This is a genomic window from Pseudomonas sp. HN2, assembly GCF_020736465.1.
GTDB lineage: Bacteria > Pseudomonadota > Gammaproteobacteria > Pseudomonadales > Pseudomonadaceae > Aquipseudomonas > Aquipseudomonas moraviensis_A.
Map to the genome: position 1 here is coordinate 4,765,314 of NZ_CP085885.1, position 115,343 is coordinate 4,880,656.

Sequence of the window (115,343 nt, forward strand, 5' to 3'; positions counted from 1 at the left end):
GGCGAACAGTTCGCTGATCAGCGAAGGGCATTCTGGCAATGTCCTGCTCGATGGCCTGAACGCCGCGCCGGGGGATGCACAGAACGCCCTGCGCGCGGAACTGCTGGTGACCTTCCGACACTTGCTCTGGGTCAGCACGGCGGTGTCGCTGCTGGGGCTGGCGGCGGCGATTGCCATGCCGAACAACCTGCTGCGCGGGCGCGAGCACGACGCGAAATAGCACAAGCACCGCAAAACCCTGTAGGAGTGAGCCTGCTCGCGATGACGGTATGCCTGTCGACATCATTGTTGTATGAAACACCGCATCACGAGCAGGCTCACTCCTACAGAGGAACGGCGTTCGCTCAAGGGCTGTAGTAACCCACCGCAACGAGGAAGTGCCCGACCTTTTTCAGGTAGGCATGCTTGTCCTCGATCTTGCCGGTCACCGGGTTTTTCCAGCGATATTCGTATTCGCCTTCATCCTGTTTGCCGATCAGCGCCAGAATCGGCTCGCCCACCGGCTTGCCTTCCGGGTCCTTGACCTTGCCAAAATCAGTGTTGATCAAGCGCAGGTTGGTGCCGTGTGCGACGTAACGCTGGTTGTTCAGATCGACCACGAACACATACAGATCGTCCTGCAGATAACCGCCCTTGAGCGAGTTGATCGCGGTCAGCGTGCCCTTCTCGTCCTTGCCCAGATCCGTCGCGGCTTTATCCAGCAAGGCCTTGGCCTGCTCGGCAGATGCCCGCGGCAAGTAGTAACCGACGGCAAGAATGCGCTGGCCGACGCGCTGATAGAACACATGCTTGCGCTCGACCTTGCCGTCGGCCCAGTTCTGCCAGCGGTATTCGGCCTGCTGGATGCCGTTGCCTTCCGGCACCTTCAGCGCGTCCTTGAACGCCTTCTGCAGATCCGGCCCGAGCACTTCGCTGACATCGCGGCCGATCAGCGCCGAAGACGGCCCGCCACTCGCAAGCATGACGCCCTTGGTGTCGAGGACGAAGACATAGCGATCCTTGTCGACGAATTCGCCCTGGCGGCTGAACGCAGCGAACGCCTTGTCGCCATTGTCGTGGTAGTAGGCCAAGGCTTTTTCCAGCAGGGCGATGGCCGCCTGACTGTCATCCTTGGCGGCGGTGGCGGCGCTGGCCTGGCCGAAACCGGCCAACAACAGCAGGCCGAGCCAGGCCACCTTATGCAAAAACCCCATAGCGCATCCCTCGTTCTTTTTGGTGTTTCAAGAGCGTAGACGGCTTGCGGTCATGTAGAGATATTCAGAGCATTTCTGAACATTGCGCCGTGAGGCTGACAAGCAATGCTCGCCAGCCTCGATCGGCGCTTACGGGCGGGAATTGATCTGTTGCTGCAGGTTCTGGATCTGCGCCTGCAAGGTGTTGAGGTTGCGGGTCATCTGCGCGCGGAACGCATCGAACTCGGCGGTATTGCCGCCACCCTGTGGCGCGGCCGGGCGATTGTCCTGCTGACTTTTCAACACCACGATGTCCTGCTCCAGACGATCGATCGCCGCGCTCGGGTTGCCCTGTTTCTTCAGCGCCGCGATATCGGCGCCGAGGCTCTTGAACTGGGCATCGAAAGCTTTCAACTGCGCATCGACCTTGCTGGTATCGGCCGGCGTGCTTTTGATGGTCGCCAGTTCGGCGCTCAGGGCTTTGACCTGCGCCTGCAATTGCGTATTGGCGTTCTGCTGTTCAGTGGTCTGCGCGGTCATCTGCGCCAGACGCTTGTCCAGCTCGCTGGCCTGACCGGCCACGCCTTGCTGCTGCTTGCTCTGATCGAGCAATTTGCCTTCGAGCTGTTTGATCTGCAGCTTCAGCGCTTCGCTGTCGCTGCTGACGTTGCTCTGGCTGGCGACGACCTTGCCGGAAATATCCTGCAGGCGCCCCGCCGCTTCTTCGCTGATGCGCGCAAAGCTTTCCTGAGTGGCGACCAGTTGCTGCTCCATCAGCGAAATCTGCTGGAAGCTCCACCAGGCCAGGCCGATGAAGGCGAAAAACAACGCGCCGACCAGCGCCCACAGCGGCCCGGTGCTGGAGGTCTTGACCTTGACCACGGGCGCTGTGCGCGAATGCACGGAAGTGCGGGGGCTGGGCGCGATGTCATCGTCGTCGAACGGATCGGCGCGCAGGCTTGGCACGTTATCGAAATCGTCGTCGTGGGCATCGTTTCGCATGGACATTGAGGCAACCTTTGGCAAACGCGGTGATGGCTAAATGCTGCGAAGTATAACCGCCGCAGCCGCAGGCATTGACCCTCAAGCCGCAACGCGGTTCATTGCCGCCCGGCCGAATCGTTTCAACGAATGTCCTGAGCTTTCCACCACGCACAGAACTCATCGAGGGCAGCCCACAGGCTGACTTTCGGGTCGTAGTCGAGATAATGCCGGGCGCGGCTGATATCCAGGGTGAAATTTTTCTTCATGACTTGCATGCCGAGGCGCGACAGGGTCGGCTCCGGACGTCCGGGCCAGAGCATGCACGCGCCCTCATTGAGCGCCGCGACGCTGTAGGCCAGACCGTAAGAGCGATATTTGCGCACCTGATCGACGTCCATCCGCCGCATCACGTAGTTGACCACGTCCCACAGCGGCACCGGCGTACCGTTGCTGATGTTGTAGGCCTTGCCCAGCGCCGAGCCAGCCGCCAAGAGGCTGCTGAGCATGACTTCGTTGAGGTTCTGCACGCTGGTGAAGTCGACCTTGTTCAAACCGTCGCCGATGATCGCCAGACGGCCCTTGCGCTGCATCTTCAGCAGTCGCGGGAAGATGCTCATGTCACCGGCGCCGGTGACGAAACGCGGGCGCAGGGCGATGGTTTCCAGACCGAACTCCTGTGCGCCGAAGACTTTTTGCTCGGCCAGATATTTGGTCGCGGCGTAGGGATGCTTGAAGCGCTTGGGCACTTGCTCTTCGGTCAGGCCGAGATGGTCACGGCCATCAAAATAGATCGACGGCGACGACAGATGCACCAGCCGCCGCACGCGCTGCTTGAGGCAGGCTTCGACAACGTTTTCGGTGACTTGGACATTGCCCTGATGGAAGTCCTGATAACGCCCCCACACGCCGACGGCACCGGCGCAATGCACCACCGCTTCGACGTCGCGGCAGAGGTCGCGTACCAGATCGGCGTCGGTCAGATCGCCCGGCACAAACTCCGCACCCCGGCGCACCAGATGCTCGACGCTCTCGGCCCGGCGACCGTTGACCCGCAGTTCAAGGCCCTGCTCCAGGGCGAAACGCGCAAAGCGCCCGCCAACAAAGCCGCTGGCGCCGGTAACCAAAATCTTCATCAAAAACTCCAGGGGAGCAGCTGCAAGCCTCGAGCTTTCAGCTGCAAGTTGAAACGGTGTTTGTTCTTGCCGCTTGCAGCTTGACGCTTGCCGCTGCGTTCAAGCCACTAGCCATTGCTTTGAGGCGCGCAGCAGTTGTTCGGTGAGCAGGTTCAGCAACTGGCCGCCATTGCGCCAATGATGCCAGTACAACGGCACGTCGATCGGTTTATCTGGCAGCAATTCGCGCAGCACGCCGCGCTCCAGCTGTTCGCGCACTTGCAGTTCCGGCACCAGCCCCCAGCCCAGGCCGGCTTCGGTCAGGCGAATGAAGCCTTCGGAGGACGGGCATAAATGGTGCTCGAACGCGCCATCGACGCCCAACAGCGCCAGGTAGCGATGCTGGAGGAAATCGTCCGGGCCGAACACCAGTGCGGGGGTGCGTGGAAGCTGTTCGGCGCGTACGCCATCGGGAAAATGCCGGGCGATGAAGGCCGGACTGGCGAGCGCGCGATAGCGCATGGCACCGAGCAACACGCTGCGTGCGCCGGCCACCGGGCGCTCGCTGGCGCACAGGCATGCGGCCACTTCACCGGCACGCATGCGCTTGAGGCCGACGGTCTGGTCTTCGACGATCAGATCGAGCAACAAATGCTGCTCGGCGCAGAAATCGCCAACGGCGCCAGCCCACCAAGTGGCAAGGCTATCGGCGTTGAGGGCGATGCGCAGGCGATCCGGCAGGCCTTCTTCGTCCAGCGCCGGTACCGCCGATTGCAAGTCGCGCTCAAGCAAACGCACCTGCTGCACATGGTTGAGCAAGCGCCGGCCGATTTCGGTCGGCGATGGCGGTGTTTCGCGTACCAGCACCGGCTGGCCGACGCGCGCCTCGAGCAACTTGATGCGCTGGGAGATCGCCGACTGCGACAGGCCGAGAACCTGTGCAGCGCGATCGAATCCGGCCTGCTCGACCACCGCGGCCAGCGCAGAAAGCAATTTATAGTCGAACATCAGTTTTCCTAATGGGCGATCAGTACTATTGGTTTTTCTTATACAGCGCCACACCGGAGAATAGCCAGCAAGCACTCTCTTTCAAGGATATTTTCCATGTGGCAAAGCTATGTAAACGGCCTGTTGGTGGCGTTCGGCCTGATCATGGCGATCGGCACGCAGAACGCGTTTGTATTGGCGCAGAGCCTGCGCCGTGAACACCATTTGCCCGTGGCGGCATTGTGCGTGGTGTGTGACGCGATTCTGGTGGCGGCCGGGGTGTTCGGCCTGGCGACGATTCTCGCGCAGAACCCGACCCTGCTGGCGATTGCCCGTTGGGGCGGCGCGACCTTTTTGATCTGGTACGGCAGCCAGGCGCTGCGCCGGGCCTGCTCCAAGCAGAGCCTCGAGCAAGGCGAGAACCAGACCGTACGCTCCCTGCGCGCGGTCATGCTCAGCGCGTTGGCGGTGACATTGCTCAATCCCCACGTTTATCTGGATACGGTTTTATTGATCGGCTCGCTGGGCGCGCAGCAATCGGTGCCCGGCGCTTATGTAGTCGGCGCGGCGAGCGCCTCGCTGCTGTGGTTTTTCACCCTGGCTCTCGGCGCCGCATGGCTGGCACCGTGGCTGGCCCGGCCGAGCACCTGGCGCATTCTCGATCTGGTGGTGGCGTTGATGATGTTCGCCGTGGCCGCGCAGTTGATCATCGCCGGATGAATTAATGCTGAAGGCTCTGGAACCTCTATCCCACACAGTTGTTGCGTGGTTAAGGCGCGACCCCGGTGCTATGATCCGAACCCTGCGCCGCAAAGAGTAAAAACTCGCCGGTGCATTTCCGGCCGCCCGTGATCGGCCTTGCGCTCACCGCAACAGACCTGATTAGGAGAATCATCATGGCTTTCGAATTGCCGCCGCTGCCCTACGCACACGATGCCCTGCAGCCGCACATCTCCAAGGAAACCCTGGAGTTCCACCACGACAAGCACCACAACACCTACGTCGTGAACCTGAACAACCTGGTGCCAGGCACCGAGTTTGAAGGCAAGACCCTGGAAGAGATCGTCAAGACTTCCTCGGGCGGTATCTTCAACAACGCCGCTCAGGTCTGGAACCACACCTTCTACTGGAACTGCCTGGCGCCAAACGCCGGCGGTCAGCCAACCGGCGCACTGGCAGATGCCATCAACGCAGCGTTCGGTTCGTTCGACAAGTTCAAGGAAGAATTCAGCAAAACCTCGATCGGCACCTTCGGCTCCGGCTGGGGCTGGCTGGTGAAAAAGGCTGACGGTTCCCTGGCCCTGGCCAGCACCATCGGCGCCGGCAACCCGCTGACCAGCGGTGACACCCCGCTGCTGACCTGCGACGTCTGGGAACACGCTTACTACATCGACTACCGCAACCTGCGTCCGAAGTACGTTGAAGCGTTCTGGAACCTGGTCAACTGGAAGTTCGTGGCCGAGCAGTTCGAAGGCAAGACCTTCACCGCTTAAGCTGCGCGCCAGACAGGAAACCCGGCTTCGGCCGGGTTTTTTTATGCCTTGCGCATGGCGTTTGTCGCACGGCAAAAACAGCTTCGCGCCGTTTGCTGCCAGCCGACAGCCGACTACCATCAGAGACAGGAAAAAATCTTTGACCCGGTGCTCAAGTTGCGGGCCACTGCAACCGACACAGTAATTCAGAGCTATTACTCAAATGACGACATCGCGGCCAGGATACCGGCGAATTTTCCCGTGCCTGATTGTCCCTTTGACTGCCAACCCGGGATTGCCAATACTCATGGCAACTTGACGCTACCCGCACGGAACAAGGAATAACCCTTTGAAGCTGGAACTCAAGAACAGCTTGTCGGTGAAGTTGCTCCGGGTCGTGCTCCTGTCGGCATTGATCGTAGGCGTAGTCTTGAGCTGCGCGCAGATTGTCTTCGATGCCTACAAGACCCGTCAGGCGGTGGCCGGTGACGCCGAGCGGATCCTCGACATGTTCCGCGATCCTTCGACCCAGGCGGTCTATAGCCTGGACCGGGAAATGGGCATGCAGGTGATCGAGGGGCTGTTCCAGGACGACGCCGTGCGCCAGGCCTCCATTGGTCATCCCAATGAAGCGATGCTCGCGCAGAAATCCCGCGAATTGCAGCATTCCAACAGCCGTTGGCTGACCGACCTGATTCTCGGTCAGGAACGCACCTTCACCACGCAATTGGTCGGCCGTGGCCCCTACAGCGAATACTACGGCGACCTGAGCATCACCCTCGACACCGCAACCTATGGCGAAGGCTTCATTGTCAGCTCGGTGATCATCTTCATTTCCGGCGTACTGCGCGCACTCGCCATGGGACTGGTGCTGTATCTGGTCTATCACTGGCTGCTGACCAAACCGCTGTCGCGGATCATCGAGCACCTCACCGAAATCAACCCGGATCGTCCCAGCGAGCACAAGATTCCGCAGCTCAAGGGCCACGAAAAAAACGAGCTGGGCCTGTGGATCAACACCGCCAACCAGTTGCTCGAGTCCATCGAACGCAACACCCACCTGCGCCACGAAGCAGAAAACAGCCTGCTGCGCATGGCCCAGTACGACTTCCTGACCGGTCTGCCGAACCGCCAGCAATTGCAGCAGCAGCTGGACAAGATTCTCGTCGATGCCGGCAAGTTGCAGCGCCGCGTCGCGGTGTTGTGCGTCGGCCTGGATGATTTCAAAGGCATCAACGAACAATTCAGCTACCAGACCGGCGACCAGTTGCTGCTGGCCCTGGCCGATCGCTTGCGCGCCCACAGCGGTCGTCTCGGCGCCCTTGCCCGCCTGGGCGGCGATCAGTTCGCCCTGGTGCAGGCCGACATCGAACAACCTTACGAAGCAGCGGAACTGGCGCAGAGCATTCTCGATGACCTGGAGGCGCCCTTCGCCCTCGACGATCAGGAAATCCGCCTGCGCGCGACCATCGGCATCACCCTGTTCCCGGAGGACGGCGACAGCACCGAGAAGCTGTTGCAGAAAGCCGAGCAGACCATGACCCTGGCCAAGACCCGCTCGCGCAACCGCTATCAGTTCTACATCGCCAGCGTCGACAGCGAGATGCGCCGCCGTCGCGAGCTGGAAAAAGACCTGCGTGATGCGCTGATCCGCGACCAGTTCTACCTCGTCTATCAGCCGCAGATCAGTTATCGCGATCATCGCGTAGTGGGTGTCGAAGCGCTGATTCGCTGGCAGCACCCCGAACACGGCCTGGTGCCGCCGGACCTGTTCATTCCGCTGGCCGAACAGAACGGCACGATCATCGCCATCGGCGAGTGGGTGCTCGACCAGGCCTGCAAGCAATTGCGCGAGTGGCATGATCAGGGTTTTGTCGATCTGCGCATGGCGGTCAACCTGTCGACCGTGCAACTGCACCACGCCGAGCTGCCGCGGGTGGTCAACAACCTGCTGCAAATGTACCGCCTGCCGCCGCGCAGTCTGGAACTGGAAGTCACCGAAACCGGCCTGATGGAAGACATCACCACCGCCGCCCAGCATCTGCTGAGCCTGCGCCGCTCCGGCGCACTGATTGCGATCGACGACTTCGGCACCGGCTATTCATCCCTCAGCTATCTGAAAAGCCTGCCGCTGGACAAGATCAAGATCGACAAGAGCTTCGTCCAGGATCTGCTGGATGACGACGATGACGCGACCATCGTTCGCGCGATCATTCAACTGGGCAAGAGCCTGGGCATGCAGGTGATTGCCGAAGGCGTGGAGACCGCCGAGCAGGAAACCTACATCATTTCCGAGGGTTGCCACGAAGGTCAGGGCTACCACTACAGCAAACCGCTGCCGGCGCGGGAGCTGGGTATTTACCTCAAGCAGGCGCAACGCAGCAATGCGGCGATTCTTTAAAGATCAAAAGATCGCAGCCTCGTTGCACTCGTCAGCTCCTACAGTGCAACGAGGCTGCGATCTTTTGATCTTCTTGCGCAAATAAGAAATATTTCCACCCACGCCTTTACACATAATGCGAAAGATTTGCATTATGTCGCAGTTTTGCGCGCCCCCGGCGCCAGTCCACTCAACTACCGAAGCAGGATGTTCGCCATGATTCGTATGCCTCTGGCTACCGCCAGTCTGCTGGCCATCGCTATTTCCCTCGCCGGTTGCGGTGAAGGCAAGGACAAAGAAAAAGCCTCCGAAATGACTCCGGCTTCCAGCAGCGCTGCTCCAGCCCCGGCGCCGGCCGCTGCCCCTGCTCCTGCTGCCGGTAAAGTTGACGATGCCGCCGCCAAGGCTGTGGTCGCGCACTACGCCGACATGGTCTTCGCCGTTTACAGCGATGCCGAATCCACCGCGAAAACCCTGCAAACCGCCGTCGACGCGTTCCTCGCCAAGCCGAACGCCGACACCCTGAAAGCCGCCAAGGCTGCCTGGGTTGCCGCGCGCGTGCCGTACCTGCAGAGCGAAGTGTTCCGCTTCGGCAACACCATTATTGACGACTGGGAAGGTCAGGTTAACGCCTGGCCGCTGGACGAAGGCCTGATCGACTACGTCGACAAATCCTACGAGCACGCACTGGGTAACCCGGGCGCCACCGCCAATATCATCGCCAACACCGAAGTTCAGGTCGGCGAAGACAAGGTCGACGTGAAAGAGATCACCCCGGAAAAACTCGCCAGCCTCAATGAGCTGGGCGGTTCCGAAGCCAACGTTGCGACTGGCTACCACGCCATCGAATTCCTCCTCTGGGGCCAGGACCTCAACGGTACCGGCCCGGGCGCTGGCAACCGTCCGGCCTCGGACTACCTGGAAGGCGCCGGCGCCACCGGTGGTCACAACGAGCGTCGTCGTGCCTACCTGAAAGCCGTGACCCAACTGCTGGTCAGCGATCTGGAAGAAATGGTCGGTAACTGGAAGCCGAACGTGGCCGACAACTACCGCGCCACACTGGAAGCCGAGCCAGGCGAAACCGGCCTGCGCAAAATGCTCTTCGGCATGGGCAGCCTGTCCCTGGGTGAACTGGCGGGCGAGCGCATGAAGGTTTCCCTGGAAGCCAACTCCCCTGAAGACGAGCAGGATTGCTTCAGCGACAACACCCACTACTCGCACTTCTACGATGCCAAAGGCGTGCGTAACGTTTATCTGGGCGAGTACACCCGGGTTGACGGCACCAAGCTGACCGGCGCCAGCCTGTCGTCGCTGGTGGCCAAGGCCGACCCGGCCGCCGACACCGCACTGAAAGCCGATCTGGCCGCGACCGAAGCGAAAATCCAGGTCATGGTCGATCACGCCAACAAGGGTGAGCACTACGACCAGTTGATCGCCGCCGGCAACACCGCTGGCAACCAGGTTGTTCGAGACGCCATCGCCGCGCTGGTCAAGCAGACCGGCTCGATCGAAGCCGCTGCCGGCAAACTGGGCATCAGCGACCTGAACCCGGACAACGCCGATCACGAGTTCTGATCACCGCGTCCGCGTCAAAAAGAGGCGACCTTCGGGTCGCCTTTTTCATACCTGGCACACCGCTGTCCCTGTGGGAGCGAGCCTGTTCGCGAAGGCCTTATCCGGCGCGGCATTTTCAGCGCGTCGGGCGTCTCTTTCGCGAGCAGGCTCGCTCCCACAGTGTTGGCACGCGCTTCAAGGCTTGCGCTGTATCAAGCAAACGATAATTCCTCTTATTCAAACTCCCCTGCCCTGTTAGACTTTGCGCCTTTGTTTTCGCCCGTTTGCAGGATGTCTGATGCCGTCGTTGCCGCTTCGCTTGTCCGCATTGTTGCTGGCCCTGGGCCTGAGTGCCTGCGATGACGCCCCGCGTTTCACCAAGGCCGAGCCGGGTGAAGCGCGATCGGGCGGTGCGGCGACCGTGCGCAAGAGTGATCAGACCGCGTTCTCCCTGCCATCGGCCAACCTGCCTCCGTCGCGGCGGGTGGATTTCAGTGTCGGCAACAGCTTCTTCCGCAGCCCGTGGGTAATTGCGCCGTCGACCACCACGGCGCGCGACGGCCTCGGCCCGTTGTTCAATACCAACGCCTGCCAGAACTGCCACATCAAGGACGGTCGCGGTCATCCGCCGGCCCCTGATGCGACCAATGCGGTGTCGATGCTGGTGCGCCTGTCGATTCCCGACGCGCCGCCCTACGCCAAAATCATCGAACAGCTCGGCGTGGTGCCGGAGCCGGTGTATGGCGGGCAGTTCCAGGACATGGCCGTGCCCGGCGTCGCCCCGGAAGGCAAGGTGCGCGTCGACTACACGCCAGTGCCCGTACGGTTCAAGGACGGCACGCAAGTGGAGTTGCGCAAACCGACCCTGCAGATCACTCAACTCGGTTACGGCCCGATGCATCCGGACACGCGTTTCTCCGCGCGGGTGGCGCCGCCGATGATTGGTCTGGGCCTGCTCGAAGCGATCCCCGAAGAGGCGATCCTCGCCAACGCCGCCGCCCAGGTGAAAGAGAACAACGGCATCAATGGCCGGCCCAACCGTGTTTGGGATGACCAGTTGCAGAAAACCGTGATCGGCCGGTTCGGCTGGAAAGCCGGGCAGCCGAATCTCAACCAGCAGAATGTTCACGCGTTCTCCGGTGACATGGGCCTGACCACCAGCCTGCGGCCTTTCGACGACTGCACCGAGGCGCAGACCGCCTGCAAACAGGCGCCGAACGGCAATGGCCCGGACGGCGAACCGGAAGTCAGCGACAACATCCTGCGTCTGGTGCTGTTCTACAGCCGCAATCTGGCAGTGCCGGCGCGCCGTGGCGTCAACGACCCACAGGTGCTGGCCGGCAAGAACCTGTTTTTCCAGGCCGGTTGCCAGTCGTGCCACACGCCCAAATACACCACCGCCGCCAACGCCGCCGAACCTGAGCTGGCCAATCAAGTGATTCGTCCGTACAGCGATTTGCTCCTGCACGACATGGGCGAAGGACTGGCGGACAACCGCACGGAATTTCAGGCCTCCGGCCGCGACTGGCGCACGCCGCCGTTGTGGGGGATTGGTCTGACGCAAGCGGTCAGCGGTCACACGCAGTTTTTGCACGACGGCCGCGCTCGCAACCTGCTCGAAGCGGTGCTCTGGCATGGCGGCGAAGCGACGGCTGCGCAGCAACAGGTTTTGTCTTTCAATGCCGAGCAGCGCGCTGCGTTGCTGGCATTTCTGAACTCACTTTAAATACTGAAAACGCATCGGGAGCCCGACATGTTCCGTCCCAAGTTACTGTTCACCAGCCTTGCCGCGCTCGCCCTCGGCGCCTGCTCGCCGCAGGATCCGCAAGCGGTCACCTCGGCGGCGATCGCCAAATCGGTGATCCTGCCGACCTACACCCGCTGGGTCGAAGCCGACCGGCAACTGGCGGTCAGCGCCCTCGCCTACTGCCAGGGCAAGGAAAGCCTGGAAACCGCCCGCGCCGACTTCCTCCACGCGCAGAAAGCCTGGGCCGAGCTGCAACCGCTGCTGATCGGCCCGCTGGCCGAGGGCAATCGCTCGTGGCAAGTGCAGTTCTGGCCGGACAAGAAAAACCTCGTCGGCCGTCAGGTCGAGCAACTGGTCGTCGCCCAGCCGCAGATCGATGCCGCCGCGCTGGCCAAATCCAGCGTCGTGGTGCAAGGCCTGTCGGCTTACGAATACATCCTTTTTGACGCCAAGCCTGACGTCGCCAACGATGCGCAGAAAGCCAAGTACTGCCCGCTGTTGATCGCTATCGGCGAGCGTCAGAAGCAACTGGCCGAAGAAATTCTGCAGGGCTGGAACAACACCGACGGCATGCTCGCGCAGATGAGCAAGTTCCCCAACCAGCGCTACGCCGACTCCCACGAAGCGATCGCCGATCTGCTACGCGTACAAGTCACTGCACTGGATACCCTGAAGAAAAAACTCGGTACGCCGATGGGCCGTCAGAGCAAAGGCGTGCCGCAGCCGTTCCAGGCGGATGCGTGGCGCAGCCAGTCGTCGCTGACCGCACTGGAAGCCAGCCTTGCCGCGGCCAAAACCGTTTGGGAAGGCGTCGACAACAAAGGCCTGCGCGGGCTGTTGCCAGCCGAGCAGAAACCCCTGGCGGACAAGATCGACGCCGCTTATGCCGCCTCGCTGAAGCTGTTCGACAGCACCCAGCGTTCGCTCGGCGAAATGCTCGAGGACGACCCCGGTCGCCAGCAACTCAACGATATCTACGACAGCCTCAACGTCGTCCATCGCCTGCATGAAGGCGAGCTGGCCAAGGCGCTGGGCATCCAACTGGGCTTCAATGCCAACGACGGTGACTGATGAGGGCGAGTGCCATGCTGCGACGTCAGGTTCTGACTTTAGGTAGTGCACTGCTGGGAGCAGTGACGCTGGGCGGCTGGACGCTGTTCAAACGCAAGGATCAGAGCCCGTTGCTGTTGTCGGCGCGCGATGACAGCGACGGCAAGCATTACGCCGTCGGTTATCGGCTCGACGGCACGCGGGTGTTCGCCACCCACGTCGGTCAGCGATGCCACGACATCATCAATCATCCGACGCAGCCGCTGGCGCTGTTCGTTGCGCGGCGTCCGGGTACCGAGAGTTACCTGATCGATCTGCGCGACGGCAAGTTGCTGCAGACCGTGACCTCGCAACCGAACCGGCACTTCTACGGCCACGCCGTGGTGCACAAGGACGGCGAATACCTGTACGCCACCGAGAACGACACCACCGATCCCGGCCGTGGCCTGCTCGGCGTGTACAAGTTCGAGGGCGAGCGACTGGTGCACACGGGCGAGATCTCCACCCACGGCCTCGGCCCGCATCAAGTGTCGTGGATGCCCGATGGCGAGACGCTGGTGGTGGCCAATGGCGGGATTCGTACCGAGGCGGAAAGCCGCGTCGACATGAACCTCAACGCCATGGAGCCGAGCCTGGTACTGATGCAGCGCGACGGCACGTTGCTGAGCAAGGAAACCCTCGCCCAGCAGATGAACAGCGTGCGTCACCTGGGCATTGCCAGTGACGGCACCATCGTCGCCGGCCAGCAATTCATGGGGCCGTCCCACGAGCGCTCGGAGCTGCTGGCGATCAAACGGCCGGGGCAACCGTTCGTGGCGTTCCCGGTGGCCGAGCAACAGCTGCAGGCGATGGGGCACTACACGGCCAGCGTCGCGGTGCACAGCGATCTGCGTCTGGTCGCGTTGACCGCGCCGCGTGGCAACCGCTTCTTTATCTGGGATCTGGACAGCGGCGAACTGCGCCTCGATGCGCCGCTGCCTGATTGCGCCGGCGTCGGTGCGGTGAAGGATGGCTTTGTCGTGACCTCGGGTCAGGGCCGCTGCCGCTACTACGATTGCCGCCAGGAACAACTGCTGGCCAAGCCGCTGGAATTGCCGGCGGGGCTCTGGGATAACCATCTCCATCTGATGGCCTAGGCACCACCCGATTTGTGGCGAGGGAGCTTGCTCCCGCTGGACTGCGCAGCAGGCCCCGCTTTTGCACAAAAAGAGGAGCCGCTTCGCGCCTCAGCGGGAGCAAGCTCCCTCGCCACATGGATTCGGGTGTGCAGTACCTGTAATAACTGCCAGTTGGAATCCCCCCTGTACTCGGAGTAATGTGCCCGCCTGTCTCATGATTTATCCAAGGAACTGGACATATGCTGCGTCGCCGCATGCTGATCATGTTGGGTGTTGTTTTGCTGCTCGTCCTGGTGCTGGGCGGATACAAGGCCTTTTCGATCTACACGATGATCCAGGGCTTTTCCAAACCGAAACCACCCATCAGCGTCGCCGTGGCCACGGCCGGCGAACAGCCGTGGCAGATGCGTTTGCCCACTGTCGGTTCGCTCAAGGCGCTGCAAGGCGTTGACCTGAGCCTGGAAGTCGCCGGCACCGTCACGGAACTCAAATTCGAATCCGGGCAGAAGGTCAAGGCCGGCCAACCGTTGTTGCAACTCGACAGCGCCGTGGAAACCGCCCTGCTGGAAACCGCCCGCGCCGATCTCGGCCTGGCGCAACTGGACTTCGGCCGTGGCGCGCAACTGGTCGACAGCCGCGCGATCTCCAAAGGCGAATACGACCGCCTCTCCGCCGTGCTGCAAAAGAACAAAGCCACGGTCAATCAGCTCAACGCGTCACTGGCGAAAAAGCGCATCCTCGCGCCATTCAGCGGCACCATCGGCATCCGTCAGGTCGACGTCGGCGACTACCTCGCCAGCGGCACCAAAATCGCCACGCTGCAGGACTTGAGCAGCCTCTACGCCGACTTCTACGTACCGGAACAAGCGGTGCCGAAACTCGCCATCGGCCAGCCCGTGCAGTTCACCGTTGCCGCTTACCCGGGGCAGAACTTTACCGGCAAGATCAGCGCGATCAACCCGATCGTCGAAAGCACCACGCGCAACATCCTCGTCCGCGCCACCCTGGCCAACCCCGACGGCAAGCTGCTGCCGGGGATGTTCGCCAGCCTTGAGGTGCTGCTGCCCGATCCGCAGAAACACATCGTGGTGCCGGAGAGCGCGATCACCTACACCCTGTACGGCAACTCGGTGTACGTGGTCGGGCAGAAAAAAGCCGAGGACGGCAGCGTCGCCAAGGATGACAACGGCCAACCGCTGCTGATCGCCGAACGTCGTTTCGTCGAGACCGGTGAACGCCGTGATGGCCTGGTGATGATCAACAAGGGCGTGCAGAGCGGCGAACAGGTGGTGACGGCTGGCCAGATCAAACTGGACAACGGCGCCCACATCGCCATCAGCGACGACAAGACCCTCGGCGAGCAGAACAGTCCGCCTCGCGCCGACTGATCAAGGAATCCCCATGGCTTTTACCGATCCGTTCATCCGCCGCCCGGTGCTCGCCACCGTGGTCAGCCTGCTGATTGTGCTGCTGGGCTTCCAGGCCTGGAGCAAGCTGCCGCTGCGCCAGTACCCGCAAATGGAAAACGCCCTGATCACGGTGACCACGGCTTACCCCGGGGCCAACGCCGAGACCATTCAGGGCTACATCACCCAACCGATGCAACAGAGCCTGGCCAGCGCCGAGGGCATCGACTACATGACCTCGGTCAGCCGGCAGAACTTCTCGGTGATCTCGATTTACGCGCGCATTGGCGCCAACACCGACCGCTTGTTCACCGAGTTGCTGGCCAAGGCCAACGAGGTCAAGAACAAGCTGCCGCAGGACGCTGAAGACCCGGTGCTGAGCAAGGAATCTGCCGACGCTTCGGCGCTGATGTACATCAGTTTCTTCAGCAAGGACCTGAGCAACCCGCAGATCACCGACTACCTGTCGCGGGTCATCCAGCCGAAACTGGCGACGCTGCCAGGCATGGCCGAAGCGGAAATCCTCGGCAATCAGGTATTCGCCATGCGCCTGTGGCTCGACCCGGTGAAACTCGCCGGCTTCGGCCTCAGCGCCGCCGACGTCACCGCTGCGGTGCGTCAGTACAACTTCCTCTCCGCCGCCGGTGAGGTGAAAGGCGAGTACACCGTCACCAGCATCAATGCCAACACCGAACTGAAATCCGCCGAAGCCTTCGCGGCGATTCCGCTCAAGGTCGACGGCGACAGCCGCGTGCTGCTGCGCGATGTCGCGCGGGTGGAAATGGGCGCGGAAAACTACGACTCGATCAGTTCGTTCGGCGGCACGCCGTCGGTGTACATCGGCATCAAGGCCACGCCCGGGGCCAACCCGCTGGACGTGATCAGGGAAGTGCGCAAGCTGATGCCCGAGCTGGAATCGCAGCTGCCGCCGAACCTGAAAAGCGAAATCGCCTACGACGCCACACTGTTCATTCAAGCCTCGATCGATGAGGTGGTGAAAACCCTGTTCGAAGCGGTGCTGATCGTCATCGTCGTGGTGTTCCTGTTCCTCGGCGCACTGCGCTCGGTGGTGATCCCGGTGGTGACCATCCCGCTGTCGATGATCGGCGTGATGTTCTTCATGCAGATGATGGGTTACTCGATGAACCTGCTGACGCTGCTGGCAATGGTGCTGGCCATCGGTCTGGTGGTGGACGATGCGATCGTCGTGGTGGAAAACATCCACCGGCACATCGAAGAAGGCAAGACGCCGTTCGATGCTGCCCTGGAAGGCGCCCGCGAGATCGCCATGCCGGTGGTGTCGATGACCATCACCCTGGCGGCGGTGTACGCGCCGATCGGTTTTCTCACCGGGCTGACCGGAGCACTGTTCAAGGAGTTCGCCCTGACCCTGGCCGGCGCAGTGGTGATTTCCGGCGTCGTCGCCCTGACCCTGTCGCCGATGATGTGCGCGTTTCTGCTGCGCCACGAAGAGAATCCCAGCGGACTGGCCCATCGTCTCGACCGGGTTTTCGAAGGCCTCAAGCGTCGTTATCAGAGCATGCTGCACGGCACGCTCAATACCCGGCCGGTGGTGCTGGTGTTCGCGGTGATCGTGCTGTGCCTGATTCCGGTGTTCCTCAAGTTCACCAAGTCGGAACTGGCGCCGGACGAGGACCAGGGCATCATTTTCATGATGGCCAGCGCGCCGCAGCCGACCAACCTCGACTACCTGAGCACCTACACCGACCAATTCATCACCATCTTCAAAGAGTTTCCCGAGTACTACTCTTCGTTCCAGATCAACGGCTACAACGGCGTGCAGGCCGGCATCGGCGGTTTCCTGCTCAAACCGTGGAACGAGCGCGGCCGTACGCAGATGGAAATCCTCCCCGAGGTGCAGAGCAAGCTGGAGAGCATTCCCGGCTTGCAGATCTTCGGCTTCAACCTGCCCTCCTTGCCCGGCACCGGTGAAGGGTTGCCGTTCGAATTCGTGGTCAACACCGCCAATGACTACGAGTTGCTGCTGCAAGTTGCCGAGCGTATCGAGAAGCGCGCAATGGAGTCGGGCAAGTTCGCCTTCGTCGACCTCGATCTGGCGTTCGACAAACCGGAAGTGGTGGTCGATATCGACCGCGACAAGGCTGCGCAGATGGGCGTATCGATGCTCGATCTGGGCGGCACGCTGGCGACCTTGCTTGGCGAGGCGGAGATCAACCGCTTCACCATCGACGGGCGCAGCTACAAGGTCATCGCCCAGGTCGAACGGGCCTACCGCGACAACCCGGACTGGCTGAACAACTACTACGTGAAAAACACTCAGGGCGAATTGTTGCCACTGTCGACCTTGATCAAGGTCAGCGACCGCGCACGACCGCGCCAGCTCAACCAGTTCCAGCAGCTCAACGCGGCGAAGATTTCCGGTTTCCCGCTGGTGAGCATGGGCGAAGCCATCGATACCGTGCTGCAGATCGCCCGTGAAGAAGCACCGGCCGGGTTTGCGTTTGACTACGGCGGCGCCTCGCGCCAGTACGTGCAGGAAGGCAGTGCCTTGTGGGTCACGTTCGCCCTGGCGTTGGCGATAATCTTTCTGGTGCTGGCCGCGCAGTTCGAGAGCTTCCGTGATCCGCTGGTGATTCTGGTGACGGTGCCGCTGTCGATTTGCGGCGCGCTGATTCCGCTGTTCCTTGGCTGGTCGAGCATGAACATCTACACCCAGGTCGGGCTGGTGACGCTGATCGGCCTGATCAGCAAGCACGGCATCCTGATCGTTGAGTTCGCCAACCAGTTGCGCAAGGACAAGGGCCTGACTGCCCGCGAAGCCGTGGAGGAAGCGGCGGCGATTCGCTTGCGTCCGGTACTGATGACCACGGCGGCGATGGTGTTCGGCATGGTGCCGCTGATTCTGGCGACCGGCGCGGGAGCGGTCAGCCGGTTTGATATCGGCATGGTGATCGCCACGGGGATGTCGATTGGCACGTTGTTTACGTTGTTCGTGCTGCCGTGTGTCTACACCTTCCTGGCGAAACCGGATCCCAAACCCACCACATAGCTCTTTGTAGGAGTGAGCCTGCTCGCGATAGCGGTATGTCAGTTTCCATAATGTTGACTGACACACCGTTATCGCGAGCAGGCTCACGCCTACAGGGGGAGCGGTGTGTAAAAAAAGGCCTCGCATTTGCGAGGCCTTTTATTTGGGCTTCATTCGTTTCAACTGGCTGGCCTCATTCCCTGGGACAGTCCGAACATGAACAACAACAAATCATGATCGGGCTGGGTCGCCACGGAGGCCTTGGCCACCCGTGGAACCGAACAGAAAGCGTCGTTCCCGGACGCTCCTATGACCTGCATGCGCGGCTGCTCCCAGGCAGCCACCGCCAGTGAAGCAACTGCCAAGGCCCCAACCAGGAACAAACCTCGTGCAATTTCGAGTTTCATCGCTATAAACCTTTGATAGCGCTGCCAAACGCCGTCTCATAAAAGTAGACGAGTTTTTTCCAGTCGGCATCGCGGAACGACGAATGGCGACGCAGCTGCTTCATGTCATGCTGCGCGGCGCGATAGGCGGTCAGGCGCTGGCGGCATTTCTCCAGATCGATCAGCGCCACTTCAACCTGCGCCGCTTCGCCTTCACCGATCACCCGTACGAACACGTGCTTGATGTAGATGCAGCTGTGCTGCCAGCGACCCTTGTGCATGCGCGCCAGGTTCTCGGCGAGGTCCTTGAGGACACGCTCGTAAACCACGTCGCCACATTGATCGCGGCCACCAGCAGCGGCCAGCCAGTGTTCCAGTTCCTGAAAGCCGTCGAGTGATCTGGTGACAAGCAGGGCCCGCCACTTGTGCTGCGGATCCGGTTGAGCGCCGCAAAAGACGATCTGCGGAACCCGTACGCCGAGCTTGCTTACGCCGGTCAGTGCATCGAGTTCACGCAATACGGTCGGGCGACCGAACGGGTGCAACCAGCTGCGATAGATGTGCCCGGTCTGGCGCTTGGCGTACAGCAACTGGCCGTCACGGCCGACGATACGCTGCACACCACTTTCACCGCCGCGGCGCACGTTGGGCTCTTCAACCCATTCGCCGCGCTGGGCCCAGTAATAATCGAAACCATCCTGTGGAGCGATACCCGCTCCAACCGCTGCTTGCACTGCCATCCTCTACCTCTTGCGTAATACGTAAACCCGCCACATCGCATAGAGCGGTATAAAGTCCAGTTGTTCCTGAATGCGGAAACCCGCCTGTTCAAATTCTTTCTCGATCGTCGTTGCCGGAATCAGAAAGCGATTCTGGTAATCGCGATTTGGCCGGTCCAGCTCAGCGCGTTTGCGCTTCCAGGCTTTGAAGTTGCCGTCGACCCACAATGAAACAATCACGCTGTCACGGGTGACCCGCTCGAATTCACGCAGGATCACCTTACGGTGCTCGGCTTCACCGATGTGGTGAAGAAGACGCATGCAGAAGATGCTGTCGACCGCGTTATCCGGCAGAGCAATATCGAACGCCGAGGTGTGCAGCGGTTGTACGCGCTTGACCACCTCGGCCGGCTGACCTTGCAGCGCCGTATTGATCATCGACTCGGAATTGTCCGCACCGATAATTACCCGATTGGGTTTTTCCGCGAGCATCGGCCAGAAGCGCCCTGCACCGCAGGGCAGGTCCAGCACCAGCCCGGGATCCCCCGCCAGCGCCAAGGCCTTGCGCCCCAATTGCTCGTCGCGCCAGTGCGACAGGCGGCGGCCAAGGCTCTCCTTGTGCTTGCGCAGGTAGCGTTGTGCGTGTTGGTCGTCGTACTTTTCGGAAAAATCGAGCTTGATCGGGCCGGCCATCATCTGGACTCCTGAGTTCTGATGACGTCACCTTAGGCAGCGACGTGTCAGCGTCAGGTCATCCAATTGTGAAAATTCTGTCAGGTAAATCTGCAAAGTATTACAACGTTATACAGGATTTAGACAGGTGGGCGGGAGTAGGCTCGAGACACTATTTGCCTGCATTCACGCCAAGATCTACCTCGAATCGGCAGCCATTGGGCTCCATTGTGCTCAGGCTGACCGTCCAGCCCTGGTTTTCGCAGATGCGCTGCACCAGCGATAACCCCAGGCCCAGACCCTCGCCCCGCTTCTCGCTGCCGCGCACAAATGGCTCGAACATCGCCTCGCGTTTTTCCTCGGGAATGCCCACGCCCGAGTCCTCGACGGCGAAGCCGTTGGCGGTGAGGGTCAGGCGAATGAAACCCTGCTCGGTGTAATGCAGTGCATTGCGCAGCAAATTGCCCATCACCGCGTTGAGCAAGGTCGCGTTGTAACGGGTGTCTGGAGGGTTGCCTGCCTCGAACATCAGCGTCAGGCCCTTGCGCTCGATCGGCTCGCGCCACAGGCACAGCAGGCTTTCGGCCACTTGCGTGAGGTTCTGCTGCGGCGCTGCCCCGGCCTCTTCGTTCTGCGCGCGCGCCAGCGTCAGGAAGGTCTGCACCAGCTCGCGCATTTCCTCGCTGGCGCGGGCGATACGCTCGACCTGGGCGCGACCGCGCTGATCGATGCCGGGGTTTTCCAACAGCAGTTCGCAGGAACTGGCGAGGACCATCAGCGGCGTGCGCAATTCATGGCTGACGTCGCTGGTGAACAGCCGCTCGCGGGTCAACGCCTGACGCAACCGGCCCAGCGTGGCATCGAACGCCACTGCCAGTTCACCGACTTCATCCGCGGCGTAATCCGGTGCCAGGGGTGGCGCCAGGCCGAGCAACTGATCGCGATGGCGCACCTGCCGGGCCAGCCGCACCACCGGCGCCATCACCTTGCGCGCGAGCACCCAGCCGAGAAACACCGCCAGCGCCAGACTGAGCACGAAGCCCACCAGCACCACGGCGAACAGCACGCGCTCGCGCTCTTCGAAATCGCTCTGATCCTGCAGCAGCACGTAGCGCCGGCCATCGACCACTTCGACCATGGCGTGATAGGACAGCTGCTCGCGAAACACTTCGTGGAAACCTGCATCGAGATGACGCAGATCCTTGGGCAGCTCGAAATCCCCGGGCCCGCCGCTGAAATAGAACAACTGATCTGGCTCCGGGCGATGGCTCCAGTCCGAGACGTTGTCCATCAACAGCAGCCGTTGCAGGTCGCCGCCCAGCCCTGCGGAAATCAGTTTCTCTTCCACCAGGTGCACCGTTGCCACGATGCCCATGGCGAAAGCGCCGGCCACCAGTGCGCTCATCAGCGCAAAGGCGATGATGATCCGCTGGGAAAGGCTCTGCTTAAACTCCATCTCGGCCCTCGGCCAAGCGATAACCGACACCGTGCACGGTGTGCAGCAGTGGCTTGGCGAATGGCTTGTCGATCACCTGGCGCAACTGGTGAACATGGCTGCGCAGGCTGTCGCTGTCCGGGCAGTCGTCGCCCCACAGCGCTTCTTCGAGAATCTCCCGACGCAGCACGTGCGGGCTCTTCTGCATCAGCACCGCGAGCAACTTGAGGCCGACCGGGTTGAGCTTGAGCAGCTTGCCTTCACGGGTCACTTCCAGGGTGTCGAGGTCGTAGCTCAGATCACCGACCTGCAACGCGCGGCGACCGCCGCCTTGGGCACGGCGCATGACCGCTTCGACGCGCGCCGCCAGTTCGGACAGGGCGAACGGTTTGATCAGGTAATCGTCGGCACCGGACTTGAAGCCCTGCAGCCGGTCGTCGAGTTGATCGCGCGCAGTGAGCATGATCACCGGAGTGTCGCGCCGGGCATCTTCACGCAGGCGCTTGCACAAGGTGTAGCCGTCGATGCCGGGCAGCATGATGTCGAGCACGATCAGGTCGTAATGCTCGGTTGCCGCCAGATGCAGACCGGACAGACCATCCTGGGCGCAATCGACGGTATAGCCTTTCATGCCCAGGTAATCGGCCAGATTGGCCAGGATGTCACGGTTGTCTTCGACCAGCAGAATTCGCATGGGCACCTCCTCCGAACGGGGTAACGGCCGTCTTGGCCCGCGCAGCTTACGGCCAAGTGTGGCTCAGGGCTAGGGGCCGTTGGATAAACCCGCGCATTGCGCTACCCGACGTTTTTTTCACTTTCGATTAACGAATCGCCAACGCCACCGCGCGCAGACTCCGCGCGATCTCGCTCTCTCCACTCCCTTCATCGACCAAGGAATCTGCCATGGTGTCGACCTCTGCCCTTCCCGCTTCAAGACCACTGAACGGGTGGTTGTGTCTGGGCATTCCCGCAGCGGCGGCGATCATTCTGCTGTTGCTGGAACTGACCGATCTGGACATGGTTCTGGCGCGAATGTTCTACGACCCGGTCGCCGGTGATTTCATCGGGCGGCACAGCTATTTTCTCGAAGACATCCTGCATGACCGGGCGAAACAGGTGGTGATCGGCTTCTCGGTATTTGCCATCCTCGGTTTCATCGGCGCGTTTTTCATCGAACGGCTGAAACCGTTCAAGCGTGAATTGGGCTGTCTGGTGCTATCGCTGGGACTGGCCACTTCGTTCGTCACTCCGGTCAAAGCCGTTACCGCGGTGCAGTGCCCATGGAGTCTGGAGCAATTCGGCGGCCACGAAACCTACAGCAAACTGATGGAGCATCGTCCCGCCACCGACAAGCCCGGGCGTTGCTGGCCGGGTGGCCATGCAGCGACCGGGTTCACCTTGTTTGCGTTGTTCTTCGTGCTGCGCGACCGCCGTCCTCGGCTGGCACGGCTGGCGTTTGTATTTGCCTTCGCGCTAGGCTCGGTGTTCTCGATCAGCCGCATGATGCAGGGCGCGCACTTCTTTTCGCACAACGTATGGACGGCGATCTTCTGCTGGCTGATTTGTCTGGGGGCCTATTACTGGGTGCTTTATCGCCCGGCAGGCAAGACTTCGACGGTTTTGAATCCGCAGCCAATCAACGCCTGAAATACAAATCCAATGTAGGAGTGAGCCTGCTCGCGATAGCGGTGTGTCATTCAAATAGCCAGTGACTGACATACCGCTATCGCGAGCAGGCTCACTCCTACAGGGGGCGGTGCAACTCTGGAATTCGGACAATAAAAAACCCCGCTGACTTTCGCCAGCGGGGTTTTGCGTTACAGGGCCAGGGCTGGCTTACATCATGCCGCCCATGCCACCCATGCCGCCCATGTCTGGCATGCCGCCGCCCGCTGCACCTTCTTTCTTCGGTGCGTCAGCAACAGCTGCTTCGGTGGTCAGGATCAGACCGCCGATCGAAGCTGCGGCTTGCAGAGCCGAACGGGTTACCTTGGTTGGGTCCAGGATGCCCATTTCGATCATGTCGCCGTATTCGCCGGAAGCAGCGTTGTAACCGAAGTTACCTTTGCCGTTCTTCACTTCGTTGACGACGACGCTTGGCTCGTCACCGGAGTTGGCAGCGATCTGACGCAGCGGCGCTTCAACAGCGCGACGCAGCACAGCGATACCGACGTTCTGGTCAGCGTTGTCGCCGGTCAGCTCGGTCAGTGCTTCCAGAGCACGGATCAGCGCCACGCCACCGCCAGGTACCACGCCTTCTTCAACGGCTGCGCGGGTTGCGTGCAGGGCGTCTTCAACGCGGGCTTTCTTCTCTTTCATTTCAACTTCGGAACCAGCGCCAACCTTGATCACCGCAACGCCGCCGGACAGCTTGGCCAGACGCTCTTGCAGTTTTTCACGGTCGTAGTCCGAGGAAGTTTCGGCAACCTGGGCACGGATCTGGGCGATACGGCCTTCGATGTCTGCCTGCACGCCAGCACCGTCAACGATGATGGTGTTTTCCTTGGACAGGGTGACGCGCTTGGCGTTACCCAGGTGCTCCAGGGTGGTGCTTTCCAGGCTCAGACCGATCTCTTCGGAGATCACGGTACCGCCGGTCAGAACAGCGATGTCCTGCAGCATGGCCTTGCGACGGTCGCCGAAGCCCGGTGCCTTGACGGCAGCGACTTTGACGATGCCACGCATGTTGTTCACAACCAGAGTCGCCAGGGCTTCGCCTTCAACGTCTTCGGCCACGATCAGCAGTGGACGGCCGGCTTTGGCAACGGCTTCCAGCACTGGCAGCATTTCGCGGATGTTCGAGATCTTCTTGTCGACCAGCAGGATCAGCGGGCCGTCGAGCTCGGCAACCATGGTGTCCGGCTTGTTGACGAAGTATGGCGACAGGTAGCCACGGTCGAACTGCATGCCTTCTACAACCGACAGTTCGTTTTCCAGGCCCGAGCCTTCTTCAACGGTGATCACGCCTTCTTTACCGACTTTTTCCATGGCTTCGGCAATGATGTCGCCGATGGAGTTGTCGGAGTTGGCCGAGATGGTGCCGACCTGAGCGATGGCCTTGAAGTCAGCGCATGGCTTGGACAGGGCTTTGAGCTCTTTGACGATGGCGATGGTCGCCTTGTCGATGCCGCGCTTGAGGTCCATCGGGTTCATGCCGGCAGCGACGGCTTTCAGGCCTTCGTTGACGATCGACTGAGCCAGAACGGTAGCGGTGGTAGTACCGTCACCAGCGTCATCGTTGGCACGGGAGGCAACGTCTTTGACCAGCTGCGCGCCCATGTTTTCGAAACGATCTTCGAGTTCGATCTCTTTGGCGACGGAAACGCCGTCCTTGGTGATGGTCGGAGCGCCGAAGCTCTTCTCGATAACCACGTTACGGCCTTTCGGGCCCAGGGTCGCTTTTACCGCGTCAGCCAGAACGTTGACGCCTTTGAGCATCTTGGTGCGGGCGGCATCGCCGAACTTAACTTCTTTAGCAGCCATGATCGATATTCCTTAAATACTTTGTAGTAACGGGAAAATGAACGGGAGTATCAGCCTTCGATAACCGCGAGAATTTCGTTCTCGCTCATTACCAGCAGGTCTTCGCCATCGACTTTCACAGTGTTGCTGCCGGAGTAAGGACCGAACACAACCTTGTCGCCTTCCTTCACGGACAGTGCACGCACTTCACCGTTTTCCAGAGCTTTGCCCGGGCCTACAGCGAGAATCACACCGTGGTTGGCTTTTTCAGCAGCCGAACCTGGCAGGACGATACCGCCAGCGGTTTTCTTTTCTTCTTCGCTGCGACGGATAACGACGCGGTCATGCAGAGGACGAAGCTTCATTGTCGATCTCTCCTAATTGTGGTTTTCATCGGCCGGTGTAGTCCCGGCGGGTTTAACAAATCCGGCCTGCGCCGGTCGCGATTCGTCGAGCGAACCGCGGAAGTCTGTCCGGTTCAAATACCGGAAACCTTTCGGTGACCGATACATAGGGGCGTACAAGCCGATTACAAGGGCTGGCGGAAAAAATTTTTCATCCAGACACGGTAAATAACAGCCATAAACGAGCACGGCACCCGCAGGTGCCGTGTCGATGCTGATGTCACTTGTTGTCGCGGTGCTCGAACTCGCCTTCGATCACATTCGGCTCTCGCCCCAGCGGCTCGCGCGGTGCCGGGCCGCCACGGGGTTGCAGGTCGTCGGCGAAGGCGCGCTGGCGCATGGCCTGGTCTTCGGCGCGCTGACGCATCTTGTTTGCCAGCAGACGGCGGGTGACCGGCAACAGCATCACCAGACCGACCACATCACTGATGAAGCCGGGGATGATCAACAGGCCGCCGGCCAGCGCCAGCATCAGGCCTTCGAGCATGGTCTGCGCGGGCAATTCGCCGCGGTTCAGGTTTTCCCGGGCACGCAATGCGGTGGCCAGACCGGCGACGCGCAGCACGAACACACCGAACATCGAGCCGAGAATGATCAGCAGCAGGGCCGGGAAGAACCCGATAGAGCCTGCCACTTTGACGAATACGAACAGCTCCAGCACTGGAAACAGCAGAAAGAGCAACAGAAAAGGGCGCATCAAAGTTTCCTCAACGCAAGAAATGCCTTGCAGTAAGCCTTAGATGACGTCGCCCTTGCGTGAATTCAACCTTAAGAATCCGGTTTTTTTGGCCAGACCTCGGCGTGAGCCAATGAAAGCAAGGCCTCGCGCACTTGTGTCGGCGTATTACATGGCGCCGCGAAGGGTAACCAGTACAGCGCCTGACCGATGCGCAGGTGCATGCCTTCGCTGTCGATGCCGGCCAGTTGCGCCGGCTCGCTGTTCGGCAGCCCCGCCAGCGCGACGTAATGGGCGATGGCTTTAGCGTGGTCGCTGTTCTTGTGCTCGACCATGCTGATTTCCGCCTTGCCGGCGAACGGGTTGGCCAGGGTCAGATGGTCGACCCAGTGGATCGCGCCAAACCCGCCGATGTAGCGATGGCGCACCGGATCGAGCACCCAGAAATCGAAATCATGAGCCTGGTGATAGTTCTGCGAGTCGGGGAAATAGCGGTAATAACGTTCGGTGGCGGCCTCGATGGCTGCCGGGTCCTCGAGCTTCTGCGCTTGCGCCAGATAGGTCAGACGCCCGACCGCCTGCACATCGTCGGCCTCGCGCTCGCCCACCAGCATCGAGCACTTCGGATCCTTCTGCAGGTTGTGGGTGTGCTGGGCGATGCGGCTGATCAGAATCAGCGGCCGGCCCTGCTCGTCCAGGCAATACGGCACAACCGAGCCGAAGGGAAAACCGGGCATCGATCTGGAATGGGTCGACAGCACTCCACGGTATTCCTTGAGAAGCAATTCTCGGGCATTCTTCGCCACTTCAGCGCTCAATTTGTGACTCCTTGAATGGGTTCCGTCTAGAAAACGGACAGGCGCGCAGCGAAAAGTAACCGGCGCGCATCGGGCAAATGTTCTAGTGCAACCAGGCCCGGACCGGTGCCGATCGAGCGTTGCCGACAACAAAAACAACTCAGACCTGCCAGCGGGACATGCGAATGCAACTCAACGACAAAGTAATCATTATCACCGGCGGTTGCCAGGGTTTGGGCCGCTCCATGGCCGAGTATTTCGCCGGCAAGGGCGCGAAACTGGCCCTGGTCGATCTGAATCAGGAAAAACTCGACGACGCCGTGGCCGCCTGCAAAGCCAAGGGTGTCGACGCGCGCAGCTACCTGTGCAACGTCGCCAATGAAGAACAGGTCGAGCACATGGTCGCGCAAGTGGCCGAAGACTTCGGCGCCATCCACGGCTTGATCAACAACGCCGGGATCCTGCGCGATGGTCTGCTGCTGAAGGTCAAGGACGGCGAGATGAGCAAGATGAGCCTCGCCCAGTGGCAGGCGGTGATCGACGTCAACCTGACCGGCGTGTTCCTCTGCACCCGTGAAGTCGCGGCGAAAATGGTCGAGCTGAAGAACAGCGGCGCGATCATCAATATTTCGTCGATCTCCCGCGCGGGTAACGTCGGCCAGACCAACTACTCGGCAGCCAAGGCTGGCGTAGCGGCGGCGACCGTGACCTGGGCAAAAGAGCTGGCGCGTTACGGCATTCGCGTCGCGGGCATTGCGCCGGGCTTCATCGAAACCGAGATGACCCTGGGCATGAAGCCGGAAGCGCTGGAGAAGATGACCTCGGGTATTCCGCTCAAGCGCATGGGCAAGCCGGAAGAGATCGCCCATTCGGCGGCGTATATCTTCGAGAACGACTATTACACCGGGCGGATTCTGGAGATGGATGGCGGGTTGCGTATCTAAGTCCCACCACAAAACCACTGTAGGAGTGAGCCTGCTCGCGATAGCGGATTAACATTCAACAGATGCGTTGAATGAACGACCGCAATCGCGAGCAGGCTCACTCCTACAGGTATATCGGTGTTGCGAATTGATCAATCGTCGCTGATGGTGATGTTCGGCATCGCCGGCGTAACGGCTTCCTGCAACACAATGCGCGCGCCGACGTGGCGGGCCAGTTCCTGATAGACCATGGCGATCTGGCTGTCCGGCTCGGCGATCACGGTTGGCTTGCCGCCGTCGGCCTGTTCGCGGATCAGCATCGACAGCGGCAGCGAGGCCAGCAGTTCGACGCCGTACTGGGTGGCCAGTTTCTCACCGCCACCTTCACCGAACAGATGCTCGGCATGCCCGCAGTTCGAGCAGATGTGCACCGCCATGTTTTCCACCACGCCCAGCACCGGAATGTTGACCTTGCGGAACATTTCCACGCCTTTGCGTGCATCGAGCAGCGCCAGATCCTGCGGCGTGGTGACGATCACCGCGCCCGCCACCGGGACTTTCTGCGCCAGGGTCAGCTGGATGTCGCCGGTGCCTGGTGGCATGTCGATGACCAGGTAATCCAGATCGCCCCACGCAGTCTGCGTGACCAATTGCAGCAGCGCCCCGGAAACCATCGGCCCGCGCCAGACCATCGGCGTGTTGTCGTCGGTCAGGAATGCCATCGACATGACTTCCACACCGTGGGCCTTGAGCGGAACGAACCACTTCTGATCCTTGATTTCCGGGCGGGTGCGCTCGGGGATGCCGAACATGATGCCCTGGCTCGGGCCGTAGATATCGGCGTCGAGGATGCCGACCTTGGCGCCTTCGCGGGCCAGTGCCAGTGCGAGGTTGGCGGCAGTGGTGGATTTGCCCACGCCGCCCTTGCCGGAAGCGACAGCGACGACGTTCTTGACGTTGGCCAGCCCCGGAATCTGCGCCTGGGCCTTGTGCGCGGCGATCACGCTGGTGACCTCGACTTTCGCTGCCGTGACGCCGTCGAGATTTTCGATTGCCAGTTGCAGCATCTGCGCCCAACCGCTCTTGAACAGCCCCGCGGCATAGCCGATTTCCATCTGCACATTGACGCGGTCACCGATGATCTCGATGTTTTTCACGCAACCGGCGCTGAGCGGGTCCTGGTTCAGGTAAGGGTCGGTGTATTGGCTGAGGACGGCTTCCACCGCTGCGCGAGTGACGGCGCTCATGGGCAACTCCGATAACAAGACTGGAAAGGATGGCGGCTATCCTACCCCTTCTGCCCTCCAGACGGCATGCCCGGCAACCATTTGCAGGGGTGAAATATCTTTGCCGGCGCTTTATAGTGGCCGACCTCCGTTTCATCAAGTAGCGAAGCCCCATGTCCGAGCCACGCAAGATCCTCGTCACCAGCGCCCTGCCCTACGCCAACGGTTCGATCCACCTTGGCCACATGCTGGAATACATCCAGACCGATATGTGGGTGCGCTTCCAGAAGCATCGCGGCAACCAATGCATCTATGTCTGCGCCGACGACGCCCACGGTTCGGCGATCATGCTGCGCGCGGAAAAGGAAGGCATCACCCCGGAACAACTGATCGCCAACGTGCAGGCTGAACACAGCGCCGACTTTGCCGACTTCCTGGTTGATTTCGACAACTTCCACTCCACTCACGCCGAAGAAAACCGTGAGCTGTCGAGCCAGATCTACCTCAAGCTGCGTGACGCCGGGCACATCGCCCAGCGCTCGATCACCCAGTATTTCGACCCGGAAAAGAAAATGTTCCTGGCCGACCGCTTCATCAAGGGCACCTGCCCGAAATGCGGCACCGAAGACCAGTATGGCGACAACTGCGAAAAATGCGGCGCGACCTACGCTCCGACCGACCTGAAGGATCCGAAGTCGGCGATCTCCGGCGCCACCCCGGTGCTCAAGGATTCCCAGCACTTCTTCTTCAAGCTGCCGGATTTCCAAGACATGCTCCAGGCCTGGACCCGTAGCGGCACCCTGCAGGACGCCGTGGCGAACAAAATCGCCGAATGGCTGGACGCCGGCCTGCAACAGTGGGACATCTCGCGCGATGCGCCGTACTTCGGCTTCGAGATTCCGGGCGAGCCGGGCAAGTATTTCTACGTCTGGCTGGATGCGCCGATCGGCTACATGGCGAGTTTCAAGAACCTCTGCGACCGTACGCCTGCGCTTGACTTCGACGCGTTCTGGGGCAAGGACTCGACCGCCGAGCTGTATCACTTCATCGGCAAGGACATCGTCAATTTCCACGCGCTGTTCTGGCCAGCGATGCTCGAAGGCGCCGGCTTCCGCAAGCCGACCGGCATCAACGTGCACGGCTACCTGACCGTCAACGGCCAGAAAATGTCGAAGTCGCGCGGCACCTTCATCAAGGCCCGCACCTATCTCGATCACCTGTCGCCGGAATACCTGCGCTATTACTACGCAGCCAAACTGGGCCGTGGCGTCGATGACCTCGACCTGAACCTCGAAGACTTCGTGCAGAAGGTCAACTCCGACCTGGTCGGCAAAGTGGTCAACATCGCCAGCCGTTGCGCCGGTTTCATTCACAAGGGCAACGCTGGCCTGCTGGTCGACAACAATGCCGCGCCGGAACTGACCGAGGCCTTCCTCGCCGCTGCGCCGAGCATTGCCGACGCCTATGAAGCCCGCGACTTCGCCCGTGCCATGCGTGAAACCATGGCCCTGGCCGACCGCGCCAACGCGTGGATCGCCGACAAGGCACCGTGGTCGCTGAACAAGCAGGAAGGCAAGCAGGATGAAGTCCAGGCAATCTGCGCCACCGGCATCAACCTGTTCCGCCAGTTGGTGATCTTCCTCAAACCGGTGCTGCCGCTGCTGGCCGCCGATGCCGAGGCGTTCCTCAACGTCGCGCCGCTGACCTGGAACGACCACACCACCCTGCTGGCCAACCATCAGTTGAACGAATTCAAACCGTTGATGACCCGCATCGACCCGGTAAAAGTGCAAGCCATGACCGACGCCTCGAAAGAAGACCTGACCGCCAGCCAGACCGACACCGGCGAAGCCAAGCCTGCGGGCAACGGCGAGTTGGCCAAGGATCCGCTGTCGCCGGAAATCGATTTCGACGCGTTCGCCGCCATCGACCTGCGCGTCGCGCTGATCGTCAAGGCCGAACACGTGGAGGGCGCCGACAAACTGCTGCGCCTGACCCTCGATATCGGTGACGAGCAACGCAATGTGTTCTCCGGGATCAAGAGCGCTTACCCGGATCCGTCGAAACTCGACGGGCGCCTGACCATGATGATCGCCAACCTCAAGCCACGGAAAATGAAGTTCGGTATTTCCGAGGGCATGATCATGGCTGCAGGTCCCGGCGGTGAAGAGATCTACCTGCTGAGTCCGGACAGCGGCGCCAAGCCGGGTCAGCGCATCAAGTAAGACGTTGCCGTAAAACGATCCCACCGACGTGCCCCGCATGCCGGTGGGATTTTTCATATCTGGCCGGATAGTGCCTAACCTTAAGGATACCCGCCCGTTTCGCTGGCAGAACCATGACCGAACTCGTGTTAACGCTGATCAGTGCTGCGCTGCTCAACAACTTCGTGTTGCACTGGCCGCTGGGCGTCGCTCCGCTGCTGGCGGGTAGCCGACGGCAAGTGCATGCGCTAGGGTTGGCGACGTTGTGCCTGATGATGATCGTCGGCGTCATCGGTCAGGCGATCTGGCAGTGGATGCTGGTGCCACTGCAGCTTGAAGCGCTGCGTCTGTTCGTGTTCCTGCCGCTGAGTGTGTTATTGATCGCGCCGGTGCTGAAACTGCTGGCGCACGGGCTGCCGGATTGGCCCTTCGAGGGTTTGTGGCCACTGTTGCTCGGCAACGCCGGGGTACTCGGACTGGCGCTGATCAATGCGCAAAACGACCACGGCCTGCTGCACGCGACAGCCCTGAGCCTCGGTGCCGGGCTGGGTTTCTGGCTGGTGCTGAGCGTGTTCTGCGACCTGCGTGAACGCACGGCCGCCAACGATATTCCCCTGCCCTTTCGCGGCCTGCCGATCGAGCTGATCAGCGCCGGACTGATCGCAGTGATTTTTCTCGGATTCAGTGGATTGATCAAAACATGAGTCTGATTCAACGCATCGATGCCCTGCTGCCGCAGACCCAATGCGGCAAGTGCGGCCATCCCGGATGCAAACCCTATGCGCAAGGCATCGTTGATGGCGAGCCGATCAACAAATGCCCGCCGGGCGGCGAGGAAACCATCGCTGCCCTCGCCGAGCTGTTGAAAATACCGGTGCTGGAACTGGACATCAGCCGGGGCCCGGCACCGCCGCAGGTGGCGTTCATCCGCGAGGCCGAATGCATCGGCTGCACCAAGTGCATTCAGGCCTGCCCGGTCGATGCCATCGTCGGCGCGGCAAAACTGATGCACACGGTGTTGATCGACGAATGCACCGGTTGTGACCTGTGCGTCGCGCCATGCCCGGTCGATTGCATCGAGATGCATCCTCTGCCTGCGAACACGATCCCGGTGGTTGGCGGTCTCGCATTCGATCTTGATGAACAGCGCGCCCGCGCTGAAAAGCGTGACCATGCGCGCCAGCGTTTCGAGCGCCGCAACCAGCGCCTGCTGCGTGAAGAACAGCAAAAACAGGCCGAACGTGAGGCGCGAGCCCAGCGTGCGGCACAGCCGCAAGTTTCCACCGCCGACCCGGTGCAGGCCGCCCTTGAACGGGTGCGTGCGCAAAAAGCGGCGAACGCTGATGCGGCACTGAAGAAGGCCAAGGTCGATGTGGCGATGAGTCGTGCGCAACTGCACAAATCCTTGAAAGCCTTTGGTCATCCGCCGACGTTCGAGCAGCAGGCGCAATTGATCGTGCTGCAACAACAATTCGAAGCCGCCGAGCAAGCACTGGCAAAGCTGGAAAGCAGTCAACCGGCTACTCTCGTCGTCCCTGCCCCGAGCAACGACGCAGAGTTGAAGCGGGCGAAGATTCAGTTGGCCATGCGCCGCGCCGAATTGAAAAAGGCCCAGGCCGCGGAGGCGGCGCCGGAGCAGATCGCCGCACTGGAACACGCCGTGACCGATGCCGAGCGCCGGGTGCAAGACCATGCCGCCCCTTGAGGCAGCGGACGCTCGCCTGCAACAGGCGATGAATAGCGTGCTGCTCGCAGCTCTGCCGGGGCTGCTTGCTTTGTTCTGGCTGTATGGCTGGGGCGTGTTGATCAACCTGCTGCTGGCGGTTGTCAGCGCTTTGCTCGTCGAGGCTGGCGTTGCCCGTCTGCGTCGGCAAGCGCTGCAACCTGCGTTGCTCGATGGCAGTGCGCTGGTCAGCGCGATGTTGCTGGCCGTTGCGCTGCCCGCTTATTGCCCTTGGTGGCTGACGGTCATCGCAACCGCCTCGGGTTTGTTGTTCGGCAAGCACCTGTATGGCGGCGTCGGCAAGAACCCGTTCAACCCGGCCATGCTTGGCTTTGCCTTGAGCATCGCGCTGTTCCCGCAAGCGATGACGCACTGGCCGGGTCATGGCCTTGATTTCCTTTCAGCGCTGCAACAGGTTTTCAGTCCGGCACCAGCGCCGGACGCCTGGGTGCAGGCCACGGCACTGGACAGCTTGCGCATCAATAAAAGCCTGACCATGGATGAGCTGTTCGCCGGCAATCCGGCCTTGGGCCGTTTTGGCGGGCGCGGTGTGGAGTGGGTGAATCTGGCGTTCCTGCTCGGAGGCCTGTTCCTGTTGCAGCGGCGGGTCTTTTCCTGGCACGCGCCGGTGGGCATGCTTGCCAGTCTGTTCGTCATCAGTCTGTTGTGCTGGAACGGCTCGGGGTCGGATTCCCATGGCTCGCCGCTGTTTCACCTGCTCAGCGGCGCCACGATGCTCGGTGCATTCTTTATCGTCACCGAACCGGTCTCCGGTGCAAAAAGCCCCCTCGCCCGCCTGTTGTTCGGCATCGGCGTCGGCCTGCTGACTTATCTGATTCGCACGTGGGGTGGTTACCCCGACGGCGTCGCGTTCGCGGTATTGCTGATGAATCTTCTGGTACCGGCACTGGAGCGCTTCGCCGCCAGGCGTCAGCCGCCGGTGAGCGCATGAACCGCTCGGCCAGTGTCGTGACGGTTGTGCTGCTCGCACTCGGCGGCGTCAGCGCGACGTACCTGCTGCAACGCAGCAGCGCGCCGCAGATCAGCGCCGAGCAACGCTTGCTCGACAGCCGCAAACTGCTCGATGTGCTCCCTGCCGGGTATTACGACAATCAACCGCTGGAACGGCCGCTAGCCCTCGGCAAGGTGACGTTGCGCCATAGCATTTTGTCGGGCGGCTATCGGGCGATGCGATCCGGACAAACGGTAGCCGTGCTGTTGCGCAGTCGCAGTGAGGGTTACGCAGGCACGCTCGAACTGCTGATCGCCATCGATGCCAACGGCAGACTCCTTGGTGTGAAAACCCTGGAGCAGCGCGAAACGCCGGGATTGGGTGGCTACCTTGGTGAATGGCCGAATGCCTGGCTGCAGCGTTTCACCGGTAAATCTCGCAATGAACCGACAGACCCCGGTTGGGCGCTGAAAAAGGATCAAGGGCAATTCGATCAGATCGCCGGCGCGACCATCACCTCCCGTGCCACCCTCCATGCAATTCATGACGCTCTGCGTTATTTCGATGAGCATCGGGAGCTGCTGCTGGGGGCTGGCCCATGAAACACACGGTGAGTTTATTGATGCTGGTGCCGCTCCTGGGCGCCACACCCACGTTGGACGCGGCGCTGGGGATGACGATGATGCTCGGCGCTGTGCTCGGCGTTTTTGCTGTCTGCATGTCGCCGTTGCGCAGGCGTGTGAAGAGCATGAGCGCGTTGCTGATCAGCCTGATCGTCGCCGCGACATTGACCAGTTGCGCGGATCTCGCCGCGCAACGCTGGTTTTTGCCATGGCAGCAGAAAACCGAGCTCTATATAGGGTTGATCGCCTTGTACTGCGTCGTGCTTGAGTACCACGGCTTCTTCGGCGAGCCCGTCGCTGCCCGCGTCAAACGCTGCGCCCTGTTCGGCGCGCTCATGCTGTTGTTCGGTGGGTTGCGGGAGATTATCGGTCACGGCACCCTTGGCCGAGGACTGGCGGCGCATTGGCAAGGCCTGGTTTTATTCCCCGAGGGGCTGCATCTGATTACGCTGGTTCCCGGCGCTTTTGTTTTACTGGGTTTGCTTCTCGCCGTTCGTCAGGCGTGGACACGCCGCAACTCTGTCACCAAGGAAACGCATCGCCCATGAATGCTGCAAAACGTCTTGAGATATTTCGCCGCCTGCACGAAGACAATCCCGAGCCGAAAACCGAACTGGCCTATTCTTCGCCCTTCGAGTTGCTGATTGCGGTAATTCTTTCGGCGCAGTCCACCGATGTGGGGGTCAACAAGGCCACTGCCAAACTCTTCCCCGTCGCCAACACACCCGCCGCGATTCACGCACTGGGCGTCGAGGGGCTGTCGGAATACATCAAGACGATCGGCCTCTACAACAGCAAGGCGAAAAACGTCATCGAAACCTGTCGCCTGCTGGTAGAACGCCATGGCGGCGAGGTCCCGCAGACCCGTGAGGAACTGGAAGCCTTGCCGGGCGTCGGACGCAAGACTGCCAACGTGGTACTCAACACGGCGTTTCGTCAACTGACCATGGCGGTCGACACGCACATTTTCCGGGTCAGCAACCGCACCGGCATCGCGCCGGGGAAAAACGTTGTGGAAGTTGAAATGAAGTTGATGAAGTTTGTACCGAAAGAATTCCTGCTCGACTCGCACCATTGGCTGATTCTGCACGGCCGTTATGTGTGCCTGGCTCGCAAACCGCGCTGCGGCAGCTGCCGCATCGAAGATCTGTGCGAATACAAACACAAAACTTCCGACGATTGATCCGCCATCAGTTTTTTGCATCCATCGATTGAAAAAATCTTTTTTACCCGCCGCAGTAATGTCGATATAAGGAGCGCCAAAGGCAGTCTTAGCCGGGAGTTGACTTCATGAGTACCGACACAGAGCAACTGGATGTAGAAGAGCTTATTTCCACCGATACCGATGAGGTCGAACCGGTGGTTGAAGTGGCCAAGACCAACCTCAGCAAGCGTCGCACAATCGACAACCTGCTTGAGGAGCGCCGACTGCAAAGGCAATTGGCCGACTACGATTTTGATTTCTGATATCTGAAGGCCTCCCTTGACGGAGGCTTTTCATTTTATGCGGCAACTGAGCTTGATCGGCCCATGACGGTCTCAGCTGTCGAATCGTTCAGACCAGGCCATTGCGCTGCGCCAGCTCGATCAGATCAACCAGAGAGCGGGCATTGAGTTTCAGTAACAGGCGAGTCTTGTAAGTGCTCACTGTCTTGTTGCTCAGAAACATGCCATCGGCGATTTCCTTGTTGGTCTTGCCGCGCGCCAACTGTTGCAACACCATCATTTCCCGACCGGACAGGCGATCGACCATGTCCGCTTCACTCGCATTGCCCAGACTGGTTCGCACGGTGTGCAGGGCCTGGTTGGGAAAGTAACTGTATCCCGAGAGCACTGCTTTGATTGCACTCAGCAATTCGGTCAGATCCTGTTGCTTGCACACATAACCTGCTGCACCCGATTGCATGCAACGCATTGAAAAATGTCCGGGCGCCTGGGAAGTCAGCACCAGAACTTTCAGCGGCATCACGGTGGACGTCAGGCGTGCAATAACTTCCAGCCCGTCGAGTTTGGGTATTCCGATATCCAGAATGACAAGATCCGGCATTTGTTCGCGAGCAATTTGTAGTGCATCAACGCCATTATCCGTTTCTGCAATGACTTCGTAGCCATGCCGTTCCATCAGCATACGTACCGCAAGTCGAATGACGGGGTGGTCATCCACGATCAGCACTTTATTCATGGGCAAGTCCAGTTTTCGCTGTTCGAATTTTTAGAACACGCACGATATCCCAGTCACTTGCTCGATCGCATAACAACTTTTACACGCACTTGCATCGAGAGACATTCCCTACAGGCATTGAGGATAATTCCCACAAATCGAGCCTCGATGCGCTGTTTATTCGGCTAATTCCTTCACCCCGGTGTGAGGATTTTCAATTCCACGGCGACAGCGCCCTACGCCAACCGTTAACGGACTTGTCGACGCCCGCCCTCAGTAGCGGGGAGGCATGGAGCACTGGAACTCTGGCGGTACTAATGCGGCATTCATCATGGAAACATTACGCAGTAGCGCCTGAATCCTTTAGAGCACCCTGTGCTTGAGCGGGAATTTAAAACTTGAAACAACAGCCGCATACTTAAATTCTTGCTTTTGCTATAAATAGAAATACAACCTGCCAAACAACCCTATCGAACTCAAGACAATGCTCAAGATAAAAAAAAAGATAACCAACCCAATGACGGTCATCGCAATATTTGCGATTATTTCGGAAACATCGGCTGCCGTCTCACTGCCATTCCTTGACAATAAGGATCGGGAAATCTACGTCTGGTTTCTGATCAGTTTTCCCTTCTACTTGTTGTTTCTTTTTTTTATTACCCTCAACTTCAACCACCGCTCGCTCTACTCACCCTCGGATTTTGGCAAAGACAAAAGCTTTTTAAGGGCAACAGAGCAGCATGAGCGCGTCAACAAACGAAACGGACCGCCGCACGAGACAGGCGCACCGTGCGCTTTCGAAATAACCAGCAGCATCGTGTCGGGTAAAACGGCTGATGGCAGATTTCAACGGCCATGCCGAATTCACAATTCACCAGATCCGCCAGCCGATATGGGCGACCCACCCAGTCCGGTTGTACAGACCATCAAGTTGTCGCCCTTGATCAGCGAACTGAACATCATCGACACGAGGGATATTGATGCATCGAGGGAATTCGATGCGATTCTCGAGACTTTGCGCAGAACCGATAAAAAAAACCCGCGAGTGCTGGTGTTTTTGTCCAACCATGTGTCGGACTCGCTGGCTCACACCGCATTGCAGCAGATCCGGCAAGCGAAGAAAGGCTCAGGTGCGACGCTGTGTATCGTTTACAACCTGTGCTCACAGACAGTCACGTTGTTGGGAAGAACAAGCTGACAGATGAGTCATGCGCCGCACGCGCACAGACGAGAGACCAGCCTGATGAATCAGACAAAAATTCCAAAAAAAAGGCGGCCCCGAACAGGCCGCCTTTTTTATTGCGCGTCGTTCTGAATCAATCAGAACAACTTGCGGCCCTTGTTGGCAGCAATGCGCATGCGCAAGGCGTTGAGCTTGATGAAGCCCGCCGCGTCCGCCTGGTTGTAGGCGCCGCCGTCTTCTTCGAAGGTCGCGATATTGGCGTCGAACAGCGAATCGTCGGACTTGCGCCCGGTGACGATCACGTTGCCTTTATACAGTTTGAGGCGCACCACACCGTTCACGTTGACCTGCGAAGCGTCGATCATCTGCTGCAGCATCAGACGCTCAGGGCTCCACCAGTAGCCGGTGTAGATCAGGCTGGCGTACTTCGGCATCAACTCGTCTTTGAGGTGAGCGACTTCGCGGTCCAGAGTGATCGATTCGATGGCGCGGTGAGCACGCAGCATGATGGTGCCGCCCGGGGTCTCGTAGCAGCCACGGGACTTCATGCCCACGTAACGGTTTTCGACGATGTCCAGACGACCGATGCCGTGTTCGCCGCCGATCCTGTTCAGCGTCGCCAGTACGGTGGCCGGGGTCATTTCGACGCCGTCCAGCGCGACGATATCGCCGTTGCGGTAGGTCAGTTCCAGATATTGCGGGGTGTCGGGAGCCTTCTCCGGGGAGACTGTCCAGCGCCACATGTCTTCTTCGTGCTCGGTCCAGGTATCTTCCAGTACGCCGCCTTCGTAAGAAATGTGCAGCAGGTTGGCGTCCATCGAGTACGGGGATTTTTTCTTGCCGTGGCGTTCGATCGGGATCGCGTGCTTCTCGGCGTAGTCCATCAGCTTCTCGCGGGACAACAGGTCCCACTCGCGCCATGGCGCAATCACTTTAACGCCTGGCTTGAGCGCGTAGGCGCCCAGTTCGAAACGCACCTGGTCGTTGCCCTTGCCGGTGGCGCCGTGGGAAATGGCGTCGGCGCCGGTTTCGTTGGCGATTTCGATCAGACGCTTGGCGATCAGCGGACGGGCGATGGATGTGCCCAGCAGGTACTCGCCTTCGTAAACGGTGTTGGCGCGGAACATCGGGAACACGAAATCACGCACGAATTCTTCGCGCAGGTCGTCGATGTAGATTTCTTTGACGCCCATGGCCTGAGCCTTGGCGCGGGCCGGCTCGACCTCTTCGCCTTGACCGAGATCGGCGGTGAATGTCACCACTTCACAGTTATAAGTATCCTGCAGCCACTTGAGGATCACCGAAGTGTCCAGGCCGCCGGAATACGCCAGAACGACCTTGTTTACGTCCGCCATGCCATCACTCCACGGGGTTCTACGGAAAGCCGGGGAGTCTACCGCTCAAACGCGATAATTTACAGAGGCGCGACAGCTTAAGACGACAAAGCGACAGAATCTGTCGAGAGCGCGACGATGACCGGCGAGTCAGGAAGTCGTTGCGGCGGTGGCTGGCGTACTCGCTTGCGGTGCTGGCGCAGGGGCTGTGGTCGGTGCCACACGCGACAATTTCACGTTGACCCGACGATTCTTCGCACGATTGGCCTTACTGGTGTTCGGCACGATCGGATACTGCTCGCCGTGGAAACGCACGGTGATCTGCGATTCCTGGATGCCGTTGGCCTTGAAGAAATCAACCACCGCCAGCGCCCGGCGGCGCGACAGTTCGCGGTTGGTCAGGCGATTGCCGCTGTTGTCGGAATGGCCATCGAGTTCGATGTGGTTCACCGTCGGATCGGCCTTCATGTAATCGAGCATCACCTGCAGTTTGGCCTTGGCAGCCGGGTCCAGATCAACGCCTTCGCCGGGGAAGCCGATCTGCGACTGTTTGATCTGGTCGAAATTCTGCGGCAGCAGCTTCGCTACACAGGTCTGGTAATCGTTGAACGCCTTGCTGAATTTCACCGGCAACAGACGCACTTCGGAGACGCGGCCATCGCCAGAAGCACGGCGTACCACCGGGCTGCGGCCGTCCAGCAGGCCGCTGATCAATCCACCGGCCTGCGATTGCGAGCTGTTGAACAACACGTTGCCACTGCCCAGGCGCACAGAGCCCAGGTTGATGTCGCCACGCCCCGGCTGCCACGGTGCAGCCGCCGCGAGCAAGGTTGCCGAACCGCCGCCAAGCATGGCGTTGTAGGCGTTCAGACGAAAGATCGCCTGCTCACCGGCCTTGCGCACGAACTCGCCCGAGCCGAAATCGGTGATCGGCTGGGTCAGGCGGCATTCGAACTGGTCGCCGGCGACCGTCCACTCAATGTTCTCCAGACGGGTCTGGTAGGTCAGCGCCATCGCGGGGAGGCTGGCAAACACACTGAGCAGGGCTAAATAACGCTGGCGCACGGGAGGCTCCATTGGCTTGTGAAACACAAACACCGATTCACACAATGTTTACGGCATACCTTCGGGATATCGGACGCTCGTGGCAAAACTTGATAGCGGGTGCCTGCAAGAGTCTTTTCCGGTAGCATTCGCCTCAGTTTGACCCGCCTGGAATCCCCTCATGTCCGACCGCCTGACCCTGCTGCGTCCCGACGACTGGCACATCCATCTTCGCGATGGTGCCGTGTTGACCAATACCGTTGCCGATGTGGCCCGCACCTTCGGGCGCGCGATCATCATGCCGAACCTGGTACCGCCGGTGCGCAACGCCGCCGAAGCCGACGGCTATCGTCAGCGCATTCTCGCTGCCCGCCCGGCCGGCAGTCAGTTCGAACCGTTGATGGTGCTGTACCTCACCGACCGCACCCAACCGGAAGAAATTCATCAGGCCAAGGCCAGCGGTTTCGTGTACGCCGCCAAGCTTTACCCGGCCGGCGCCACCACCAACTCCGATTCCGGCGTAACCAGTATCGACAAGATCTTCCCGGCGCTGGAAGCCATGGCCGAAGTCGGCATGCCGCTGTTGATCCACGGTGAAGTCACCCGTGGCGATGTCGATGTGTTCGATCGCGAAAAGATCTTCATCGATGAGCACATGCGCCGCGTGGTCGAGCGCTTCCCGACGCTGAAAGTGGTGTTCGAACACATCACCACCGGCGACGCCGTGCAGTTCGTCAACGAGGCCTCGGCCAATGTTGGCGCGACCATCACCGCGCATCACCTGCTGTACAACCGCAACCACATGCTGGTAGGCGGGATTCGGCCGCACTTCTACTGCCTGCCGATCCTCAAGCGCAACACCCATCAGGAAGCCTTGCTCGACGCCGCCACCAGCGGCAGCGCCAAGTTCTTCCTCGGCACCGACTCGGCGCCCCACGCCCAGCACGCCAAGGAAGCCGCTTGCGGCTGCGCCGGTTGCTACACCGCCTACGCCGCCATCGAGATGTACGCCGAAGCGTTCGAACAACGTAACGCGCTGGACAAGCTCGAAGCCTTCGCCAGCCTCAACGGCCCGCGCTTCTACGGCCTGCCGGCGAATACCGATCGCATCACCCTGGTCCGCGAAGAATGGACCGCCCCGACCAGCCTGCCATTTGGCGAGCTGACCGTTATCCCGCTGCGCGCCGGTGAAAAACTGCGCTGGCGCCTGCTGGAGGAACACGCGTGAGTGAAGACAATTTTGACGATGAGCTGGACGGTCAAGGTGGCGGCGGCGGTTCCCGTCACCCGATGGCAGCACGTTTTCGCGGCTACCTGCCGGTTGTCGTCGACGTAGAAACCGGTGGCTTCAACGCAGCCACCGACGCCCTGCTGGAGATTGCCGCGACCACCATCGCCATGGATGAAAAGGGTTTCGTGTACCCGGATCACACCTACTTCTTCCGCGTCGAGCCATTCGAAGGTGCGAACGTTGAAGCGGCAGCGCTGGAGTTCACCGGAATCAAGCTTGATCACCCGCTGCGCATGGCCGTCAGCGAGGAAACCGCGCTGACCGACATCTTCCGTGGCATCCGCAAGGCGCTGAAAGCCAACGGCTGCAAACGGGCGATTCTGGTCGGGCACAACAGCAGCTTCGATCTGGGCTTTCTCAACGCGGCAGTCGCGCGGCTGGACATGAAGCGCAACCCGTTCCACCCGTTCTCCAGCTTCGACACCGCGACCCTGGCGGGTCTGGCATACGGTCAAACCGTGCTGGCGAAAGCCTGTCAGGCGGCTGGCATCGATTTCGACGGTCGTGAAGCGCACTCGGCGCGCTACGACACCGAAAAGACCGCCGAGCTGTTCTGCGGCATCGTCAATCGCTGGAAGCAGATGGGCGGATGGGAAGACTTCGACGACTGATCCTCGGCGAACAAATCCCGCGCATGAAAAAACCGGCCACTTGGGCCGGTTTTTTTGTACCTCGACGTTGCGCCTTACAGGGCAGCAGCGTTCTCGGTCAGGTAAGCCGCAACGCCTTCTGGCGAAGCGTTCATGCCTTTGTCGCCTTTCTTCCAGTTGGCCGGGCAGACTTCGCCGTGCTCTTCGTGGAATTGCAGAGCGTCGACCAGACGGATCAGCTCTTCCATGTTACGGCCCAGCGGCAGGTCGTTGATGATCTGCGAACGGACAATGCCTTTGTCGTCGATCAGGAACGCGCCACGGAAAGCCACGCCGCCTTCGGACTCAACATCGTAGGCCTTGGCGATGTCGTGCTTCATGTCGGCAGCCATGGTGTATTTCACCTGGCCGATGCCGCCATTGTTCACTGGAGTGTTGCGCCAGGCGTTGTGGGTGAAGTGCGAGTCGATCGACACAGCGATCACTTCCACGTTGCGTGCCTTGAAGTCAGCCATGCGGTTGTCCAGAGCGATCAGCTCGGACGGGCAGACGAAGGTGAAGTCCAGTGGGTAGAAGAACACCAGGCCGTATTTGCCTTTGATGGCCGAGGACAGGGTGAAGCTGTCAACGATCTCGCCATTGCCGAGTACGGCCGGGACGGTGAAGTCTGGGGCTTGTTTGCCTACGAGTACGCTCATTGATATCTCCTGGTGTAAAAACTTGAAGTTCAGGGTCCGGGCCAGCCTGTCACCCTCAGGCGACAGCCCTGTGACACGAACCCTCTTCGCAAGGGACGACCATCATACACTGCGTATTTCGCCTGTCCGTAACGGATTTTCCCTGTTCGGTTATCCACCGCGTATTCATTGGGTAAAGCGAGCGCCTGGAAAATACCGTTCGTCAGGCGCAGGCAAATTGGCTGGGAAGCGTTCCGAAAGCACTTTGACAATCATTCTCGTTAACATTAAGATCCATCGCAATTGAGTCACAACCAGCGACGGTTCTTACTTATGTATGTTTGCCTCTGCACTGGCGTCACCGACGGACAGATCCGCGAAGCGATCTATGAAGGTTGCTGCAGCTATAAAGAAGTTCGCCAGGCCACCGGCGTCGCCAGCCAGTGCGGCAAATGCGCTTGCCTTGCCAAGGAAGTGGTGCGCGAAACCCTGACCAAGCTGCAAACCGCCCAGGCAGCGATCCCCTACCCGGTAGAATTTACTGCTGCGTAATGGCCCCCTTTTCAAAGAACCGGACTTCGCGTCCGGTTTTTTTATGCCTGAAAATCAATTGCTTAGCGTCCAGACGCGGAACACAAACATTCTTATTCCGATTAATTTTCATTTATTATTCAACAACTTAGGTTTGACACTTATAAATACCGAGCTCAAACTCCGCCTTATATACGGTTAATACAGGGCAGGACTCCGATCATGAAAGGCGACATTACAGTCATCCAGCATCTCAACAAGATCCTTGCCAATGAGCTGGTCGCGATCAATCAGTACTTCCTGCATGCGCGCATGTACGAAGATTGGGGTCTGAACAAGCTTGGCAAGCACGAATACAAAGAATCCATCGATGAGATGAAGCACGCGGACAAGCTGATCAAGCGCATCCTGTTCCTTGAAGGCCTGCCGAACGTGCAGGACCTTGGCAAGCTGCACATCGGCGAACACACCCGCGAAATGCTCGAATGCGACCTGCGCATCGAAAAGACCGGCCACGCTGACCTGAAAGCCGCCATCGCGCATTGCGAAACCGTTGGCGACTTCGGCAGCCGTGAACTGCTCGAAGACATCCTCGAGTCGGAAGAAGAACACATCGACTGGCTGGAAACCCAGCTCGGCCTGATCGACAAGATCGGTCTGGAAAACTATCTGCAATCGCAGATGGGCGAAGAATGATGTGACACTCGTCGAATCGAGACACTAAAAAAGCCCCGCCCTCTTTGGAGGTGCGGGGCTTTTTTATGCCTGGTGCGATGCAGGCAACACCACAAATCACTTGTAGGAGTGAGCCTGCTCGCGATGGCGGTGTGTCAGTCGATAGTTCAATACCTGACAGAACGCTATCGCGAGCAGGCTCACTCCTACATTGAAGCGAATCAGGCTTCGGACTTGTTCGCCGCTGCCGCTTCGACAGCCGCCTTGATGGTGCTTTGCAGCGAACCGTCTGCTGCCATCTCGGTCATGATGTCGCTGCCGCCGACCAGCTCACCGCCGACCCACAGTTGCGGGAAAGTCGGCCAGTTGGCGTATTTAGGCAGGTTGGCGCGGATTTCCGGGTTCTGCAGGATGTCCACGTAAGCGAACTTTTCACCACATGCCATCACAGCCTGCGCCGCTTTTGCGGAGAAGCCGCACTGCGGGGCATTCGGCGAGCCTTTCATGTAAAGCAGAATGGTGTTGTTGGCAATCTGCTCTTTAATCGTTTCGATGATATCCATGGAGCACCTCGGCTGAACTTTCCGACTCAGAGGTCGGCACGGTGGCGCATTGTAACGGAATCCCGAGCGCCATGCTCGGTCTCCCCGACAGACCCGCTCAAGCCGCCGCCACCGTCACCGGTACGCCATTCAATGCCGCGTTGCCCGACAATTCGTCGAGTTGACACTCGTCGGTCAGGTCGTTGGCGCTCGACCCCGGCTGGCTGCTGGCGATCACCATCTGCACGCCCGGGCGCGCGTGGCCCCAACCGTGGGGCAGGCTGACCACGCCTTTCATCATGTCGAGACTGGCGAGCACTTCCACCTCGATCTGCCCGACCCGCGAGCTCACCCGAACCCGTTGCCCGTCGACCAGACCACGGCTGGCCAGATCATCCGGATGCATCAGCAACTGATGCCGCGGCTTGCCTTTCACCAGGCGATGAAAATTGTGCATCCACGAATTGTTGCTGCGCACATGGCGGCGGCCGATCATCAACAACTCATCGGCAGCTGGCGCCCGCAAAGCGGCAAAGCGTGAGAGGTCGGCGAGGATCTCCGGCGGTGCGGCCTGAATATGCTGATTCGGCGTTTTCAGTCGCGTCGCCAGATTCGGCTTCAGCGCCCCCAGATCGATGCCGTGCGGATGATCGAACAGCGTCGCCAGCGACAGCTTGTGCTCGGACGCATCGCCATAGCGGCCCATGCGCAGGCCCATGTCGATCATCTTCGCCGGCGGCATGGTCGGTTTCAGCTCTTTGCCGGTTTTCTCGGCGAACGCCTTGGCCAGCCCGACGAAGATCTCCCAGTCATGCAGCGCGCCCTCGGGCTTGGCGAGGATCGCGCGATTGAAGCGGGTGACATTGCGCACCGCGAACAGGTTGAAGGTAGTGTCGTAATGGTCGTTTTCCAGCGCCGAGGTCGACGGCAGGATCAGGTCGGCATAGCGCGTGGTTTCGTTGATGTACAGGTCGATGCTGAGCATGAATTCCAGGCCATCCAGCGCCTGTTCCAGCTGCCGGCCGTTGGGTGTCGACAACACTGGATTGCCGGCCACGGTGATCAACGCGCGGATCTGGCCCTCGCCGTCGGTGAGCATCTCTTCGGCCAGCGCCGAGACCGGCAACTCACCACCGTATTCAGGCCGCCCGGAAACGCGGCTCTGCCATTTGTTGAAATGCCCGCCCGAGGTCGACGCCACCAGATCCACAGCGGGTTCGGTGCACAGCGCGCCGCCGACGCGGTCGAGATTGCCGGTGACCAGGTTGATCAGTTGCACCACCCAATGGCACAAGGTACCGAAGGCCTGGGTCGAGACGCCCATGCGGCCGTAGCAGACAGCACTCGGTGCGGCAGCGAAGTCGCGCGCCAACTGGCGAATCTGTTCGGCCGGCACGGCGCACAATGGACTCATGGCTTCGGCAGTGAACGACGCCACGGCAGTGCGCACCTCGCCCAGGCCTTCGACCGGCAGATGGCTGTCGCGGGTCAGGCCTTCGCTGAACAGCGTATTGAGCATGCCGAACAACAGCGCCGCGTCGCCGCCCGGGCGGACGAACACATGCTGATCGGCCATCGCTGCGGTTTCGCTGCGCCGCGGATCGACCACCACCACTTTGCCGCCGCGTGCCTGAATAGCCTTCAGGCGTTTCTCGACATCCGGCACGGTCATGATGCTGCCGTTGGAGGCCAGCGGATTGCCGCCAAGAATCAGCATGAAATCGGTGTGGTCGATGTCCGGGATCGGCAACAGCAAACCGTGGCCGTACATCAGGTAGCTGCTGAGGTGATGGGGCAGTTGATCGACTGAAGTGGCCGAGTAGCGATTGCGCGTTTTCAGCAAACCGAGGAAGTAATTGCTGTGGGTCATCAGCCCGTAGTTGTGCACGCTCGGGTTGCCTTGATAAACCGCCACCGCGTTCTGCCCATGACGCTCCTGAATCGCCGCGAGCTTGTCGGCCACCAGCGCAAAGGCTTCGTCCCACTCGATCGGCAGCCATTCATTGCCGACCCGACGCATCGGTTGGCGCAGGCGATCCGGATCATTCTGGATATCCTGCAGGGCCACGGCTTTCGGGCAGATATGCCCGCGACTGAAGGTATCAAGGGCGTCCCCCTTGATCGAGGTGATCGCGACGTTGCCATCGGTTTCTGTGGTTTCGATGGTCAGGCCGCAAATGGCTTCGCACAGGTGGCACGCACGGTGGTGAAGAGTCTTGGTCATGGCCAGTCTCTGTCTTGTTCGGGAGCGGGCAATCACGCCCGCGGGAACAAAACTATGGCCCGTGCACAGAGGCGGCGCCAGCGACGTTCGTCTTGTGAATCGACGGTTATCAGGGCAGCCGATAAACCGCTGCGATCAGTTCGAAGGCAGCTGCGGCGGTGCGGCCAGCTGGATTTCCTGGATGGTTTCGATCTGCTCGTGGGCGACATGCACGCCGGTGAGTTCGCCGATCAATCGCCAGTGTTCGTCGAGCCCGGCGCTGATGGTGGCCATGCGATCGATCATGTGTCGACCGGCGGATTTGACCACTTCGTCTTCACTGCGCAACAACTCGAAAGACATCGAGGTCACCGAGGCGGTGAGATGGGTCAGAGAGCGAGCCGTGTGGCCCAGCAGTTCCATTAACAGTTGTTCTTTCGATTCCATGCGGAGGCTTCCTGCGTCGCTCGAAACTTATTTATAACCCAGCACTTTGCTTTAGCAAATGTTTCAGTCTGAACATCCGACCAAGCGAATCCGTGGCACAGCGAGCGCAAAGCGACCAAAGCCGCGCCGCTGCCGTCGCGGCACATTGCCAAGCGCGGCGGGGCCAGTGTACAAAGAAGCTCGCTGCTGTACTGAACCCGGCTTCACAATGCGCGATCGAAACCCTCGCTCCGCGCTCCGCATCCCGTTGAAACCGTAGCCTATTGGCGTAACGCGACATTTAATGTCAATATCGCGCCTTCCCCTATTTCGTCGCCCCGTGCGGCTTACGCCGCAGGTCTCGCCCGTTGTTCCGTTAAACAAGGCTTTGAGCATCTGCGGTCTGTAGCAAAAAGGTAGTCAATGATGAGCGCAAGGCACTTTCTCTCCCTGATGGATTGCACGCCCGAAGAGCTGGTCAGCGTGATCCGTCGAGGCGTTGAGCTCAAGGACCTGCGTAACCGCGGCGTACTGTTCGAGCCTTTGAAAAACCGCGTGCTGGGGATGATCTTCGAAAAATCCTCGACCCGCACCCGGATCTCCTTCGAGGCCGGCATGATCCAGCTCGGCGGCCAGGCGATCTTCCTGTCCCCGCGCGACACCCAACTGGGCCGTGGCGAGCCGATCAGCGACTGCGCCATCGTCATGTCGAGCATGCTCGATGCGGTGATGATCCGCACCTTCGCCCACAGCACCCTGACCGAATTCGCCGCCAACTCGCGCGTGCCGGTGATCAACGGCCTGTCCGATGATCTGCACCCGTGCCAGTTGCTTGCCGACATGCAGACCTTTCTTGAGCACCGTGGCTCGATCCAGGGCAAGACCGTGGCCTGGATCGGTGACGGCAACAACATGTGCAACAGCTATATAGAAGCGGCGATCCAGTTCGACTTCCAGCTGCGCGTCGCCTGTCCGGAAGGTTACGAGCCGAACCCTGAGTTTGTCGCCAGGGCCGGTGATCGCGTGACCATCGTCCGCGACCCGCAGGATGCCGCACGCGGCGCGCATCTGGTCAGTACCGACGTCTGGACTTCGATGGGTCAGGAAGAGGAAACTGCCAAGCGCCTCAAGCTGTTCGCGCCGTTCCAGGTCAACCGTGCCCTGCTCGACCTCGCTGCCGAGGACGTGCTGTTCATGCACTGCCTGCCGGCGCACCGTGGCGAAGAAATCAGTCTCGACCTGCTCGATGATCCGCGCTCAGTCGCTTGGGATCAGGCAGAAAACCGTCTCCACGCACAGAAGGCCCTGCTCGAGTTCCTCGTTGAACCGGCATATCACCACGCATGAGCCATGAATTACTGCTGAACCTGCGCAACCTCGCTTGCGGCTATCAAGATCAACGCGTGGTGCAGAACCTCAATCTGCACCTCAACGCCGGCGACATCGGCTGCCTGCTCGGCTCGTCCGGCTGCGGCAAGACCACCACCCTGCGCGCCATCGCCGGTTTCGAACCGGTGCATGAAGGCGAGATCACCCTGGGTGGCGAAACCCTCTCCAGTGCCGGTTTCACCCTGGCGCCGGAGAAACGCCGGATCGGCATGGTGTTTCAGGACTACGCGCTGTTTCCGCACCTGAGCGTGGCCGACAACATCGCCTTCGGCATTCGCAAGCACCTGCACAAGACGCGCGTGGTCGAAGAGCTGCTGGAACTGGTCAACCTGAAAAACCTCGGCAAGCGTTTTCCTCACGAATTGTCCGGCGGCCAGCAACAGCGCGTCGCCCTCGCCCGTGCGTTGGCGCCGGAGCCGCAACTGCTGCTGCTCGACGAGCCCTTCTCCAACCTCGATGGCGAACTGCGCCGCAAGCTCAGCCATGAGGTCCGCGACATTCTCAAGGCCCGGGGCACCAGTGCGATTCTGGTCACCCACGATCAGGAAGAAGCCTTTGCCGTCAGCGACCACGTTGGCGTATTCAAGGAAGGTCGGCTGGAACAATGGGACACGCCCTACAACCTTTATCACGAACCGGCGACGCCGTATGTCGCCAGCTTCATCGGTCAGGGTTACTTCATTCGCGGCCAGCTTGTCAGCCCGGAGTCGGTGCAGACCGAGCTGGGTGAACTGCGCGGTAATCGTGCTTACACCTGGCCGATAGGCGGCGCGGTGGATGTGTTGCTGCGCCCGGATGACATTGTCTATGCGCCGGACAGCGCATTGCAGGCGCAGATTGTCGGCAAGACGTTCCTCGGTGCGGCGACTTTGTACCGCCTGCAACTGCCGACTGGCGCCCAGCTGGAATCGATCTTCCCAAGCCATGCCGATCATCTGGTCGGCGCGCAGGTCGGGATTCGCGTAGCGGCGGATCACCTGGTGCTGTTCCAGGCTTCGGGCAGCACGGCGGCGCAGATCCCGGCGGTGGAAAACGGCGTGCGCCGATTCAGCACCAGCCTCTGATCGAACATATATTCCTGTAGGAGTGAGCCTGCTCGCGATAGCGGTTAATCAGTCGCCGAAGATGTTGACTGATAGACCGCTATCGCGAGCAGGCTCACTCCTACAAGGGATTGCGGTCAGCTCAGATGCAGGGTGCCGCTGGCCACCAACGTCGCTTTGCCACCAATTTTCACCCGCTCCCCTTCCAGCCGACAGAACAATTCACCGCCCCGCGCCGAGCGCTGGCACGCGGTCAGGTTCGATTTGCCCAGGCGCTTGGCCCAGTACGGAATCAGACTGCAGTGCGTCGAACCGGTCACCGGGTCCTCGTTGATGCCGATCGCCGGGGCGAAATAGCGGGAGACGAAGTCGTGCTGATTGCCGCGCGCAGTGACAATCGCGCCCAGCCACGGCAGTTTCGCCAGCGCAGCCATATCGGGTTTGCAGTCGAGCACGGCCTGTTCCGACTCCAGCACCACGAACAGTTCGTTCGAGCCCAACACGTCGACAGCCTCAACACCGAGTGCCCGCTCGACATCCAGCGTCACGCCGATTTCCGAAGGTACGATGGTCGGGAAATCCAGCCATAACCGGTCGCCCTCACGGCTGACACTCAGCGCACCAGACTTGCAAGTGAAGTCGATGCGCGCTGCACTTTCCTTATGGATTTCATACAGCACAAACGCGCTGGCCAACGTCGCATGCCCACAGAGTGGCACCTCAGTAGTCGGCGTGAACCAGCGGATATGCCAGGCCTGCCCTTCGCGCACCAGAAATGCGGTTTCCGCCAGATTGTGTTCGGCGGCGATCTTCTGCATCAAGTCATCGGCCAGCCAGCTGTCGAGCCGGTAGACCATCGCCGGGTTGCCACTGAACGGCCGATCACTGAACGCGTCGACCTGATGAAACGCAAGCTGCATGGCTTTCCCCCTGAATTGGTCGACCGAGCATGCAACGGCGGCCCGGATCAGTGCCAGTGACAGAAACGCAATTTTTTCTTCATACAGCGAGCGCTCTTGTTACGCCCGGCCGATATCGGCGAACGTCGCCTGGGTGTGCTCGGCCAATACTGCTGGCGCCAGTTCCACCTCCAGCCCTCGCCGCCCGGCACTCACATAGATAGTCGCAAAACCCTGAGCGGAATTATCGATGAAGGTGCGCAGGCGTTTCTTCTGCCCGAGCGGGCTGATACCGCCCAACAGATAGCCGGTCGAACGCTGCGCGGCGGCCGGGTCGGCCATTTCGGCTTTCTTCACTCCGGCGGCATGCGCGAGCCCCTTGAGGTCGAGCGTTCCGACGACCGGCACTACGGCGACCAGCAATTCGCCTTTCTCACTGGCGGCCAGCAGGGTCTTGAACACCTGCGCCGGTTCGAGCCCGAGCTTCTCCGCTGCCTCCAGCCCATAAGACGCGGCCTTCGGATCATGTTCGTAACTGTGCACGCGATGTTCGGCACGAACTTTTTTCAACAAGTCCAACGCAGGGGTCATGGCAGCTCCGGGTTCGGCAATCTCAGAAAAAACCTGCGGCCGATTCTAGGTCATCGTGGGTTAAAAGGCTCTATTCCAAGCCGCGATTCCCGTGGTCTGCAGGTCCATGCACCGGGGGAGCCGCACTGATCATTCATGCGGCGAATAGTTATATTGTGACTGACAGTTCACTTTCGACCTTTGACAGGTTTGTTTCTTGTCTATATTTTTTCGAATCTGAATAATGTAAGAATCATGCTCCGCGCAGTACCCAGCAGTAACCCGGGAAGCGAATGGGGATTCCGACCCGGTGAAGATCGCGCCTTGCTCCGTTGGCAAGGCGCCACACAAGAAAAAGAACCGAGGTTTTCAATGACAGCTGCTTTACCGCAACCTTCGCTTTCCGGCCAATGCATGGCCGAGTTTCTCGGCACCGCCCTACTGATCTTCTTCGGCACCGGTTGTGTCGCCGCGCTCAAAGTCGCGGGCGCCAGCTTCGGCCTGTGGGAAATCAGCATCATCTGGGGTGTCGGCGTGAGCATGGCGATCTACCTCACCGCCGGGGTATCCGGCGCGCACCTCAATCCGGCCGTGAGCATCGCTCTGGCAATCTTCGCCGACTTCGAAAAGCGCAAACTGCCGTTCTACATCCTCGCGCAAATTGCCGGCGCCTTCTGCGGCGCGCTGCTGGTCTACACGCTGTACAGCAACCTGTTCTTCGATTACGAACAAACCCACCAGATGGTTCGCGGTTCGGCCGCCAGTCTTGAACTGGCATCGGTGTTCTCCACTTACCCGAACCCGGTGCTGTCGACGGCTCAGGCCTTTCTGGTCGAGATGATCATCACCGCGATCCTGATGGGCGTGATCATGGCCCTGACCGATGACAACAACGGTCTGCCAAGAGGCCCGATGGCACCGCTGCTGATCGGCTTGCTGATTGCCGTGATCGGCAGTGCGATGGGCCCGCTGACCGGTTTTGCGATGAACCCGGCGCGTGACTTCGGTCCGAAACTGATGACTTTCTTTACCGGTTGGGGTGAAATTTCCTTCACTGGCGGTCGAGATATTCCGTATTTCCTGATTCCGATTTTTGCACCGATTGTCGGTGCCTGCCTCGGCGCTGCCGGGTATCGCGGGCTCATCGCCCGTCACCTGACCGGCGCCACACCTGCTACAAAGGATGCAGAACCGGCCATTGACGGCAAACCAAGAACTTCTTGAAACAGTCGGCGCCGGCTCCTGCCCATCCGAGCCTGCGCCATGGCCCACTCTCGTTTTTTTCGTCCAAGGCAATCGACATGACCGACATTCAGAACAAGAACTACATCATTGCCCTTGATCAGGGTACGACCAGCTCCCGCGCAATCATTTTCGACCGCGATGCGAACGTGGTCTGCACCGCCCAGCGCGAATTCGTTCAGCACTACCCGCAGGCCGGTTGGGTCGAGCACGACCCGATGGAAATCTTCGCCACTCAGAGCGCAGTGATGGTTGAGGCACTGGCCCAGGCCGGCCTGCATCACGACCAGGTGGCCGCGATCGGTATCACCAACCAGCGTGAAACCACCGTGGTCTGGGACAAGACCACCGGCCGTCCGGTGTACAACGCGATCGTCTGGCAGTGCCGCCGCAGCACCGAGATCTGCCAGCAGCTCAAGCGCGACGGCCACGAAGACTACATCCGTGACACCACCGGTCTGGTCACCGACCCGTACTTCTCCGGCACCAAACTGAAGTGGATCCTCGACAACGTCGAAGGCAGCCGCGAGCGTGCACGCAATGGCGAGCTGCTGTTCGGCACCGTCGATAGCTGGCTGATCTGGAAATTCACCGGCGGCAAGGTACACGTCACCGACTACACCAACGCCTCGCGCACCATGCTCTTCAACATTCACTCGCTGGAGTGGGATTCGAAGATGCTGGAGATTCTCGACATCCCGCGCGAGATGCTCCCGGAAGTCAAAGCCTCTTCGGAAATCTACGGTCGCACCAAGAGCGGCATCGCCATCGGCGGTATTGCCGGCGACCAGCAAGCGGCACTGTTCGGGCAGATGTGCGTCGAGCCGGGCCAGGCGAAAAACACTTACGGCACCGGTTGCTTCCTGCTGATGAACACCGGCGACAAAGCGGTGAAATCCCAGCACGGCATGCTCACCACCATCGCTTGCGGCCCGCGCGGCGAAGTTGCCTATGCTCTGGAAGGTGCAGTGTTCAACGGCGGTTCGACCGTGCAATGGCTGCGCGATGAACTGAAAATCGTCAACGACGCCCACGACACCGAATACTTCGCCAACAAGGTCAAGGACAGCAACGGCGTCTATCTGGTGCCGGCGTTCACTGGTCTCGGCGCACCGTACTGGGACCCGTATGCCCGAGGCGCGCTGTTCGGCCTGACTCGCGGCGTGCGCGTGGATCACATCATCCGCGCCGCGCTGGAATCGATTGCCTACCAGACCCGCGATGTACTCGACGCCATGCAACAGGACTCCGGCGAACGCCTCAAGGCCCTGCGTGTAGACGGCGGCGCGGTGGCGAACAACTTCCTCATGCAGTTCCAGGCCGACATCCTCGGCACCCAGGTCGAACGCCCGCAAATGCGCGAAACCACTGCACTGGGCGCCGCTTACCTGGCCGGTCTGGCCTGCGGTTTCTGGGGCAGCCTGGAAGAGCTGCGCGGCAAAGCGGTGATCGAGCGCGAGTTCGAACCGAGCCTTGATGAAGTCGAGAAAGAGAAACTCTACAAAGGCTGGAAAAAAGCCGTCAGCCGTACCCGTGACTGGGCGCGTGAGGACGCTGAATAAGCCACGCTGAGGACTGACTAAAGCTGGAAACTGGTAGGGAGCAGATTCCTGCGGCATCATGGGCAAATTTTGCTTGGCAGCCCAAAGGAAGCCCCATGAATCTGCCTCCCCGTCAGCAGCAAATCCTCGAGCTGGTCCGCGAACGCGGCTATGTGAGCATCGAGGAGATGGCCACGCTGTTCGTTGTCACCCCGCAAACCATCCGCCGCGATATCAATCAGCTCGCGGAAGCCAACCTGCTGCGTCGCTACCACGGCGGCGCCGCTTACGATTCCAGCGTTGAAAACACTGCTTACGCGATGCGCGCCGATCAGATGCGCGACGAAAAGCAACGCATCGGCGAAGCCATCGCCGCACAGATCCCCGATCACGCCTCGCTGTTCATCAACATCGGCACCACCACCGAATCGATCGCCCGCGCCCTGCTCAATCACAGTCACTTGAAAATCATCACCAACAACCTGCACGTCGCCTCGATGCTCAGCGCCAAGGATGATTTCGATGTGCTGTTGACCGGCGGTAACGTGCGGCGTGACGGCGGTGTGGTCGGTCAGGCGAGCGTGGACTTCATCAACCAGTTCAAGGTCGATTTCGCCCTGGTCGGCATCAGCGGGATCGATGAGGACGGCAGCCTGCTCGACTTCGATTATCAGGAAGTGCGGGTGAGCCAGGCGATCATTGCCAACGCGCGGCAGGTGATTCTCGCGGCGGACTCGAGCAAGTTCGGGCGCAACGCGATGATCCGACTGGGGCCGATCAGCCTGATCGATTGCCTGGTCACCGATCAGCAGCCGGTACCGGCGCTGGCGCAGTTGCTGAGCCAGCACAAGATTCGTCTGGAAGTCGTTTAACGCTTCCAGGCATCAAAAGATCGCAGCCTTCGGCAGCTCCTACATCTGGAATGCATTCCTCCTGTAGGAGCTGCTGAAGGCTGCGATCTTTTGCTTTTAATGTTCGGATATTTTCCTTTCTCAGCCCTTCGATGAGTTTTTTCAATCGAACGTGACTGGCTGTGCGCGTCTTTATGGGCTAACATTTTCGCAAATGAACATTAATGTTCGATTTCCAAGACATAAAACCAAAAGAACCGAGGCCAGCCGATGTCCACCTCTACCTTGCGTACGCCCCCTCTCTCCGAGATCTATGACGTTGCCGTGATCGGCGGCGGGATCAATGGCGTGGGGATCGCAGCGGATGCCGCCGGTCGCGGTCTTTCGGTGTTCCTTTGCGAAAAAGATGACCTGGCCAGCCACACCTCGTCGGCCAGCAGCAAGCTGATCCACGGTGGCTTGCGCTATCTCGAACATTACGAATTCCGTCTGGTGCGCGAAGCGCTGGCCGAGCGCGAAGTGCTTCTGGCCAAGGCGCCGCACATCGTCAAACCCATGCGTTTCGTCCTGCCGCACCGCCCGCACCTGCGTCCGGCGTGGATGATTCGTGCCGGCCTGTTCCTGTATGACAACCTCGGCAAGCGCGAAAAACTGCCAGGTTCGAAAAGCCTGAAGTTTGGCGCCGACAGCGCACTGAAAAGCGAAATCAAGAACGGCTTCGAATACTCCGACTGCTGGGTCGACGATGCCCGCCTCGTGGTCCTGAACGCCATGGCTGCACGCGAGAAAGGCGCCCATGTGCACACCCAGACCCGCTGCGTCAGCGCCCGCCGCACCAAGGGCCTGTGGCATCTGCATCTGGAGCGCGCCGACGGCAGCCTGTTTTCGATTACCGCCAAAGCGTTGGTCAATGCTGCCGGCCCATGGGTCGCCAAGTTCATTCGTGACGACCTGAAAATGGAATCGCCGTACGGCATCCGTTTGATTCAGGGCAGCCACGTCATCGTGCCGAAACTGTACGAAGGCGAGCACGCGCACATTCTGCAAAACGAAGATCAGCGCATCGTCTTCACCATTCCGTACCTGAACCACTTCACCCTGATCGGTACCACCGACCGTGAGTACACCGGCGACCCGGCGAAAGTGGCGATCACCGAAGGCGAAACCGATTACCTGCTGAAAGTGGTCAACGCCCACTTCAAGAAGCAAGTCAGCCGCGAAGACATCCTGCACAGCTACTCGGGTGTACGTCCGCTGTGCAACGACGAATCCGACAACCCGTCCGCCGTCACCCGCGATTACACCTTGGCGCTGTCGGGCAACGCTGAAGAAGCGCCGCTGCTGTCGGTGTTTGGCGGCAAGCTGACTACCTATCGCAAACTCGCCGAGTCGGCGATGGCGCAGTTGATGCCGTTCTTCACCCAGATGCGCCCGAGCTGGACGGCCACTGCCACCCTGCCCGGCGGCGAAGACATGACCACGCCCGAAGCCCTGAGCGCGCGGATCCGCGACAAGTTCGATTTTGTCCCGACGGAAATCGCCCGGCGCTGGGCCGTCACCTACGGCAGCCGCACCTGGCGCATGCTCGAAGGTGTGGAAAGCCTGGCTGACATGGGCGAGCACATCGGCGGCGGGCTCTACACTCGCGAAGTCGATTACCTGTGCAGCGAAGAGTGGGCGACCACGGCGCATGACATTCTGTGGCGCCGTACCAAGCTTGGATTGTTCACCACACCGGACGAGCAGCAGAAGCTGGCGACGTATCTGGGCAAGGTTGAGCAGAACCGCAAGATCGAGGCGGCTTGATCTTCGCCCCATCGCTTGAACGAAAGCCCCTGAATTGTGAGATTCAGGGGCTTTTTGTTGTCCCCGCAAGATCCAGCCCCCCTCACCCCAGCCCTCTCCCCCCAAGGGGGGCGAGGGGGAACGGGAGCAGATCTTCATGCTTTTCATGACCTGAGTTCGGCTCGACATTTCAGGTCGGCGAAGCTCGCAAGAACAACTCGGTCAGTCCCCTCTCCCTCCGGGAGAGGGTCAGGGTGAGGGGCTTTTGATTTCAGCGCCCCAGATGTGCCACTAGAAAATCGATAAACACCCGCGATTTCTGCGGCAGATGCGGCATATCAGGAAACACCAGGCTGATCGGCTGTGACGGCAGCGAGTATTCCGGCAACACGCGCACCAGATGCCCGCAGGCCATATCGTCTTCAACCATCCACGCCGGCAACACCGACACGCCCAGCGACGACAAGGTCATCGAACGAATCGCCGTCGAGGAATTTGACTGGAATTGACGCGTGCCATTGACCTCGACCCCCTCCCCCACACCATCGCGTAAAACCCACTGCGTCGGCGCCAGCAAATTGCTGTTGGCGATCCACGGTGCGGCATCGAGATCCTGAGGCGTTTTTACCGGATGGCGGGCCAGAAACCCTTCAGTCGCCACCAGCACAATTTCATACTCCGCCAGTTTCCGGCTCTTGAAAGCCGAGTCTGCCAGGTTGCCCAGGCGAACCACCAGATCCAGCCGTTCGGCGAGCAGATCGTTGAGCGAAGAGTTGAAGTCGTAGCACAGGCGGATGTCCGGATAGCGCTCGGCGAATAACGGAATCAGCGGCAGGATGAATCGCTCGCCGTATTCACTGGTGGAGCTGATCCGCAACGTGCCCGAAACGCGGTTTGTGCCGTGCATCACCCTGTCGAAGGCAGTGTCGATATCGGCAACGATGGTTTTGAATTCGTTGTAAAAGCTTTGCCCGGCCTCGGTCAGAGACACAGCACGACTGTTGCGCATCAGCAGCGTTGTAGACAACGCCGCTTCCAGCGCCTTGATGTGCAGGCTGACCATCGCCCGGCTGAGGTTGAGATGGCTGGCAGCCTTGGTGAACGAACCCAGTTCGGCGATCGCCAGAAACGTCTGTACCCGGTTCAAGTGCGTATGCAGGGCGCCCTGCGTCACGGTTCAATCCCTTCAAACATTGTGTTCAGCCCCAGTGCATCGACGGCCGGAGTCTATCGCCCCTATGCTTGACGACAAAGGGGAAAACACCATGAGTTACCGCTATAAAGTCGCGTCGGTTTTCCTGCTCGGCTTCTTTATCGACTGCATCAACATCTTCATGTCGGCAGTGGCGCTGCCCAGTCTGTCGGCAACATTGCACGTCAACAGCTCAGCGGTGGCATGGGTTGGCAATGCTTACATTCTCGGCCTGACGCTGATCGTTCCGGTGAGCACCTGGCTGGCCGCACGCTGGGGCAGCCGCGAAATCCTCACGGCCTCGATGTTGCTGTTTGCAGCAGCGGTATGGCTGTGCGGCCAGGCCGACAGCTTCGAGGAACTGGTGATCTGGCGCTTCATCCAGGGCATCGGCGGCGGCCTGCTGATTCCGGTCGGGCAAGCGCTGGCATTCAATCTTTTCCAGGGTGAGCAACGGGCGAGAATATCCACGCTGGTGATGGCCGTCGCACTGCTCGCACCAGCGATTTCGCCCACCGTGGGCGGCGTCATTGTTGACATCAGTTCCTGGCGCTGGGTGTTCTACAGCAACATCCCGTTTTCGCTGCTTGCCGCCGGATTGTCCTGGTTGTGGATCAGGGAAAGCCGCCCCGCCAGACTTCAACGCCCGGATATCAAAGGCCTGTTGCTGGTCAGCGCGGCGCTCGCCAGTCTGCTGATGGGGATGTCGCTGTACGGCGGCGACTATCCGCCATGGGCAGCGCTGGGTTTTGTCATGGCGGGGCTGATATTCATCGCGCTGTATCTGCTGCACTACCGCCGCTGCAACAACCCGATCATCGACTTGAGCCTGCTCAGAAGCAGAAAACTCAGCACGTCGATTTTCATCTATTACGCGATTCCGGGCGTGTTCACCGGGGTCAACCTGATGAGCATTTTCTACCTGCAGAGCACCCTGCACTTCAGCGCCCGGCTGACCGGAATGTTCATGCTCCTCTACGCCATCGGCGCGTTCATTGCGATGACGATTGGCGGCCGGGTCTACAACCGGGTTGGCGCCAGGCGCCTGTTTACCCTCGGCATGCTGTTGCACAGTGGCGGCATTGCCACGCTGGTGCTGGTCAGTGCGCCAGGTGATCTGTGGATCATCGTGATCGCTTACAGCCTGATGGGCATCGGTGGTGGCATCGGTGCCAATACCGCGCAGACCACCTCCATGATGGACTTCGCCGACGGCGATATGCACAAGGCCAGTGTCATCTGGAACATCAATCGCCAGATGTCTTTCAGCCTCGGCGCCGCACTGTTTCTGATGATCTTCAACGTGCTGCTCCAGCGGCTCGACACCACGCCGGCCTATCACCTGACGTTCGCGATTGCAGCGCTGATCGGGCTTTTCCCGCTGCTGCAGATGCATCAACTTTCCCCTGCAAAGGAACGCCCATGACAAACGATCCCATCGAACAGGCCGAACACAGTATTCATCACGTCCACGAACTGATCCTTCGGGTGTTCACCGATGCCGACGGCATGGGCGCCGCGAGCATCGAGCCGTTGATGCAGGCATTTGCCGAAGATTTCAGCATGCTCGGTATCTCGGCGATTCCGTTGGACCGGCCCGAAGTCGAGCAACTGTTCAGGGGTGCCGTGGGCGCCAGAAAGGGACTCGATATCGAGATCAGTGATTTGCACACGCTATGGCAGCAGGACGACAGGCTCGCCGTGAGCTACGTAGAAACCCATCGCCTGGACGGCGCTGAACACTCGCGGGCGTCGGTGGCGATCCTGAGCGCGCAGCCAGCCGGGGTGAAGTGGCTGTATTTGCATGAAACGCCGCTGAGCCGGGAAGCCTGAGACCGCGAGTTACAAGCATTCGGTTTTCCGAACGCGACTCCTCAGTCGGTTCGGTTAACCGGATCAGCGCCCCATCAAATTGCCGCCACAAAAGTTTAATAACGTTATAAAACAAGGCATTAACCAATGGCGCCTGCTCTGGCACGAGTCATGCTCTACACTCTCTCGACGAATGCCTGTTGTGCCAACACTTCAGGAGCCGTCAGGCATTCGAAGCACAAAAAGGGCCGACAAACTGGCTCCATAAAAAAAACAAAGTCGAGGAAAATTTGATGCGCATCGTTCCCCATATCCTGGGCGCAGCCATTGCTGCCGCTCTGATCAGCACGCCAGTTTTCGCCGCCGAGCTCACCGGCACCCTGAAGAAGATCAAAGAGTCCGGTGTCATCACCCTTGGCCACCGTGACGCCTCCATCCCGTTCTCCTACATCGCTGATGCGTCCGGCAAGCCGGTCGGCTACTCGCACGATATCCAGCTGGCCATCGTCGAAGCGATCAAGAAAGACCTCGACCTGCCGAACCTGCAAGTCAAATACAACCTCGTCACCTCGCAGACCCGTATCCCGCTGGTGCAGAACGGCACCGTGGACGTCGAGTGCGGTTCGACCACCAACAACGTCGAGCGTCAGCAGCAGGTCGACTTCTCCGTCGGCATCTTCGAAATCGGTACCCGTCTTCTGTCCAAGAAAGACTCCAAGTACAAGGATTTCGACGATCTGAAAGGCAAGAACGTCGTGACCACCGCCGGCACCACCTCCGAGCGCATCCTCAAGGCGATGAACGCCGACAAGCAGATGGGCATGAACGTCATCTCCGCCAAAGACCACGGCGAGTCCTTCCAGATGCTGGAGTCGGGCCGTGCCGTTGCGTTCATGATGGACGACGCCCTGCTCGCCGGCGAAGCGGCCAAGGCCAAGAAAGCCACCGATTGGGAAGTGACCGGCACGCCACAGTCGTATGAAATCTACGGCTGCATGGTGCGCAAGGGTGATGCGCCGTTCAAAAAGGCTGTGGATGACGCGATCGTCGCCACCTATAAATCGGGCGAGATCAACAAGATCTACGACAAGTGGTTCATGGCGCCAATCCCGCCAAAAGGTCTGAACCTGAACTTCCCGATGAGCGACGAGCTCAAGGCGCTGATCGCCACTCCGACCGACAAAGCGGCTGACGACAAAAAGTCCTGATTTTCTGACTAACCTTATCCCCTGAGGAGGCGCCTGCCTTTTCAGGGGATGGTCACTCCCTGCTGGCATTTTTCTGGAAACACTCGAACCGGTGGCTGTCGAGCCGATCGCGTGTGCCCGGTCTTTGAAAAAAGACTGGGGAGGGAACGGAGTTCCCCAGGCGGGCACTTGTACATCGATCGAATCGAGGGGAGACCCTAATGAATTACAACTGGGACTGGGGCGTGTTCTTCAAGTCCACCGGCGTGGGCAGCGAGACCTATCTCGACTGGTTCATCTCCGGTCTGGGCTGGACCATCGCCATCGCCGTCGTGGCGTGGATCATCGCCCTGCTGCTCGGCTCGCTGCTGGGCATCATGCGCACCGTGCCGAACCGCATCGTATCCGGCATTGCGACCTGCTACGTCGAGCTGTTCCGTAACGTGCCGCTGCTGGTGCAGCTGTTCATCTGGTACTTCCTGGTACCCGATCTGCTGCCGGCGGATCTGCAGGAGTGGTACAAGCAGGACCTCAACCCGACCACTTCGGCCTACCTGAGCGTGGTCGTCTGCCTCGGCCTGTTCACCGCCGCCCGTGTCTGCGAGCAAGTGCGCACCGGTATCCAGGCGTTGCCCCGTGGCCAGGAATCCGCCGCCCGCGCGATGGGTTTCAAATTGCCGCAGATCTACTGGAACGTGCTGCTGCCCCAGGCCTACCGGATCATCATTCCGCCGCTCACCTCGGAATTCCTCAACGTGTTCAAGAACTCCTCCGTGGCGTCCCTGATCGGTTTGATGGAATTGCTGGCGCAGACCAAACAGACCGCCGAATTCTCGGCCAACCTGTTCGAAGCGTTCACTTTGGCGACGCTGATCTATTTCACCCTCAACATGAGCCTGATGCTGCTGATGCGCCTGGTCGAGAAGAAAGTCGCGGTTCCCGGCCTGATCTCCGTAGGGGGTAAATAATGGAATTCGATTTCAGTGGCATCGTCCCGGCCATTCCCGGTTTGTGGAACGGCATGGTGATGACCCTCAAGCTGATGGCCATGGGCGTGATCGGCGGGATGATTCTCGGCACGATCCTCGCGCTGTGCCGTCTGTCGCACAACAAGTTGCTGTCGAGCATCGCTGGCGCCTACGTCAACTATTTCCGCTCGATTCCGCTGCTGCTGGTGATCACCTGGTTCTACCTGGCGGTGCCGTTCGTGCTGCGCTGGATCACTGGCGAAGACACGCCGATCGGTGCGTTCACCTCCTGCGTCGTGGCATTCATGATGTTCGAAGCGGCGTACTTCTGCGAAATCGTCCGTGCCGGTGTGCAGTCGATTTCCAAGGGCCAGATGGGTGCTGCACAAGCACTCGGCATGAACTACGGACAGATGATGCGCCTGATCATCCTGCCGCAGGCGTTCCGCAAGATGACCCCGCTGTTGCTGCAGCAGAGCATCATCCTGTTCCAGGACACCTCGCTGGTCTACACCGTGGGCCTGGTGGATTTCCTCAACGCCTCGCGCGCCAGCGGCGACATCATCGGCCGCTCCAATGAGTTCCTGATTTTCGCCGGTCTCGTGTACTTCATCATCAGCTTCGCCGCCTCGCGGTTGGTCAAGCGTCTGCAGAAAAGGTTCGCCGTATGATCTCTATCAAAAACATCAACAAGTGGTATGGGGACTTCCAGGTGCTGACTGATTGCAGCACCGAGGTCAAGAAAGGCGAAGTAATCGTGGTCTGCGGCCCGTCGGGTTCCGGCAAATCGACGCTGATCAAGTGCGTCAACGCCCTGGAGCCGTTCCAGAAAGGTGACGTGGTGGTTGACGGCACGTCGATCGCCGACCCGAAGACCAACCTGCCGAAACTGCGTTCGCGGGTCGGCATGGTGTTCCAGCATTTCGAACTGTTCCCGCACCTGACCATCACCGAAAACCTGACCATCGCGCAGATCAAGGTGCTCGGCCGCAGCAAGGAAGAGGCGACCAAGAAAGGCCTGCAACTGCTTGAGCGCGTCGGCCTGTCGGCGCACGCCCACAAGCATCCGGGGCAACTGTCCGGTGGTCAGCAACAGCGTGTGGCGATTGCCCGTGCGCTGGCGATGGACCCGATCGTCATGCTGTTCGACGAACCGACCTCGGCGCTCGACCCGGAAATGGTCAACGAAGTGCTCGACGTGATGGTGCAACTGGCCCACGAAGGCATGACCATGATGTGCGTGACCCACGAAATGGGCTTCGCCCGTAAAGTCGCCGATCGGGTGATCTTCATGGACCAGGGCAAGATCATCGAAGACTGCCCGAAAGAGGAATTCTTCGGCGACATCAGTGCCCGTTCCGAACGCGCGCAGCACTTCCTCGAGAAAATCCTGCAGCACTAACAGCACCACCGATCTGCCCTTTGTGGCGAGGGAGCTTGCTCCCGCTGGGTCGCGCTGCGGCCGCAAAACCTGCAAATTGCGTTGTATCCGACACAACGCATTCGCAGCGTTTACGACTGCTTCGCAGCCGAGCGGGAGCAAGCTCCCTCGCCACAGGTTCCAGGCTCGACCAAACCAGTGCGTCGTCCGCGGCAGCGCTGGTTGACCCAAGGCATCTGTGATGAAATGCGACCCCACTCTTTATCGCGCTGCAGAGCCATCACTTGCCGTGAAGCCCCGTCTGATCCGTCATCTGTTCCTGCCGCCGCTGATCATCGCCCTGATGGTCGGACTGGGTTTCATCGGCTTCTGGACCAGTGAACACTTCGGCATCCGCAGCCTCGGCGAGAACGGCCAGCGTCAGCTGGAACTGCATGCCCGTGCGGTCGAAAGTGAAATCAGCAAATACACCTACCTGCCCAGCCTGCTGGAACTCGAAACCAGCGTCCCGCAGTTGCTGGCCGACCCGACCCCGGAGCACCGGCAGACGGTCAATGATTACCTCGAAGGCCTGAACCGCCGTAGCCGCAGCCGCGCCATCTACGTGATGGACACCACTGGCCGGGTCATGGCCACCAGCAACTGGCGCGATGTCGACAGTTACCTGGGCGAAGACCTGTCCTTTCGCGCCTATTTCAAGGATGCCGTGCGCGGCCAGCCCGGGCGTTTCTACGGCATTGGCAGCACCAATGGCGAGCCCGGCTATTACCTGGCCCACGGCCTCGAAGAGCACGGCAAGATCATCGGCGTGGCGGTGGTCAAAGTGCGTCTGGAAGCCATGGAAGAGCGCTGGCAACGGGCGCGTCTGGAAGCGTTCGTCAGCGATGAAAACGGCATCATCATTCTCTCCAGTGACCCGGCCAGGCGGCTGAAATCGGTGATGCCGCTGAGCGACGAGGTCAAGGAAAAACTCGCCCGCAGCCTGCAGTACTACTGGTTCCCGCTCAACGAACTGCAACCGCTGGCCCGCGAGACGCTGGCCGAAGGCGTGGAGAAACTGACCTTCCCGGCCAACAGCGAATTGCAGCCCGACGAGGACGACATCAGCTATCTGGCGCAAACCCGACTACTGAGCGATACGCCGTGGAACTTCACCCTGCTCACGCCGTTGCAGGACCTGCGCCGTGAGGCGATCAATCAAGGGATTCTGGTGGCGGTGGCGTTTGCCCTGTTCGCCTTCCTGTTGATCGCCTGGAACGAGCGGCGCAAAGTCCTCGCCACCCGCCTCGCCGCCCGCGAAGCCTTGCAGGAAGCCAACAGCCAACTGGAGCGTCGGATTACCGAACGCACCGCCGACTTGCGCGCCAGCAACGAACGGCTCAAGAGTCAGATCCGCGAGCGTCGCCAGGCCGAAGAGACCTTGCGCCGTGCCCAGGATGAACTGGTGCAGGCCGGCAAACTCGCCGCCATCGGGCAGATGTCGACCAGCATCGCCCATGAATTGAACCAGCCGCTGGCAGCCATGCGCACGCTATCGGGCAACACCGTGCGCTTTCTCGAGCGCGGCCAGCTCGACGTCGCCAGCACCAATCTCAAGACCATCAATGATTTGATCGATCGCATGGGCCGGATCACCGCCAGCCTGCGCTCGTTTGCCCGGCGTGGAGACAACAAGGGCCAGGCCAGTCTCGGCAAAGCCGTCGATGCCGCGTTGCAAGTGCTGGGCGCGCGCGTGGAAAACACCGCGCTGCAGATTCACCGGCAGTTTTCCGAGGTGCAGTTGCTGATCGATCAGACCCGCCTCGAACAGATCCTCGTCAACCTGATCGGCAACGCTCTAGACGCCATGCACGCGCAACCGCAGCCGCAATTGTGGCTGGAGGGTGAAGAGTTCAACGGCAAGTATCGCCTGCGGGTGCGCGACAACGGCCATGGCATCGACGCCGAAGCGCGCAAGCATCTGTTCGAACCGTTCTTCACCACCAAACCCGGCGAGCAAGGCCTGGGACTGGGCCTGACCCTGTCCGCCAGCCTCGCCGCTGCCACCGGCGGGCATCTGGGTGTCGAACACCCGGCCGGCGGTGGCACCACCTTCGTCCTCAGTTTACCGTTGGTAAGCCCTCTTTCTGCCGAGCCAATATGAACCCCGAACTCAGTGTGCTGATTGTCGAAGACGACCCCCATGTGCTGCTCGGCTGCCAACAGGCGCTGACCCTCGAAGACATCCCGTGCATCGGCGTGGGCAGTGCCGAAGAAGCGCTGGCGCAGGTCGGCGACAACTTTGCCGGCATCGTTATCAGCGACATCCGCCTGCCGGGCATCGATGGCCTGGAACTGCTCACCCGTCTCAAGCAACGTGACCGCAGCCTGCCGGTGGTGCTGATCACCGGCCACGGCGACATCTCCATGGCCGTCGGCGCCATGCAGAAAGGCGCTTACGATTTCATGGAGAAACCGTTCTCCCCGGAGCGTCTGGTGGACGTCGCGCGGCGGGCGCTGGAGCAACGCAGCCTCGCCCGTGAAGTGTCATCGCTGCGTCGGCAACTGGCTGAACGCGATTCACTGGAAGGACGGATCATCGGTCGCTCGCCGGCAATGCAGAACCTGCGCGAACTGATCGCCAACGTGGCCGACACCTCGGCCAATGTCTTGATCGAAGGCGAGACCGGCACCGGCAAGGAACTGGTCGCCCGCTGCCTCCACGATTTCAGTCGGCGCCACAGCAAACAGTTCGTCGCGCTGAACTGCGGCGGTCTGCCGGAAAACCTTTTTGAAAGCGAGATCTTCGGCCACGAAGCCAACGCCTTCACCGGCGCCGGCAAACGCCGCATCGGCAAGATCGAACACGCCGACGGCGGCACGCTGTTCCTCGATGAAGTGGAAAGCATGCCGCTGCCATTGCAGATCAAACTGCTGCGCGTATTGCAGGAACGCACCCTCGAACGCCTCGGCTCGAACCAGAGCGTGGCGGTGGATTGCCGAGTGATTGCGGCGACCAAATCCGACCTTGATGAGTCGAGCAAGGCCGGCGAATTTCGCAGCGACTTGTACTACCGCCTCAACGTCGTGACCCTGGAATTGCCACCGTTGCGCGAACGTCGCGAAGACATCCTGCAACTGTTCGAACACTTCACCCAGCAGTCGGCACTGCGCTTTGATCGCGCGCTGCCGGAGCTGGACAACCAGACCCTGTCGAACCTGATGAGCCACGACTGGCCGGGTAACGTGCGCGAATTGCGCAACGTCGCCGAACGTTTCGCCCTCGGCCTGCCGGCCTTCAAGAAATCCGGAAGCAGCGCCGGCCAGGGCCTGGCGTTTGCCGAAGCGGTGGAAGCGTTCGAGCGCAACCTTCTGGTCGACGCCTTGCAACGCAGCGGCGGCAATCTGACCCAGGCCAGCCAGGAACTGGGCATGGCCAAGACCACGCTGTTCGACAAAGTCAAAAAGTACGGGTTGAGCCACTGATGGATCTGATTCTGAAAGCAGCGATCGGCGCCGCAGTGGTGCTGATCCTCGCGGCATTGTCGAAGACCAGAAACTACTACATCGCCGGCCTGGTGCCGCTGTTTCCGACCTTTGCCCTGATTGCGCATTACATCGTCGGCAAGGGCCGCTCGGTCGACGACCTGAAGACCACGATCGTGTTTGGCATGTGGTCGATCATTCCGTACTTCATCTATCTGGCGACGTTGTACGTGATGGTCGACCGGATGCGGCTTGAAGCCTCGCTGGCCGTGGCGGCGGTGGCGTGGTTGATGGCGGCGACGGTGCTGGTGACGGTCTGGGTGCGGCTGCACAGTTAAGATCAAAGGCTGCCCTCACCCCAGCCCTCTCCCGGAGGGAGAGGGAGCCGACCGCAGGGTGCTTCAAATTACATCGACCTGAGAAACCGAGTCGATTACGGATGCGTAACTTGAACGCGTTTTCATAATCGACCCGCTCATTCAGGTCGGCGGATAGCGCAAGACACCTCCGTAAGTCCCCTCTCCCTCCGGGAGAGGGTCAGGGTGAGGGGCTCTTGATCTTCAGCAGCTAAAGCAGATTCCCCTGCGCCACCGGTTCAACCTGCGCCCAATGCGAAGTGTCCTCGCGATGCGCCTGCAAATACGGCAGCACCGCCGCCAGCAACGGCTCCTTGAACGCCTCCTGAAAGCGATGCGCCAGTCCCGGAATCAGTTTCAGCTGACTGCCCTGAATGTGCGCGGCCAGATGCACACCGTGCATCACCGGCAGCAGCGGATCCGCTGTGCCATGCACCACCAGGGTCGGCACGCGCAACTGATTGAGCAAGGCGACACGGCTAGGCTCGGCAAGGATCGCCATGATCTGCCGCTTCACGCCTTCGGGGTTGAACGCACGATCATAGGACGCCGCCGCCTGCTGCAACAGCGCCTGCCGATCATCGCTGACTGCCGGACTGCCCAACGCGGCCAGCAAATCCGCCTGCTGTTCCAGCGCCACTTGACGATTGGGCGCACCGCGCCGCGAGAGCAATTGCACCAGCGCCGCACTCGGAGCCGGCAAGCCTTCGGCGCCCGAGGTGGTCATGATCAGCGTCAGGCTTTCCACCCGCTGCGGCGCCATCGCCGCCATGTGCTGGGCAATCATCCCGCCCATGCTCGCGCCGAGTACGTGGAATTGCTCGACCTGCAGCGCGGTCATCAAACCCAGCGCATCGTCGGCCATGTCGGTCAGGCTGTACGGCGCCGAAATCGGCAAGCCGAGCTTGTAGCGCAGCACTTCGAACGTCAGGTTGGCCTGCGCCGGTGCCTGACGCCAGGTCGACAGGCCGGCGTCGCGGTTGTCATAACGAATCACCCGGAAACCCTGCTGACACAGGGCGACTACCACCTCATCCGGCCAATGGATCAACTGCCCACCCAGGCCCATGACCAGCAGCAATGCCGGATCCGAAGCACGACCGATGCTTTGATAGGCAAGGCTGACTTGCGGCAGATCAACGTGCTCGGTCGGCACGTTCACATCACAGCGCCCTGCTGCAAACGAGCCGGCCCCGAACAAAAGCGCGGCCAACGCGGCCGCGACTGAAAAAAATCTCTTCAACATGAAAAAACACCAAAACGCAGCACCCCAGTAGAGCGCGAGTCTGATGAAGTTCGTGCGAGCGCGCTGCCACACTTCCATGACAGTTTGATGAAGAGTGCCGAGCGGTCATCCAGCCGCGGCAGACAATATCCCTGTACCGCCATGCTCCTGAGCAAACGCTTTTGAATGACCCGCACAGGAGCGGATGCCCCGCTCCCCCTTGCGAGTCATCCACCATGCTCGAACCCCTCACACTCGATTTGCCGCCGTCTGCGCCTGAGTCGTTCGCGACGTCCCTGGCGCTGCCTGAAACCATCGACGAAAGTCTGTTGTTACGGGCCAATCAACGCTGGCGCGACAGCAGCAATGGCTTGCGCGAACTGTTTGCGAAAAGTCCCGCCCTGCGCGACACGATCAACGCGTCGCTGCGACAACAGCTGCAACTGGATGGCGAAAAAACCGGATTCGGCTTCATTGCCACCCAAACGCAGCCGGAGCATTTCGTCAGCCTTACCGACGCCTGCGCTTTTGTCGTTCAACATCCGGCGCCAGATACCTCGCTCGACCAGCGCTGCCACGTTATCGGTCTGCCGCCTGATCACCCGCTGTATGCACTGAACCCGTCGCAACTGCTGGAAAAGCTCAAGCTGCTCGACCCGCAGTCCGCCCACGCCACACGCTGGGTCGGGTTCTGGGATGCCCGTGCGCCTGGCACCCCGGTGTCGCGGCGCACGCGTGCTATCGAACTGTACCGAACGCATTTCGAAGCGTGCGCTGACGCTGCGTACGCCAGTAAAACCATCAGCACCGAACAGCTCGACCTGCTGCAGCACATCGTCGATGCCGGCTCCTACCCGGTGACGTTCAAAGGTCAGCCGGTTCACCTGGAAAAACCGGCTCTGGTGCTGAGCAACCACAGCAAAGTCAAACTCCCGGGGGCTTGGGTGATCAGCCTGGGAGACCGCGCCACGGCCCGGGCTCTGCTCTACCTGCCCTGCCGCCCCGCGTGCATCCAGGCATTCGACAATCGAGCGGATCTGCAAATATGGCTGGCCGCTCAGGTGCAGATTCCCACCGGCCTGCCGTGCGAGATCCAGCGTTTCGATTACAGCGCCGCGACCGACCCGATGATCACCGGTGCCAGCGATCTGTTCGCCGACCGCCAGCATGCGCAGATCAACGCGTTGCGCAACAGCAACCGGGGCAACCCCGGGTTGCGCGACCACGGTGCGCAAGCGCTGGCGCATGTCGATCTCATCGACCATCAGCGCGGCACAGCGATCATCGTTGCAGCGCCCGCGCCGGCCAAGGCGTCAGCCGCGCCGGATACCCTCGCGAGCGACGCTCCTCCGTTGTTTGGCAGCCTGTCCGCTGGTGTTCCGCTGGCCGTCAGGCATGCCGCGCTCAAGCGCGAGCGCGATGCACTCGAACAGCTGCAGACCGACGACCGCGACGGTTCGCGCTTTGAACAATGCCTGGACGCACTGAAAGCACTGGAAATTGCCGAGCAAGCCTGCGAGAACGCCTGCACCTCATTGCTAGACGACTCCCCCATCTCCGACCCGACATTCACTGCGATTTATCAGGCTCACAAGGATGGCTTGCATGCCGAGGCGAAGCTGCAAGCGATCCTCGGGCAGATCGACAGCGCCGAACACGACCTGCTCAAAGCCGTGCTGGACAACCCTGAGGCCAGCGCACGCAATGCAGAGTGGGTCGCGGCCAGCCTGACCCTGTCACTGAGCGAAACCCGCGACGCAGTCACTACGCAGCAGCGCGAGACGCTCAACGGCGTATTTGTCCTCACGCGGCAAGCTGCGCTGACGGACAGCGGGTCCGAGGCGAGTCTGCTGCTTTACTGCCCGGGCAGCGGCGGTGGCCTGCAGCGCTTTCGCGATCGCCGGGCATTGGCGCTCGAATTGTTCAAGCTTGACGAGCAGGACAGCGAATCGGCCTTGCAGCTCGACGCCATTGCCTCTGATCCGCTGCGTCATTGTCTCAGCGCGCTGATTGCCGATTGCGAAACACGGGCCGCCGGGTTGCGCGACCAGACCGGGCACGCCGATGCACTGGAAATTCTCCGTCAGGCGTGCACGGCCGCCGTGCAAGTCCCGGTCAGCGCCGCCAGAACCCTGATGTTCGCGCATGTGCAAGAGCAGGAGCGCAGCGGTGTGCTGGCCACTCATCTGCCGGACTGGCTGGTGCGTCTGCAGGAAAACGAGCGGATCGCGCTCAAACAGCACATCAAGGCGTACATCGAGGCGATGCGCAAAAGCCATGCGCTGATGACCCGGGCACTGGAACCGCGCGACGACTTCACCCGCAAACACCTGTACGCACGCCTGCGCAAGGACTTCGCCACCGAGGGCTATTTTTCCGTGCAGGTCGAATTGCCCGATTCCACCCGAACCGAAACGGTGGTGGAAGCCAGCCCCGCCGGCCCGCGGCGTAAAACCGTGATCGTGCCCGGCGCTACGCACAGCGTGATGTCACTCGAAGACCTCGCTCAACTGAATATCGACAACGTTCACTCAGTGCTCAATGACTCGCTGTCGCAGCGCCTGATTTTCATGCGCCTGACCGTCAATGCTGCGCGCCAACGGGATCGCAACCGTCTGCTCAACGGCATCAACCTGAGCTATCTGCGTAAAGTCCTGCCGGAGCTGGACCTGCCCAAGGCCTATGAGCGCAGGATCCACGAGGCCTTCCATGGCGCGCCCGGTGAAGCGCTGTTCGTCAGTCAGCATCGGCGTGAAAGCCTGATCGAACCCTGGCGCCTGCTGCTGAAGATTCAGAGTGATAATGCGCGTGCACAAAAACATCTGAACCGCGATGAAGCCGAGGTGGTGAACATTGCGATCGACGCCAACACCACAGACGCCTGGCTCGCCAAGGGCAAGCGCATCGTGCTGCTGCCGGTCGCGCTTGCAGCCGGCGGCAAGGATACGCCGCGCGAAGGCCCGGTGACCTTGTCCGGCGTGACCTTCATTGAAGAACAGATCAGCGGCATGACTCTGCTGTACCTGCCGGACAGCCCGGATCAGCAATTTTTCCGTCGCTACGACAGTCTCGAGTCAGCGCGCAAAGGGCTGTTCACGTTGTGCGCAAATGACCGCTGGATCGAATACCTGGCGGGTAAGGCCTTGCACGGCGATGTCCGCGCGCATACCCGCCGCATCGGTCAGGCCGTGGAAAAAAACTTCGATGCGATTATCGACGTCGGCACGCGCTGGCCGGCGAGGACTTCTCTGGCCGCGCACCTGCTCGACGCGCACATGGGGCGTTTGCTCGAAGCTCATCGCGGCAGTTCGCGCTCCAATGATGAGCTGTTTTTCGAGCGCTACGCACTCAAGGGGCCACGCGCGTTCAATTACATAAAAATGGCGCTGGGCATGGTGCCCTTCGTCGGCACCGTGGTGGCGCTGTATGACGCCTGGAATGCAGCCAATCAGGCCGTGGCGGCGTTTTTGCGCGGCGAGGTCGCGGATGGCCTGGCCGCCATCGAGGCGATGTTTCTCTCGTTGATCGACGCATTCATGGATCTGCTTCCGGGCGAGGCGGTGGCCTCGACGCTCTCGCGCACCACTCGCGCGCTGACACGTGCGCGCCAGGTGCATACGCTGCTGGGCAACGTCGCGGCTCTGCATGGCAAAACCCAGCGGCAGGCCCGGCACGTGCTGGCCCGCTTCCAGGATTACGACTACGAACAACCGCTGTCGCTGGCCGGAATCGAACCCGCCCGTCATGGCCTCTACCGTGGCATTTACCGACATGCGGACGGGGATTTTATCGAACGGCAGGGGCGCATCTACCAGGTGGAGCTCGACACGGACTCGCGCAACTGGCGCCTGTTCGGCAATTCGCGCAAGTCTTACAAACAACCGATCGCGCTGGATGAAAGCGGCCAGTGGGATACCTGGTACGGCGTCTACGGGATCGCCAGCTCGGGTGGCCTGCATGGCGGCGGCAACGTCGCCGGACATCTGGCCGATACGCTGGACCCTTACTGGCCACCGGTGATTCGCCAGCGCTTGCCACGCTGGTGGGCAGAGCGCACGTTTCGCCGCCACCAGCAGCTGGAACTGGAGACTGAACGCCTGGCCAATCTCATCGATAGCAAGGTCGAGGCGCACAAGAAGGCGATCCTGGCTTTCCAGCACGCCAGCCCCGCCAACCAGCGCGCCCTGCTGCCGGCCGCCGAAGCGGCATGCCTGGAAGATATCCGCCTGTGCGTTCAACGCTATCAGGCGCTGGAGGAGTTGAAGCCGCTCACCAGTGGCAATAAACAAGGGGCCGTCAACCGCGTGCAAAGCTCCCTCGCCGTTCGCCTGACCTCGCGATATGCCATGCGCGCCGGTCAGGTTTCGGCCGGCACAGTCATGGTGCTGGAGGACGTCCGGCGCTTGAGCGGCATGCTCAGCGCATTGCCGGCGGGCACACGTTCGCAGCGACTGGCGTTGCGTGCCCGGATTCGGGATCTGCAGATCGACTACGTAAACAAATTCGAGGAGCTGGAAAACCTGCGGCTTCAGCTCAATCAGTGGTACGAGCGCATCACCTTGAGATCCGACAGGGTCGGGCGGATCGACAGTGTGAACCTGATCAATCGTCAGCACAGCGATGCCCGCCTGCTCTTTCACAAAACCTATATGCGCCTGGACCTGGTGAAGAATTACAGCTACGACAATGACGTTTCCTGGATGTACTTTCGCGAGCGCACAGACGAACTCTGGAAGGAGGCCAGAGAGGCCGTGACCACTCAGTACGACCTGCCCAACCTTCAAGCCACTGCACAACATCGCAGCCAGATGCTTGAGCGATGCCTGGATGTCTACACGCGCTTCCGACGGCAAATGACTATCTGGATGACGGACTATCCAGAGCATCTTCATCAGGACGCCATCGAACCGCTGCTCGACGGCCTGGAGCAGATGGCCGGCCGTGCCCGCCGTGGCGTAATCGATCCAGCGGCGCCGAGAACGCCCGGACAGCCTGCCCAGCGCGTCTTCACCACTGCGGACGGCAACCTGCTGTATGGCACGGAACGATTCGACACGCGGTCGCAGCGTCGGACTTATGAACGCCGGCTCAGAGATGGCGAAGTGCAGATCTGGGAGCAAGGCGCCGATGGCCGCTCGCGCCAGGTCGGTCCGGCTCAGGCCCCCCCACCTGCGACGCCTTCAGTCAGCCTCGCCGCTCTGGTCAGTGATGCCCGGCAGCGTCTGGACAGAATCCCTGCCTACCGGGCCGTTGTGCAGAGCAATGCCGACCGGGGCATGCAGCCGATCGATTTGCAACACATGATGGACACCCAGGCCGGTGAGCTGAACACCCGTGCCGACCGTATCGCCGCCCGATCCGCGCAACATCCGCTCATCCAGCGCCTGCGTGATCAAGCCGCCGAACTGATCGTTGCCGGGCGCGCCCTGCGCACCGAACGCACTCTGACCATCCAGAAGCCCACCGACGGCATGCTCGACGACCTGATCGGTCAGGGCGCGGTGGAAATCCGCAGAACGCAACCGATCAGATTACTCGGCAGGCATGCCGGTCACCCGGACTATATGCAGGAGTACGAGATCTGGAACCTGACGAGCCAACCCCCGCAGTTGCTGTGGTACGCGCACTTTCACTACCGCAACGCGACGCCGGTGTTCAACCGCTTCGAAACCGCGCATTTGAAATTGCCGCAGCATCGCTTCCAGACCCATGCCGATGATCCGACGCTGCCCTATTCGAAAATCGGCAGACAGTCGGTTGTGCTCCGGCATTTCGAGCGGATCTGACTAAAAGCGCCCGGTCTTGCTCACAGCCCACCATGCAGTGGGCAAGGTCGAATCGCCCAGCCCCGAAAGCAGCAGAGTCGACAACAGACTGACCATGAGACAAACTCAACCAATCCTCGCTGATCACAAGTTTTGTTCATGGAGCCCCGCCGGTGCTTGAAATCCGTCACTTGAAAACCCTGCATGCCCTGCGTGAAGCCGACAGTCTGGTCGACGCCGCTGACCGCCTGCATCTGACACAGTCAGCCCTGTCGCATCAATTCAAAGAACTGGAAGAACGCATGGGCATGCCATTGTTCGTGCGCAAGACCAAACCGGTGCGTTTCACCAGCGCCGGTCTGCGCCTGCTGCAGTTGGCCGACGCCACCCTGCCGCTGCTGCGCGCCGCCGAGCGCGATATCGGTCGTCTGGCCGGTGGCACTGCCGGACGTCTGCACATGGCTATCGAATGCCATAGCTGCTTCCAGTGGCTGATGCCGACCATCGATCAGTTCCGCGATGCCTGGCCGGAAGTCGAGCTGGACCTGGCTTCAGGTTTCGCTTTTGCACCATTGCCGGCACTCGCCCGAGGCGATCTGGATCTGGTGGTGACGTCCGATCCGCTGGAGCTCGCCGGCATCACTTACGTGCCGCTGTTCACTTACGAGGCCATGCTCGCCGTAGCCAATCAGCACGCGTTGGCGAGCAAGCCGTATATCGTTCCTGAAGACCTGCTGACTGAAACGCTGATCACCTACCCGGTGGAACGCGATCGTCTGGACATCTTCACCCGTTTCCTCGAACCGGCCGACATTGAACCGGCGCAGGTGCGTACTTCCGAGCTGACCGTGATGATGATGCAGTTGGTCGCCAGCGGCCGGGGCGTCTGCGGGATGCCGCACTGGGCGCTGCATGAATACAGCTCACGCGGGTATGTGAAGGGCAAGCGGTTGGGGGAGAAAGGTCTGTTCGCGACGCTGTATGCAGCGATTCGCACCGACATGCTCGATGCGCCGTACATGCGCGATTTCCTGCTGACCGCCAAGGACACCTCGTTCTCGACCCTGGATGGCGTCAGCGCCGTACGTTGAAAACCAAATCAAGAGATCCCCCTGTGGGAGCGAGCCTGCTCGCGAAAGCGGTGGATGATTCAGCGATGATGTCGGCTTGACGGACGCCTTCGCGAGCAGGCTCGCTCCCACAAGGATTGGCGTGGTGGGTCAGACTTCACGCCACATGTGGATCTTGTCGAAATAGTCTTCGCCGACGCGCACCGCCAGTGGTTCGAGACCGTACTGAATGAAGCCGCAGCGCTGATACAACTGAAAAGCCGCGTCGTTGCCGGCAGTGACAGTGAGCTGGACAAGCTTCAGCGCCGGATGCTGTTGCGCTTCGGCCAAAGCCGCCTGGACCAGCTCAAAGCCCAGGCCCCGCCGACGAAAATCCGCCGAGACATACATGCCGAACAGCGTGGCCTTGTGTCGCGCCTTCTCGCGCGGTTCGAAGGCCAGGCCGACAATCCCGGCCAACGTCCCGGCATCGAATGCCCCCAACACCACATCGAGCTTGCTGGTCAGGCGTGCTTCCCACCAACTCAACGGCATCACCGCGCGTTCGCGCACGCTGGAGGTGAACGCCTGCGGATGCCGGTCGTAGGCTTCGAGCATCAGCGCGCGGTACGCCAGGGCATGGCGGGCATCCAGCCGTTCGATCCACACTTCAGGCGGTCCGCCGCTGTTCCAGCATCAACCGCACCGCGAGGCCGCCGAGCACCAGGCCCATGAAATAGCGCTGCACCGCCAGCCAGGTCGGGTTGCGCACGAACCACGAGGCGATGCCTGCAGCGAAGAGCGCGATCAACAGATTGACGCTGAAACTGACGCTGATCTGGGTCAGACCGAGGAGGATGCTTTGGGTGAAAACGGAGCCATGTTCAGGGCTGATGAATTGCGGAAACACCGACAGATAGAAAACCGCGATTTTCGGGTTCAGCGCACTGGTGAGAAAGCCCATGGTGATCAGTTTGCGCGACGAGTCCGGCGGCAATTGCCGGGCTTCGAACGGCGAACGTGCGCCGGGTTTCAGCGCTTGCCAGGCCAGCCACAACAGGTACAGCGCGCCGGCCCATTTCAGCACTTCATAGGCCATCGGCACGGCGAGAAACACCGCCGTCAAGCCGGCCGCCGCCGCGAACATATGCACGAAGAACCCGCCGACCACACCGAGCAGCGACGTCACGCCGGCGCGGCGGCCCTGACAGATCGAACGCGAGATCAGGTAGATCATGTTCGGTCCCGGCGTCAGCACCATCAGCAGAGCGGCAGCGGCAAAGATCAGCAAGTCTGGCAGCGGGATCATGGCAACGTCCTTTGCGGGAATGATCAGGCGAGTGCAGTCAGTGAACGGCGATAAAACGGCAGGATGTGCTCGCGTGTCAATGGCGCCAGTTCGACCGCCGGATCAGTGGCCGGATCGACCCAGATGACTTCCTCGATTTCCGCCGCCGGGCACACGTCAGTATCGATGGTCAGTTGAAAGATTTCCGCGTGCACGATGAAGCCTGGCTCGTTGGCGGCGGGGGCGGAAAACCGGCTCAGATAGATTGCCTGCGCCGGGTCGATCTGTAGGCCCAGTTCTTCTTCCAGCTCCCGCGCGAGAGCGTGAACCGGCAGCTCATGGGCTTCGATCTTGCCGCCCGGCTGCATGAACGCCGTAGTACCGCGTTTGCGCACCAGCAGGGTCTGGCCGTGAGCGTTGAGCAACAGGGCAGCGGCGATATGAATGGTCGACATGAAGGAATCCCTTGGCGCAAAGGCGCCAAGGATCCCATGCCCGTCAGCGGTAAGCCAAGCGCAAGACTCAGGTCGCTTCCTGGAAGTCCAGTTCCGGTGGCTGACGACGGAAACCGCCGGTGAGCACGGCGAGACAGACCACGCCGATCGCCAGCCAGCTCAGCCCCAGCCAGACCGCCAGATGATCGAGGCTGACCATCAACCAAACCACAGCGGCGTATTCGCATCACCCCCAATGTAGTGCACGCACAGCGCAACGAAGGCGATGAGCACAAGGAATTGCCAGGGCGCGGGCGGTTTCCGGGAACTGGATGTCGGGCGTTTGATGCTCAGCGGTTGCTCCAGCAAAGAAATCGCCCGTAAGCTGGAAATCTTCGTGGAAACCGTGAAAGTCCATAAGAAACACATGTACAGCAAACCGGGGATCAAATCCCAGTCAGAGCTGTTTTCGATTTTTATGCAGGCGCAGAACGCCTGAACGCTTGATGAAAGTGCTTTATGTAGGAGTGAGCCTGCTCGCGATGGCGTCGGGTCAGTCAACTCGTTTGCAGCTGATATACCGCTATCGCGAGCAGGCTCACTCCTACAGGGGAATGGTGTTCATCCCTAAAGCTTCGATGAATATTCCGAGTCCGAACCAGGGAACCCGTATGAGCCTGTCGCTGCTGAGCCGCTACGCCTTCTTTGCCGTCTGTGTGATTTTCACTCTCGCCAGCCTGCCTTTCCTCGAACATGACTGGCTGTGGCCGATCACCGCTGTCACTGGCGTGCTCAGCCTGCTCGGGATCTTCGACCTGCTGCAGACACGCCACGCGGTGCGCCGCAACTATCCGATTCTGGGCAATATCCGTTATCTGGTCGAAGGCATCCGCCCGGAGATTCGCCAGTACCTGCTCGAGTCCGACAGCGACGCCCTGCCCTTCTCCCGCGCCCAGCGTTCGCTGGTGTACTCGCGAGCGAAAAACGAGACCGCCGACAAACCGTTCGGTACCTTGATCGACGTCTATCAGTCGGGCTTCGAATTCATCGGCCATTCGATGCGTCCGGCGCCGTTGAGCGATCCGAACGGTTTCCGCGTCACTGTCGGCGGCCCGCAATGCACGCAGCCGTACTCGGCGTCGATCTTCAATATTTCAGCGATGAGCTTCGGCTCGCTCAGTGCCAACGCCATCCGCGCGCTGAACCAGGGTGCGAAACTCGGCAACTTCGCCCACGACACCGGTGAAGGCAGCATCAGCCCGTATCACCGCGAGCACGGCGGCGACCTGACGTGGGAACTGGGCAGCGGCTACTTCGGCTGCCGCACCAGCGACGGCCGTTTCGACCCGGAGCGCTTCGCCGTGCAGGCACAGAACCCGCAGGTGCGCATGATCGAAATCAAGATGAGCCAAGGCGCCAAACCTGGCCACGGCGGCATCTTGCCCAAACACAAGGTCACCCGGGAAATCGCCGAAACCCGCGGCATCCTGATGGGCGAAGACTGCGTTTCGCCCTCGCGCCACAGTGCGTTTTCCACACCGATTGAAATGATGCAGTTCATCCAGCAGCTGCGTGAACTGTCCGGCGGAAAACCGGTGGGCTTCAAGTTCTGTCTCGGCCATCCGTGGGAATTCATGGGCATTGCCAAAGCCATGCTGGAAACCGGCATCCTTCCCGATTTCATCGTCGTCGATGGCAAGGAAGGCGGCACTGGCGCAGCCCCTGTCGAGTTCACCGACCACATCGGCGTGCCGATGCGCGAAGGTCTGCTGTTCGTGCACAACACGCTGGTCGGCCTGAACCTGCGCGACAAGATCAAACTCGGCGCCAGCGGCAAGATCGTCAGCGCCTTCGACATCGCCAGCGTGCTGGCCATCGGCGCCGACTGGGCGAACTCCGCGCGCGGTTTCATGTTCGCCATCGGCTGCATCCAGTCGCAGTCGTGCCATACCAACAAATGCCCGACCGGCGTCGCCACCCAGGACGCCCTGCGCCAACGCGCTCTGGTGGTGCCGGACAAGGCCCAGCGCGTCTACAACTTCCACCGCAGCACGCTCAAAGCGCTGGCGGAAATGCTCGCGGCGGCCGGGCTCGAGCATCCTTCGCAACTGTCGGCCAAGCACCTGGTGCGGCGCATGTCGGCGACCGAGATCAAGCTGTTCTCGCAGTTGCACGTGTTCCTGAAACCGGGGGAATTGCTCACGGGTGAAGTGAATGGCGAGTTTTACTCGCGGATGTGGCAGATGGCGCGGGCGGACAGTTTTGAGCCGCTGGACGTAGTGGCCGCGTAGCGCTGGCGATCGACTCGCGCCCACCACAAAAAAAGCCCCGATCCTGTGACCGGGGCTTTGTTTTTTCAGCGACTGGACTTACGAAACCGAACGCACCGTGTCTTGGGACACCTGGGTCGGCTGCAACTTGAACACGTAGAACAACACCGTCAGCAGAACCAGAAACGCAGGCCCTACATACAGCGCCACACGGGTATCGGGAAAGTACGCCATCAGGCCGACCACCAGCACCAGAAACGCCAGGGCGAAGTACGAGCTGACCGGGTACAGCCACATCTTGTACTTGAGCCCGGCACGTTCGCTGGCGCTCAGGCCTTTGCGGAATTTCAGTTGCGCCAGCAGGATCATCACCCAGGTCCAGATCGCGCCGAAGGTTGCGATCGAGGTGACCCAGACGAAGACTTTTTCAGGCACCAGATAGTTGAGCATTACACCCAGCAGCAACACCGCGATCGATAGCAGCAGCGCACGACGCGGCACGCCGTTGTTCGAGGTCTTGGCGAAACCGGCCGGGGCCTGGCCATTCTGCGCCAGGCTGTAGAGCATGCGCCCGGTGCTGAAGATGCCGCCGTTGCACGACGACAGCGCCGCAGTAATCACCACGAAGTTGATGATGCCGGCGGCGGTCTTGATGCCCAAACGCTCGAAGGTCATCACGAACGGGCTGCCCTGGGTGCCGATTTCATTCCACGGGTAGATCGACAGGATCACGAACAGCGCGCCGACGTAGAACAGCAGAATCCGCCAGAACACCGAGCCGATCGCGTCTGGAATGGTCTTTTGCGGATTCTTCGCTTCACCGGCGGTCAGGCCGATCATCTCGACGCCGAGGTAGGCGAACATGACCATTTGCAGGGACATCAGTACACCGGTGACGCCGTTGGGCATGAAGCCGCCGTGCGCCCAAAGGTTGGAAATCCCCAGCGCCACTCCGTCATTGCCGAAACCGAAGGCAATGATGCCGACGCCGCCGATCACCATGGCGATGATGGTGACGATCTTGATCAGGGCGAACCAGAACTCGAATTCGCCGAAGGCTTTGACCGCGATCAGGTTGATCGAGCCCATGCTGATCAGCGCCGCCAGGGCCCAGATCCAGCGCGGCACATCCGGGAACCAGATGCCCATGTACACCGCCACGGCGGTGATTTCCGCGACGCAGGTCACCAGCCACAGAAACCAGTAGTTCCAGCCCGTGAGGAAGCCTGCCAGCGGACCGAGGTAGTCCTGCGCATAGCGGCTGAACGAACCGGCCACCGGGTTATGCACGGCCATTTCGCCGAGGGCGCGCATGATCACCAGAATCGCCAGACCGCCGAGAATGTAAGACAGCATGATCGCCGGGCCAGCCATTTCGATGGCCTTGGCCGAACCGAGAAACAGGCCGACGCCGATACAGGCGCCGAGCGCCATCAGGCGGATATGCCGTTCGCCGAGTTCGCGTTTGAGCGGACCGCCCTGGGCGGTATTGCCGTGAGGCAGAGGATTGCCGACTGGCATAGGGGTACAACCTCGTCTTGTTATTGGATATGACCGCCGGGTTTCGAAGCGTCGGCCGATAGGCCTAGGCGGGGCAGGAAACCGCGTCGGCTTCGTGGGCAGACGCATCAGCGGGCGTGCAGTATAAAAAGCTCCGGGCAGGATTTTTCACTCTATAAGTCACAACATTCAGCGACAACTCTCGGCAAAAGCCCCGTTTGCGGAGAGGGTTTACCTACGTCATGTAGGAATTTTCGCCGCCAAAAAAGGCGCCGAGTATTGCACAGTCATGGTGCAGCGTCATGTTGCCCGCATGGGTTGCACCGTTCGCGTGGGGAGGGACTTGTCGAATCGCCGCGCCTTGCCGCTTGGGGGCGTAGCAGTCGGAAACCTGACTGGCTGCAGCAGTTGGGACTGCTGCGCAGTCCAGCGGTAGCAAGCTCCCTCGCCACAGGGGATCGGGTTGTTTTGCCTTCCCGGAACTTGCCCGCGCGTTTAGGAGAATCGTCTGACAGGCTTCTCAGACTCGATTCAAGCAATCGGCAGCTAGGGTAAATAGGGAATCAATCATCAGGACGCAACGGAATGCGCAAATGCTTATATTCGCATCGACTTCGACGCGGGCGGTGCTCTGAGCCAGGACGCGCTTATCTGATCACGGTTGTCGTCTATCAACGCCGTCCGATCTTCACCGATTGGCGAATCGGTCGTTTGCTGGTAGCGGAACTCAAGCGAGCCCAGGACCAGCAATGGGTCAAGTCGATCGCATGGGTGGTCATGCCGGATCATTTCCACTGGCTCGTGCAACTTGAAAACGCTTCGCTGGAGCGATTGATGCAAACCGTCAAATCCCGCAGCACGCTGACCATCAATCGCGCGCTGAACCGAACCGGGGCCTTCTGGCAAACCGGATACCACGACCGCGCGATCCGAGACAACGAAGACCTGCGCCCCTATGCGCGCTACATCATTGCCAACCCTTTGCGCGCCGGCCTGGTAAAGAAAGTCGCCGATTACCCACTTTGGGACGCTTGCTGGCTCTGAAACACCCCCTTGTGGCGAGGGAGCTTGCTCCCGCTCGGCTGCGCAGCAGTCGCAGAACCTGACTGCGCGGTGCATCAGGCAGTTCGCAGTTGCATGGGGTTGGGACTGCTGCGCAGTCCAGCGGGAGCAAGCTCCCTCGCCACAGAAGGTGTGCATCGCCCGCCCTTGCTCCCTGGCCACAGAAAGGGTGCATGGCCGCCAATTAGCGCCCACTTCCGCCATCGCGGCCCTGCCTTGCTACCTCTGAAACACCACTGTCCTTGTGGCGAGGGAGCTTGCTCCCGCTCGGCTGCGCAGCAGTCGCAAAACCTGATTGCACGGTGGATCAGGCAGATCGCAGTTGCATGGGTTGGGACTGCTGCGCAGTCCAGCGGGAGCAAGCTCCCTCGCCACAGAAGGGGTGCATCGCCCCGGACTATCGCCCCGGACTATCGCCAACTTCCGCCATCACTGCCCTGCCTGCTGCCTCTGAAACACCGCTACCCTTGTGGCGAGGGAGCTTGCTCCCGCTCGGCTGCGCAGCAGTCGCAAAACCTGATTGCACGGTGGATCAGGCAGATCGCAGTTGCATGGGTTGGGACTGCTGCGCAGTCCAGCGGGAGCAAGCTCCCTCGCCACAGAAGGGGTGCATCGCCCCGGACTATCGCCAACTTCCGCCATCACTGCCCTGCCTGCTGCCTCTGAAACAACACTGACCTTGTGGCGAGGGAGCAAGCTCCCGCTCGGCTGCGCAGCAGTCGCAAAACCTGATTGCGCGGTGGATCAGTCAGACTGTGGACGCAGGGGTTGGGACTGCTGCGCAGTCCAGCGGGAGCAAGCTCCCTCGCCACAGAAGGGGTGCATCGCCGCCAATTAGCGCACACTTCCGCCATCGCTGCCCTGTCTGCTGCCTCTGAAACAACACTGCCCTTGCTCCCTGCCCACAGAAGGGGTGCATGGCCGCCGATCAGCGCCCGCTTCCGCCATCGCTGCCCTGCCTTGCTACCTCTGAAACACCGCTGCCCTTGTGGCGAGGGAGCTTGCGGGGATTCTGCGACCGCTCCTCCCGCAGTCCTTTACATTTTTTTCCCCACGGCCAACCACCGTCTAAGCTTTAGACAAGTCCGATCAATCTGCGTGAATGGATCAGTCGACTATGGGTGCTTTGTGGCAAACCGATTCGAGTAAAACCGTGGTCCCGACTGAACGTGTGGATGAAGCGCCTGTCCCTGAAAAACCCCGCCGCAATCGGCACGGGTGGAAGGCTTTCTGGTTGTTGTTTGTGATCATCGCGGTCGTCGTGGGACTCGCCGCGTCGAAAGAAATGCGCACTTCGCGCTTCCAGGCGCGGGAACTGAGCCAGTACGCCGCTTCGCTGACCTACAAACTCGAACCCGGGCCCAGCGAAGCGATTCGTTATCCGGGCAACGGCCCGTTCGACCTGCGCCTGGGTTACAGCTCGCTGGATGAATTTCTGCCACGCCTGCTCAAGCGCAATTACGTGATCACCGAGCAGACGCGCTTCTCCCCTGCCCTGCTCAGCTACACCGACAAAGGCCTGTTCGTGCCCTATTCGGAGAAGATCCAGGCCGGACTGTCGATCACCGATTGCCGGGCCGCGCCGCTGTACCGCTACAACTATCCGCAACAGCTGTACCCGGACTTCGCAGCGATTCCGCCGGTGGTGGTCAGCAGCCTGCTGTTCATCGAAAACCGTTTTCTCCTCGACCCGAAGCAACCGCTGGCCAATCCGGCGGTGGACTGGCCGCGCTTCGGCATGGCGGCGTGGTCGCAAGTGGCGAAACTGCTGCGCCTTCCTGGGCAATCGGCCGGCGGCAGCACCTTGGCGACGCAACTGGAGAAGTACCGTCACTCGCCTGAGGGCCTGACTTCATCAGGCGCGGAGAAAATCCGCCAGATGATTTCCGCCAGTGTCCGCGCTTATCAGGATGGCCCGCAGAGCCTCGGCGCGCGGCAGAACATCGTCCGTGATTATCTCAACAGCGTGCCGCTCTCGGCGGTGCCCGGCCACGGCGAAGTGCATGGCATGGCCGAAGGCTTGCGGGTCTGGTACGGCAGTGATTTCAACAAGGCCAACGAGCAATTGAACAGCCCGGCGACCGACCCGCAGACCATGGCCGCCAAAGGCCTCGCCCTGCGGGAAATGCTCTCGCTGATGATCGCCCAGCGCCGCCCTTCCCACTACCTGACCAAGGGCCGCGAAGAGCTGGCCAACCTCACCGACAGCCACCTGCGCCTGCTCAAGCAGAACGGCGTGATCGACAGTGCCCTGGCCGATGCCGCGCTGGCGAGCACCGTGTCGTACCGCGACTGGCAAACCCAACCCACCCTGCAGCCGATCGAAACCAACAAGGGCATCAGCGCCGCTCGCAGCCGTCTGGCGAGCATGCTCAACCGGCCGCTGTACGACCTCGACCGCCTCGACCTGTCGGCCACCAGCACTCTGCAGGGCGACCTGCAAACCCAGGCCACCGCTTACCTGAAAAAACTCGCCGATCCGGCTTATGCCGCCGAAATCGGCCTGCTCGGCGAACGCTTGCTGACGCCCACCAGTACCACGCAAGTGCGCTACAGCTTCACCCTGTTCGAACTGACCCCGGACGGCTCCCGCGTGCGCGTGCAGACCGACAGCACCGACCAGCCGTTCGACATCAACGAGGGCAGCAAGCTCGAACTGGGCTCCACCGCAAAAATGCGCGTGCTTACCACTTACCTGCAAATCGTCGCCGAGCTGCACGACAAGTACGGCGCGATGAGCGTGACGGAACTGAAAAAGGTCGAGATACCGGATCAGGATCGCCTCAGCCGTTGGGTCATCGACTACCTGATCCAGAACAAGGACCACGACCTGTCGAAGCTGCTCGGCGCTGCGCTGGATCGCAAATACTCGGCCAGCCCCGGCGAGGCGTTTTTTACCGGCGGCGGGCTGCACACCTTTCACAACTTTCGCAAAGAGGACAACGGGCGCCTGCCCACTTTGCGCGATTCGTTGCGCGAGTCGATCAACCTGCCGTTCATTCGCCTGATGCGCGATATCGTGCGTTACACCACCTACTCAGGACCCAACGGCGAATTGCTCAAGGATGATCGCGACCCGCGGCGCCAGGAATACCTGGCCAGTTTTGCCGACCGCGAAGGCACTTCGTTCCTGCTCAAGTTCTGGAAGAAGTACAAGAACAAGGACACTCAAGCGCGGCTCGATACCTTTCTCGACAGCATGCGCCCGACGCCGATCCGCATGGCGGCCGTGCATCGCTATCTGCTGCCGGAAGCCAGCCAGGAAGATTTCAACCGGTTCGTGCGCTCGCACCTCAAGGGCACCAAACTCAACGAAAAACTCACGGACGACCGCCTGATCCGCCTCTACGATTCGTATGGCCCCGGCAGTTACGACCTCCCCGACCAAGGCTTTATCGCCAAGGTCCATCCACTGGACCTGTGGCTGATCGGCTACCTGCTGCATCACCCGGAAGCGACCTTCAGCGAGATCGTCAAGGCCAGCCATTTCGAGCGTCAGGAAGTCTACAGCTGGCTGTTCAAGAGTCGCCACAAGGGAGCGCGCGACAGTCGTATCCGCACCATGCTCGAGATCGAAGCCTTCCTCGACATTCACCAGCGCTGGCAGAAAGTCGGCTACCCATTCGATCACCTGGTGCCGTCACTGGCCACGGCCATCGGCAGTTCCGGCGACCGCCCCGCCGCACTCGCCGAGCTGATCGGCACCATCCTCAATGACGGCGTGCGCATGCCGACGCTGCGCATCGACAGCCTGCACTTCGCCGCCGGCACGCCCTACGAAACCCGACTGGTCAATGATCCGCATGTCGGCAAACGGGTAATGCCGGTGGAAGTCGCCAGAGCCATGCGCGAGGCATTGTCGCAAGTGGTCGATGCCGGTACCGCCAAACGGGTCTCGGGCAGCTTCAAATTGCCCGACGGTACGCCACTGGCCATGGGCGGCAAAACCGGCACCGGCGACAACCGCATTGCCGCGATCGGTTCTGGCGGACGGATCATCAGTTCGAAGTCGATCAATCGCACGGCGACCTTTGTGTTCTACATCGGCGATCACCATTTCGGCACCCTCACCGCCTTCGTGCCGGGACGCTCGGCAGAGAACTTCAAGTTCACCTCGGCCCTGCCCACGCAAGTGCTCAAGGGCATGGCGCCGATTCTCACGCCATATCTGCAGCCGGGCAGCGACTCGCAATGCAAACCGACGCAGACCGCCAGCGTGGCCATGCTCGAGGCGCCGCGCCCTACAACGAGGTAACAAATCGTGTCGGTTTTTTCTGCATCAGGGTGACGATTCTTCGCTTCGGTGGGTGGTAACCCTGCATTTTTCAGATTCGAATTCCTGTCGGGTTGCTGACCCGCGGCGAGGTTTGCCTCCCGATCTTTGAACTTTTGTTTTGCCCGGCCCTGAGTAGGCTGATCATTCCTCCACAATCAAGGATGATTGGCCATGTCTCTCTCCCCCCAGCCTGCGGTCAACGCGGACAAAGGACGGCACTACGAATTCATCAAGTCCGCCGTCAACGACAATTTCAAAACCGCCACCGTCAGCCGGGGCCTCGCCTTGGCAGCCTCGCCACTGAAGATTCAATCCTGGTACACCACCGCGCCCGCTCCTTACCTGCTCAGACTCGCGATTGCCAATCTCAAGGCCTGGGGCTCGCAGAACCGGGTGGATCATTTGCTGGCGAAAACCGATCTGCATGCCTTCGCCGAGCCGCTGCTGAAGGCAAGCATCAAGGAGCGACACGGCATCGAGCCGGACGTCAAACGCACCTTTCTGCGCCTTTACCTGCCCAAGGACAAACCGTGGTACGCCATCGATGTTTCCAAGGGCGTCGTGACCCGCACCGTCTCGCTACTGGACGCCGCCCTGCACAACTTCGCCAGCAGTGAAACGGTCGGTGACGGCTCGGACTACATCAGCCAACCCGACGCGCGAGGCTTGTTCGATGTCCTGCCGATCAAAGGTGCCATGCCCATTAGCCAGTTCCAGACGCTGTGCCGCGAGCTGGATATCGGCGCGCAGTATAAAAAACACCTGGAGAGCTACCTGCTGCCCGGCGAGCCTCTGGCCGAAGCCGTGCTGCAACACAAGGTGAGCGAGAGTCAGAAAGACGCCCTCGCCGTCGCCGCACACCTGGCGCTGATCAAGGAAGACATCCAGTACGACACCTACAAAATGCTGTTGAGCCTGGCCGAAGGCAGTCCGCAACTGCTGCTCAACGGCCGCGCAATGCAGTGCTCTGACCTGTCGCTGCTCGGCAACCGGCTGACCGGCGTGCTGGTATTGACCCACGCCGTGACGGACAAGCGTGGCATCCGACGCCTGATCGTTTACGTCCCCCACGACCCGGATCACCCGCTCAAGGAGTACGACTCTTTGAAAGCCTTCCGCGATGAACTGACGCGTCAGCTTCGCGACGACCGGCTCAGCGAATCAACCGGACAGACCTATCGCCAGTTCTTCAGCCAGTTCGTCGATCAGCAGCAGCGCGGGCACTTCTTTGCCGAGCTCGAGCAACGGCTGTTCATCGTCAGGTACCACGCGAGTGAGGCCCCGTCCGACCCGCTGCCGCCGTGGCACAAGGTGGCGGTAGAGAATCCCAATCTGCGCTTCGCTCGGGTGAAATTGCAGGGCGATTACTGGCGCCACGCCTATCAGCAAAAACTCGACAAGATTCTCAATGACGCCCGGGAAATCGCCGTTTCCACCGCGGATACCGACAGCAAGGCGCGCTGGGCGTGGTGGGACAACTTCAAGAAAATTCTCTCGGACATTTTCAATGTCGCGCTGTTGATCGCCACCCCATTCGTGCCGGGGCTGGGCGAATTGATGATGGCCTACACCGCTTACCAACTGACCAGCGACGTCATCGAAGGCATCGTCGATCTGGCCGAAGGCCTTTGGCAGGAAGCCGCCGGGCATGTCATCAGCGTGGTCACCGACATCATTCAATTGGCCGCCTTCACCGCCGGCGCACAGATCGGCGAAGCGTTTCGCGTGAAGCTGTCACCGCTGGTGGACGGCATGAAACCGGTCAGGCTGCCCGATGGCAAAGCGAGTTTATGGCACCCGGACCTGAGCCCCTACGAACGCAACGAACTGATGCTCCCTCCAGACGCCAGACCCGACCGCCATGGCCTGCATCAGTACGGCGACGAAACCGTCCTGCCACTGGAGGGCAAGCTGTACTGTGTCGAAAAACCCTCGCCGCCAGCCACGTCCAACACCCACCGCATCAAACACCCGCGCCGCGCCAACGCCTACCAACCAAAGATCGAACACAACGGCCACGGTGCCTGGCGGCATGAACTGGAAACCCCGCAAGACTGGTCGAACGAAACGTTGATGCGGCGTCTGGGCCACAGCGTCGAACGCTTTTCGCCCACGCAACTGGAGCAGGTGCGCATCAGCAGCGGCACCGATCACAGCGCGCTGCGCCAGATGCATATCGACAACAGTCCGCCGCCACCGCTGCTGGCCGACGCGGTCAAACGCTTCAGCGCTTACGACGACGCAGTCACGGCGAGTGCCGACATCCGTGGCGGTCGGCCGATCGACCCTCAAGCGGTCTGGCTGGAACCGCTGTTGACCGCGTTGCCCGGCTGGCCTGACGGCAAAGCGCTGGAGGTGTTCGCCGATGCCAGTCTGAGCGGTCATTCGCGCAAGTACGGCGACCCGCAGGCTGCACCGGCCGATACCTTGAGCATCAGCCTCGGCGATCTGAACGCCGGCCGGTTGCCGGATCGGCTGGCGGACTTCCTCACCGACAGAGAATTCCATAATCTCCTGGGGCACGAGGTTGCCCGTGCCGATCGTGCGAGCGCCTTGCGCAATCGACTGGCGGATGCCGTGGATGAGCGCCGTGGCGCCGTTTCTCGCCATGTCTATCGAGCCTTGGAAAGACCCGACAAAGCCGACATCAGAATCGTCAGACAGACTTTCCCGGAGCTGCCATTGCCGCTGGCCGAGAAGCTCCTGGCCCAGGCCAGATCCACCGAACTGCAAAGAATCGCCGACGAACAACGCCTGCCGTTACGCCTCAAGACTCAGGCTCGGGAACTGGATTTCGAAGCCAGCGCGGCCCGCGCCTACGATGGTTTTTATCACGACGAACTGATGACGGCCGACACCGAACGCCTGGCCCTCAACACCCTCAGGCTCAATACCGACACCTTCGCCGATCTGCGCCTGGAAGTCCTCGATGGCAGCTACGACGGGACATTGCGCTGCAGTGTCGGGCCGGATGACGCAAGCACCGTCCGACGCCTGATCCGCGACGAACACGGCCGCTACGAAGTACTCGACGTGCACAATAAAAAACTGCATGACGCCGATGATTTCCATGAGTCGATTCTGCATGCCGTGCCCGCCGAAACACTGCCTGCCGTGGGTTATCAACGCGGTCAGGGACGCCCGCTGAAACTGTGGATCATGGAACAGGCCGAGCCCCCCGCGCAGCGCCGAACCGCACTGGCCGAGCCGCCCATCCGGCCTGAGGCGACGATTGAAACCGAAACGCTGGTACGCGGTTTGTCCCGGTTCTTTGGGAGCCGGACGCCAGATCAACGCATCGAGCAGCTTTACCCGACAATGAATGCACGTGCGAGAAACGCGTTCATTGAAACCCTGACGCGCCAGAGCAAAGGCAACACCCTCGATGCCATCGCAAAGCTGGAAAACGAGCGCAAGGATTTGCACAAGGCATTACAGGCGTGGCGTGACGATCACCCCATCGGCATGGATGACGCGGGAGAACCGGGCTACGGCGCCTCCAGGGATTACATGCAGACCGGCGGCAATCACATCGAACAACGGATGATTGAATGCTTCCAACGCCAGAGCGATCTTTTCGACGAACCCGACATCCATCCCGAGCAAGGCTACACGCTGGACCTCACCACCGAGTTCGGCGGCAAGGATCTCGAACGCTGGTGGAAGGATTTGCGCCAGCGCCCCGACATGAACAAGCACATCGACAAGATCACCGCACTGAGGATCAACAAAACCTCACTCTCGGCAGATCCGGATGGATTGCTCGGCAGTTTCCCCCATCTGCGCCGATTGAACGCCCGCCAATGCGAACTGAAAGAAATCCCGTCCAGCATCGGCCAGATGCGTCAACTCGAGGATCTGGATCTGGCCGACAACCTCATCCGCCTCACACCGCGATCCAGCGAACGGCTCAAGGGACTGGTGCGGCTGCGCTCGCTGAACCTGAACGGCAATCCACTGCGCACGCCACCCGATGTCGGCCGCATGTATCGGCTGGAGGAGCTGAGTCTGGCCAAAACCGATATCCACACCTGGCCCGAAGGGCTGTTCAAGGTGGGCAGCATCAACCGACACCGCCCACGGGGGTTCATGCTCGACATGCGCAAGGCGCCGATCGACACCTTGCCCGAGGTCACGCCCGGGTCCGATCAGGCCTTCGTCCTGAGTCGGGCACGGTTTGATACGGAAAAACTGACCAATGAAGAGCGGGTCCGCTATCAACACTATCGCAGCTCCTCAGGCCTGGGTTATGTGATCGATTATCCAGAGGCATCCAGCACCGAACTCAGCCATTGGCAAGAGCCCTTCGATGAGCCTGAGCATTACAGCCCGTCCGTGGCGTTCAGAAAATATCGCGAAGAATCCTGGTTCGACCTGATGGCCGAGCCCGACTCGGCCGGTTTTTTCAGCGTGATTGCCAAGCAAGGAGAAAGCGCGGATTACCGGACGAATCCCGCACGAAAAAAGCTGACCAGACGCGTCTGGGAAATGGTCGAAGCCGCAACGCTGGACTCGGAACTGCGCGAAAAACTGTTCAGACAGATTGTCTCCCCTGACGACTGTGGCGACCTCGGTGCGCAACTGTTCAACTCCCTCGGAATGAAGGTGCTGGTGTCCAGAGCCTATGCAGAACAGACATCCGCCAAGGTGCTGGACAACAAACTCGTGCGCCTGGCGCGCAGTGCTGCGCGGCTGGATCTGGTGCGCGACGAAGCCCGCGTGGAATACAGCCGTCAGGCACAACAGAACCTCATCGATCCGGGCAACCCGCCCCCGGACGAAGTGGAAATCCATCTGGCGTTCGAGAAAGGGCTGGCAGAACGACTGGAACTGCCCTGGCAGTCCGAAGCGATGCTTTATGAGGAGCGTTCCGGCGTAACAAAAGATGAAATCGAAACGGCGTACAGGATGATCATGAAGCGGGAACAGGGCGACGGCCTGGTCAATGCAATGATCGATCTCTCTTCAGACAATTTCTGGGAGCGTCACTTGCGCAAAACCCACCCGACCCAGTACGAACGCAATGATCGTCTCTTTGAGGACAGACTCGAATGGCTTGATGAATTGCGCACGGCACAGGCGCAATGGGCCACCCTCACTGATCGAACGCAGTTCAATGCATTGACGCGAAAACTGGAAGCCCTCGCGACCCGGCTTGGCATCCCCCACGCCGAGATATTCACCGACGAACCCATGAGCCAGCGCCGCTACAACAGGCTGCTCGATGACCTCGGCTACCAGCGCAAGGAGCTGTCCCGACAACTGACCCGTGAGGCGATGAGACTGGCGGGCCTTTAACGGCAGGCTTGCAACCCGGCCAGCCCCGACAAGGACTGGCCGGACGGCACGCTGCCGACAATCGGCGCCAGCACAGGACCGCTCCATGTTCGCCCGATGCGACAGCGTTTTTCCGCTGCGGCATAAACCGGCGCACACGGATAGCTGTGCATATCGATCACTGCGCACCCGGCGCTCTGGCGTTGAACATCAGCACCACATTGCCGTAATAATCCCCGGAACGATAACCACCCTCCGGTTCGATCGGGTCGATCTTCAACGCCACGCGCTTGCCCCCGGCCGCTTCCTCCTCGGACAAGACCTGGCGCGGGGTGACGTGCGAACTCAGTTCGACATCGTTGAAAGAGACCCGCAGATCGATCACTTCACCGGGACGGCCGTTCTCCAGATAGGAGTCGTAGGCAAGCCGCGCCTCAATCGCGCTGCTGTCGTGGCGCACATCGAAATTGCGCATCAGCCCACTGAGGGTCGCGCGCTGGTAATCCCACTCAAGCCGCTGCGGCCGGTGAATCCAGTCCGGTTCCGCCGGAATGATGTAGAACGGCCGGCTGGGAATGGTCAGGGACACTTCGAACGTGTGCTCTTCGCGCGCGGCCCACGCCCCGACGCCGCTCAGCGCAGTGGCGGCCAGCAGCGCGGCGGCGGTGCATTGCTTGATCATGTTGGTTACCCGATGCGTCAATGGAAAACAAACCTAGCGACTGGCGATCTTCACGGTTTTCTTCTCGCTGCCTTCGATCAGGAAGAAGCTGTACTGACGGCCTTTCTCCTTGTCGAACGCAAAGCTCTTCCCTGCCAGCACATGGTGTTTGGTGGTCGCACCACAGTCGTTTTCCTTGCTCAGCGAACAGCTTTTGAACTCGTCGACAATCAGCACGGTGTTGCCGTCGTTGCGCAGTTCATAGCGGCTGTCGGTGTCATTGATGACGGTGGCAAAACGCGCGTCTTTGGGCCGCACGAAGAAGATCGTGCCGAACCCGGTCATCACGTTGACCCCGGCGGAAAGCGAGTTTTTGTAGTCTTCGCGCTCTTCGCTGCTGACCACGAACTCGTCTTCCTTTTCCGGCACCACCGGAACGAAGCGCACGCGGAAATAGCGTTCGCGATCCCGCTCGCCCATGTACAGCAGACGCGTGCCCTGCATGCCCTGCGCCGGCACGATCAGCCGCGCCGGACTGGCCATCACACCGTTGCGTGAAGCGCCGTCAGCTGCGTTTTGCACAGGCACTTCCTGCGGCAGGCCATCGGCGCCGTAGATGATCTCCAGTACGTTGATCTTGACGAACGCGGTGGCGTCGCCACTGTTGAACACCCGTTTCAGATAGGTGCTTTTATCGGCGTCGAGATAATCATAGACAGTGCCGACATTGATCTGCGGCCCGGCCTGCGCCGTCAGGCAACACACACTGAGCACGCCCAGCAGAAAACCACGTTTCATCGCGTTCAACTCCATGAAAATCGAAAAAGGCCGGACTGCAGTGCTCACACATCCGAGTCCCAGATAATGGTGATGTTGCCGCGCAGCCGGTCGTTCTTGCCGGGGCGCAGGAGAAAATCGATCGCCGCCGGTTCCAGCTCGAAATGCAGCGCACCGGGTTTGCGATCCACATAGATGCCCGGCTGGAACGGACCGACCCAGTTGTCGAAGTGCAAGGGAATTCGGTCAACGTCACCACCAGGGCCAGTGATGCCCGTGGGCAGGCTCATGGACACCTTGACCGGAACGCTATCGCCCAAGGGGCTGCCGAGGCTGCAGTACGGTCCGCCCATGGAATTGCACAGCATCATCACCTTGAAGCGCGACGACGCAGAGAGGTAGAAAGGTTGATCGCGGAAAATCCTTCTCGGCTTGCGCCCGCTGTCGAGCCACGGCGCCCAGCCGCCTTCAGGCTCCAGCGAGACCTTATTACCACCCGGTGGCAGATCGACTTTGAGGGTGTGCTGTACGTCCAGCACAAAGTCGAGGGTCAGACTATCGTCGTCCGGCTGCATCAACGGCCCGAAATCAAAGTCCGCCCCACTCCCAAGCCTGTAAGTAAGGGAGCCGGTATAGATGCCTGATGACATACCCAGCGGATTGGGGGTACGCAATTCGTAGGCAAAATCAAGGGTGTCGAAATAAATGGACGGGATGGGATAAGCATTCCTTTTAGTGCAGAACGCTTCCACCGGTGTCTTCCAGAAAAACCGGTAATGCTCAGGACCATAAGGTGCATTACCGCTGAACAGGCAAGGAGCAGGCGCATATACCCAACTACTGTTGGTCCAGAGTTTTTGATGCCCCTCAAGTACGTCACTTACCCCAACCAATTCATAAGCCGGTTGACTCAAAACATATTTGGAGCCAACACCGGTGATACGTACCTCAACGGTTTCCGCTTCCTGAGTGTCAGCATTGACGACCGTCAATCGTCGCCAGTTGGCGGGGGCTTTTATCGGAATGACCTCCCCTTGATAGAGCGCGCGCGTGCCATTGAACCGAATGGGCAGTTGAATGCTGAACATCGAGTTCGCCGTGCACTGGTCCGGATAGCTCGCGCAGTAACCACTGTTCGGTGTCTGGTTAATGAAGACGTTCTTGCTAGGCTGCGAGGGATCGGGGCGAAACAATGCACGTATTTCCTGACCGGCTGCCAGTGCGCTGGGCATGGCCAGCGCCAACGCCAGACCGACACCCGTTGTAATGCTATTCATTGCTTCATCCCGCCTTTTGACTAGTGAACGTTGCATCTGCCAGCGTGTCCGGCGTGCAGCGCAGATCACCGATCATCAACACGTTGTTTTCGCTGCGATGGCTGCCGGCATCGAGGCGGAACTGGCACAGCAACTGGTTGCCCTGACGCACTTCCAGGGTCGGTGAGCCGGCGTTCATTTCCATCGAGAAGAACCCGTCGACTTCGGTCACGCCACGGCTGGCGTGGTTGATCACGTGGTGGCCCTTGAGCGGACGCCCTTGCCCGTCCACCAGCCGGCCGAGCACGGTCAGGGTTTTCATCACGCGGATCTTGCGGTACTCGACGCCGCCCTTGTTCAGGTGATAACGCGTACGCGCCGGTTGGATGGTGGCGGCCGGCACTGTGTTGCCTTCGAAATCGAAACTCACCGAGCTGTTCTGATACGCCGTGATCGGAATGAAATTGCGCCCTGGCTTCAACGCCGCCCCGCCACCGCTGTAATCGTCGGCACGCAGGACGATGTCCTCGATGTCCGACTCCACATCCACGATCATCCCGGCACCGCGCACTTCGCTCTGGCTGGTCATGAGCATCTGCTCGCCGCCCACCACCAGCGTGCTGTCGACGTTGAGGCCGCCGGTGAAGTTGCCGTTATAAGAGGAGCGCTGGATGAAACCGTCGCCGTTGACCGAATCGGTGCGGAAGTTCGCCAGGCTGGCGACACCTATGCCATAGGTGTCGGTGAGCGCCGTGAGCGAGACGTTTTGCAGCACGTGGTCCTTGAAGTCCCGACGCCAGCCGAGCGAGGCGTTGTTGTCACGCGTGCCGTCGCGGGCGGTGCGCGAACCGATGCTGCCGGTGATCTGCTGGCCGGGTGCGCCGAGGGCCATGTTGATGCTCAGGTCGACCCCGCGATTGCGCGCATCGCCGCTGCTGAAACTGCCCGGCCGATCGAAAACCGACAGGCGCCAACTGGCATCGCTGCCAAGCACCAGGGTGCGCTGGGTCCAGCCCAGATCGAGGCCCATGCCTTCGACATTGCCCTCGCTGTGCGAGACCCGCGCGTTGACCGAGCTCTTGCTGCTGAGGCGATGGTTGAGCGCCAGCGACGAATTGCTGGTCTGGCCGATAAACACATTGCGCGGACGTACCCGGGTGCCATCGGGCAGCGTGTCGTAGGTGTTGGTGGTGTCGAGCCAACTGCGGTTGTGGCTGACAACAATGCTGCCGGCGCCATAGTTGTACAGGCTCTGCAGGTCGAGACCGGTGCCGTAGTCCTCGGTCTTGTAGACGTTGGCATACACGCTGATGTGATTGGCCAGCGTCCAGTCGATCGACGTGCCGTACTGCAGCTTTTCCCGGATCTGCCGCGCCGAAGCGCCGACAATCACCCGTGGATGCAACAGATAGTTCACCGCCGCACCGGCGGTGGGACTGCCGCTCGCTTGCGTGTCCCAGTTGCTCAGCAGTTTGCTTTCTTCACCGGCAAACACGTTGTAGCGCCAGCGTTCGTCAAGGTTGCGCCAGTTGTTGGGCTTGTACACCAACTCCTGGGTGGTGGAGGTGATCTGGCCGTCTTCGACCAGCCGCACTTCCACCTCATAGATGCCGCCGGGCAGCGGTCGCGTGTCGAGGGTCTGCAGACCGGCCGGCACCGATTGCGTATTGATCAGCAAACCGTCACGCCAGATCTCCACGGAACCCTGGCGGTTGGCGGTCACGTAGATCGGGTAGACGCTGGGCATCGGACTGTTGATCGCCAGGCTGTCGGAGCTGCCGTACATGACGCCGACCGCCGTGTCGGGACTTGTGCCGAACGTGCGCGGCTGGCGCGTCAGGCCTTCGGAATTGGGGGTGAAATAGCCCACGCGAAAGAAACTGCCTTGCAGTTCGCGCTGGGTGTGCAGCTCGTGGACGGCGTGATAAAGCTTGTCGTCAGGGCCGCCGAGCCGGGCCATTTGCAGGTTGAGCGTCTGGCTCCAGTTGCCCAGGCTGGCACTGGCTTCAAGGCCAAAGCGCCCGCCGAGGTCCTGATCCTGGCCACCATTGAGGTTGAGCTGGTTGCGCACCATCAGGCCGCTGCTGCCGCCGCTCGGCTGCTCGTAATAGCGCTTGGCTTCAACGTCGCGCTCGGCGTTTTCGGTGACGATCGAGACCAGTGAGTTTTCCAGGTTGTAATGCACGGCCAGAAACTGCTCCGGGCACGAACCGCTGCACGCGCCCAGGGGCACGCCGGGCTTGAGGAAGCTTGCCCATTTTTCCCGCTCGGCGGGGCCGAAACGGTTTTCGCTGGTGTCGGTGAATTCGAGAAGCGTGATGCGATCATCGCGGGACAACACCACCATGGCCTCACCCAGCGGCTGCTGGTCGACTTCGACCCGCACCGCCAGCGGCACATCAAAGAAATGCTCCTCGAAATCCGCCGGCAAGCCTTTGGCCTGTGCCAACAGACTACGTGGCGTGGTACCGGCGGTGTTGGATGCGACGGCTGCGCTGGCACAAAACAACAGCGCAAGCGCAGCCGCGATGGGGGTCATCGGGAACATGAACTCGTACTCTGATTGACTGACTATGAAAGTCCGTCGGGGCAAACATCACTGCCTGCCCCGTCGGTTGACGCCGCTCGTGAAAAGCGAGCGTTTTGAATCCGGTCAGTCGATCAGTTGCCGCCAACCGGTGGCACGGCGTCGAAGATCATCGCCACGGAACCGGTGTAGTCACCCGGCTCGAAGTTGCTGCCCTTGGCGGAGATTTTCAGCGGTGCGCGATAGTTGACATCGGACTCGGCTTCACCAACGACCAGTTGTGGAGTCAGGGTCAGTTCCTTGTTGTTGAGCATCACTTGCAGTTCGATCGAAGTGCTGCCCGCGACCAGTTTCGGCAAGCTTTCGAGGCTGGCGTGAACCGAACCGTTGTTGTTGCGCACGTCGAAGAAACCGTTAACTTCGGCCATCTTGCCGGTGGTCGGCTGGTAGCTCATGTCCTGGTCCTTGTTGACCAGATCAGGATCGGTCGGCACCACGTAGAAACCGTTGGTTGGCACGTGAGCGACGAGGCTGATGGAGTGCGAGGCTTCGCCCGCCGCGAAGGCGGTGGAGGTCATTGCCAGAAGAGCCAGTGGGGCAGCGATTGCGAATTTCTTGAGCATCGTTCAGTACCTGTTTGCTGTATATAAGGGGTTGTCATCGAAAGTTCATAAACCCTTGCCCCAGCAACTGCCGGATCAACTTGAACTTTCAACGGTGGGCATCATCGGCTGTTGACTCTGGAATGTAAGCAGGCAACTTCCGACAAACGCGTAGTTAAACAACTCCGCACCCCGCCAGAAAAAAGAACGAAAAACAGATACTTGCGATATTCGCTGTAAGTTACGCCCTACACACAGTTTATCGGGAAAAACCATACAGCAACTTGGGCGCTTTAACTCGGCAACTTCCGAGGAATTAGAATATATACTCGAGTGCAACTAGAGCGTTAACTTTAACTTTTTGGTCACGGCTTATCTTCCACGTCGAAAAACATTCATCGGCGTTTTTCAAGCTGCGACCACTCGTCCGGCCAGGCCAATCCGGAGCCAGAAACGGCTTGCACGGACCTTAAGATATATCTTAAGTTGTATCTAAATACGACGAGAGAGAAAGCGAAAAATGAGAGACCATCATTCCCCCCACCGCGAACACGGTGATGGCCGCGACGGCTTCGAGAAGCGCCCCGGTCGCGAACGCGGTGGCCGTGGCCCGCGTGTTTTTGCCCCCGGTGATTTGAAGTTGCTGCTGTTGGCGTTGATCGCCGAACAGCCGTGCCATGGCTACGACCTGATCCGCCAGATCGAAGGCATGTTCGACGGCGCCTACAGCCCCAGCCCCGGGGTGATCTACCCGACCCTGACGTTTCTGGAAGAGAGCGACCTGATCGTCGGCGATGCCGAGGCCGGCAAAAAGCGTTACAGCGTGACCGACGCCGGTCGTCTGTCTTTGAGTGAACAAGCGGTGGCGCTCGACGGCGTTCGCATGCGCATCGACGTCAGCAAGCGCTCGCTGCGCGGCCATGACCGACCGCCGGAAATCCACGAAGCCGTGCACAACCTGCGTCATGCCCTGCAGTTGCACCATGGCCGCTGGAGCGCCGAGGAAATCCTGCGCGTGCGCGACCTGCTCAATGACACCGCCAAAGCCATCGTGGACGGCCCTGCCGTTCAACCTGCCCCGGAGAAAGCCGAATGACCGCAGTCGATACTCAAACCATCCACCGCGTAATGCATGAGATCAAACGGCGCAAACTTGAAGTTTTACGCGTCACCGACCTGACCCCGCGCATGCGCCGCATCACCCTCGGCGGGCCGGAGCTGGCCGGGTTCATCAGCCTGGGCACGGACGATCACGTCAAACTGCTGTTCCCGCAGAACGCCGAACAAGCCGCGGCGCTGGAGACCCTGCAGCTCGGCGCCGGCAAGGACAACGGCTCCATGCCCGAGATGCGCGACTACACGCCGCGCCGCTACGATCTGGAAAAATTGGAGCTGGACATCGATTTCGTCCTGCACGGCGACGGCCCTGCCTCGACCTGGGCCGAGCAGGCACAACCCGGGCAGTTCCTGCACATCGGCGGGCCGCGCGGCTCGATGATCGTGCCGGACATCTTCGACAGCTACCTGCTGATCGGCGACGAAACCGCCCTTCCCGCCATCGCCCGCCGCCTCGAAAACCTCGCGGCCAATCGCAAGGCGCTGGTGGTGATCGAAGTGGAAAACGGCGCCGAACAGCAAATGCTCGAAAGCGCGGCGCAGTTCAATGTGATCTGGGTACTGCGCGAAGGTGGCAAGGACAACCTGCTGACCACGGTCAGACAACTGCAGGTGCCCAAGGGCAATCTGTATGCATGGGTAGCAACGGAGACCAAGGTCTCACGGCAGATTCGCCGGGTGCTGATCGATGAGCATGGGCTGGATGAACAGTTCATCAAGGCTGTCGGCTACTGGCGCGCGGAAGGCTCGGAAGAAGAGTAATGCTCCCCTGTAGGAGTGAGCCTGCTCGCGATAGCGGTCTGACAGTCAATATCTCAGGTGACTGACACACCGCGATCGCGAGCAGGCTCACTCCTACATTGAACGGCGGCGATCCAGACCAATCACTAGCAACCCCACCAGCACAAACCCCACCAGTATCCCCCCGGCATTCGCCAGCACCTGTGGATAACCCAGCACCGCCACATCAATGAACGGATACGCATAGGCGCCGAGCAGGCGCCCGCGCAGCAGGGCATAGATGAAATACACCAGTGGGTAAATCAGCCACAGCGGCAAATGCCACAGGCGCAATGTGCCTTTGGGTACGCAGCACCACCAATAGCCGAGAAACAGCAGCGGCATGACGTCATGGAGCAATTCATCAGCGATGAACTGCCAGCCCTCGGGGTGCCACAAATGCCGCAACAGAATGCTGTAGGCCAGACCAACCACGGCGATACTTACCGCGATGCCACTACTGACCCACGGTTGCAGAAACCAGCGCCGCGCCGCGGATTCGCGCTCGCTCACGGCGCAGGTCAGCACCGTCGCCACCAGGGTGTTGGTCAATATGGTGAAGTAGCTGAAGAAACTCACCAGCCCGCCCAGCATGCTGGCGCCGATGCTCAATCGTGCGAAGAAGATCAGGTACAGCTGAATCGTCAATCCAGCCCAGCCCAGTGCGGCCAGGCAGGTGATCAGGCGTCGCCGCCTCGCGCTGTCCATCTCAGAGCGGTCGCTTGGTGCGCATCAGTTTCACGTACAGGCGCTGGACCTTCTCCCGCGCCCACGGGGTTTTACGCAGGAAGGTCAGGCTCGACTTGATGCTCGGATCGCTCTTGAAGCAACGGATGTCGATCCGCTCCGCCAGCCCCGACCACTCGTAGTGAGCGACCAGTGCATTGAGGATCTGTTCGAGGGTCACGCCATGCAGCGGATCGGGAGTCTGTTCGTTCATGCCGGGCCTTTGGGCAAAGTGGAATGCGTAAAGCCGCGCACCTTAGCCGAGGGGCTGGGCGGGTGGAAGGCCTTCCTGAAAATGTAGGCCAACCCGGAAAGATCGCAGGCTGTGACCCGACTCACAATGCGCCCGTTTGCCGCACTGTTACCGAATCCGAAACGCTGCATGTCTGCAAAAGACCTTTCTCAATTTGTTACAGATCATTATCCTGCCGCCCTTCCGCTGAAACGCTTCACTGCCTGCGACAATCTGAAGCGTTCGGCCTGCACCCGAAAAACATCAAAAAAAGACTTATTCATGGCTGATTTTTCCTCTTCCCGAGATAGCGCTATCTCCATTCTGCGCACCCTTGGCGGCTGCACCGCTCTTGGTTTTGCCACCTGCACCTTGGCAAACCCGGCCTTCGACAGTGAATCACCGTACATGCTCGGTGACTGGAACGGCACACGCACAGCACTCGCGGAAAAAGGCTACGCGTTCAAACTCGATTACACCGGCGAAATGGGCAGCAACCTGCACGGTGGCTACGACCACGATCGCACCGCGCGCTACAGCGACCAGTTCGGCCTCGGCACCCATCTGGATCTGCAGAAGATCCTCGGCTGGGACGATGCCGAATTTCAGTTGACCATCACCAAGCGCAGCGGCAACAACATCAGCAATGACCGCATCAACGACCCGCGCGTCGGCGGCTTCACCTCTGCCCAGGAAGTCTGGGGCCGTGGCCAGACCACGCGCCTGACGCAGATGTGGTACCAGCAGAAATTCTTCGATCAGGCGCTCGACATCAAGGTTGGCCGGTTCGGCGAGGGCGAAGATTTCAACAGCTTCCCCTGCGACTTCCAGAACCTGGCCTTCTGCGGCTCCCAGGTCGGCAACTGGGTCGGTGGCATCTGGTACAACTGGCCGGTCAGCCAATGGGCGCTGCGGGTCAAATATCACCTGACGCCGGAGCTGTACGCGCAGGTCGGCGCTTACGAGCAGAACCCGTCGAACCTCGATCGCGGCAACGGTTTCAAACTCAGCGGCAGCGGCACCCAGGGTGCGATCCTGCCGGTCGAACTGGTGTGGACGCCGAAGCTCAACGGCCTGCCGGGCGAATACCGCGCCGGTTATTACTACAGCAACGCCAAGGCCTCGGATGTCTATAAAGATCGCAATGACCAGCCGGCAGCGCTGAGCGGCGAAGCCTACCGTAGCGCGTCGAGCAAGCACGGCGTGTGGCTGGGCCTGCAACAGCAAGTCACCAGTGTCGCCAGCGACAACAGCCGTGGTTTGAGTCTGTTCGCCAACGCGACGATGCACGACAAGAAAACCAATGCCATCGACAACTACGTGCAGGCCGGCCTGACCTACAAGGGTCCATTCGACGCCCGCGCCAAAGACGACATCGGTTTCGCCCTGGCCCGCGTCCACGTCAACCCGGCCTATCGCAAGAACGCCGAAATGACTAACCGCGCCAACGCCATCTACGACTACGACAACCCAGGTTTTCTGCCACCGCAGGACACCGAGTACAGCGCCGAGTTGTATTACGGCGTGCACGTCACCAACTGGCTGACCGTGCGCCCGAACCTGCAATACATCCGCCACCCCGGTGGCGTGAACGACGTCGACGACGCCCTGATCGGCGGGATCAAGATCCAGTCGTCGTTCTAAAGATCTGCACAAAACCAATGTAGGAGTGAGCCTGCTCGCGAAGGCGTCGTGTCAGTCAGCACATCAGCCTTCTGACACACCGCTTTCGCGAGCAGGCTCGCTCCCACAAATGGGAATTGATTAGCTGGATAAGTTTTTATCTGAACCATGCCTGCGCCAAATCGTCATCTAAAGTGACTACAGCGCGGGACTACATAAACGTCACGGAGAATCACACTATGAGCACCGAAAGTGCTTCGAGTCGGGGCCGTCTGCTACCGGGCCTGCTCGGCATTCTGCTTCTACTGATGGGCCTGGCCATGCTGGCCGGGGGAGTCAAGCTGAGCATGCTCGGCGGCTCGCTTTACTATCTGCTGGCCGGTATCGGCATCGCATTGACCGGCATCCTGCTGCTGATGCGCCGTCGTGCGGCGCTGGGCTTGTACGCCATCGTGCTGTTCGCCAGCACCGTGTGGGCGCTGTGGGAAGTTGGCCTGGACTGGTGGCAACTGGTGCCGCGCCTGGCAATGCTGTTCGCCCTCGGCCTGGTGATGTTGCTGCCGTGGTTCCGCCGCCCGCTGCTGCTCAACGGCCCTGCCCCGATGGGCACCGGCGCGCTGACCGTAGCCGTGGTACTGGCCGGCCTGACCGCTGTAGCCAGTCAGTTCACCAACCCTGGGGAAATCAAAGGCCAACTGGAGCGCGACAGCGTCGACGGTATGACCAACACCGCGCCGGCCATGCCCGACGGTGACTGGAACTCCTACGGCCGCAGCGCCCACGGTGATCGTTACTCGCCACTGGCGCAGATCACCCCGGCCAACGTGAGCAAACTGGTGCCGGCCTGGACCTACCGCACCGGCGACATCCCGGGGCCGAACGATCCGGGCGAAACCACCGCTGAAAATACCCCGCTGAAAGTCAACGGCATGCTCTACGTGTGCACGCCGCACAGCCAGGTGATTGCGCTGGATCCGGACAGCGGCAAGGAAATCTGGCGTTTCGATCCGAAGCTGAGCACACAGAACGCGGCCAACTTCAAAGGCTGGGCGCACATGACCTGCCGTGGCGTGAGCTATCACGACGACGCGGTCTATGCTTCCGAGCAGAGCCCGACCGGTTCGGCCAGCCCGGCCCCGGCCAGCGCCTGCCCGCGCCGCATCTTCCTGCCAACCGCTGACACCCGTCTGATCGCCCTGAACGCCGACACCGGCAAAATGTGCGAAGACTTCGGTGACAAGGGTCAGATCGACCTGTCTGCCAACATCGGCGGCTTCAACGCCGGCGGTTACTACTCCACTTCGCCACCTGCGGTCACCAAGGACCTGGTGGTGATTGGCGGTCACGTCACCGACAACGTTTCCACCGACGAGCCTAGCGGCGTGATCCGCGCGTTCGACGTACACACCGGCAAGCTGGTGTGGAACTGGGACAGCGGCAACCCGGACGACACCGCGCCGATTGCCGAAGGCAAGACCTACACGCGCAACTCGCCGAACATGTGGTCGATGTTTGCCGTCGACGAAAAACTCGGCATGCTCTACCTGCCGATGGGCAACCAGACCCCGGACCAGTTCGGTGGCATGCGTACACCTGAATCGGAACTGCACGCCGCGGGCCTGACTGCGCTGGATATCGCCACCGGCAAGGTGCGCTGGAACTTCCAGTTCACCCACCATGACCTGTGGGATATGGACGTCGGTGGTCAACCCACCGTGATGGACATCAAAACCGCTGACGGCGTCAAGCCAGCGGTATTGGCTTCGACCAAGCAGGGCAGCATCTACGTACTGGATCGCAGCACCGGCAAAGCCATCGTGCCGATCAACGAAATCCCGGTGCCGCAAGGCGCGGTGGAAGGCGACCACACTTCGCCGACCCAACCGAAGTCCGACCTCAACTTCATGCCGCCACCACTCAAAGAGCGCGACATGTGGGGCGTGACGCCATTCGACCAGATGCTCTGCCGGATCGACTTCAAATCCCTGCGTTATGACGGCCCGTTCACTCCGCCGTCGCTGCAAGGTTCGATCGTGTATCCAGGCAACTTCGGCGTGTTCGACTGGGGCGGCATTTCAGTCGATCCGGTGCGCCAGATCGCCTTCGTCAACCCGAGCTACATGGCGTTCCGTTCGAAACTGGTTCCAGCAGCAGAAGTTGCCGGCGGCCCGGGTCGCAAGAGCGAAACCGAAGGCGTGCAGCCTAACAAGGGCGCGCCATACGGCGTGATCCTCGAAGCGCTGCTGTCGCCAATGGGCCTGCCATGCCAGGCGCCAGCGTGGGGTTATGTGGCAGCGGTCGACCTGACCACCAGCAAAACCATCTGGATGCACAAAAACGGCACCGTGCGCGACAGCTCGCCGGTTCCGATCCCGCTGAGCATGGGCGTACCGAGCCTGGGCGGCACCTTCACCACCGCAGGTGGCGTGGCCTTCCTGAGCGGCACCCTCGACCAGTACCTGCGCGCCTACGACGTGAAAAACGGCAAGCAACTGTGGGAAGGCCGCCTGCCAGCCGGCGCGCAAACCACACCGATGACGTACACCGGCAAGGACGGCAAGCAATACGTGCTCGTCGTCGCCGGCGGTCACGGCTCGCTGGGCACCAAGCAGGGTGACTATGTGATTGCGTACAAACTGTCTGAATAAGCGTTAGCGAGCGGTAAAAAAAGGCGATGTCCCGTGAGGGACATCGCCTTTTTTGTGCATGAAATCTTGAAGCGGTTCACAAAACCTGTAGGAGTGAGCCTGCTCGCGATAGCGGTGTGTCAGACAGCAACTTTGGGCCTGACACACCGCTATCGCGAGCAGGCTCACTCCCACAATGGACAGTCCGCAGCGAGATACCATCCTGGCGATTCAGCAAGTGATCATGCGCGCCGAACTGGCCGTGAACCGCGTTCTGGATAACCACGAAATCCCCGCAAATAACTGCCAACCCACCTTGTGTAGGAGCAGCGTGTGACAGCTCCTACACAGGTCGAGCGTTAACCCGGCTGACTCAAAAAGCTTTCCCACCACTTTTCATCCGCTCCAATCGATCATTGATCAATTGCTCGGCCTGTTTGCGGGTCTCAAGCAAAAAACTCTCATCTGTCGCGTCATAGATCACCCGAAAATGCAGTCCCGGAGTGTCAGAAGAATATTCGCGAATGATGTAATCCTTGTATTTCGAATCTGTATAACTCACGGTTGATTCCTTGAAGTCGGAGATTGGCATTCATCCTGACGCCTAAGGGCGCCTGATTAATCTCGGGGCAACCGACAAATATGTCTACTGTCAGAAATTACAGGAGCTCAAGACCAGTTCGAAATAAACCGCAAACAATTCTGATCTATGAATTAACCGTTGAATTGAAGATGACTCTCGAGAGACATCGTCTTATCGTGCATGCTGTTTTCAGAGTCACCAAAGCTACCCTGTGAGAGTGAGTTTTCTCACGAAGGCGTCAGCACATTCAACATCTACGCTGCATGACACGTCGCTATCGCGAGCCGGCTCGCTCCTACACAAAACAAAAATCAAAATCAAAAGATCGCAGCCTTCGGCAGCTCCTACACACGATGAGCGTTAGCTCGAGTTCCGCTTTTGATCCTGGAGCCCGTCGGCAGGCTGAGCGGAGGGATGGATCCGGGCGTGGGAGCGCAGCGACCGTACGACGCAGTCGGACACAGCGAGTGTAGGTGCAGCGAAGCAAACCGGAGCCGCTGCGCCAGGATCGATCCCGTAGCGAAGGAACCCCGAGCCCCAGCGAGCGGGCCGAACGTCAGGGCGAAGACCTTTTGGTTCCTTTTGGGGCGTTTGCCAAAAGGGACTCGCCGTAAGGGCGAAACCGCCAGCCGCAACCCCCAAAAAAACGGATATTCACACAATCCCCCAGAGCATGGCCGGCCCAAAGGCCGCCAAGGCCCCCTGAACACAAGCAGAAACACACCCGCCCCATTGAAACCACCCCACCCCTGCCCCATCTAACACCCCATACCCCATTGCGCAGGTGCCCCATGACCGACCAGCAAGATCGCCCGGACAACCACGACGACTACGAAACCGACCACATCGAACACACCTCCTCCGGCACCGGGCTGGCGCTGCCCGGGCAAAACCTGCCGGACAAGGTCTACATCATCCCGATCCACAACCGCCCGTTCTTCCCGGCCCAGGTCCTGCCGGTCATCGTCAACGAAGAACCGTGGGCCGAAACCCTCGAACTGGTCAGCAAATCCGAACACCACTCCCTTGCCCTGTTCTTCATGGACACGCCCCAGGAAGACCCGCGCCACTTCGACACCGGCGCCCTCCCCGAATACGGCACGCTGGTCAAAGTCCACCATGCCAGCCGCGAGAACGGCAAACTGCAATTCGTCGCCCAAGGCCTGAGCCGCGTGCGCATCAAGACCTGGCTCAAGCATCACCGCCCGCCGTATCTGGTCGAAGTCGAATACCCGCACCAGCCCACCGAGCCAACCGACGAGGTCAAGGCCTACGGCATGGCGCTGATCAATGCGATCAAGGAGCTGCTGCCGCTCAACCCGCTGTACAGCGAAGAGCTGAAGAACTACCTCAACCGCTTCAGCCCCAACGACCCGTCGCCGCTGACCGACTTCGCCGCCGCCCTGACGTCCGCCACCGGACCCGAGCTGCAGGAAGTGCTCGACTGCGTGCCGATGCTCAAGCGCATGGAAAAAGTCCTGCCGATGCTGCGCAAGGAAGTCGAAGTCGCGCGCCTGCAAAAAGAGATCTCAGCCGAAGTTAACCGCAAGATCGGCGAGCATCAGCGCGAGTTCTTCCTCAAGGAACAACTCAAGGTCATCCAGCAGGAACTCGGCCTGACCAAGGACGACCGCAGCGCCGACCTCGAACAGTTCCAGCAGCGCCTCGAAGGCAAAACCCTGCCGGCGCAGGTGCAGAAACGCCTCGAAGAAGAATCCCACAAACTGTCGATCCTCGAAACCGGCTCGCCGGAATACGCGGTCACGCGCAATTACCTGGACTGGGCCACTTCGGTGCCGTGGGGCGTGTACGGCGAAGACAAACTCGACCTCAAGCACGCACGCAAAGTCCTCGACAAGCACCACGCGGGTCTGGACGACATCAAGGATCGCATCCTCGAATTCCTCGCCGTCGGTGCCTACAAAGGTGAAATCAGCGGCTCGATCGTGCTGCTGGTCGGCCCGCCGGGCGTGGGTAAAACCAGCGTCGGCAAATCCATCGCCGAATCCCTCGGCCGGCCGTTCTACCGCTTCAGCGTCGGCGGCATGCGCGACGAAGCCGAGATCAAGGGTCACCGCCGCACTTACATCGGCGCACAGCCGGGCAAGTTGGTGCAGGCGTTGAAAGACGTCGAAGTGATGAACCCGGTGATCATGCTCGACGAGATCGACAAGATGGGCCAGAGCTACCAGGGCGACCCGGCCTCGGCGTTGCTGGAAACCCTCGATCCTGAGCAGAACGTCGAATTCCTCGACCACTACCTCGACCTGCGCATGGACCTGTCGAAAGTCCTCTTCGTGTGCACCGCCAACACCCTCGACTCGATCCCCGGCCCACTGCTCGACCGCATGGAAGTGATTCGTCTGTCGGGCTACATCACCGAAGAGAAAGTCGCCATCGCCAAGCGGCACCTGTGGCCGAAGCTGCTGGAAAAGGCCGGCGTGTCGAAAGGCAGCCTGAGCATCAGCGACACCGCGCTCAAAGCCCTGATCGACGGCTACGCCCGAGAAGCCGGCGTGCGTCAGCTGGAAAAGCAGATGGGCAAACTCGTGCGCAAAGCGGTGATGAAGCTGATCGACGACCCGAAAGCGGTGATCAAACTCGGCCCGAAAGACCTCGAAGCGTCACTGGGGCACCCGGTGTTCCGCAATGAACAAGTGCTGTCCGGCACCGGGGTGATCACCGGCCTGGCGTGGACCAGCATGGGCGGCGCGACCCTGCCGATCGAAGCCACGCGGATTCATACGCTTAACCGTGGGTTCAAGCTCACCGGGCAACTCGGCGATGTGATGAAGGAATCGGCAGAAATCGCCTACAGCTACGTCAGCTCGCACCTCAAGCAGTTTGGCGGTGATGCGAAGTTCTTCGACGAAGCCTTCGTCCACCTGCATGTGCCGGAAGGCGCGACGCCGAAGGATGGCCCAAGTGCCGGCGTGACCATGGCCAGCGCCCTGCTCTCCCTCGCACGCAATCAACCGCCGAAAAAAGGCGTGGCGATGACCGGCGAATTGACCCTGACCGGGCATGTGCTGCCGATCGGCGGCGTGCGCGAGAAGGTGATCGCGGCGCGCCGGCAGAAGATATTCGAATTGATTCTGCCGGAGCCGAACCGGGGTAACTTCGAGGAATTGCCGGATTATCTGAAGGAAGGGATTACCGTGCACTTTGCCAAGCGGTTTGCCGATGTGGCGAAGGTGCTGTTCTGATGATCATGTAGTGCCTGCTATACCGCTTTCGCGAGCAGGCTCGCTCCCACAGGGTGATGCAGTGAACACAAAAAGTTTCGACACTGCTGATCACTGTGGGAGCGAGCCTGCTCGCGAAGGCGTCAGCTGTTGCTCCACCGCTCTCCCTGACTGTCACACTTTGTCTCATCTTCAGTTATGCTCGCCGTTCGTCGTAACCGCCGGAGCCGCTGACCCATGTCCCCCACCCGCCTGTTTCTCCCCCTCGCCCTTTGCTTGCTGGCCGCTTGCGCCACGCAACCGAAACACAACGTGACCGTGGAAAAACAAAGCGAATGCCCCGTGCGGCTCACGACCGGGCAAAACCTGATCATCTCCCTGCCGAGCAACCCGACCACGGGCTATCGCTGGGCAATCCAGGATTCCGCTGGCGGCGTATTGCGCGCGCTCAGCCCGGAGGTCTACAGCAACCCGGAAGACGCCGGCGTGGTCGGTGCTGCAGGTGTGTCGACCTGGCGCTTCCAGGCATTTGCGGCGGGCACCGGGCGTTTGCGCCTGACTTCGCAACAACCCTGGGCACCAGAAGTGCTGCCCGTGGAAACCTTTGATTGCGCCATTTCCGTGAACTGACGGCGGGATACAGCGCTGGCCTGCTCGCGAAAGCCATATGCCTGACGGCGAGAATTACCCCCCGTTCGGTGCTTTATCAGACAACCCAAGCATCCGCGCCCCACTTTGGCTAAAATGCCGGCCCTTTCCACCGACACCGCCGGACACCGCCGTGAGCAAAGAACCCGATCGCCTATTCGCCCAGCCCTTGGCCCAGGTGCCTGACTTCGCCTTCAATGAAGACGTGGTGCGGGTGTTCCCGGACATGATCAAGCGCTCGGTGCCGGGTTATCCAACCATCGTCGAGAACCTCGGCGTGCTCGCGGCGCAGTTCGCTCAACCGAACAGCGTGCTCTACGACCTTGGTTCCTCGCTCGGCGCAGTGACTCAAGCCCTGCGCCGCCATGTGCGCACCGACGGTTGCCGGGTGATCGCTGTGGATAACTCGGCGGCGATGGTCGGGCGTTGCCGGGAATACCTTAACGGTCAGGACTCGATGTTTCAGGAATTGCTGCCGGTCGAAGTGATCGAGGGCGATATCCTCGCGCTGGAGTTCCAGCCCGCCTCGGTGGTGGCGCTGAACTTCACCCTGCAATTCATCGCCCCGGATCAGCGCACCGCGCTGCTCTCGCGCCTTCGTCAGTCGTTGTTGCCCGGCGGCGCACTGATTCTGTCGGAGAAGCTGCGCTTCAATGATGCCGAAGAGCACGCGCTGCTCACCGATCTGCACGTCGCGTTCAAACGCGCCAACGGCTACAGCGAATTGGAAATCGCCCAGAAGCGCAGCGCCATCGAAAACGTCATGAAACCCGACAGCCTCGAAGAACACCGCGAACGCCTGCTGGCCGCCGGGTTCTCGAAAGTCGTGCCGTGGTTCCAGTGTCTTAACTTTGCCTCGTTGATTGCCTTGCCATGATTGATCTGTCCCCCCTCGCCCGCCGTCTGGCCGGTACTCCGCTGGCCGACTGGGCCAACACCCTGCAGCGTCAACTCGACAAGAAAATGGAAAAAGGCCACGGCGACCTGGAGCGCTGGCAAAGTGCGCTGGATGCCTTGCCGAAGATTCAGCCGAGCGAAGTCGACTTGCTCAACGGCCTGACACTCGACACCGATTGCGACGACGACACTCGCGCACAGATGCGCACCGCACTGATGGGCCTGTCGCCGTGGCGCAAAGGGCCGTTCGATCTGTTTGGCGTGCACGTCGACACTGAATGGCGCTCGGACTGGAAGTGGTCGCGCGTGGCGCCGCATCTGGATCTGAAAGGCAAACGCATTCTCGACGTGGGTTGCGGCAACGGCTACTACATGTGGCGCATGCTCGGTGCCGGCGCCGACAGCGTGATCGGCGTCGATCCGAACTGGCTGTTCTTCTGCCAGTTCCAGGCGGTGCAGCGTTACCTGTCAGAGCCGAATGCCTGGCACCTGCCATTCCCGTTCGAAGACTTGCCAGCGAATCTGGAAGGTTTCGACACCGTGTTCTCCATGGGCGTGTTCTATCACCGCCGCTCGCCGATCGAGCATTTGCTGGCCCTGAAGGATTGCCTGGTCAAGGGCGGCGAACTGGTGCTGGAGACATTGGTGGTCGAAGGCGACAAGCACCAGGTGCTGGTGCCGGAAGACCGCTACGCGCAGATGCGCAACGTGTGGTTCTTGCCGTCGGTGCCGGCGCTGGAATTGTGGCTGCGCCGCGCGGGATTCACCGATATTCGCTGTGTGGATGTCAGCACCACGACAGTCGAGGAACAGCGCGGGACGGAGTGGATGAAGTATCAGTCGCTGAGCGATTTTCTTGATCCCGCGGATCACAGCAAAACCATCGAAGGGCTGCCGGCGCCGATGCGTGCGGTGATTGTTGCGAAGAAGTAAGCGTAATTCCCTGATGATCGCGGTGAGCCTACCCCTCACCCCAGCCCTCTCCCCAGGGAGAGGGAGCAGATCTCTGGGCTTTTCAAAATTTGCATTCGACTCGGAGTCTCAGGTCGGCGGACTTCACCCATTCAACTCGGTCGGTCCCCTCTCCCTCCACCCCAAGGAGAGGGAGCTGATTGTTGCTTTCAAAACTTGAGTTCGACTCGGTATTTCAGGTCGGCGGACTTGGCCCATCCACCTCGGTCAGTCCCCTCTCCCTCTGGGAGAGGGTTAGGGTGAGGGGCTTTTGGCGCGGCGAGCGCGGAAAAACTCGGTCAACACTGCGCCACATTCCTCAGCCAACACCCCACCCTCATACAACACCCGGTGATTCAAAAATCCCTGGGTGAAAAACTGACCTTGGCTCTGCACAATCCCGGCCTTGGGCTCCAGGGCGCCATACACCACCCGCGCCACCCGCGAATGCACGATCAACCCGGCGCACATGCTGCACGGCTCCAGCGTCACGTACAGCGTACTGCCCGGCAGGCGATAGTTATCCACGGCCTGCGCGGCGGCGCGGATCGCGACCATTTCGGCGTGGGCACTCGGGTCGCTGGTGCTGATCGGGCAGTTGAAGCCGCTGCCGATGATCTCGCCGTCCTGCACCAGCACTGCGCCCACCGGCACTTCGCCGAGCGCCGCGCCTTGTGCGGCGAGGGTCAGGGCTTCGCGCATGAAGTCGCGGTCGCGGCTGCGGTCGATGATCGCCGCCGGGCGAATCTGGCGCATCACTTCACCTCGATCGCGGCCATCAGGCCGGTTTCCATGTGGTCGATGACATGGCAGTGGAACATCCACACCCCCGGGTTATCCGCCACCAGCGCCACTTGCGCACGCTCGTTCTTGCCCAGCAGATAGGTGTCGGTGAAATACGGCACGACCTTGTGCCGGTTCGACGCGATCACCTTGAAGCTCATGCCGTGCAGGTGGATCGGGTGCTGGTATTGAGTCATGTTCTTCAGTTCGAAAATATAGCTCTGGCCGAGTTTCAGACTGGCGATCGGTCGATCGGCGCAGGTCTTGTCGGTGATGTCCCAGGCCTTGCCGTTGATCTGCCACAGGCTCGGCGGCTTGCCGTTTTCGGTGTTCACCGAGACCGAGCCGACCCATTCGAAATTGAAGTTGAGTTTCTCGGCATTGGCCAGGTCCGGCTCGGCCACCGGGTTGGCCGGCAGCGCTTTCGGCCAGTCCGTCGGCGCGTCCGTATTGGCCACCGAACGCAGCGTGCCCAGGCGTACCGGGCCGTTGCGCAGCGACAACTCTTCACCGGCCGCCGGCGCCTTGATCGCCAGGCAAATGCGCATGCCAGGGCCGAGCCAGTATTCCTTGCCCAATGGCCGGGGTTCGACCGGATTACCATCGAGCGCGTAGATCTTCGCTTCGACGCCGGGAATGTTGATGCGGTAGGTCAGGGTGTTGTCGAGGTTGAGCAAGCGCACCCGGGTGATCTGCCCGGCCGGCAGATCGATCACCGGCAATGGCACGCCATTGATCGTCGACAGACGCCCGGCGGTACCGCCACGGGCCGCTTCGCGGGGGATGCTGAATTCGACGAACTGGCCTTGTTCGTCGACATGCCAGTTCTTCAGGCTGAGGGTTTTCTCATACTTGAAACCGGTGGGCTCGCGCTCCTCGATGATCAGCGGCCCGACCAGCCCGCGTCCGAGTTCTTCGCTGCTGCTGACATGCGGGTGATACCAGTAGCTGCCGGCGTCCGGCACGCGGAATTTATAGTCGAAATACTCGCCCGGCAGCACCGGCAGCTGCGATACGTAAGGCACGCCGTCCATTTCCAGCGGCAGGCGGATGCCGTGCCAGTGAATGGTCGTCGCCACCGGCAGATGATTGATGAAACGCACCCGCAGCCATTCGCCCTGGCGCACGCGCAGTTCGGTACCCGGCGCCGACGGGCCGAAAGCCCAGGCCTCGGTCTTGTGCCCCGGCACCAGCTCGACGTCGAGCGGCGCGGCGATCAGTTCATAGTCGTGGCCTGCCTCAGCGTCAGCCATCTTGCCCAGCCAGTAACGCGAAGCGCCTCCCGCGCCCACGCCAACGACAACAAGACCAGCCAGGCCACCGAGGATTTGGCGACGGGTAAAGGACATGAACTCAACTACCTCACGTATCAGCGACAGACCCCGAGGGATCCGCAAAAAGGCGAATACGATACACCCGCAGTTGAGAAACAGTAAGGGCGACCTGCGGCCGCACGTCTTGTCAGCCCTGCGCGCGCAGCCCGGTGATCAGGTGCAGCACGCCGTCACCAAGCGGCATGACGCCAGCCACACCGGCGACACTCAGCGCCTCACGGTCAACACGCGCCGCGTCATGCAGCGCCACCCGCACCCGGGTCAGCGCCACCGGCTGCTGCGATTTGAGATTATCCACACCGCCCAACGCCGTGACGATCTGCGCGCTCAAGCCGGCAACCGGATCGGCGGCAACTTGCACCTCGTCCGGCACCAGATCCGGCGTCAACGCTTTCCAGAATGTCTGCTGCAATTTGTCGAACATGTTCAATTCTCCATTACCGGCGAGCCATCGACTTTCACCTCATGAAACCGCTGCAAGGCGTCGCGTACGTCGCCAGCGCCTTCCAGGTTTGAAACCTGTTCGGCGATGATTCGACAGTCGGCCAGATTCAACTCACGCACCGCCGACTTGATCGCCGGAATCAACGGCACGCTCACCGACAGTTCATCCACGCCCAGCCCCAGCAGCAACGGCACGGCCAGGCGTTCGGAAGCCATCGCGCCGCAAACCCCGACCCATTTACCGTGCGCATGTGCAGCTCTCACCGTCATGGCGATCAGGCGCAGCACCGCAGGGTGGAAGCTGTCCGCCTGGCTGGCCAGACGCGGGTGATCGCGATCCATGGCCAGGGTGTATTGGGTGAGGTCATTGGTGCCGATGGAGAAAAAATCCACATGCGGTGCCAGCACATCGGCCATCAGCGCGACGGCGGGCACTTCGATCATGATTCCCAGTTTCGGCAAGTGCGTCAGCCCCAGCACCTGCACCTCCTGCTCAAGGATCTGTCGTGCCAGACGCAACTCCGCAAGATGGGTGACCATCGGCAACATGATGTGCAGACGCGTCAGCGCACTGCAGGCCAGGATCGCCCGAAACTGTTCGCGCAACAGTTGCGGTCGCTCAAGGCACAGACGAATGCCACGCAAACCGAGGAAGGGATTGCTTTCGCTGTCCATCGGCACATAGGCCAGCGGCTTGTCACCGCCGACATCGAGGGTGCGCACCACCAGATTGTGCGATGGCCCGATAGTGCGGGCGATGGCGCTATAGGTGGCGACCTGTTCATCGTGGCTCGGCGCTTGCTGGCGATCCAGATAGAGAAACTCCGAACGCAGCAGCCCCACGCCATTCGCGCCGAGTTCCATGGCCTGCGCGGTTTCGCTCTGCGAGGCAACGTTGGCCGTGACTTCGATGTGCTGACCGTCGCGGGTACAGGCCGCCTCGCTGGCCTGCGCCAGCTCCTGCTGATGGCGCTGGCGCTGTTGTGCATGTCGCGTACGCAATTGGTCGATGGACTCGGCGTCCGGATGCAACTGCAACTCGCCCTTGTCGGCATCGAGCAGCACCCGCGTGCCGTTGTCGAGCGTCAGCATTTGCATCGGCATGCCGCAGATCGCCGGCAAGCCACAGGCCCGCGCGAGGATGGCGACATGACTGGTGGCACCGCCGCCGACCGTGGCGAAACCCAACACCTTGCGCGTATCCAGCCCTGCCGTCTGCGATGGGGTCAACTGGTCGGCGATGAGGATGGTGTCGTCCGCCAGCTCCAGCGTCTGCTCGTGCACACCCAGGATCAGCTTGAGCACACGCTGGCCGACATCGGCCAGATCCGCAGCGCGTTCGGCCAACAAGGCATTGCCCAGCGAACGGAACATCGCCGCCGTGGCTTCGGTGGAGGTCTTCCAGGCAAATGCCGCGCTTTTGCCCTCCTCGATCAAGGCCTGGGCCTGGTCCAGCAGGCTCGGGTCGGCCAGCAGTTCCTGATGCGCCCTGAAGATCTCCGCCTGCGCGTCGCCGCTGGCGGTGTCGCGCAGATGCTGCAAGGTCATGTCGGCTTCGATCAGTGCCTGGCTCAACGCCTCCCGTTCGACCGGCGGCGCGGCGCCGAACTCGTTGACCATGAGCGTCGCTTCGACGATCTGCATGACCTGGCCCAGTGCCGAACCGGGCGAGGCACACACACCGCGCAGGATGTTCGGCATTTCTGCGGCGACGACTTCGACTGGCGCCGGCGCTGTGACAGCTTCGCCGCAGCCTTCGGTCAGCAAGCGGGTCAGCGCTTCGACGGCGGCCTCGGCATCGTCTCCTTCGGCGCTGACCTGCACGCTGTCACCCTGGGCCGTTTGCAACGCCATGATTGCCACCAATGATTTGGCATTGGCTTGTGCTTGCAGTCTGTGCAGATGGATCGTCGATGAAAACGCTTTGGCCGCTTGGGCAAATACTGCAGCCGGGCGCGCATGCAGGCCGTTGGGGTTGGGCAGGTTGATCGGCTGCGAGAAAACCGCATCACCTTGCGCCGCAGCGGGATTTTCGCCAGGCGATACGCCGCCCCCGACATCCAGCACGGGCTGGCCAACCTCCACCAATCCGGTCGAGCCGACGAGCGAATCGAACGGCTCGCCGCTGACCACCAGCATCAAGGTCAACAAACTGCGCGCATGCAGGGCAATGTAATCAGCGTCGAAGTCGATCAGCGCCTGCCCCGCTGCGACCCGCTGCCCTGCCTCGACACGGCGGATGAACCCCTTACCCGCGAGATTCACCGTGTCCAGACCGATATGCATCAGCACCTGCACACCTGCATCACTGGTAATGGTCAGCGCGTGCCCGCTGGCCTGCACGTCACTGACCACGCCGGCCAGCGGCGCGCAGAGCGTCGAGGACGTCGGGTCGATGCACAGGCCGTCACCGATGATCCGCCCGGCAAACACCGGGTCGGGCACCTGGTCCAGCGCCATCAGCACGCCGGATAAAGGAGCCAGCAGCTGCAATTGTTGGGGTGTGGCCATGACATCACCTGAGCTTGTATTGATTGAATGAGCGGTCGCAGCCGCTTTGCTTATTTCCACCAGTATTCAACCTGCAAGCCGACATTGGCGCCGTGCCGCGCGTTGCCGAAGGCGCCCGTATCGGACAGCGCCGAGCCCTTGGCCAACAGGTTGGCGGCACGCTTGGCCGCCTGGTTCCAGCTGGCATATGTGTAATACAGACGCACCTCGGGTCGCGCCCAGAATTCCGGGCCTTTGGGTGACCACGTCGGCGCGAAGGTGAACTTGCTCAGCTTGCGCGTGCCGTCCGCCGCCTCGACCTGATCGTGTCCCAGTTCGGTCACCAGTTTGAACTGCTCGCTCAATGCGTAGGCCGGGCGCACACCCAGCGAAAGCCAGTTCTGGTCGGCGCCACCCTGACGA

The 115,343-nt window shown here is 60.6% G+C and carries 97 protein-coding genes and 3 pseudogenes (2 of these 100 cut by a window edge); 56 read left to right on the plus strand and 44 right to left on the minus strand.

The window, feature by feature from the left end; all coding sequences use genetic code 11:
• Positions 1-220, plus strand: partial view of an MDR family MFS transporter gene (locus LIS66_RS21050; RefSeq protein ID WP_042607339.1) — the 3' end only. It extends 1,298 nt beyond the left edge of the window; only the last 220 of its 1,518 coding nucleotides appear in the window; the start codon falls outside the window, past its left edge; it ends in the stop codon at positions 218-220.
• A 124-nt stretch (positions 221-344) separates the two neighbouring features.
• Here the strand turns inward: LIS66_RS21050 and LIS66_RS21055 are convergent, their stop codons facing one another.
• From LIS66_RS21055 to LIS66_RS21070, 4 genes are all read right to left on the minus strand, one after another.
• Positions 345-1,193, minus strand: coding sequence for a cache domain-containing protein (locus LIS66_RS21055; protein ID WP_042607340.1), 849 nt, complete (start codon positions 1,191-1,193; stop codon positions 345-347).
• A 129-nt stretch (positions 1,194-1,322) separates the two neighbouring features.
• The gene (locus LIS66_RS21060; protein WP_042607341.1) at positions 1,323-2,180 is read right to left on the minus strand and encodes an ATPase; all 858 of its coding nucleotides are present in this window, start codon (positions 2,178-2,180) and stop codon (positions 1,323-1,325) included.
• Between the two features lie 116 nt (positions 2,181-2,296).
• A complete protein-coding gene (locus LIS66_RS21065) occupies positions 2,297-3,289 on the minus strand; it encodes an NAD-dependent epimerase/dehydratase family protein (protein WP_042607342.1) in 993 nt (330 codons plus the stop codon).
• A gap of 99 nt (positions 3,290-3,388) precedes the next feature.
• Positions 3,389-4,276, minus strand: coding sequence for a LysR family transcriptional regulator ArgP (locus LIS66_RS21070; protein WP_042607343.1), 888 nt, complete (start codon positions 4,274-4,276; stop codon positions 3,389-3,391).
• A gap of 96 nt (positions 4,277-4,372) precedes the next feature.
• On the opposite strand from LIS66_RS21070, the gene LIS66_RS21075 reads away from it, so the two are divergent.
• From LIS66_RS21075 to LIS66_RS21115, 9 genes are all read left to right on the plus strand, one after another.
• Positions 4,373-4,975 (plus strand): LysE/ArgO family amino acid transporter, encoded by a 603-nt coding sequence (locus LIS66_RS21075; protein WP_016773432.1) that lies wholly within the window; start codon positions 4,373-4,375, stop codon positions 4,973-4,975.
• Positions 4,976-5,151: 176 nt separating this feature from the next.
• Positions 5,152-5,748 (plus strand): superoxide dismutase, encoded by a 597-nt coding sequence (locus LIS66_RS21080; protein ID WP_016773431.1) that lies wholly within the window; start codon positions 5,152-5,154, stop codon positions 5,746-5,748.
• A 328-nt stretch (positions 5,749-6,076) separates the two neighbouring features.
• Positions 6,077-8,128, plus strand: a complete 2,052-nt coding sequence (locus tag LIS66_RS21085) for a putative bifunctional diguanylate cyclase/phosphodiesterase (RefSeq protein WP_042607344.1) — start codon at positions 6,077-6,079, stop codon at positions 8,126-8,128.
• 195 nt (positions 8,129-8,323) lie between these two features.
• Positions 8,324-9,682, plus strand: coding sequence for an imelysin family protein (locus LIS66_RS21090; RefSeq protein WP_116659279.1), 1,359 nt, complete (start codon positions 8,324-8,326; stop codon positions 9,680-9,682).
• Positions 9,683-9,959: 277 nt separating this feature from the next.
• Positions 9,960-11,387 (plus strand): di-heme oxidoredictase family protein, encoded by a 1,428-nt coding sequence (locus LIS66_RS21095; RefSeq protein WP_227972978.1) that lies wholly within the window; start codon positions 9,960-9,962, stop codon positions 11,385-11,387.
• A 27-nt stretch (positions 11,388-11,414) separates the two neighbouring features.
• On the plus strand, positions 11,415-12,479 hold the full coding sequence (locus LIS66_RS21100) for an imelysin family protein (RefSeq protein ID WP_116659051.1): 1,065 nt from the start codon (positions 11,415-11,417) through the stop codon (positions 12,477-12,479).
• 14 nt (positions 12,480-12,493) lie between these two features.
• A complete protein-coding gene (locus tag LIS66_RS21105; RefSeq protein WP_083353476.1) occupies positions 12,494-13,594 on the plus strand; it encodes a DUF1513 domain-containing protein in 1,101 nt (366 codons plus the stop codon).
• A gap of 221 nt (positions 13,595-13,815) precedes the next feature.
• The gene (locus LIS66_RS21110; RefSeq protein WP_064365075.1) at positions 13,816-14,964 is read left to right on the plus strand and encodes an efflux RND transporter periplasmic adaptor subunit; all 1,149 of its coding nucleotides are present in this window, start codon (positions 13,816-13,818) and stop codon (positions 14,962-14,964) included.
• Between the two features lie 13 nt (positions 14,965-14,977).
• The gene (locus LIS66_RS21115) at positions 14,978-18,013 is read left to right on the plus strand and encodes a multidrug efflux RND transporter permease subunit (protein WP_227972979.1); all 3,036 of its coding nucleotides are present in this window, start codon (positions 14,978-14,980) and stop codon (positions 18,011-18,013) included.
• 158 nt (positions 18,014-18,171) lie between these two features.
• On the opposite strand, the gene LIS66_RS21120 is transcribed toward LIS66_RS21115, so the two are convergent.
• The 5 genes from LIS66_RS21120 to colR form a co-directional block, all read right to left on the minus strand.
• On the minus strand, positions 18,172-18,399 hold the full coding sequence (locus LIS66_RS21120) for a hypothetical protein (protein WP_042607350.1): 228 nt from the start codon (positions 18,397-18,399) through the stop codon (positions 18,172-18,174).
• Positions 18,400-18,401: 2 nt separating this feature from the next.
• Positions 18,402-19,118 (minus strand): lipopolysaccharide kinase InaA family protein, encoded by a 717-nt coding sequence (locus tag LIS66_RS21125; protein ID WP_083353478.1) that lies wholly within the window; start codon positions 19,116-19,118, stop codon positions 18,402-18,404.
• A 3-nt stretch (positions 19,119-19,121) separates the two neighbouring features.
• Entirely contained in the window at positions 19,122-19,790 is a 669-nt protein-coding gene (locus tag LIS66_RS21130) for a class I SAM-dependent methyltransferase (RefSeq protein WP_042607352.1), read from the minus strand.
• Positions 19,791-19,941: 151 nt separating this feature from the next.
• On the minus strand, positions 19,942-21,225 hold the full coding sequence (locus tag LIS66_RS21135) for a sensor histidine kinase (protein WP_042607353.1): 1,284 nt from the start codon (positions 21,223-21,225) through the stop codon (positions 19,942-19,944).
• Complete coding sequence (colR, locus tag LIS66_RS21140; protein ID WP_016773421.1) at positions 21,215-21,898, minus strand: two-component system response regulator ColR; 684 nt, start codon at positions 21,896-21,898, stop codon at positions 21,215-21,217. Before colR ends, LIS66_RS21135 begins: the two co-directional genes overlap by 11 nt.
• A gap of 209 nt (positions 21,899-22,107) precedes the next feature.
• Here colR and LIS66_RS21145 point away from each other — a divergent pair, with 209 nt between their 5' ends.
• Complete coding sequence (locus LIS66_RS21145; RefSeq protein ID WP_083353479.1) at positions 22,108-22,851, plus strand: phosphatase PAP2 family protein; 744 nt, start codon at positions 22,108-22,110, stop codon at positions 22,849-22,851.
• Between the two features lie 189 nt (positions 22,852-23,040).
• Here LIS66_RS21145 and groL read toward each other — a convergent pair whose 3' ends face one another.
• The 4 genes from groL to LIS66_RS21165 all read right to left on the minus strand — a co-directional run bounded on the left by groL (position 23,041) and on the right by LIS66_RS21165 (position 26,564).
• Positions 23,041-24,687 carry a chaperonin GroEL gene (groL, locus tag LIS66_RS21150; protein WP_065616674.1) on the minus strand — a complete coding sequence of 549 codons (1,647 nt, stop codon included), beginning with the start codon at positions 24,685-24,687 and terminating at the stop codon, positions 23,041-23,043.
• Between the two features lie 50 nt (positions 24,688-24,737).
• Positions 24,738-25,031: a co-chaperone GroES gene (locus LIS66_RS21155; protein ID WP_007916610.1), complete on the minus strand. Its 294-nt coding sequence runs from the start codon at positions 25,029-25,031 to the stop codon at positions 24,738-24,740.
• Positions 25,032-25,290: 259 nt separating this feature from the next.
• Positions 25,291-25,767, minus strand: coding sequence for an FxsA family protein (locus LIS66_RS21160; protein WP_227972980.1), 477 nt, complete (start codon positions 25,765-25,767; stop codon positions 25,291-25,293).
• A 71-nt stretch (positions 25,768-25,838) separates the two neighbouring features.
• Positions 25,839-26,564, minus strand: a complete 726-nt coding sequence (locus LIS66_RS21165) for a HugZ family protein (protein WP_227972981.1) — start codon at positions 26,562-26,564, stop codon at positions 25,839-25,841.
• Between the two features lie 164 nt (positions 26,565-26,728).
• On the opposite strand from LIS66_RS21165, the gene LIS66_RS21170 reads away from it, so the two are divergent.
• Positions 26,729-27,487: an SDR family oxidoreductase gene (locus LIS66_RS21170; protein ID WP_065616672.1), complete on the plus strand. Its 759-nt coding sequence runs from the start codon at positions 26,729-26,731 to the stop codon at positions 27,485-27,487.
• 131 nt (positions 27,488-27,618) lie between these two features.
• On the opposite strand, the gene apbC is transcribed toward LIS66_RS21170, so the two are convergent.
• Positions 27,619-28,713, minus strand: a complete 1,095-nt coding sequence (apbC, locus tag LIS66_RS21175) for an iron-sulfur cluster carrier protein ApbC (RefSeq protein ID WP_064365081.1) — start codon at positions 28,711-28,713, stop codon at positions 27,619-27,621.
• A gap of 152 nt (positions 28,714-28,865) precedes the next feature.
• On the opposite strand from apbC, the gene metG reads away from it, so the two are divergent.
• The 8 genes from metG to LIS66_RS21215 all read left to right on the plus strand — a co-directional run bounded on the left by metG (position 28,866) and on the right by LIS66_RS21215 (position 35,661).
• The gene (gene metG / locus LIS66_RS21180; protein WP_227972982.1) at positions 28,866-30,917 is read left to right on the plus strand and encodes a methionine--tRNA ligase; all 2,052 of its coding nucleotides are present in this window, start codon (positions 28,866-28,868) and stop codon (positions 30,915-30,917) included.
• Between the two features lie 113 nt (positions 30,918-31,030).
• Positions 31,031-31,600, plus strand: coding sequence for an electron transport complex protein RnfA (locus LIS66_RS21185; RefSeq protein WP_227972983.1), 570 nt, complete (start codon positions 31,031-31,033; stop codon positions 31,598-31,600).
• Positions 31,597-32,601, plus strand: a complete 1,005-nt coding sequence (gene rsxB, locus LIS66_RS21190) for an electron transport complex subunit RsxB (protein WP_227972984.1) — start codon at positions 31,597-31,599, stop codon at positions 32,599-32,601. Before LIS66_RS21185 ends, rsxB begins: the two co-directional genes overlap by 4 nt.
• Positions 32,588-33,571 (plus strand): RnfABCDGE type electron transport complex subunit D, encoded by a 984-nt coding sequence (locus tag LIS66_RS21195; protein WP_227972985.1) that lies wholly within the window; start codon positions 32,588-32,590, stop codon positions 33,569-33,571. The genes rsxB and LIS66_RS21195 overlap by 14 nt, the downstream gene beginning before the upstream one ends.
• Positions 33,568-34,173: an RnfABCDGE type electron transport complex subunit G gene (locus LIS66_RS21200; protein WP_123418824.1), complete on the plus strand. Its 606-nt coding sequence runs from the start codon at positions 33,568-33,570 to the stop codon at positions 34,171-34,173. Before LIS66_RS21195 ends, LIS66_RS21200 begins: the two co-directional genes overlap by 4 nt.
• A complete protein-coding gene (locus LIS66_RS21205) occupies positions 34,170-34,742 on the plus strand; it encodes an Rnf-Nqr domain containing protein (protein WP_227972986.1) in 573 nt (190 codons plus the stop codon). The genes LIS66_RS21200 and LIS66_RS21205 overlap by 4 nt, the downstream gene beginning before the upstream one ends.
• A complete protein-coding gene (gene nth / locus LIS66_RS21210; protein WP_016773410.1) occupies positions 34,739-35,377 on the plus strand; it encodes an endonuclease III in 639 nt (212 codons plus the stop codon). The genes LIS66_RS21205 and nth overlap by 4 nt, the downstream gene beginning before the upstream one ends.
• Positions 35,378-35,484: 107 nt before the next feature.
• Complete coding sequence (locus tag LIS66_RS21215; protein WP_042607363.1) at positions 35,485-35,661, plus strand: PA3496 family putative envelope integrity protein; 177 nt, start codon at positions 35,485-35,487, stop codon at positions 35,659-35,661.
• Positions 35,662-35,749: 88 nt separating this feature from the next.
• Here LIS66_RS21215 and LIS66_RS21220 read toward each other — a convergent pair whose 3' ends face one another.
• Positions 35,750-36,376: a response regulator transcription factor gene (locus tag LIS66_RS21220; RefSeq protein ID WP_042607364.1), complete on the minus strand. Its 627-nt coding sequence runs from the start codon at positions 36,374-36,376 to the stop codon at positions 35,750-35,752.
• 463 nt (positions 36,377-36,839) lie between these two features.
• On the opposite strand from LIS66_RS21220, the gene LIS66_RS21225 reads away from it, so the two are divergent.
• On the plus strand, positions 36,840-37,553 hold the full coding sequence (locus tag LIS66_RS21225; protein WP_042607365.1) for a hypothetical protein: 714 nt from the start codon (positions 36,840-36,842) through the stop codon (positions 37,551-37,553).
• A gap of 122 nt (positions 37,554-37,675) precedes the next feature.
• On the opposite strand, the gene LIS66_RS21230 is transcribed toward LIS66_RS21225, so the two are convergent.
• Together LIS66_RS21230 and LIS66_RS21235 are read right to left on the minus strand one after the other, a co-directional pair.
• Entirely contained in the window at positions 37,676-38,893 is a 1,218-nt protein-coding gene (locus LIS66_RS21230; protein WP_011335737.1) for an argininosuccinate synthase, read from the minus strand.
• A gap of 129 nt (positions 38,894-39,022) precedes the next feature.
• Positions 39,023-39,937, minus strand: coding sequence for a flagellar protein MotY (locus LIS66_RS21235; RefSeq protein WP_064365091.1), 915 nt, complete (start codon positions 39,935-39,937; stop codon positions 39,023-39,025).
• Positions 39,938-40,097: 160 nt separating this feature from the next.
• Here LIS66_RS21235 and pyrC point away from each other — a divergent pair, with 160 nt between their 5' ends.
• On the plus strand, positions 40,098-41,144 hold the full coding sequence (gene pyrC, locus LIS66_RS21240; RefSeq protein WP_227972987.1) for a dihydroorotase: 1,047 nt from the start codon (positions 40,098-40,100) through the stop codon (positions 41,142-41,144).
• Entirely contained in the window at positions 41,141-41,818 is a 678-nt protein-coding gene (rnt, locus tag LIS66_RS21245) for a ribonuclease T (protein ID WP_016773404.1), read from the plus strand. Before pyrC ends, rnt begins: the two co-directional genes overlap by 4 nt.
• A 74-nt stretch (positions 41,819-41,892) precedes the next feature.
• Here the strand turns inward: rnt and LIS66_RS21250 are convergent, their stop codons facing one another.
• Complete coding sequence (locus LIS66_RS21250; protein WP_042607367.1) at positions 41,893-42,495, minus strand: peroxiredoxin; 603 nt, start codon at positions 42,493-42,495, stop codon at positions 41,893-41,895.
• 312 nt (positions 42,496-42,807) lie between these two features.
• Between LIS66_RS21250 and LIS66_RS21255 the strand changes: the two genes are divergently transcribed.
• Positions 42,808-43,026, plus strand: a complete 219-nt coding sequence (locus LIS66_RS21255) for a bacterioferritin-associated ferredoxin (RefSeq protein ID WP_003227725.1) — start codon at positions 42,808-42,810, stop codon at positions 43,024-43,026.
• A gap of 201 nt (positions 43,027-43,227) precedes the next feature.
• Complete coding sequence (gene bfr / locus LIS66_RS21260) at positions 43,228-43,701, plus strand: bacterioferritin (RefSeq protein WP_042607368.1); 474 nt, start codon at positions 43,228-43,230, stop codon at positions 43,699-43,701.
• Between the two features lie 200 nt (positions 43,702-43,901).
• Here bfr and grxD read toward each other — a convergent pair whose 3' ends face one another.
• From grxD to LIS66_RS21275, 3 genes are all read right to left on the minus strand, one after another.
• Positions 43,902-44,243, minus strand: a complete 342-nt coding sequence (gene grxD / locus LIS66_RS21265; protein WP_016773402.1) for a Grx4 family monothiol glutaredoxin — start codon at positions 44,241-44,243, stop codon at positions 43,902-43,904.
• 97 nt (positions 44,244-44,340) lie between these two features.
• Positions 44,341-46,446, minus strand: coding sequence for a molybdopterin oxidoreductase family protein (locus LIS66_RS21270; protein ID WP_227972988.1), 2,106 nt, complete (start codon positions 46,444-46,446; stop codon positions 44,341-44,343).
• A gap of 135 nt (positions 46,447-46,581) precedes the next feature.
• Positions 46,582-46,872, minus strand: coding sequence for a hypothetical protein (locus LIS66_RS21275; RefSeq protein WP_042607370.1), 291 nt, complete (start codon positions 46,870-46,872; stop codon positions 46,582-46,584).
• A gap of 405 nt (positions 46,873-47,277) precedes the next feature.
• On the opposite strand from LIS66_RS21275, the gene argF reads away from it, so the two are divergent.
• Together argF and LIS66_RS21285 are read left to right on the plus strand one after the other, a co-directional pair.
• On the plus strand, positions 47,278-48,198 hold the full coding sequence (gene argF, locus LIS66_RS21280; RefSeq protein ID WP_227972989.1) for an ornithine carbamoyltransferase: 921 nt from the start codon (positions 47,278-47,280) through the stop codon (positions 48,196-48,198).
• Entirely contained in the window at positions 48,195-49,304 is a 1,110-nt protein-coding gene (locus LIS66_RS21285; RefSeq protein WP_042607371.1) for an ABC transporter ATP-binding protein, read from the plus strand. The genes argF and LIS66_RS21285 overlap by 4 nt, the downstream gene beginning before the upstream one ends.
• 116 nt (positions 49,305-49,420) lie before the next feature.
• Here LIS66_RS21285 and LIS66_RS21290 read toward each other — a convergent pair whose 3' ends face one another.
• Together LIS66_RS21290 and ybaK are read right to left on the minus strand one after the other, a co-directional pair.
• A complete protein-coding gene (locus LIS66_RS21290) occupies positions 49,421-50,203 on the minus strand; it encodes a PhzF family phenazine biosynthesis protein (RefSeq protein WP_227972990.1) in 783 nt (260 codons plus the stop codon).
• A gap of 99 nt (positions 50,204-50,302) precedes the next feature.
• The gene (gene ybaK / locus LIS66_RS21295) at positions 50,303-50,773 is read right to left on the minus strand and encodes a Cys-tRNA(Pro) deacylase (RefSeq protein ID WP_042607373.1); all 471 of its coding nucleotides are present in this window, start codon (positions 50,771-50,773) and stop codon (positions 50,303-50,305) included.
• 351 nt (positions 50,774-51,124) lie between these two features.
• Here ybaK and LIS66_RS21300 point away from each other — a divergent pair, with 351 nt between their 5' ends.
• The 4 genes from LIS66_RS21300 (at position 51,125) to glpD (ending at position 56,192) form a co-directional block, all read left to right on the plus strand.
• Positions 51,125-51,976 carry an MIP/aquaporin family protein gene (locus tag LIS66_RS21300; RefSeq protein ID WP_042607374.1) on the plus strand — a complete coding sequence of 284 codons (852 nt, stop codon included), beginning with the start codon at positions 51,125-51,127 and terminating at the stop codon, positions 51,974-51,976.
• A gap of 77 nt (positions 51,977-52,053) precedes the next feature.
• Positions 52,054-53,556: a glycerol kinase GlpK gene (gene glpK, locus LIS66_RS21305; protein WP_042607375.1), complete on the plus strand. Its 1,503-nt coding sequence runs from the start codon at positions 52,054-52,056 to the stop codon at positions 53,554-53,556.
• 95 nt (positions 53,557-53,651) lie between these two features.
• Positions 53,652-54,407 (plus strand): DeoR/GlpR family transcriptional regulator, encoded by a 756-nt coding sequence (locus LIS66_RS21310; protein WP_007953179.1) that lies wholly within the window; start codon positions 53,652-53,654, stop codon positions 54,405-54,407.
• Between the two features lie 249 nt (positions 54,408-54,656).
• Entirely contained in the window at positions 54,657-56,192 is a 1,536-nt protein-coding gene (glpD, locus tag LIS66_RS21315; protein ID WP_116658504.1) for a glycerol-3-phosphate dehydrogenase, read from the plus strand.
• Positions 56,193-56,442: 250 nt separating this feature from the next.
• Here glpD and LIS66_RS21320 read toward each other — a convergent pair whose 3' ends face one another.
• Positions 56,443-57,330: a LysR family transcriptional regulator gene (locus LIS66_RS21320; RefSeq protein ID WP_227974543.1), complete on the minus strand. Its 888-nt coding sequence runs from the start codon at positions 57,328-57,330 to the stop codon at positions 56,443-56,445.
• Positions 57,331-57,436: 106 nt separating this feature from the next.
• On the opposite strand from LIS66_RS21320, the gene LIS66_RS21325 reads away from it, so the two are divergent.
• The 9 genes from LIS66_RS21325 (at position 57,437) to LIS66_RS21365 (ending at position 66,514) form a co-directional block, all read left to right on the plus strand.
• Positions 57,437-58,789, plus strand: coding sequence for an MFS transporter (locus tag LIS66_RS21325; RefSeq protein ID WP_227972991.1), 1,353 nt, complete (start codon positions 57,437-57,439; stop codon positions 58,787-58,789).
• Positions 58,786-59,196, plus strand: a complete 411-nt coding sequence (locus tag LIS66_RS21330; protein ID WP_227972992.1) for a DUF4440 domain-containing protein — start codon at positions 58,786-58,788, stop codon at positions 59,194-59,196. Before LIS66_RS21325 ends, LIS66_RS21330 begins: the two co-directional genes overlap by 4 nt.
• Positions 59,197-59,468: 272 nt before the next feature.
• On the plus strand, positions 59,469-60,383 hold the full coding sequence (locus LIS66_RS21335; protein ID WP_042607378.1) for a glutamate/aspartate ABC transporter substrate-binding protein: 915 nt from the start codon (positions 59,469-59,471) through the stop codon (positions 60,381-60,383).
• A 200-nt stretch (positions 60,384-60,583) separates the two neighbouring features.
• Complete coding sequence (locus tag LIS66_RS21340) at positions 60,584-61,330, plus strand: amino acid ABC transporter permease (RefSeq protein ID WP_042607379.1); 747 nt, start codon at positions 60,584-60,586, stop codon at positions 61,328-61,330.
• On the plus strand, positions 61,330-62,001 hold the full coding sequence (locus LIS66_RS21345) for an amino acid ABC transporter permease (protein ID WP_016773391.1): 672 nt from the start codon (positions 61,330-61,332) through the stop codon (positions 61,999-62,001). Before LIS66_RS21340 ends, LIS66_RS21345 begins: the two co-directional genes overlap by 1 nt.
• Positions 61,998-62,732, plus strand: coding sequence for an amino acid ABC transporter ATP-binding protein (locus LIS66_RS21350; RefSeq protein WP_016773390.1), 735 nt, complete (start codon positions 61,998-62,000; stop codon positions 62,730-62,732). Before LIS66_RS21345 ends, LIS66_RS21350 begins: the two co-directional genes overlap by 4 nt.
• Positions 62,733-62,952: 220 nt before the next feature.
• Complete coding sequence (locus tag LIS66_RS21355; protein ID WP_227972993.1) at positions 62,953-64,854, plus strand: sensor histidine kinase; 1,902 nt, start codon at positions 62,953-62,955, stop codon at positions 64,852-64,854.
• Between the two features lie 44 nt (positions 64,855-64,898).
• Positions 64,899-66,176, plus strand: a complete 1,278-nt coding sequence (locus LIS66_RS21360) for a sigma-54-dependent transcriptional regulator (RefSeq protein WP_252882015.1) — start codon at positions 64,899-64,901, stop codon at positions 66,174-66,176.
• Positions 66,177-66,184: 8 nt separating this feature from the next.
• Entirely contained in the window at positions 66,185-66,514 is a 330-nt protein-coding gene (locus LIS66_RS21365; protein WP_172667875.1) for a GlpM family protein, read from the plus strand.
• Between the two features lie 229 nt (positions 66,515-66,743).
• Here the strand turns inward: LIS66_RS21365 and LIS66_RS21370 are convergent, their stop codons facing one another.
• On the minus strand, positions 66,744-67,778 hold the full coding sequence (locus LIS66_RS21370; protein WP_227972995.1) for an alpha/beta fold hydrolase: 1,035 nt from the start codon (positions 67,776-67,778) through the stop codon (positions 66,744-66,746).
• 215 nt (positions 67,779-67,993) lie between these two features.
• Here LIS66_RS21370 and LIS66_RS21375 point away from each other — a divergent pair, with 215 nt between their 5' ends.
• Together LIS66_RS21375 and metR are read left to right on the plus strand one after the other, a co-directional pair.
• On the plus strand, positions 67,994-73,543 hold the full coding sequence (locus tag LIS66_RS21375; RefSeq protein ID WP_227972996.1) for a dermonecrotic toxin domain-containing protein: 5,550 nt from the start codon (positions 67,994-67,996) through the stop codon (positions 73,541-73,543).
• A 152-nt stretch (positions 73,544-73,695) separates the two neighbouring features.
• On the plus strand, positions 73,696-74,613 hold the full coding sequence (gene metR, locus LIS66_RS21380) for a transcriptional regulator MetR (RefSeq protein ID WP_042607384.1): 918 nt from the start codon (positions 73,696-73,698) through the stop codon (positions 74,611-74,613).
• A gap of 129 nt (positions 74,614-74,742) precedes the next feature.
• Here metR and LIS66_RS21385 read toward each other — a convergent pair whose 3' ends face one another.
• The 4 genes and pseudogenes from LIS66_RS21385 to LIS66_RS21400 all read right to left on the minus strand — a co-directional run.
• Positions 74,743-75,240: a GNAT family N-acetyltransferase gene (locus tag LIS66_RS21385; RefSeq protein WP_042607385.1), complete on the minus strand. Its 498-nt coding sequence runs from the start codon at positions 75,238-75,240 to the stop codon at positions 74,743-74,745.
• A 1-nt stretch (position 75,241) separates the two neighbouring features.
• Positions 75,242-75,880 (minus strand): LysE family translocator, encoded by a 639-nt coding sequence (locus LIS66_RS21390; RefSeq protein WP_042607386.1) that lies wholly within the window; start codon positions 75,878-75,880, stop codon positions 75,242-75,244.
• Between the two features lie 23 nt (positions 75,881-75,903).
• Positions 75,904-76,314 (minus strand): NUDIX hydrolase, encoded by a 411-nt coding sequence (locus LIS66_RS21395; protein WP_042607387.1) that lies wholly within the window; start codon positions 76,312-76,314, stop codon positions 75,904-75,906.
• Between the two features lie 67 nt (positions 76,315-76,381).
• A pseudogene (locus LIS66_RS21400) lies at positions 76,382-76,528 on the minus strand (amino acid permease); the annotation flags it as partial.
• An 87-nt stretch (positions 76,529-76,615) separates the two neighbouring features.
• On the opposite strand from LIS66_RS21400, the pseudogene LIS66_RS21405 reads away from it, so the two are divergent.
• Both LIS66_RS21405 and LIS66_RS21410 read left to right on the plus strand, forming a co-directional pair.
• A pseudogene (locus LIS66_RS21405) lies at positions 76,616-76,792 on the plus strand (response regulator transcription factor); the annotation flags it as partial.
• Positions 76,793-76,964: 172 nt separating this feature from the next.
• Positions 76,965-78,584 carry an FMN-binding glutamate synthase family protein gene (locus LIS66_RS21410; protein WP_116659223.1) on the plus strand — a complete coding sequence of 540 codons (1,620 nt, stop codon included), beginning with the start codon at positions 76,965-76,967 and terminating at the stop codon, positions 78,582-78,584.
• A gap of 78 nt (positions 78,585-78,662) precedes the next feature.
• Here the strand turns inward: LIS66_RS21410 and LIS66_RS21415 are convergent, their stop codons facing one another.
• On the minus strand, positions 78,663-80,084 hold the full coding sequence (locus LIS66_RS21415) for an amino acid permease (RefSeq protein ID WP_042607390.1): 1,422 nt from the start codon (positions 80,082-80,084) through the stop codon (positions 78,663-78,665).
• A gap of 564 nt (positions 80,085-80,648) precedes the next feature.
• Here LIS66_RS21415 and LIS66_RS21420 point away from each other — a divergent pair.
• The 3 genes from LIS66_RS21420 to LIS66_RS21430 all read left to right on the plus strand — a co-directional run bounded on the left by LIS66_RS21420 (position 80,649) and on the right by LIS66_RS21430 (position 90,699).
• Positions 80,649-81,107, plus strand: a complete 459-nt coding sequence (locus LIS66_RS21420) for an REP-associated tyrosine transposase (protein WP_042607391.1) — start codon at positions 80,649-80,651, stop codon at positions 81,105-81,107.
• A 1,135-nt stretch (positions 81,108-82,242) separates the two neighbouring features.
• Entirely contained in the window at positions 82,243-85,380 is a 3,138-nt protein-coding gene (locus LIS66_RS21425) for a transglycosylase domain-containing protein (protein WP_227972997.1), read from the plus strand.
• 192 nt (positions 85,381-85,572) lie between these two features.
• Positions 85,573-90,699, plus strand: a complete 5,127-nt coding sequence (locus LIS66_RS21430; protein ID WP_227972998.1) for a dermonecrotic toxin domain-containing protein — start codon at positions 85,573-85,575, stop codon at positions 90,697-90,699.
• On the opposite strand, the gene LIS66_RS21435 is transcribed toward LIS66_RS21430, so the two are convergent.
• From LIS66_RS21435 to LIS66_RS21460, 6 genes are all read right to left on the minus strand, one after another.
• Entirely contained in the window at positions 90,696-90,851 is a 156-nt protein-coding gene (locus LIS66_RS21435) for a hypothetical protein (RefSeq protein WP_227972999.1), read from the minus strand. The genes LIS66_RS21430 and LIS66_RS21435 overlap by 4 nt on opposite strands.
• Positions 90,852-90,856: 5 nt before the next feature.
• On the minus strand, positions 90,857-91,360 hold the full coding sequence (locus tag LIS66_RS21440; RefSeq protein WP_173867354.1) for a CS1 type fimbrial major subunit: 504 nt from the start codon (positions 91,358-91,360) through the stop codon (positions 90,857-90,859).
• 33 nt (positions 91,361-91,393) lie between these two features.
• A complete protein-coding gene (locus LIS66_RS21445) occupies positions 91,394-92,137 on the minus strand; it encodes a pilus assembly protein (protein WP_042608302.1) in 744 nt (247 codons plus the stop codon).
• A gap of 44 nt (positions 92,138-92,181) precedes the next feature.
• The gene (locus tag LIS66_RS21450; protein WP_227973000.1) at positions 92,182-93,393 is read right to left on the minus strand and encodes a hypothetical protein; all 1,212 of its coding nucleotides are present in this window, start codon (positions 93,391-93,393) and stop codon (positions 92,182-92,184) included.
• Between the two features lie 4 nt (positions 93,394-93,397).
• Positions 93,398-95,920 (minus strand): CS1-pili formation C-terminal domain-containing protein, encoded by a 2,523-nt coding sequence (locus LIS66_RS21455; RefSeq protein ID WP_227973001.1) that lies wholly within the window; start codon positions 95,918-95,920, stop codon positions 93,398-93,400.
• A 113-nt stretch (positions 95,921-96,033) separates the two neighbouring features.
• Entirely contained in the window at positions 96,034-96,522 is a 489-nt protein-coding gene (locus LIS66_RS21460) for a CS1 type fimbrial major subunit (protein ID WP_042608305.1), read from the minus strand.
• A 499-nt stretch (positions 96,523-97,021) separates the two neighbouring features.
• On the opposite strand from LIS66_RS21460, the gene LIS66_RS21465 reads away from it, so the two are divergent.
• The gene (locus LIS66_RS21465) at positions 97,022-97,597 is read left to right on the plus strand and encodes a PadR family transcriptional regulator (protein WP_042608306.1); all 576 of its coding nucleotides are present in this window, start codon (positions 97,022-97,024) and stop codon (positions 97,595-97,597) included.
• Positions 97,594-98,379 (plus strand): siderophore-interacting protein, encoded by a 786-nt coding sequence (locus LIS66_RS21470; protein WP_227973002.1) that lies wholly within the window; start codon positions 97,594-97,596, stop codon positions 98,377-98,379. Before LIS66_RS21465 ends, LIS66_RS21470 begins: the two co-directional genes overlap by 4 nt.
• A 93-nt stretch (positions 98,380-98,472) precedes the next feature.
• On the opposite strand, the gene LIS66_RS21475 is transcribed toward LIS66_RS21470, so the two are convergent.
• Together LIS66_RS21475 and LIS66_RS21480 are read right to left on the minus strand one after the other, a co-directional pair.
• A complete protein-coding gene (locus tag LIS66_RS21475) occupies positions 98,473-99,105 on the minus strand; it encodes a Pr6Pr family membrane protein (protein WP_227973003.1) in 633 nt (210 codons plus the stop codon).
• A 1-nt stretch (position 99,106) separates the two neighbouring features.
• Entirely contained in the window at positions 99,107-99,337 is a 231-nt protein-coding gene (locus tag LIS66_RS21480; protein WP_227973004.1) for a VF530 family DNA-binding protein, read from the minus strand.
• Positions 99,338-99,637: 300 nt separating this feature from the next.
• On the opposite strand from LIS66_RS21480, the gene LIS66_RS21485 reads away from it, so the two are divergent.
• The 3 genes and pseudogenes from LIS66_RS21485 to LIS66_RS28050 all read left to right on the plus strand — a co-directional run.
• Positions 99,638-100,999 (plus strand): carbohydrate porin, encoded by a 1,362-nt coding sequence (locus LIS66_RS21485; protein ID WP_227973005.1) that lies wholly within the window; start codon positions 99,638-99,640, stop codon positions 100,997-100,999.
• A 218-nt stretch (positions 101,000-101,217) separates the two neighbouring features.
• Positions 101,218-103,626 (plus strand): glucose/quinate/shikimate family membrane-bound PQQ-dependent dehydrogenase, encoded by a 2,409-nt coding sequence (locus tag LIS66_RS21490; RefSeq protein ID WP_227973006.1) that lies wholly within the window; start codon positions 101,218-101,220, stop codon positions 103,624-103,626.
• A 178-nt stretch (positions 103,627-103,804) separates the two neighbouring features.
• A pseudogene (locus LIS66_RS28050) lies at positions 103,805-103,942 on the plus strand (DUF6124 family protein); the annotation flags it as partial.
• Positions 103,943-103,978: 36 nt separating this feature from the next.
• Here the strand turns inward: LIS66_RS28050 and LIS66_RS21495 are convergent.
• Positions 103,979-104,167, minus strand: coding sequence for a hypothetical protein (locus LIS66_RS21495; protein ID WP_227973007.1), 189 nt, complete (start codon positions 104,165-104,167; stop codon positions 103,979-103,981).
• Positions 104,168-104,979: 812 nt separating this feature from the next.
• On the opposite strand from LIS66_RS21495, the gene lon reads away from it, so the two are divergent.
• The 4 genes from lon to cmoB all read left to right on the plus strand — a co-directional run bounded on the left by lon (position 104,980) and on the right by cmoB (position 109,851).
• A complete protein-coding gene (lon, locus tag LIS66_RS21500) occupies positions 104,980-107,394 on the plus strand; it encodes an endopeptidase La (protein WP_042608313.1) in 2,415 nt (804 codons plus the stop codon).
• 216 nt (positions 107,395-107,610) lie between these two features.
• Positions 107,611-108,003 (plus strand): protease inhibitor I42 family protein, encoded by a 393-nt coding sequence (locus LIS66_RS21505; protein ID WP_042608314.1) that lies wholly within the window; start codon positions 107,611-107,613, stop codon positions 108,001-108,003.
• Between the two features lie 151 nt (positions 108,004-108,154).
• Positions 108,155-108,898, plus strand: a complete 744-nt coding sequence (cmoA, locus tag LIS66_RS21510) for a carboxy-S-adenosyl-L-methionine synthase CmoA (protein ID WP_227973008.1) — start codon at positions 108,155-108,157, stop codon at positions 108,896-108,898.
• Positions 108,895-109,851, plus strand: coding sequence for a tRNA 5-methoxyuridine(34)/uridine 5-oxyacetic acid(34) synthase CmoB (gene cmoB / locus LIS66_RS21515; RefSeq protein WP_083353515.1), 957 nt, complete (start codon positions 108,895-108,897; stop codon positions 109,849-109,851). Before cmoA ends, cmoB begins: the two co-directional genes overlap by 4 nt.
• Positions 109,852-110,124: 273 nt before the next feature.
• On the opposite strand, the gene tadA is transcribed toward cmoB, so the two are convergent.
• The 5 genes from tadA to LIS66_RS21540 form a co-directional block, all read right to left on the minus strand.
• A complete protein-coding gene (gene tadA / locus LIS66_RS21520) occupies positions 110,125-110,625 on the minus strand; it encodes a tRNA adenosine(34) deaminase TadA (RefSeq protein ID WP_042608317.1) in 501 nt (166 codons plus the stop codon).
• Positions 110,625-112,001, minus strand: coding sequence for a multicopper oxidase family protein (locus tag LIS66_RS21525; RefSeq protein ID WP_065616645.1), 1,377 nt, complete (start codon positions 111,999-112,001; stop codon positions 110,625-110,627). Before LIS66_RS21525 ends, tadA begins: the two co-directional genes overlap by 1 nt.
• Before the next feature lie 112 nt (positions 112,002-112,113).
• The gene (locus tag LIS66_RS21530; protein ID WP_227973009.1) at positions 112,114-112,410 is read right to left on the minus strand and encodes a PTS transporter subunit EIIB; all 297 of its coding nucleotides are present in this window, start codon (positions 112,408-112,410) and stop codon (positions 112,114-112,116) included.
• 2 nt (positions 112,411-112,412) lie between these two features.
• A complete protein-coding gene (gene ptsP / locus LIS66_RS21535) occupies positions 112,413-114,941 on the minus strand; it encodes a phosphoenolpyruvate--protein phosphotransferase (RefSeq protein ID WP_227973010.1) in 2,529 nt (842 codons plus the stop codon).
• A gap of 50 nt (positions 114,942-114,991) precedes the next feature.
• Positions 114,992-115,343, minus strand: the 3' end of a protein-coding gene (locus LIS66_RS21540; RefSeq protein WP_227973011.1) for a maltoporin. Its footprint extends 872 nt past the window's final position; the window shows 352 of its 1,224 coding nt (coding positions 873-1,224); the start codon falls outside the window, past its right edge — the gene reads right to left on this strand; its stop codon occupies positions 114,992-114,994.

Coding starts and splice junctions, on each gene's coding strand:
- LIS66_RS21470 (WP_227973002.1), top strand. CDS start 97,594: ATGACCGCAGTCGATACTCAAACCATCCACCGCGTAATGCATGAGATC.
- colR (WP_016773421.1), bottom strand. CDS start 21,898: ATGCGAATTCTGCTGGTCGAAGACAACCGTGACATCCTGGCCAATCTG.
- LIS66_RS21490 (WP_227973006.1), top strand. CDS start 101,218: ATGAGCACCGAAAGTGCTTCGAGTCGGGGCCGTCTGCTACCGGGCCTG.
- LIS66_RS21430 (WP_227972998.1), top strand. CDS start 85,573: ATGTCTCTCTCCCCCCAGCCTGCGGTCAACGCGGACAAAGGACGGCAC.
- LIS66_RS21415 (WP_042607390.1), bottom strand. CDS start 80,084: ATGCCAGTCGGCAATCCTCTGCCTCACGGCAATACCGCCCAGGGCGGT.
- LIS66_RS21070 (WP_042607343.1), bottom strand. CDS start 4,276: ATGTTCGACTATAAATTGCTTTCTGCGCTGGCCGCGGTGGTCGAGCAG.
- LIS66_RS21195 (WP_227972985.1), top strand. CDS start 32,588: ATGCCGCCCCTTGAGGCAGCGGACGCTCGCCTGCAACAGGCGATGAAT.
- LIS66_RS21205 (WP_227972986.1), top strand. CDS start 34,170: ATGAAACACACGGTGAGTTTATTGATGCTGGTGCCGCTCCTGGGCGCC.
- metG (WP_227972982.1), top strand. CDS start 28,866: ATGTCCGAGCCACGCAAGATCCTCGTCACCAGCGCCCTGCCCTACGCC.
- LIS66_RS21115 (WP_227972979.1), top strand. CDS start 14,978: ATGGCTTTTACCGATCCGTTCATCCGCCGCCCGGTGCTCGCCACCGTG.
- LIS66_RS21230 (WP_011335737.1), bottom strand. CDS start 38,893: ATGGCGGACGTAAACAAGGTCGTTCTGGCGTATTCCGGCGGCCTGGAC.
- LIS66_RS21445 (WP_042608302.1), bottom strand. CDS start 92,137: ATGAAACGTGGTTTTCTGCTGGGCGTGCTCAGTGTGTGTTGCCTGACG.
- LIS66_RS21525 (WP_065616645.1), bottom strand. CDS start 112,001: ATGTCCTTTACCCGTCGCCAAATCCTCGGTGGCCTGGCTGGTCTTGTT.
- LIS66_RS21375 (WP_227972996.1), top strand. CDS start 67,994: ATGCTCGAACCCCTCACACTCGATTTGCCGCCGTCTGCGCCTGAGTCG.
- LIS66_RS21060 (WP_042607341.1), bottom strand. CDS start 2,180: ATGTCCATGCGAAACGATGCCCACGACGACGATTTCGATAACGTGCCA.
- groL (WP_065616674.1), bottom strand. CDS start 24,687: ATGGCTGCTAAAGAAGTTAAGTTCGGCGATGCCGCCCGCACCAAGATG.
- LIS66_RS21480 (WP_227973004.1), bottom strand. CDS start 99,337: ATGAACGAACAGACTCCCGATCCGCTGCATGGCGTGACCCTCGAACAG.
- LIS66_RS21505 (WP_042608314.1), top strand. CDS start 107,611: ATGTCCCCCACCCGCCTGTTTCTCCCCCTCGCCCTTTGCTTGCTGGCC.
- LIS66_RS21475 (WP_227973003.1), bottom strand. CDS start 99,105: ATGGACAGCGCGAGGCGGCGACGCCTGATCACCTGCCTGGCCGCACTG.
- bfr (WP_042607368.1), top strand. CDS start 43,228: ATGAAAGGCGACATTACAGTCATCCAGCATCTCAACAAGATCCTTGCC.
- LIS66_RS21460 (WP_042608305.1), bottom strand. CDS start 96,522: ATGCTCAAGAAATTCGCAATCGCTGCCCCACTGGCTCTTCTGGCAATG.
- LIS66_RS21310 (WP_007953179.1), top strand. CDS start 53,652: ATGAATCTGCCTCCCCGTCAGCAGCAAATCCTCGAGCTGGTCCGCGAA.
- rsxB (WP_227972984.1), top strand. CDS start 31,597: ATGAGTCTGATTCAACGCATCGATGCCCTGCTGCCGCAGACCCAATGC.
- LIS66_RS21355 (WP_227972993.1), top strand. CDS start 62,953: ATGAAATGCGACCCCACTCTTTATCGCGCTGCAGAGCCATCACTTGCC.
- LIS66_RS21325 (WP_227972991.1), top strand. CDS start 57,437: ATGAGTTACCGCTATAAAGTCGCGTCGGTTTTCCTGCTCGGCTTCTTT.
- LIS66_RS21340 (WP_042607379.1), top strand. CDS start 60,584: ATGAATTACAACTGGGACTGGGGCGTGTTCTTCAAGTCCACCGGCGTG.
- LIS66_RS21345 (WP_016773391.1), top strand. CDS start 61,330: ATGGAATTCGATTTCAGTGGCATCGTCCCGGCCATTCCCGGTTTGTGG.
- argF (WP_227972989.1), top strand. CDS start 47,278: ATGAGCGCAAGGCACTTTCTCTCCCTGATGGATTGCACGCCCGAAGAG.
- LIS66_RS21200 (WP_123418824.1), top strand. CDS start 33,568: ATGAACCGCTCGGCCAGTGTCGTGACGGTTGTGCTGCTCGCACTCGGC.
- LIS66_RS21130 (WP_042607352.1), bottom strand. CDS start 19,790: ATGGCCGGCCCGATCAAGCTCGATTTTTCCGAAAAGTACGACGACCAA.
- LIS66_RS21440 (WP_173867354.1), bottom strand. CDS start 91,360: ATGATCAAGCAATGCACCGCCGCCGCGCTGCTGGCCGCCACTGCGCTG.
- LIS66_RS21350 (WP_016773390.1), top strand. CDS start 61,998: ATGATCTCTATCAAAAACATCAACAAGTGGTATGGGGACTTCCAGGTG.
- LIS66_RS21410 (WP_116659223.1), top strand. CDS start 76,965: ATGAGCCTGTCGCTGCTGAGCCGCTACGCCTTCTTTGCCGTCTGTGTG.
- LIS66_RS21125 (WP_083353478.1), bottom strand. CDS start 19,118: ATGGCAGTGCAAGCAGCGGTTGGAGCGGGTATCGCTCCACAGGATGGT.
- LIS66_RS21270 (WP_227972988.1), bottom strand. CDS start 46,446: ATGACCAAGACTCTTCACCACCGTGCGTGCCACCTGTGCGAAGCCATT.
- LIS66_RS21330 (WP_227972992.1), top strand. CDS start 58,786: ATGACAAACGATCCCATCGAACAGGCCGAACACAGTATTCATCACGTC.
- LIS66_RS21170 (WP_065616672.1), top strand. CDS start 26,729: ATGCAACTCAACGACAAAGTAATCATTATCACCGGCGGTTGCCAGGGT.
- LIS66_RS21250 (WP_042607367.1), bottom strand. CDS start 42,495: ATGAGCGTACTCGTAGGCAAACAAGCCCCAGACTTCACCGTCCCGGCC.
- LIS66_RS21135 (WP_042607353.1), bottom strand. CDS start 21,225: ATGGAGTTTAAGCAGAGCCTTTCCCAGCGGATCATCATCGCCTTTGCG.
- tadA (WP_042608317.1), bottom strand. CDS start 110,625: ATGCGCCAGATTCGCCCGGCGGCGATCATCGACCGCAGCCGCGACCGC.
- LIS66_RS21225 (WP_042607365.1), top strand. CDS start 36,840: ATGCTCAAGATAAAAAAAAAGATAACCAACCCAATGACGGTCATCGCA.
- cmoB (WP_083353515.1), top strand. CDS start 108,895: ATGATTGATCTGTCCCCCCTCGCCCGCCGTCTGGCCGGTACTCCGCTG.
- LIS66_RS21065 (WP_042607342.1), bottom strand. CDS start 3,289: ATGAAGATTTTGGTTACCGGCGCCAGCGGCTTTGTTGGCGGGCGCTTT.
- apbC (WP_064365081.1), bottom strand. CDS start 28,713: ATGAGCGCCGTCACTCGCGCAGCGGTGGAAGCCGTCCTCAGCCAATAC.
- LIS66_RS21120 (WP_042607350.1), bottom strand. CDS start 18,399: ATGAAACTCGAAATTGCACGAGGTTTGTTCCTGGTTGGGGCCTTGGCA.
- LIS66_RS21255 (WP_003227725.1), top strand. CDS start 42,808: ATGTATGTTTGCCTCTGCACTGGCGTCACCGACGGACAGATCCGCGAA.
- glpD (WP_116658504.1), top strand. CDS start 54,657: ATGTCCACCTCTACCTTGCGTACGCCCCCTCTCTCCGAGATCTATGAC.
- grxD (WP_016773402.1), bottom strand. CDS start 44,243: ATGGATATCATCGAAACGATTAAAGAGCAGATTGCCAACAACACCATT.
- LIS66_RS21485 (WP_227973005.1), top strand. CDS start 99,638: ATGGCTGATTTTTCCTCTTCCCGAGATAGCGCTATCTCCATTCTGCGC.
- LIS66_RS21100 (WP_116659051.1), top strand. CDS start 11,415: ATGTTCCGTCCCAAGTTACTGTTCACCAGCCTTGCCGCGCTCGCCCTC.
- LIS66_RS21455 (WP_227973001.1), bottom strand. CDS start 95,920: ATGTTCCCGATGACCCCCATCGCGGCTGCGCTTGCGCTGTTGTTTTGT.
- LIS66_RS21145 (WP_083353479.1), top strand. CDS start 22,108: ATGGTGTCGACCTCTGCCCTTCCCGCTTCAAGACCACTGAACGGGTGG.
- LIS66_RS21055 (WP_042607340.1), bottom strand. CDS start 1,193: ATGGGGTTTTTGCATAAGGTGGCCTGGCTCGGCCTGCTGTTGTTGGCC.
- LIS66_RS21335 (WP_042607378.1), top strand. CDS start 59,469: ATGCGCATCGTTCCCCATATCCTGGGCGCAGCCATTGCTGCCGCTCTG.
- LIS66_RS21300 (WP_042607374.1), top strand. CDS start 51,125: ATGACAGCTGCTTTACCGCAACCTTCGCTTTCCGGCCAATGCATGGCC.
- ptsP (WP_227973010.1), bottom strand. CDS start 114,941: ATGGCCACACCCCAACAATTGCAGCTGCTGGCTCCTTTATCCGGCGTG.
- LIS66_RS21285 (WP_042607371.1), top strand. CDS start 48,195: ATGAGCCATGAATTACTGCTGAACCTGCGCAACCTCGCTTGCGGCTAT.
- LIS66_RS21155 (WP_007916610.1), bottom strand. CDS start 25,031: ATGAAGCTTCGTCCTCTGCATGACCGCGTCGTTATCCGTCGCAGCGAA.
- lon (WP_042608313.1), top strand. CDS start 104,980: ATGACCGACCAGCAAGATCGCCCGGACAACCACGACGACTACGAAACC.
- LIS66_RS21370 (WP_227972995.1), bottom strand. CDS start 67,778: ATGTTGAAGAGATTTTTTTCAGTCGCGGCCGCGTTGGCCGCGCTTTTG.
- glpK (WP_042607375.1), top strand. CDS start 52,054: ATGACCGACATTCAGAACAAGAACTACATCATTGCCCTTGATCAGGGT.
- LIS66_RS21420 (WP_042607391.1), top strand. CDS start 80,649: ATGCGCAAATGCTTATATTCGCATCGACTTCGACGCGGGCGGTGCTCT.
- pyrC (WP_227972987.1), top strand. CDS start 40,098: ATGTCCGACCGCCTGACCCTGCTGCGTCCCGACGACTGGCACATCCAT.
- ybaK (WP_042607373.1), bottom strand. CDS start 50,773: ATGACCCCTGCGTTGGACTTGTTGAAAAAAGTTCGTGCCGAACATCGC.
- LIS66_RS21465 (WP_042608306.1), top strand. CDS start 97,022: ATGAGAGACCATCATTCCCCCCACCGCGAACACGGTGATGGCCGCGAC.
- LIS66_RS21395 (WP_042607387.1), bottom strand. CDS start 76,314: ATGTCGACCATTCATATCGCCGCTGCCCTGTTGCTCAACGCTCACGGC.
- LIS66_RS21425 (WP_227972997.1), top strand. CDS start 82,243: ATGGGTGCTTTGTGGCAAACCGATTCGAGTAAAACCGTGGTCCCGACT.
- LIS66_RS21090 (WP_116659279.1), top strand. CDS start 8,324: ATGATTCGTATGCCTCTGGCTACCGCCAGTCTGCTGGCCATCGCTATT.
- LIS66_RS21290 (WP_227972990.1), bottom strand. CDS start 50,203: ATGCAGCTTGCGTTTCATCAGGTCGACGCGTTCAGTGATCGGCCGTTC.
- LIS66_RS21275 (WP_042607370.1), bottom strand. CDS start 46,872: ATGGAATCGAAAGAACAACTGTTAATGGAACTGCTGGGCCACACGGCT.
- LIS66_RS21435 (WP_227972999.1), bottom strand. CDS start 90,851: ATGCACAGCTATCCGTGTGCGCCGGTTTATGCCGCAGCGGAAAAACGC.
- LIS66_RS21110 (WP_064365075.1), top strand. CDS start 13,816: ATGCTGCGTCGCCGCATGCTGATCATGTTGGGTGTTGTTTTGCTGCTC.
- LIS66_RS21080 (WP_016773431.1), top strand. CDS start 5,152: ATGGCTTTCGAATTGCCGCCGCTGCCCTACGCACACGATGCCCTGCAG.
- nth (WP_016773410.1), top strand. CDS start 34,739: ATGAATGCTGCAAAACGTCTTGAGATATTTCGCCGCCTGCACGAAGAC.
- LIS66_RS21450 (WP_227973000.1), bottom strand. CDS start 93,393: ATGAATAGCATTACAACGGGTGTCGGTCTGGCGTTGGCGCTGGCCATG.
- LIS66_RS21160 (WP_227972980.1), bottom strand. CDS start 25,767: ATGCGCCCTTTTCTGTTGCTCTTTCTGCTGTTTCCAGTGCTGGAGCTG.
- LIS66_RS21530 (WP_227973009.1), bottom strand. CDS start 112,410: ATGTTCGACAAATTGCAGCAGACATTCTGGAAAGCGTTGACGCCGGAT.
- LIS66_RS21220 (WP_042607364.1), bottom strand. CDS start 36,376: ATGAATAAAGTGCTGATCGTGGATGACCACCCCGTCATTCGACTTGCG.
- LIS66_RS21185 (WP_227972983.1), top strand. CDS start 31,031: ATGACCGAACTCGTGTTAACGCTGATCAGTGCTGCGCTGCTCAACAAC.
- LIS66_RS21215 (WP_042607363.1), top strand. CDS start 35,485: ATGAGTACCGACACAGAGCAACTGGATGTAGAAGAGCTTATTTCCACC.
- LIS66_RS21095 (WP_227972978.1), top strand. CDS start 9,960: ATGCCGTCGTTGCCGCTTCGCTTGTCCGCATTGTTGCTGGCCCTGGGC.
- LIS66_RS21390 (WP_042607386.1), bottom strand. CDS start 75,880: ATGATCCCGCTGCCAGACTTGCTGATCTTTGCCGCTGCCGCTCTGCTG.
- LIS66_RS21105 (WP_083353476.1), top strand. CDS start 12,494: ATGCTGCGACGTCAGGTTCTGACTTTAGGTAGTGCACTGCTGGGAGCA.
- LIS66_RS21075 (WP_016773432.1), top strand. CDS start 4,373: ATGTGGCAAAGCTATGTAAACGGCCTGTTGGTGGCGTTCGGCCTGATC.